Origin of the sequence: Vibrio gelatinilyticus, from assembly GCF_022836845.1 — a bacterium.
Taxonomy (GTDB): domain Bacteria; phylum Pseudomonadota; class Gammaproteobacteria; order Enterobacterales; family Vibrionaceae; genus Vibrio; species Vibrio gelatinilyticus.
Window position 1 is genome coordinate 1 of record NZ_JAJNNZ010000016.1, and the last position, 84,937, is coordinate 84,937.

Below are 84,937 nucleotides of genomic sequence, written 5' to 3' on the forward strand. Positions count from 1 at the left end.
TCCCGTCCACTCCGCCACTTATTAAGAGTTTCAGCTCTTTAAAACTGAAATAGGGGTGTAGCTCCAATTGGCAGAGCAGCGGATTCCAAATCCGCGTGTTGGGAGTTCGAATCTCTCCACCCCTGCCATATATCAAGGCTCTGACTTAGGTCAGAGCCTTTTTTTCGCTTGTACCAAGCGATGTATTGAGAGCCAGCGCGCTTGGTGGCAACTCCCATCGAACCTTCTGTGTGCCGACGATCCCCACCCCTGCCATAGCTTAAGACTCTGACTTCTCTTTTTTAACGTACAGAACAATCGTTATATAGCCTACATAACGACTTTTAAAGGCCATGCCGATAAAGACATTTGCCCACCCAAATGGCTAAACCTAACTGTGAATTAAATTATCTGCGCTTTGTAACTTCATATTTTTTGATACTTACCGTAAATTTTACATTCTATTAACGGCTAATTTGATGTTAATTCAAATAGTAAAAAACAGAATTAAATATTTCGAGTGCTTGACCGCGCAAAAATCAACAAAAAAAAGTACTTTTAAATGCCTAGTGTCAATATTGAGACTATCCTAATTCAAACGTGATCGAACTTATTCAGGGAGTATTGATAGATGCAACAGGAAGACAATGTAATTGAACATGGATATTTTACTGAGATGCACATCGATACTATTCTCGAGAACTTAGATGTGGTTCGAAAAAGTATGTTCGAGCATCAAGGGATTGAAGGGGATACTGAGCAGAAGTTTCCATCGGTCTGTTTGATTGGTCTTGGTCGTTGCGGCTCGAATATAGCGCTTGATGTTGCTACTCTCGTCTATAATGCACGGGGGCGCTATCTCACTGAAGACTCACAAGAAGTAAAGTTATATGAGCAAGAAAAAGGTCCGGTTAGCTGGCTAAAGGGCCATCTAAGCAGCAATTTTGGCACTAAACACCCTCCAGTTTATCTAATCGAGCCTGTAGTCATGGTCGGAGACCTTGATAAAGATATTGAAGGTCGCATACGTTATTCAACAAGTAAGGGTCGACTAGATTTTCTTGAGAACTATAAGAAAATAAAAATTATGGATCTTTCAGAAGTGCATGCTGGCGGCGCTGGTAATGCACCAATCTTGGGGCAATATCTCGCCAAAACGATTTTAAATCGAAAAACGAGCAGCTTCTCAAACGAAACGTGGCGTTACTTACATTCTTATCTCGTTGATTCCTGTGGCATCAAAGCAAACCAATCGCGTCTTTATTTCTATATCTTTAGCTCAGGCGGCGGCACTGGTTCTGGAATGGCTTCGGAGTTCGGCTTAGCCCAACAGTACTCTTATATGAGTAAAACCTTTGATCTCACCGTGCAGAAAAGTTCCGCTTCAAATAATAAAGCCCACAGTTTTGTTTTCGAGCCAATTTTTACCTCTGGAATCTGTATATTACCTAATATTTGGGGCGAAAATGTAGAGCCTTCCGAAGCTTTGCACATAAATTCAGGTAGATTGTTGTGTAAATATCTTTCTGAAGAATGGAGTTTCTCTTACAACCTAGATAACGATAGAGGGGCGGAAGAAAGTGTGGATGTACTTAATCGTATCCGGCCATGGAATGCAATGATGTTAATTTCAAACGATATCATGCGTTATGCAGAGACCAATGATGAAAAAAATAAAAAGGAAATTGACGTTAATAAGATGGAGAAATATGCAAACCAGTATATCTCTCAACAGATTTTCAATATTCTCACAGCGCAAGCGGTAACCTCGGACTACGATGAGAACTATTTCAGAAGTGCGGGTATTGATATTGCAGAAACGATTCGTCTTGATGCCAATGATTTGTTTATGAGTTTGGCTGGCCCCGTCGCTATTGCTTATTCTGAAAGTGTTGTTGGGCCAAATCGTAATGGTCCGGTGGACGTCGATGATTTGTTTTATCGCTCGATTGAACTTCCCCATTTTAATCAACAAACGCAAGCAATTGAGGGTATTAGTCTTTTACCTGTGGAATCCACAAAGTACTCTGATTTATTAAGACGTTACAAAGAAGCGAACTTTGAATTAGAAGAACTACAAGACCTGCACTTCTTTAAAAATTGCTCCTCGATAGTTTCGATTATTTCGTTACCTAAAGATTACAAGCTGACTTACACCTCTCTTAATAGACTTAAGTCACATATCAATAGACTTTTTCCTAACACAACACTAAAGCGGTATGCATTGGTGATCGGCACTTCACCAAACTTGTCATTGACGACACTTGTATCAAAGAGCCCTTGTTTAAGTGATGATTTTTTGACGCTGATAGTTGCTTATATTAAGCGTTGCTTTGCAAAAGATGAATTCTTATACAATGATGTAATTGATAAGTTGGTACTCAAAGCGATAAAAGATGATGACTTCAACGAGGAAGAAATTAAGAAGTATTTCCTTAGCTTTGAAAATCCTGCAAAAGTGCTTGATACAAATTGGTATGCTATCAAGCCTATGTATGAGAAGAAATATCGAGAACTTATAACTGATAAGAAGAAATTTACTTCCATCAATGATATCCGCTTAACGTCGGATAGCGTGATTAGAGCGTTAAAGTACATTCGTGAAATCTATCGTCACAAGATTAGCAAAACAAGTATAGTGTCACTAAATAGTACTTTGTCACTCTCTGAACCGTTACCTAAAGCCTCTGTACCTGAAGAGCCGAAAGAGCCGAAAGAGCCAAAGAAGCAAACACCTAATATCATTAAGAAGAAAAACATATTGATAGTTGATGATGGCGTTGCTAATGAAGAGAGCGATGACTATTGAAGATAGGTAAAAAAACGGCCCAATCGGGCCGTTTTATTTATGCTCTTTGAGCGATCAAGCCATTCCCTGGATGATTACAAACTTTTCTAGAAGTTCGTCTTCTGTTTCAATGTGTTGTGGATCGGTAATGATACAGTTGGTAATAGGACAAACTGACTGGCAGGTCGGTTTATCATAATGCCCCTTACACTCTGTACAAAGTGCTGGATCAATCTCATAGATTGAATCTCCCATGGTGATGGCACCATTTGGACATTCTGGATCACACATATCACAGTTGATACATTTATTTGTAATCAGCAGTGCCATGTTACTTACCTGTTGGATTGCGGGTATCTTGGCCTGTGCTCAAGTTTCTCATCAATAACGCGTAGCTCAAGTCCAAATCTTCCGGCACTGGAATGAAAACGAAATGGCCATTGCCCTTGGCATCTTCGATAGTTTCAGACTTGCGATTTTCCATTACTTCAAGGTTGAAGATGATGTTGCCGTTTGGAGTCATTAATTCAAGGCTATCACCAACAATAAACTTGTTCTTAACTTCAACTTCTGCCAGATCGCCACGGCGTTTGCCCGTAAACTCACCCACAAATTGTTGAGTATCAGATACTGAATAACCATAGTCGTAGTTTTGATAGCTATCGTGGGTGTGACGGCGTAGGAACCCTTCGGTATAGCCACGATGCGCAAGGTTTTCTAACGTCCCCATTAGTGACTCATCAAATGGTTTACCAGCAACGGCATCATCAATTGCTTTACGATATACTTGAGCTGTACGTGCGCAGTAGTAGAAAGATTTAGTCCGACCCTCAATCTTTAACGAGTGAACGCCCATCTTAGTCAGACGATCTACGTGTTGGATAGCTCGAAGATCTTTTGAGTTCATGATGTAAGTGCCATGCTCATCTTCAAACGCTGCCATTTTTTCTTCTGGTCGGTGGGCTTCTGAAAGAAGTACAACTTCGTCAGTTGGCTTACCAAGACCTAAAGTATTGTCTGGGCGCTCTTCTGCTTCTTGCACTTTAACTGCAGCTGCATCTTGAACTTCGACGATTTGTCCAGCATCGTTTTCTTTTGCGTCTTCAACTTTATATTCCCAACGACATGCATTTGTGCATGTCCCTTGGTTTGGATCGCGCTTGTTTATATAGCCAGAAAGCAAACAGCGACCAGAGTAGGCCATGCAAAGAGCACCATGTACAAAGATTTCTAGTTCTGTCTCTGGGCAGTGCTCACGGATTTCCTCGATTTCTTCCAAAGACAGTTCACGAGAAAGAATGACACGTTCAACACCTTGAGTACCCCAGAACTTAACCGTTGCCCAATTTACTGCGTTGGCCTGTACAGATAGGTGGATCGGCATGTCAGGAAATGCTTCGCGTACCATCATGATTAGGCCGGGATCTGACATGATCAAGGCATCTGGCCCCATGTCGACAACGGGCTTTAAGTCGCGAATAAATGTCTTAAGCTTTGAGTTATGAGGCTGAATATTACATACCACATACAGTTTTTTTCCCTGTGCATGGGCTTCGTTGATGCCTATTTGCAGGTTTTCGTGGTTGAATTCATTATTACGCACACGAAGGCTGTAACGAGGTTGACCTGCGTAGACGGCATCTGCTCCATAAGCAAAAGCGTAACGCATGTTTTTAAGGCTGCCAGCAGGTGACAGAAGCTCTGGTTTAAACATGTTTAAAATCTCTAAATCTGATTACAAGTCAGCGTAGCACCACCAAATGGTACCAAGGGGCGCAAATTTTACGCCAATCGACGTGGCTTTCCTAGTCTTTTAGATATTTAAACTTATTAGAGAAGATAAATTGGAAGGAGTTGACGCACGTGGTATTGCCACGAGCGTCAAGAAATGGACTCAATTTTGTGCTAATCCGCCAAGAGCTTGATATAAATTTGGCAAAAAAGCGCTGAATTCACCGCACATAAGAGAAAGGTCAGCATCGATACGTGCTGCCGCTTCTTCACGGGGGATATCGTCATTCTGGTCTTTCAATTCGTCGCTAAACTTCAAACGTTTAATACTTCCGTCATCTGCCAACAAAAACTCAATACGCTCTTGCCAGTCGATAGCCAGTTTTGTCACTTGCTTATCTGCTTCAATATGGCCTAAGATCTCTTCACTCGACAATTCCTGCTTTTTACAGCGAATAATGCCACCTTCTTCTAGAACTGATTTCAGTTCGGCTTCATCGAGAATCGTAAATCCAGTAGGGGACTGACCACTCTTAACCCACTCAGTCAAAGTGTTCTCAATGGCCTGTTCAGGGAAAGCTGGGATGACAGGAAGACTGCCCATAGATTTGCGAAGTAACGCCAACACATCTTCAGCTTTTTTATGGCTACTTGCATCAACGATGATAAAACCTTCTTTTGGCATGATCAGCAGGTTAGTTACCTGACTTTTACTAAAGGCGCGTGGTAACAAATCAATAATGATTTCGTCTTTGAGGTCATCCTTTTCTTTTTTCTTTAAAGGACGCCCTTCTTGCACCTCAATAGCTTCAATTTTCGCTGACAGAGAGTCCTTAATAACGGAAGCAGGCAGCATTTTCTCTTCTTTTTTAGCACTGATCAGTATGCGGTTTTCAGAGACATGGGTCATCATGTCACCATGTTTGCCCAGCGCCGTTACCCAGCCAAACTTTTGTTTATCCTGACTACCACAAGGTGAAAAACTGAACTCTTGAAGTTGTTCTTCGAGTTTATCAGCAGTGAATTCCAACTCTTTATTAAAGCGGTAGACCAAACAGTTTTTAAACCACATATTCATCTCTTTCTTCGTAATTTCAGGCGGACATCATAGGCAATTTTTTCGAGGTTGTCTTAACTCAATTCAAAAATATGACAATGAAATAGATAAGAAAGTTATATTAAAAATTGTTTTCAATGGTCACAAAAGTGTCATACTTATTCTTGATAATGCATTTAGTTGATTAAAGACCAAAGGTTATTCCATTATGTCCAGAAAGATCCTAGTTGTTGAGGATGAAGCACCAATTCGTGAAATGCTTTGTTTTGTCTTAGAGCAAAAAGGCTATCAAGCAGTGGAAGCCGAAGACTATGATACGGCTGTAAATAAGTTAGCTGAACCCTATCCTGACTTGGTATTGCTCGATTGGATGCTGCCTGGCGGCTCCGGCATCAACTTTATTAAGCACATGAAGCGTGAAGAGCTTACTCGAAACATCCCTGTCGTGATGCTAACTGCGAGAGGAGAAGAGGAAGACAAAGTGCGTGGTTTGGAAGTCGGTGCTGATGACTATATTACAAAACCGTTTTCACCAAAAGAACTGGTCGCGAGATTAAAAGCGGTAATTCGCCGTGTTACACCAACTGCGTTGGAAGATGTTATCGATGTACAAGGCTTGAAATTGGATCCAGTATCTCATCGCGTGACAGCAAATGATGGGCCGCTTGATATGGGGCCAACTGAGTTTAAGATGTTGCACTTCTTTATGACACACCAAGAGCGTGTTTATAGTCGAGAGCAACTATTGAATAATGTATGGGGCACTAACGTATACGTTGAAGACCGTACCGTTGATGTTCATATACGGCGCCTACGCAAGGCGCTTGAAAGCGCTGGACATGATAAGCTAATTCAAACAGTTCGTGGTGCTGGTTATCGATTCTCAACAAAAGGTTAGATTGAGACTTCGGAGAGGGTAATGGTTGAAAGGATAACCTGGAAGAAGCTAGCCTGGGAGTTGGCTTTTTTTTACACACCTTGGCTTATTGTCGGGTGGATATTTGGATATATGCCGTGGTTGCTGTTAGCTGCCACGGTTTTGCAGTTAGTGTGGCATTTGCATAATCAGATGCGCCTGTCTTCTTGGTTGTGGGACGAAAAACGCCTCACCCCTCCTTCTGGTACAGGTAATTGGGAATCATTGTTTAATGGTATTTACCGATTACAGCAACGTCAGCGCCGCAAGCGAAAAGAACTGACCAATTTGATTCGTCGATTCAAGAATGGTGCGGAATCACTGCCCGATGCGGTAGTCGTGTTTCGTAGCGAAGGCAATATTGTTTGGTGTAATAAACTGGCACAGCACCTTCTGGGCTTTCGTTGGCCAGACGACTCAGGGCAGCCTATTTCAAATCTTATTCGCACACCAGACTTCATCAAATATCTGAACAAAAACGACTTCTCAGAACCTCTTGAAATGTGTTCACCATTTAATGTTGAACGCATGCTGGAACTTCGTATTGTACCTTATACCGATGGTGAACACTTAATGGTGGTCCGAGATGTATCGCAGCTCAAACAGTTAGAGGGAATGCGTCGAAACTTCTTTGCTAATGTATCGCATGAACTGAGAACGCCTATGACTGTGTTGCAAGGTTACCTTGAAATGACTGAAGATCCCGACATGGTCGTAGGACCTATGTGGAGCAAAGCACATGGCGTCATGACCGAGCAGCTAAGTCGCATGAATGCATTAGTTAATCAATTACTAACTTTGTCGAAGATTGAAGCAGCACCTATGCATGAGCTCGATGAAGTGGTCAATGTGCCGAGTATGTTAGAGGTACTGGAGAAGGAGGCTAATAGTTTAAGTGGAGACGCACATCATAATATTCACTTCGATGTTGATAAGTCACTTCGAGTGTTTGGTGACGAAGATCAGTTGCGTAGTGCAATCTCAAATTTAGTCTATAACGCGGTGAAATATACCCCTGAAGGGGCTGGTGTTAATGTGCGATGGTTTCAATCAAATCAAGGTGCATGCCTTGTCGTTGAAGACACTGGAGAAGGGATTGAGGCTCAGCACCTGCATCGCCTAACGGAGCGATTTTATCGTGTTGATAAAGCTCGCTCCAGAGACACCGGTGGCAGTGGGCTGGGTTTGGCGATAGTAAAGCATGCGCTTTCTCACCATGATGCTCACCTTGATATTCAAAGTGAAGTCGGTGTTGGAAGTAAATTCTCTTTTGTTTTGCCTGAGCGACTTGTGGTTCCTTCATGTTGAGACAAAAGCTAAGTCTTTGGCTCATTATCAGTTTGCTGCCTATGGGTTCGCTAAAGGCAGCATCTTTGCCGAAATATCAAAAAGTGGCAGGTGTTTCGGGTAATCTTTCATCGGTTGGTTCTGATACTTTGTCTGGGATGACGACATTGTGGTTGGAAGAGTTCAAATCACTCTACCCAAATGTCAACGCACAAATTCAAGCTTCGGGTTCAGCAACTGCGCCACCGGCTTTGGCTGAAGGCACTGCGCAATTTGGGCCGATGAGTCGGGCGATGCGAATGCGAGAAATTGAAGCCTTTGAAAGGGAACATGGCTATAAGCCCACTGCGCTGCGTGTGGCGATTGATGCTATAGGCGTGTTTGTGCACATGGACAACCCAGTCAAAGGTCTTAATTTCAAACAACTTGATAGCTTATTTTCTTCAACTATGCGTTGTGGTGCTAGGCAGCCAATTCACTCCTGGGCACAACTGGGGATAAAGGCTAGTTGGGGACAGCGCTCGGTTCAGTTATTTGGGCGAAATTCGGTATCGGGAACCTATGGCTACTTTAAAAAAAATGCTTTATGTGGAGGCGATTTTAATCGTTCTGTCAATGAGCAACCAGGCTCGGCCTCAGTGGTTCAAGCAGTGTCATCCTCAATTCATTCAATTGGCTATTCTGGTATAGGTTATCGAGTTTCTGGAACTCGCCTTCTTCCAGTCGCGAAAGAAGGGAATCAGTATATAGACCCGTCTGATGAAAATGTCTTGTCTGGAGCGTATCCATTGTCTCGTTATTTGTACATTTACGTGAATAAAAACCCTAGCAGATCGTTAGAACCGATAGAGGAAGCGTACATTCGCTTTATTTTTTCGAGGGAGGGGCAGAACATTGTACAAAGTGACGGCTATGTACCAGTTAGCTACGAATTTGCTCAAAATGAATTAAATAAGGTAGGGCTAGAGTAGCCATTATTTCAGTTCTAAGCGCCAATGAACTGACTTCCAATAGCGCTGTTCTGTCTCTAGATCCGCAAATAGTAAACCGTCATGATCAAGTTTGTGCGGAGCCAATCTTGATATGCACCAGTGGTCATCGGATACCCTTTTAATCTCAACGGATAAGTTTTGCGTTTTGCGCTGCGCGCTCAATATCACCGAAAGTCTTAACACTTTGATTAAATCGAGAACCTGAGTGTCACTAAATAAGTGCAAGTTTGAAAGTTCGCCTAATTTAAGAGCTTTCCGCTGATTGCGTACTAGTGTTGCGAGTAATCGTTGTTGTTCGCTATTGAATCCAGGCATGTAGCTGTGCTGGAGGAGGTACTGTGAATGCTTGTGGTAGGATGAGTAGTTCACACTTAACCCTACCTCATGCAACATTGCCGCCCAAAGCAATACATCGCTAAGTTCTTCGCCGATATCAACATTGAGCTTGGTTTGATGAAAGATCGCCTGGGCTTGATCGCGCACTCTGTGCGCCTGTTCAATATCAACGCAGTAACGTTGTAAAAAGACATTTGCAGTTCTTTGTCTTACATCGCCGGTTTTAAAGCGCTCCTCCATTTCATAAAGTAAGCCTTCTCTAAGTGCTGCAGAAGAGAAATGAAGTTGTTTAATCTCGAGCTGCTCAATACAAGCAAGCAATATAGAGACCCCAGCAGGAAGGTAACGCTTTCGCTCTTCAGTGATGCCTTTAAATGAGATATTGTTAACCAACTTGTCCTGACATAACTTGCTGACCAGTTTTTTCAGGCGCTGCTTGGTGATCACCCCATCTTTAAACCCCATTTCAATAAGCACATTGCGTATGACTTTTACTGTTCCTGACGAGCCAAACACGCATTGCCAGCCATACGTAACAAAATGGTGAGAGATACTTTCAAGTTTTTGTCTCGCGGCCAAATTGGCACTAACAAAACTATTTTTTGACAGCTTGCCGTTGGGGAAAAAAACTGTGGTAAAGCTAATACATCCCATCGCAGTGCTACTAAGATATTGAGGCTCGAAATTTTGACCGATAACGAGTTCGGTGCTCCCGCCCCCTATATCGATGATGAGATTAGAGTGATGAGCATTGAGAGTGTGAGCTACACCTAAGTAGATGAGCCGTGCTTCTTCTTCTCCGGGAATAATCTCAATCGCATAGGGGATTACAACTCTTGCTTGTTCTAGGAAGGTCGTTTGATTGCGGGCAACCCTTAGAGTATGAGTTGCGGCGATGCGTACATTATCGGGAGTGACCCCTTTGAGTCGTTGGCTAAACTCGTGAAGGCACTTAATCCCCCTTTCTATTGAGGCTTGGCTAAGGACGTTGTAACTATCTAAGCCTAATGCGAGTTGAACTTTTTGTTTGTGGCGACTAATGATATGTATTTCATTATCGACAACTCTAGCAATCACCATATGAAAGCTATTTGAGCCGAGATCGATAGCAGCGACGTGTCGTATTGGGTTGAAATCCGAGTCAATCTTCATAGGGGGCGTCACTTGTATTGGGATATGGGGCCAATTGTTGTCTTTTAAGATAGTCGTAAATGGCGATTTGAGAGCGAAGCTTCTTTGGGCGGTTTGTCGTGACGTAGTGATTGCTCATTTTCTCATCGATCACGCGCGCTTTAACCGTGTCTTTTTGTTGAAGATCGATAATGTCGATGATGGTCTTTTTCAATTGCTCACAAAGTATGGGCGCAGTAACCTCAATACGATGGTCCATGTTTCGTCTCATCCAGTCAGCCGATGAGATAAACACTTTGGGGTCGCCTTGATTGTAAGCAATGATAACTCGAGGATGCTCTAAATAGCGGTCAACAATGCTAGTGACAGTGATCGTATCGCTGATATCTTTGATACCTGGTATGAGAGAGCACATGCCGCGGATGATTAGGTGGATCTTTACACCGACACTACTCGCGTCATAGAGCTTTTTGATTAGTTTTCTATCTGCAAGGTTATTTAACTTCAATATCAGCTCTGCTTTCTCTCCCCTGAGTGCTTGCGCCATTTCAAAGTCGATCAATTGGTAAAAACGCTTTCGGGAGTTTTTAGGAGAGACGATTAATTGCGAAAATGAAACGGATTGATAGGGCTTTTCTATATATTTAAAGACCTTATTGACATCTTTTGTGATCACTGGGTCTGCCGTGATTAGACCGAAATCGGTATATTTGGCTGCTGTCCATTCGTGGAAATTGCCTGTACCAATATAGGCATAGCATTGAGAACTTTGTTGTTCTTCTCGCACAATGAGCAGCAGCTTTGAATGGATTTTTAACCCAGGAGCGCCAAATACCACTCTTACTCCAGCATGATTGAGCGTTTGCGCCCACTCTATGTTTGTTTGTTCATCGAAGCGTGCTTGTAATTCAACCACCACCGTAACGAGCTTACCATTGCGTGTCGCTTCCATAAGAGAGTGCATTAGCCTTGAGTCCTTCGCCACGCGATAGATGCTGATTTTGATTTGGGTGACGGCCGGATCAAAGGAAGACAGTCTTATCAGTTCGGTAAGATGAGCAAATGTATGATAGGGGTAATAGAGCAAGATATCGTTCGCTCTAATGGCAGCAAATGGGGTAGGGTATCCCTCGAACTGAGGATGATTTAAGGGGGGTAATGCCTGATATTCAAGATACGTGGGACCGAGGTTTGGGAATTGTGCCAAATCCTTATAGTTGTGGTAGCGCCCGCTGGGAATAATGCTATCAAAACTCGACATTTCTAACTTCTTTTGCAGAATATCCAACAGTTCTTTCGGCATATCTCGTTGATAGATAAATCGGACTGGTAGTGCCGTTAATCGTTGGTTTAGGCTCTCCGACATCAGCTCTATTAAATTGCGTTCTGCTTCTCCACTTAACTCGTATGCGGCATCGCGGGTCATTTTGATAGCAAAGCAATTCAAGGAGTTATACTCAATCACGTTTTGATAAATGTCATCGAGGCATAAGCGAATGATGTTATCCAACAAAATCAGTGTTTTTCTTGGTCTATCTGGCTGCTGCGGCACAAGAATAAAGCGGGGAAGCACCTGAGAAGGGATTTCTAGTAGGCTGTAGCGGCTCGTCTTGTTTTGTTTAGCTTCGACCACAAGATAGCTTTGCTCATCTTTTAGTGAGGTGAGCAAATCGCAATTTTTGTTTATCCAAAGAGGAGTCAGGTGCGCCAGAATTCTCTGTTGAAAAAATTGTTTTACCCAGCTTTGTTGCTCTACCGAAAGTTGGCTTTCGTTGACCAGATAAATGTCATTTCTTGCTAACTGTATGACTAACTTGTTGTAGATACTCTCAAAACGATGGTTTAGCTCATGCACCTTACTTTGCATCTTCTCTAGTAAAACACAGTAGTGTTGGCGCTTATCTTTTCTTTGGTGAAGTAAAATACGACGTTGAATGTTAGCAAAACGTACTTTATAGAATTCATCTAAATTATTGGAATAGATACCAAGAAAACGGACGCGTTCGACTAAGGGGACATTGGGGTCTTGTGCCTCTTGCAGCACTCGCTCATTAAAGGATAGCCAGCTTAGTTCCTTATCAACGAAGAGCTTTAATGTACTCATAATCCCTACCTAGTCCTTGTGCGTCGGCGATATCTTTGAGATGTACGTCAACATATGATGTTTTCTTTTGATTATAGTGCGAGAAGAGACAGTTGATTATTTTCAGTTGCTTAGATGGCATGTAATATAAATGTAATCTAATTGAAATACGATATTAAGGTGGCCAGAGTTTCATACAGGGCCGTCTCGCCAGTTAATCTATAGTATAGAGATACATTGAGTATCTTATTCAGCCCAAGAAGAAAGACACAACACTATGCCGATAAATGACTTTTCGTTACAAGCAAGAGATCGCAAGCGCCTGCTTCAAGATCGATTTGTTCGTGCACTAGTGTCATTTGGTGGATTAAGTGTACTGGGTGGCCTCGTTTTCATCTTTGTCTATTTGGCTTATGTGATCTTCCCGATTTTCTCTTCCGCTCAATTAGAATGGACAGAAAGCGTTGCGATAGAAAATTCAGAACCAATGGTGTTTGCCCGTGTCGACGACTATGCTACACAAGCATATTGGGTCACCGAGCAAGGGGTGCTAATTGAGAAGGCGTTAACCAGCAAATCGTACAGTAAGGAAGTGCTTGCGAATGATATAACAATGGTCGCACAGGCAAGCCCTTCTTCAGAGTGGTTTGCCCTTGCCGACGATAGCGGCCAGGCTAAATTAATTCGGGGACAGTTTTCATTTGACGCTCAGAAAGCGGCCAGCCAATTGCGTGTTACTGAGGCGTATAACGGACAATGGTTTGATTTAGAAACAGCCTCTCTAGCTCATTTAGCGGTCGCCGTTCGCCAAGACAATGCCGTCATTGCAAGTGCGGATACAACAGGGTTCGTCAGCTTTTTATCCATCGATAACTCAATAAATAATGCGAATGCGTCGCCTCGTAAAGAGCGTCAATCATTGGCTGATAAAATCGAGAATATCGAGAAGATTTTATTAACGCCAGATACACAGACGCTCTATGTCCTAGCTGAAAACCGACTCTATGTCATTATACTCAAGGACAATCTTTATCAGGTCCGTGAGATCATTGATTTAAGCCAGGGCAGTGAAAGCTTGAACGCAATAGGAATCTACTTGCTCGCTGGCGCTCATTCTGTGCTTGTTCAATATGACAATAATACGGTAGAGCAATGGTTCGATGTTCTGGATAACGGAGAGCGTTCATTATCGGCTATCCGAGAATTTAAATACAATCACACCATACAGCAATTGCTGCCCGAGATTCATGGCAAAGGCTTTTACGTTTACCTCAGTGATGGGCGCCTAATCACTACCTACACCACGACAGAAAAGCAACAAAAATTAGATCAAATACAGATGACGGCTGTCCCTTTATTTGGCCTGTCAAACAATGACCGTCAACTAATCGCCCTTGATACAGGAAAGTTGAATGTCGCCGTTATCGATAATGAGTACCCCGAAATTTCGTTCAGAACATTGTGGAGCAAGATTTGGTATGAAAGCTACCCTGAACCCGAGTTTGTTTGGCAAACCACCGCGGCGAATGATGATTTTGAACCGAAATTTAGTTTGGTTCCCATCGCCTTTGGTACAATAAAATCAGCTGCTTATGCGATGATTTTTTCTGTACCAATTGCTGTATTTGGTGCGATATATACCGCTTATTTCATGTCGGCAAGAATGCGCAAAGTCGTTAAGCCTACTATCGAGCTAATGGAAGCCTTACCCACAGTCATCATCGGTTTTCTTGCCGGACTTTGGTTTGCACCTATTGTTGAGAGTCATCTCCCTGGTGTCATGGTATTACTAGTCGCTCTACCAGTCATGACAGTCATGACTGGTCTATTTTGGTACGTGTTACCCAGAAGGTGGGTGGGTAGCATACCAAGTGGTCTTCACGCGATTATGCTGATCCCTGTGATCATCATTGTGACCGCAGTTTCGCTGCACTATTCCGCAACGATGGAACAGTGGTTATTTGATGGTGATGTCCGAGCCTACTTAGCTCTGCAAGGCATTGGTTATGATCAGCGCAATGCGATGATTGTTGGGTTTGCCATGGGCTTTGCCGTTATTCCGACCATATTTACAATCTCAGAAGATGCTATTTTTTCTGTACCAAAACACCTATCAGATGGCTCGTTAGCCTTGGGAGCTACGCGATGGCAGACGCTAACATACGTTGTTCTATTAACGGCAAGTCCCGGTATATTTTCAGCGGTAATGATGGGGCTAGGTCGCGCTGTTGGCGAAACGATGATTGTATTAATGGCCACAGGTAATACCCCGATTTTAGATTGGAATATTTTTGAAGGAATGAGAACACTTTCCGCGACGATGGCGGTCGAGCTGCCGGAATCGGATGTGGGTAGTACTCACTATCGGCTACTATTTCTAGCAGCATTGATTTTGTTTACATTTACTTTTGCAGTGAACTCGTTAGCAGAGTGGGTAAGGCAACGCCTCCGGGAGCGATACCGTGCATTGTAGTGACAACCAAGTGAGCAGAATATTGTGATTAAATGGATTAGGTCAGGAGCCCCGTGGATCTGGTTAACAGGAGGAGCGGTCAGCATCAGCATCATTTCGGTGCTGGGATTGCTTCTGCTTATTGGCTGGAAAGGATTAACCTACTTCTGGCCAGCTCCTTTGAATCAATGGCAAGATCAACAAGGGGAGCGTTTGATCGGCCAGATTTACTCTAAAGCCTGGGTAGCGACTAATACTATTCCTGATGCACAAAATAGGTTTTCAGAGGCAGTTCTCGAACAAGGGAAGGTCGAGCGGTTAACTATTAAGACAGCTAACCGAGATCTCTACGGAGTAGATTTTATTTCGATACTCAGTGCAGAGTTGTCTGAACCTACAACGCCAGATGAGCTGATTATTGTCGAGAGAAGTCGCGGTGGTGATTTCTATGGTGTCGCAACCCGGTTGACTGACGACAACAATGTATACCGCGACAATATCGCTTTTCATCTGCGCTCTGCTCTAGAGAAAGCGCAGCTAATCCGAGATCAAATGGATGGTTCCATTACCCGAAACATTCGAGCATTGAGTGGTCAGTTGGAAACCTTGCGACTCAAGAAGCGTAAGGCACAACTCAATAACAGTTGGGATGACATTCAAGAGGAACGTTATCGTCGACAAGCAGACATCATTACGCAGCAGCTGGTTAACTATGAAGATAAATTGGATGATTTACGCCTCGTCTTGGCCAGTACGACACTGACTCTGCAAGAGATGAGCGGCAAAAGCGTTGATCTTCCACTGTCGCGCATTATTGATTTCTGGTATCCGAATCAGATGCAATGGCACGAAAAAATGATTCACTGGTTGGGGCAAGTTTGGAAGTTCTTGTCCGACGACCCAAGAGAATCGAACTCAGAAGGGGGAGTCTTCCCCGCTATTTTTGGAACTGTTTTACTGGTGTTGATTATGTCGGTGATCGTCATGCCTCTCGGCGTGCTGGTGGCCATCTATCTACACGAATACGCCAAAAATAATTTGTTAACTCGGATGATTCGCGTAGCGGTGATTAACCTAGCAGGCGTGCCTTCCATTGTTTACGGTGTGTTTGGTTTAGGCTTTTTTGTATATACCCTAGGAGGATCTATCGATGACCTGTTTTACCAAGAGCGCTTACCAGCGCCAACCTTTGGTTCTCCAGGTTTGTTGTGGTCTGCACTGACTCTCGCTATGCTAACATTACCCGTGGTTATTGTGACGACAGAAGAAGGCTTAAACCGCATTCCAAATTCAGTCAGACATGGCTCTTTGGCATTGGGCGCGACTCAGTTTGAGACTCTCTGGCGCATTGTTGTGCCCATGGCCAGCCCTGCGATAATCACAGGCTCAATCCTCGCAGTCGCGAGGGCGGCAGGTGAAGTCGCTCCCTTGATGCTCGTCGGAGTCGTCAAATTGGTATCTAGTCTGCCAGTTGATGCTCAATTTCCTTTTCTACATCTTGAGCGAAAATTTATGCACTTGGGTTTTCATATCTATGATATTGGCTTTCAAACATCCAATATTGAGGCAGCAAGACCTTTGGTTTATGCAACCTCCTTTTTGTTGGTGACAGTAGTGATTAGCTTGAACCTGACAGCGATTGCAATCCGTAATAATTTGCGTGAAAAATACAGAACGTTGGGGCACGATTAGCGATGTTTTCTATCAATCAAACTTTAGGGTATCCCACTCCCCTTGATGTCAACAATTTGACGAAAGAGCAAACTGCGATTTCTATCGAGGGACTAAACTTGTTCTATCAGGGTAAAAAAGCGCTGGATGATGTGTCTATGAAATTGCCTAAAGGGCAAGTAACCGCTTTTATTGGCCCCTCGGGCTGCGGAAAATCGACACTGCTACGTTGCATTAACCGCATGAACGATTTAGTAGAGGGATGCACGGTCGAAGGGAAAGTCACACTTCACGGTAAAAACGTTTACCATCCAAGCGTCGATGTGGCGACATTAAGGCGTCGAGTGGGGATGGTTTTTCAAAGACCTAACCCATTCCCAAAGACCATTTACGAGAACGTCGTCTATGGTTTGCGCTTACAAGGCATAAAGAACAGACGAAATCTTGATGATGCGGTAGAGCGCTCGTTGCGTGCGGCTGCTCTTTGGGATGAGGTTAAAGACCGTCTTCATGAAAACGCCTTTGGCTTGTCCGGAGGTCAGCAGCAAAGATTGGTCATCGCAAGGGCGATAGCCATTGAGCCAGAAGTATTATTACTTGATGAGCCAACCTCTGCTCTTGATCCTATCTCTACACTGACCATTGAAGAATTGATTAATGATCTGAAAACCAAGTATACCGTGGTAATTGTTACTCACAACATGCAGCAAGCGGCTCGAGTGAGCGATCATACTGCGTTCATTCACTTAGGAAAGCTGATAGAGTATTCAGATACGGATTCAATTTTTACGTCACCAATTAAAAAGCGAACCGAAGATTACATCACCGGTCGCTATGGATAAATAGTAAGTAAGGAGCATCATGCACTTTGGGCGTCACATTTCTGGACAGTTTAACGCAGAGCTTGAATCGATTCGTACCCATGTGCTCACTATGGGTGGGTTGGTGGAGCAGCAGCTGTCTTTTGCGATACAAGCCTTACATAAAGACGATATCGATTTGGCGCGAAAAGTGGTCCGGGATGAGCACAAAGTTAATGCGATGGAAGTGTCAATCGATGATGCTTGCACTCGAATTATTGCTAAAAGACAGCCAACTGCGAAGGATTTACGTTTGGTGATGGCCATCATCAAAACCATCACAGATTTAGAGCGCATTGGTGATGTCGCAACCAAAATTGCTTATGTTGCGATTGAGACTCCGACTAATAGCGAGAAGCAGTTTCAAATCTCACTAGAGCCATTGTGTCGTCAAGCGATTTCGATGTTACATCAAGTTTTAGATGCATTCGCTCGCATGGATGTCGACGCGGCGGCCAGCGTCTATAAGCAAGACGATAAGCTTGATGCCGAATACGAAGCCGTTATTCGGCAACTGATGAATTATATGATGGATAATCCAGAGAATATTCCAGATGTGTTACAGGTTATGTGGTCGGCTAGGGCGATAGAGAGAGTTGGCGATCGTTGTCAGAATATTTGTGAATATATTATCTACTTTGTGAAAGGCAAGGACGTACGTCACCTTGGAGAGAAAGATATCGACGAACTATTAAAAGAATAGTTCGTCGCATGGAGTTGACTAGAAACTGAAAGTAAATCCTAGATTCCAGCTCGATAAAATGTCACTAGGGATATAGGTTTTCTGATGATCAAAGACGTGAATGTCAAAACCTGTTTTTAATCCAAAATTCGGTGTGGCTTGATAAACATAAGCGGCACCGATACTCACACCTGAAGCGCTTCGGCTCTCACCTCTTTTACTGCCATCGTATTGAGCAACGCCAAGACCAGCTTGAAACCCTTGCACGACAGTTGACGAAAACATTTGCTGGAAGCCAATTCGGTAGCTGTTAATGTTTTCATCATAGCTATTGCTAGCGTAATGTGTTCGTGCGTAGTCAAAAAATACAGCATCAAAACCAAGCATCTCAGTTGCCCCGATTTGAAGACCGGCACCGCGATACGCACCGAGTTTGATTTCAGGTGACAGCATAATGCCAGTTGCGTTGGACAGCGTTGAAAAGCTCAAAAGAGCAGAAATTAGAAGGACTTTTTTCATTGTGGTCACCGTATTAATGTGCAGGTAGTTATTTCTCAGCCCTTCCTTTGGCATTAATATTGAAATGATGGCAGGAAAATAGCGTGAATTGGTGTTTTACGCTAGGTAGCACTACTTATGGTGATAATAAGCAGTACTTATGATCAAGTTTGTCATACCGTGGTGTTAGTTGTGTGTAGTGAGCTGTTTTTGTAGCGCTATTATGACCGATTCGTCGGTGACTGGAATAGCATAATCATCCAGGCCATTGGCACCCATCTTGGCATTTTCAGTTATATATTTCATATTACTTTGACGAGTTGACTTGCCCGATAAATGCACTTCGTTAACACCTGTATGACGAATGATGCTTAGTACATTATTTGGTGTAACCCCAGCCCCCGCCATGATTGAAATTCGATCGTTTGCTTGATTGACCAACTTTTCGATGTTATCCAAACCTAGCTCCGCCGAAGGAGCAAGACCAGAAGTTAGTAAGCGCTCGCATTGCAGTGAGATAATATTCTCTAGAGCTGTTTTCGGATCGCTAGCCTGATCAAAGGCTCGGTGGAATGTGACGCCTAATTCGAATTGCTTAGCAATAGAGAGCAGAGGCGCAAGGTTATTAACATCAATACTACCATCCTCACGAAGCAGACCAATAACAATGCCATCAGCACCAAGTGAACCAGCGAGTTCGATATCTGAGGCCATTATTTGGATCTCTTCTTCATTGTAGAAAAAGTCACCTTGCCTAGGTCTTATCATGACATAGATCGGTATCGTACTGACCTTGACGGCTTGTCGAATAAAACCAGCACTGGGAGTCAGTCCACCCAAGGCGAGAGAGGAACAAAGCTCAATACGCGTGGCTCCCCCAGAAATGGCAATAGGTAAGGACTCAATATTATCGATACAGACTTCAATTTGAAAAGACATAGAAAGCTCATAAGTCGAGATGACGGTGTTTTACTATATCCGCGAATCGATTGGACGCAAAGAAAAAGCCCAAAGCAAATGCTTTGGGCTTTTAAATTGGCTAACTAATTACTTCTTCAATGATTGGCTGCGTTTTCCGCTTTATTTTTCCAACCATCAACCCCGTTGAGCTTGGGGTGAAGGTTTTAATTACTTAGATAGGTCTTCTGCGTGCTCAGATAAGAACGCCGCAACACCTTTTGGAGATGCGTCCATACCCGCTTTACCTTCTTCCCATTGTGCTGGGCACACTTCACCGTTCTTTTGGTGGAAGTTTAGAGCGTCAACCATACGTAGCATTTCGTCGATGTTACGGCCTAGTGGAAGGTCGTTAACAACTTGGTGACGAACTAGACCGTCTTCATCGATTAGGAATGAACCACGGAATGCAACACCAGCTTCTGGGTGCTCTACGTCGTATGCTTTGCAGATCTCGTGCTTAACATCAGCAACAAGAGGGTATTTAACTTGACCGATACCGCCATCTTCGATAGCTGTGTTACGCCATGCATTGTGAGAGAACTGAGAATCGATAGAGATACCGATAACTTCAGCGCCCTTTGCTTGGAAGTCAGCTAAACGGTTGTCGAACGCGATTAGCTCAGATGGGCAAACGAACGTGAAATCTAGTGGGTAGAAGAATACAACTGCTTTTTTACCCTTAGTAAATTCAGCGAAGTTGAAGTTTTCAACGATTTCACCGTTGCCTAGAACAGCTGCTGCAGTGAAGTCTGGGGCTTGACGACCAACTAGTACCATTTTTTTGCTCCTAAAATAGGTTTAATTCAAACCGTCTTTGGTTTGGTTTGTGTTTGTACGAGACAAACTATAGTACACATTGTAGTATTGAAAAAAGCGAAATTATTAGATTGATTTTATCGAAAAAAGCGATGATAGGTTCAAGTTCATCGCTTTTGTAAAATATGCCCAAGAGAACGAGCAATAGCATGAATAAATGGCCTAGTTTAAAGCAGCTTCACTATTTCGTTACTTTGCACGAAACCCGCCATTTCAGCGAAGCGGCAGAGAAGTGTTTTGTTAGTCAGTCTACCTTAAGTAAAGGGATCCAGAATTTAGAAGAATTGATTGGTTGCCCATTGTACGAGAAGAAAGACAAAAAAAGTCCTTTAGTATTTACTCAAGCGGGTGAGTTGGTCGTCAGCCAAGGAAGGGAGCTACTAGCAAAAGGACAAGACTTAATTGAACTCGGAAGTCTGTGCCATAATGGAGTGATGCAGGGTCAACTTCGGTTGGGGTGCATACCTACGATTGCCCCTTTTTTGTTGTGTGATCTTGTCCAGGAGGTCAATGCCCGTTTTCCACAGCTCAACCTGTTACTTAGAGAAGATACGACCACAAACTTGCTCGCCGCATTAAGGCACGGGGAACTGGATGTGTTGGTGTTGGCTCTTCCGGTTGATATTGGCAACATGGACAGCTGTGTCGTCGGTCAAGATCCGTTCCGTATGGTCATTAGCCGTAATCAGGCAGAAGCAATCCGAGTACCAATTAGGTATGATGATTTACCGAATGAGTCGGTGTTTCTTTTAGAAAATGAACACTGTTTGACCGATCATGCAGTATCCGCTTGCAAGCTAACGGATAAAGAAAAAATAAACCCATTTAGTGCCACAAGCCTTCACACCTTGGTGCAGATGGTAGCCAATGGACTAGGTACGACGTTTATTCCACAAATGGCGATTGATCATGGTTTGCTTGAAAATCAAAATCTGATTGTGGTTGATCCTCCAGGGCAACAAGCTCATCGAGATATCGGCTTGGTTTGGCGACCCAGCACTTCGCGCCGTGAGTCCTTCGAAAAACTCGCGCAAGTCGTTACTGAGCTCTTATGAGAAGCGGCTAATCGTAATGCGTCACTAAAATAATGACCAAATATAGATCAAGGTGCTGGTTAGGTGCCTTTTTTTGGAGTTAAATTTCGACTTCATACCCTTTATATTGAAAGTCATACCCAGTGCTTTTCTTAAAAGGTTTCTAATATTATTTTTTGTTAACAGCCCCCATTTCACACGTTATCTATGAACTTTACCACTAGGGAATAATGACAAATTAATCTAAATCAGGTAGTTAACTTTGTTTTCTTTATTGAGATAACAGTGGGGAACTCAGCAGTAATAATAATCTTGGTAATTTAATTACGTAATTACGATCAATTAATGAGGGCTAAGTCAGTAACAATCCTTTAGGTGAAAACTTTGAATGTTGCCACGTTGTCAATTTAGAGTTGCAACTCTAATGTCGGTTGGTTATTGTAGTTTAAGCTCTTGTGAAGAAGATTTCGCTCCATTTACTTTGTTTCTATGACTGGATATCAATGGTCATGGCTCTAAGTTGTGTTTGTATTAAATATCGTATTATTGAGTCATGTAGTTGCTAACTTACAATTAAATTTGGTGTTGGATAATACCCCACTTTTGATGATGAACAGGTATGTGATTAACAACGGTACGGCGCGGCGACCTACTTGAAAGTACGGCGTGAAATAGGTGAAAAGACCCAGGCCCAAGAAACCTCTTTTTATTTGCTTTACGCGAGTAGCTTCGATGAAAACAGGAAGGTTAGCGTGAATGATTCAAATGGAATTGGTCAGGCAACAAGAGCCTAATATGAGTAAAAGCCTTTGGTTGAGCGTTGAGTTAAATTTAAATAAAGCACTTAACGCCTAAGCACCCCCATTTTGAGCACTGCCCCTGTAGGTCAGTATGACTACTAATGTCGGTAAGTTTTGAGCGGCGAGAGCCGCTCTTTTTTTTCTGTTAGTTTTGAGATTCCGCTTCAACCTCATTGGGTTCAACTTCTTCTTGTAACTCCAACAAATTGATGGCGATCGCTACAAAATCACTGTCGGTGATGATGCCGACCAACGTACCATCATCAATCACTGGTAAACAGCCGACTTTGTGTTTTTGCATATAAACGGCACTTTCTCTTAAACCCGCAATCGGCGCTACCGTCATTATATTTTGATGCATAATGTCGTTAAGCGGTGTCGATAGGGTATAGGATTGCTCTTCAGGGAGCTTTTGTAGACTGGACTCTTGAGCGGCCAAAACATCGCGCTGTGTGATGATTCCGAGTAGTTTTCGATCCGCATCTACAACTGGAATATGACGAATATCCAAAGTTTCCATCATATGTTTTGCATCTGCTAAGGAGTGAGACCGCAAGAGAGTATGTGGGTTGCGGGACATCATATCTTCGACCTTAATCATAAGGGCCTCCAACTCATTTGTGTAATTGTTTTAATTATAGTTTTTTACTGAAAAGTCGCGGCAGATATGACTTGGATTTGTCGTGATAGTCACAAAATAATGTAGGAAATTTTGAGGTGAGTTGCGAGAATGCCTCAAAGGTTAGAATTTGCCTAATTATGGATAAACATCACGACTAACTTGCTATTCATCAGAGCAGGCATATACTAGGCGGCTGCACAAATTTGTGCCATATATTCCATCCACCAAATTCAAGATGACGGTTATGCAAGTATCAGACTTTCACTTCGACTTACCCGACGAGCTCATTGCCCGTTACCCAATGGCTGAACGCACCGCGAGTCGCCTTTTGCAATTGACAGGCAACAGCGGTGACCTTGTTGATGGGACATTCAAAGATATTGCCGAACTGGTGCAGCCAGGCGATTTGTTAGTCTTTAACAATACACGTGTTATACCGGCCCGAATCTTTGGTCGCAAAGCCTCAGGCGGGAAGTTGGAAGTATTGGTTGAGCGTATGCTTGATGATAAGCGTGTGCTTGCACATGTACGTTGTTCCAAATCGCCAAAACCGGGGACCGAGTTGTTCCTAGGGGAAAGCGATGAGTATCAAGCCGTAATGGTTGCTCGTCATGATGCATTGTTTGAAATCGAAGTACAGTCAGAAAAGACAGTATTAGAGGTGTTAAATGATGTTGGTCATATGCCATTACCACCGTATATCGATCGACCGGATGAAGATGCAGACAAAGAGCGTTATCAAACCGTCTATAACCAAAAGCCTGGAGCTGTAGCGGCTCCGACAGCGGGTTTACACTTCGATGATGCTATTTTGGCTGATATAAAAGCCAAGGGTGTTGAATTTGCGTATGTGACTCTGCATGTAGGCGCTGGCACGTTCCAGCCGGTACGCGTTGACAATATTCATGATCATCACATGCACGCCGAGTATGTTGAAGTTAACCAAGAAGTCGTGGATGCTATCAAACGCACCAAAGCAAACGGTGGCCGAGTGATCGCCGTCGGCACTACGTCGGTACGTTCACTGGAAAGCGCCGCTCAAAATGCTCTTAACAACGGCACTGAACTAGAACCGTTTTTTGATGATACTGAAATCTTTATTTTCCCTGGGTATGAGTATCAATTAGTGGACTGTTTAATCACTAACTTCCACTTACCAGAATCAACGTTAATAATGTTAGTCAGTGCTTTTGCTGGTTACGACAATGTGATGGCGGCATACACTCATGCCGTGCAGCAGCAATATCGTTTCTTTAGCTACGGCGATGCAATGTTCATCACCAAAAAAGTGTAAACGAGTCAACGTTCACTTAGGGAGCCAGTGAAAAGACGGTAGGGAATACCAGAATGCACTAGACTAAGAGTCGGTGTGAAGGAGTGCGACAGGCAACGGCTTGTTAGCATGATAGTAATGAAAAGTCAGACTGTGTCTCTGGCAATTTGGAGGCTTCGTGAAGCTCAAATACGAACTTAAAAAGAAAAATGGCCACGCTCGTCGTGGACAACTCACTTTCGAACGTGGCAGTGTGCAGACTCCGGCCTTCATGCCAGTCGGTACTTACGGTACTGTAAAAGGTATGACGCCAGAAGAAGTAAAAGCAACGGGTGCTGAGATCTTGCTGGGTAACACATTCCACCTTTGGCTACGTCCGGGTCAAGAAATCATGAAAATGCATGGTGACCTTCACGATTTTATGAACTGGCAAGGCCCAATCCTGACAGATTCAGGGGGCTTCCAAGTATTTAGCCTTGGTGATATGCGTAAAATCACTGAAGAAGGCGTACACTTTCGCAGCCCAGTCAATGGCGACAAAGTGTTCATGGACGCTGAAAAATCGATGGAAATCCAAAAAGACCTGGGTTCTGACATCGTAATGATTTTTGATGAATGTACGCCGTACCCAGCGACCCACGATGAAGCTAAGAAGTCGATGGAAATGTCTCTACGTTGGGCAAAGCGCTCACGTGATCACTTTGACAAGCTGGAAAACCCGAACTCTTTGTTTGGTATTGTACAAGGCAGCGTCTACGAAGATCTTCGTGATGTTTCAGTAGAAGGGCTTACCGAAATCGGATTCGATGGTTATGCTGTTGGTGGCCTTGCGGTTGGCGAACCAAAAGAGGATATGCATCGCGTGCTAGAGCACACGACTCCGAAGCTTCCAGAAGACAAGCCTCGCTACTTGATGGGTGTAGGTAAACCTGAAGACTTGGTTGAAGGTGTGCGTCGTGGCATCGATATGTTTGATTGTGTTATGCCAACGCGTAATGCTCGTAATGGTCACCTTTTTGTCACTGGCGGCGTGATTAAGATCCGCAATGCGAAAAATAAGACAGATGTAACCCCACTGGATCCACATTGCGATTGTTACACCTGTAAGAATTACTCTAAAGCGTACCTCCACCACCTAGATCGTTGTAATGAAATTCTAGGGGCTCGCTTAAATACTATCCACAATCTGCGTTATTACCAACGTCTGATGGAGAGTATTCGTAAAGCGATTGATGAAGATCGTTTTGAACAATTTGTCGAAGAGTTTTACGCGCGTCGTGAACGCGACGTTCCACCATTGGACATGAAATAACTGATTAATTTTAAGGCTATCCTGCTAGAAGGTAACAAATCCTAGCTGTGGGTCACACTTTTTGTGCATCTTATTGGCTAAGAAACATTGAGTTACCTTTTGCTTCTTGAAAAGATAGGGGGATAGCCCAATTTTGGACTTGAATTTACATTTAAAGAGGATGTTTTCTAATGAGTTTGATTTCTCCAGCTTACGCTGCTGAAGGCGCACCACAGGGCGGCGGTTTCGAAATGCTGCTTATGCTAGGTATGTTTGCCGTTATTTTTTACTTCATGATCTACCGCCCGCAAGCTAAGCGTGCGAAAGAGCATAAAAACCTAATGTCTTCTATGGCAAAAGGCGATGAAGTGCTAACAAACGGCGGCCTTATCGGCAAAATCACAAAGATCTCAGAAGAGAACGACTATGTTGCTATCGCACTTAACGATAATAACGAAGTTGTCATCAAGAAAGACTTTGTTACAGCAGTGCTACCAAAGGGTACGCTGAAATCTCTATAAAAACAGCTAAAGGATCCTCGCTGTGCTAAACCGTTATCCTTTGTGGAAGTACTTGATGGTTGTGTTTGCCATTGCCATCGCTGCGTTATACGCGCTTCCCAACTTATACGGTGAAGATCCGGCTATTCAAATTACAGGGGCGCGTGGCGCCTCTGTTGATATGTCGACGCTGGATACTGTCACCGAAGCTCTAAATAAAGAGCAGCTCACTCAAAAATCCATTGCACTAGAAAATGGTTCTATTCTTGTCCGATTCAATGACACTGATACTCAATTAAATGCGCGTGATGTCATTAGTCAAGCTCTAGGTAGAGACTCAATTGTCGCTCTTAACCTAGCGCCTGCTACACCCGACTGGCTTGAGACAATTGGTGCTGCACCGATGAAGCTGGGTCTTGACCTACGTGGCGGCGTTCACTTCTTAATGGAAGTGGATATGGACGCTGCAATGGAGAAATTAGTCGCTCAGCAAGAAGAAGCTTTTCGAAGTGAACTGCGTGAAGAACGCATTCGATACCGAGCTATTCGCCCTTTGGGAACTGAAGCTGTAGAAGTACTACTTCGAGATGCTGAACAGCTAGCGTCGGCAAAAAAAGTACTAGAGTTGAAGCACCCAGATATGGTGATTGTTGATTCTGACTCTAACGGTCGATTTACGCTCGTTGCGCGTTTTTCAGATGCTCGTCTTCAAGAAATTCGCAATTACGCCGTTGAGCAAAATATCACTATCTTACGTAACCGAGTTAATGAGTTAGGTGTTGCCGAGCCATTAGTTCAGCGTCAGGGTGCAAGCCGTATCGTGGTTGAATTACCAGGCGTTCAAGATACTGCTCGCGCGAAAGAGATCCTTGGGGCAACAGCAACACTGGAATTTCGTGAAGTAGACAGCAAGGCCGATCTAGCCGCAGCTGCCAGTGGCCGAGTCCCGGCAGGCAGTGAAATCAAGCTTGATCGTGACGGACGTCCGGCTGTCTTGAAAAAACGCGTTATTCTTGGTGGTGCAAGTATCACCGATGCGAGTTCAAGTGTTGATGAATATGGCCGACCTCAGGTTAATATCTCACTTGATAGTGAAGGTGGCAGCAAAATGTCAGCGTTCTCAAGGCAGAACATTGGCAAGTTGATGGCGACCGTTTTTGCTGAGTACAAAGACAGTGGCAAACGCACTCCTGAAGGCAAAGTCATTCTTGATAAGCACGAAGAAGTGATCAACCAGGCAACGATTCAGTCTGCTCTTGGTCGGAACTTCCGTATTACAGGTATTGACTCTGTGGCAGAAGCTCACAATTTGGCATTGTTGCTTCGCGCAGGTGCATTGATTGCGCCGATCTCTATTGTTGAAGAACGTACCATTGGCCCTTCTATGGGACAACAAAACATTGATATGGGCATTAAAGCTTGTATCACTGGTTTGCTGGCTGTGATGATCTTTACTTTGATTTACTATCGTAAATTCGGCCTTATTGCTAACTGTGCCTTAATGGCGAATATCGTTTTGATTGTTGGTGTGATGTCGATGATCCCTGGGGCAACCATGACGCTACCAGGCATAGCCGGTATTGTATTGACGGTTGGTATGGCCATCGATGCTAACGTTCTGATCTTTGAACGTATCCGTGAAGAGCTGCGTGACGGGCGTAACCCTCAACAAGCTATTCACCAAGGTTATGCGAATGCGTTTAGTACTATCGCCGATGCAAACATTACGACGTTGATTACCTCAACCATTTTATTTGCTGTGGGTACCGGTGCCATTAAAGGCTTCGCGGTTACGCTGTCTATCGGTATTTTGACCTCTATGTTTACTGCTATCATAGGAACACGTTGTATCGTGAACCTTGCATATGGCGGCAAACGAATTAATAAACTGTCGATCTAGGGAATTTGCGATGTTTCAATTATTGAAAGCAGAGAAAACCATCGACTTTATGCGTTGGTCAAAATTCGCGTTCATTTTTTCTATTCTAATGATCGCGTCTTCTATTTTTACCCTTTCGACCAAATGGTTGAATTGGGGGCTGGACTTTACAGGCGGAACACTGATTGAAGTAGGTTTTCAACAACCTGCTGATCTCGAAAATGTTCGTAGTGCACTAGAAGCAAAAGGCTTTGGTGATGCGACTGTACAAAACTTTGGTTCTTCGCGCGACGTTATGGTTCGCCTGCGTCCACGTGATAATGTTCAAGGTGAGACTCTCGGCAACCAAATCCTGGATGCAATCAAACAAGGAACAGGCGAGTCAGTAGAGATGCGCCGTATTGAGTTTGTGGGTCCAAACGTTGGTGACGAACTGACAGAAGCGGGTGGTTTGGCGATCATCGTGTCGTTGATCTGTATCTTGCTGTACGTTTCAATGCGATTTGAATGGCGATTGGCTGCAGGTGCTGTACTCGCTCTGACACATGATGTGATCATTACGTTGGGTATCTTCTCGCTGTTGCAAATTGAGGTGGATTTAACCATCGTCGCAGCCTTACTAACGGTTGTCGGTTATTCCCTTAACGATACCATCGTTGTTTTCGACCGTATTCGTGAAAACTTCCGGAAAATGCGTAAAGGTGAGTCAGCTGATGTTATGAACAGCTCAATCACGCAAACTCTGAGCCGTACGTTGATTACCTCGGGTACGACGTTGTTTGTAGTTATCGCGCTGTTTACCCAAGGTGGAGCCATGATTCACGGATTTGCATTAGCGTTGCTATTGGGTATTACGGTTGGTACATACTCTTCTATCTACGTGGCTTCTGCATTAGCGTTGAAACTTGGTATTCAACGTGAACACCTAATGCCGCCTCAAATAGAGAAAGAAGGTGAAGAGCTTGATGAGTTGCCTTAGGCTACTCGCTTGTATAAAAAAAGCCGCTCAATGAGCGGCTTTTTTAGTGAGTTAAACCCAAGAGAAATTACTTGGGTTTGAAATCAGCTGTGACGGAGCTGTTATTTCATCATTGCTTCGTTGCCATTCTCGCGAATGTGCTTAAGCATAGACTTAACGCCGCGCGCACTAGATGCAACAACATTACCAGACTTCATGTAATCGGTGCCGCCTGCAAAATCGGTGACGATAGCGCCGGCTTCGCGCGCAATTAGTTCGCCAGCTGCCATGTCCCATGGTTTTAGACCTAACTCGAAGTAACCGTCAACGCGACCAGCGGCTAAGTAGCATAGATCTAGTGCAGCTGAACCAGTACGACGGAAGTCAGCACATTCAACGAATAGTGCAGACATGATTTTAAAGTAGCTTTCAGAGTGTTGCTTTTGTTTGAATGGAAAACCTGTTGCAAGAACAGTACCTTGAAGGTCTTTAAGTTGTTTTACACGCATACGAGCATTGTTTAATTGAGCTCCTGCACCACGTTGAGCAGTGAATAGCTCGTTTATCATAGGGTCGTAAACACAGGCAACTTCAGTCTTGCCTTTGATGCGAACAGCGATGGATACAGAGAAGTGTGGAATACCGCGCACAAAGTTATTCGTGCCATCCAGTGGGTCAATGATCCATTGTACGTCACTATCTTTACCTTCCATTAGACCGCTTTCTTCAGCAACGATGCTGTGATCTGGATAAGAGTTCTTGATAGTATCGATGATTAACGCTTCGGCTTCTTTGTCGATGTTAGTAACAAAGTCATTCGTGCCTTTCTGTACTGACTCAATTTTGTCAGTATTTTCAAGTGATTTAGCAATATGATTGCCGGCTTTACGCGCAGCGCGTATAGCAATATTAAGCATTGGATGCATAAAAATTTTCCCAACGGATGTTAAAGAACAAAAAGCGGCGGGCAGTATAACAAACTTTTTGCAAAAAGGAAGTGGTTATTTTTTGTCCTATTGAGGTGGTGGGTAATAAAAGAGCCTGACTATTATACTCTGGTTTATGTTACTATCTTGCGGTTTTATTATAGTGGTGTATTAAGCATGTTAGACAAAGTAAAAATCGTTCTGGTTGGCACGTCACATTCTGGAAATATTGGCTCTGCAGCCCGCGCGATGAAAGTGATGGGGTTGAGCCAAATGGTTTTGGTGGATCCTCAATGCGAAATCGATGGCCAAGCCATCGCACTAGCAGCAGGAGCCAGCGACATTGCGCTAAATGCTAAGGTCGTAGCCACACTTGAAGAGGCTGTTGAAGACTGCGGATTGGTAGTGGGTTCAAGTGCCCGTTCACGTACGCTTGAGTGGCCGATGTTAGAGCCAAGAGAGTGTGGTGAGAAATTTGCTATAGAAGGTGAATCGCATACTGTAGCAATGGTGTTTGGCCGTGAAAGAACAGGCTTAACCAATGACGAGTTGCAATTGTGTCACTTTCATAGCTGTATCCCTGCCAACCCAGAATACAGTTCATTGAATTTGGCGATGGCGGTTCAGACTTTCAGTTATGAAATTCGTATGGCCCACTTAGCACGACAAGAGCAACAATACCCAGTGGCAGAGCAAATGGAATACCCTCGTCACAAAGAACTTGAAATGTTTTTCGAACATCTTGAAAAAGTGATTCTGGATACCCAGTTCATTAGTAAGGACAAACCAAATCAAGTGATGAATAAGTTACGTCGTTTGTTCAGTCGCTCTCGTCCAGAGACCCAAGAAATTAACACATTACGTGGTATTTTGACGTCAATAGAAAGGGCACTTTCGACTAAAAAATAGCTTGTAATTTATAAATTTCCATACCTGACTAATTTAGTCAATTAAATACTTGACTAAATTAGTCAGGTATGGAAAAATTAATTCCACATAATCAATGTGGAATCGTGCGATATGAGACTAACATCCAAAGGAAGATATGCAGTGACCGCGATGCTAGATGTCGCACTTCACTCGCAGCAGGGCCCTGTGCCTCTCGCTGATATTTCAGAGCGACAAGGAATTTCGCTGTCATACCTAGAACAGCTTTTTTCAAAATTACGCAAAGCCGGTCTCGTGGCAAGCGTGAGAGGGCCTGGTGGTGGTTATCGCTTAGGGTCTGAAGCGACCTCTATTTCAATTGGCACTGTTATTGCCGCTGTTGATGAGTCGGTAGATGCGACTAAATGCAACGGTAAAGCGGATTGCCAAGGTGGAACACGCTGTTTGACTCACACTCTTTGGAGAGATCTCAGTGCTCGTATCAGCGACTTCTTAAACAACATCACCCTTGGTGAGTTGATGCTAGACAATGAAGTTTTAGAGATTTCAGCTCACCAAGAGCTGGAGCATGCAATTGAACATGGGTTATCAAGAAGAAATACAAATGCCGCGCCCATCGGCATCAATGTTCGTACTTAAGTGCGAAGCATTCACATTGGAGTAAAGAATGAAACTGCCTATATATTTTGACTACTCTGCAACTTGCCCAGTGGACAATCGTGTTGCCGAGAAAATGGTTCAGCACATGACGATGGATGGGACATTTGGCAACCCGGCTTCTCGTTCTCACCGTTTCGGTTGGCAGGCAGAAGAGGCTGTAGATCATGCACGCGAACAGGTTGCGGAGCTATTGAATGCGGACCCACGAGAAATTGTATTTACTTCTGGCGCAACAGAGTCTGATAACCTAGCGATCAAAGGTGCAGCGCACTTTTATGGCAAGAAAGGAAAGCACATTATTACGTGCAAAACAGAACATAAAGCGGTGTTAGATCCATGCCGACAGCTTGAGCGTGAAGGTTACGAAGTTACTTACTTAGAGCCTGAAGAGAACGGCATTATCAATTTCGCTAAGCTCGAAGCGGCAATGCGTGACGATACAGTTCTTGTGTCTATTATGCATGTGAACAACGAAATTGGTGTTGTGCAAGATATTGCGGCTATTGGCGAACTTTGTCGTAGTAAAAAAATTATTTTTCACGTCGATGCAGCTCAATCAGCGGGTAAATTGCCAATCGATGTTCAAGAGTTGAAAGTGGATTTGATCTCATTATCGGCTCATAAAGTTTACGGGCCTAAAGGGATTGGCGCACTTTACGTTCGTCGTAAACCCCGCATCCGCTTAGAAGCACAAATGCATGGTGGTGGTCACGAACGTGGATTCCGTTCGGGGACACTAGCAACGCATCAAATTGTAGGTATGGGCGAAGCGTTTGCTATTGCAAAGCAAGAACTAGAACAAGATTACAATCACGCTCTACAACTTCGCGAGCGCATGCTTGCTGGCTTGAAAGGCCTTGAAGCAGTGACAGTTAATGGCGATTTAGAGCAACGAGTACCACACAACCTTAATGTCAGTTTTGCCTTCGTCGAAGGTGAGTCATTGCTAATGTCATTGAAAGATCTTGCAGTGTCATCAGGCTCGGCATGTACATCGGCAAGCTTGGAGCCATCGTATGTATTGCGAGCTCTTGGACTAAATGATGAACTGGCTCATAGCTCAGTGCGTTTCTCCTTTGGTCGATTTACAACAGAAGAAGAAATTGATTATGCTGTCGAGCAAATCAAGACAGCTGTAAATAAATTACGAGACATGTCTCCTCTATGGGATATGTATAAAGAAGGGATTGATTTGGACACCGTTGAGTGGGCTCATCACTAAATCTCAGGGAAGTAGAGGATTCGAGGAATAAATTATGGCGTATAGCGAAAAAGTCATTGATCACTACGAAAACCCAAGAAACGTGGGTTCGTTTGACAAAGAAGATCCAAATGTCGGTAGCGGCATGGTCGGTGCACCAGCATGTGGCGACGTGATGAAACTGCAAATTAAAGTCACTGAAGAAGGTATCATCGAAGATGCCAAGTTCAAGACTTACGGTTGTGGTTCGGCTATTGCCTCTAGCTCTCTTGTTACTGAGTGGGTTAAAGGGAAATCTATCGATGAAGCAGCTGCAATTAAGAACTCTGAAATTGCAGAAGAGCTTGAATTACCGCCAGTGAAAGTACACTGCTCTATCTTGGCGGAAGATGCTATTAAGGCTGCGGTTGCAGACTACAAAAAGAAACACGATTAATCTCATTGTCGTCAGATAAGCACATAAATATTTAAAGGTTGTAGTATGGCCATTTCATTATCAGAAGCAGCAGCAAGCCGAGTTAGGGCATTCTTAGATAATCGCGGCAAAGGTGTGGGTTTACGTTTAGGCGTGAAAACAACTGGCTGTTCAGGGATGGCTTACGTGCTTGAATTTGTAGATGAAATTAATGACGAAGATGAAGTCTTTGAACATTCAGGTGTAAAGGTCATTATTGATCCTAAAAGTCTTGTGTACTTAGACGGCACACAACTTGATTACGTAAAAGAGGGCCTTAACGAGGGCTTTGAGTTCAACAACCCAAACGCAAAGAGCGAATGTGGTTGTGGAGAGAGCTTTAACGTTTAGTGTCTTACGAGAGCTTAGTTGTGATAACTAAGCTCTTTTTATGAGCAAACAACATGAATCATTTTGAATTATTCGGGCTACCAATTCAGTTTCAGTTGGATGGTAGCCTTCTTTCATCTCAGTTTAGAGAGCTTCAGCGGCGTTTCCATCCAGATAATTTTGCCACAGCTTCAGAGCGTGATCGATTGCTCGCAGTACAGAAAGCAGCGCAAATAAACGATGCTTATGATGTACTAAAGCGACCTTTGTCGAGAGCCGAATACTTGCTAGCAATCAATAATGTCGATATTCGTGCTGAACAGCAAACGATGCAAGACCCGATGTTCTTGATGGAGCAAATGGAGTTGCGTGAAGAGCTCGAAAGTATTGGTGAAGCCGCAGATCCAGAAAATCAACTCTTTGATTTTGACCAAAAGGTCGGCAAAATGCACCAATCCCTTCTGACCCAGCTTGAGCAAGAGCTCAATGAAAAACAGTGGGCAGAAGCTGCAAACGACGTAAGAAAATTAAAGTTTATCGCCAAGTTAAAGTGCGAAATTGAGCGACTGGAAGATAAGTTGCTCGGTTAAAAGATTACCAAGGAATATTGAATGGCATTACTTCAAATCGCTGAGCCAGGTGAAAGCTCAGCCCCACATCAACATAAACTTGCAGCCGGTATTGATCTTGGTACGACCAACTCGCTTGTCGCGTCGGTAAGAAGTGGCGAAGCCGCGACCCTGGTTGATGACAAAGGGCGTAGTATTTTGCCATCCGTTGTTCACTATTCCACAGAGCAACCTTCTGTGGGGTATCTTGCAAGAGAAAACGCCGCAGCTGATCCTCACAATACAGTGAGTTCCGTTAAGCGCTTGCTTGGTCGCTCTTTGCAAGATGTAAAGCAGCGTTACCCATCACTGCCTTATCATATGGTTGAAAGTGAAAATGGCCTACCTGTTATTTCGACTCAAGCGGGTGACAAAAACCCGGTGCAAGTTTCTGCTGACATTCTAAGAACGTTAGCCAAACGCGCCGAAGACACCCTTGGTGGAGAGCTAGCCGGTGTGGTGATTACTGTCCCTGCTTATTTTGATGATTCTCAGCGTGCTGGCACAAAAGATGCGGCAAACCTGGCGGGTCTTCATGTGCTTAGATTACTCAATGAGCCAACAGCCGCAGCCATTGCCTATGGCCTAGATTCAGGTCAGGAAGGGGTTATTGCTGTTTATGATTTAGGTGGTGGTACCTTTGATATTTCAATCTTACGTTTGTCAAAAGGAGTCTTTGAAGTATTAGCTACAGGGGGCGACTCTGCGCTTGGTGGTGACGACTTTGATCACTTGATAGCGGATTACTTACAACAACAGATTGGGTTACAGACGCTGTCAGCTAGCCAGCAACGAGAATTGCTCGATGCAGCAACGCAAGCAAAAATTGCCTTATCAGATAACGAAAGTACATTAATTTCAGCACTAGGTTGGCAAGGGGATTTATCGCGCCAGCAGCTCAATGAGCTTATATTTCCACTGGTGAAAAAGACGTTGATGTCATGCCGCCGTGCCCTAAAAGATGCGGAAGTTGAATCAACAGAAGTGCTAGAGGTCGTAATGGTTGGAGGCTCCACTCGCACTCCATTCGTTCGCGAAAAAGTAGGTGAGTTCTTTGGCCGAACACCATTGACCAATATCAATCCTGATGAAGTTGTTGCGATCGGAGCGGCGCTCCAGGCAGATATCTTAGCAGGTAATAAGCCGGACTCTGAGATGCTACTTCTTGATGTGATTCCGCTGTCTCTTGGCATTGAAACTATGGGTAGCTTGGTAGAAAAGATTATTCCAAGAAATACGACCATCCCCGTAGCTAGAGCACAAGAGTTCACGACATTCAAAGATGGTCAAACCGCGATGGCCGTGCACATAGTGCAAGGTGAGCGAGAAATGGTTGATGATTGTCGCTCACTAGCGCGTTTTTCTTTGAAAGGCATCCCTCCAATGGCAGCAGGCGCAGCTCATATTCGAGTGACCTATCAAGTGGATGCGGATGGTCTTCTGTCGGTGACCGCGATGGAGAAAAGCACGGGTGTTCAATCTGAAATCCAGGTCAAACCATCTTACGGTCTTAGTGATAATGAAGTGGCCAATATGCTCAAAGACTCGATGACCCACGCAAAAGAAGACATGCAGGCGCGTGCTCTCGCTGAGCAACGTGTTGAAGCAGACCGAGTTATCGAAGGACTTATTGCTGCGCTGCAAGCGGATGGGGATGAGTTATTGAGCAAACAAGAAAACGAACAGTTGCTGCACGCCATCGAAGCGCTCATTGCGCTAAGAAGTCAAGACGATGCAGATGCTATTGAACAAGGTATAAAAGACACAGACAAAGCGAGCCAAGAGTTTGCATCTCGACGTATGGATAAATCTATCCGTGCAGCTCTAGCGGGACAGTCTGTAGACAATATTTAATTGAGGAACGAGTAGTCATGCCTAAAATTGTTGTATTACCACATGATGACCTTTGCCCTGAGGGCGCAGTACTAGAAGCCGAGTCGGGAGAAACCGTTCTCGATGTAGCATTGAAAAACGGTATTGGTATTGAGCATGCCTGTGAGAAGTCGTGTGCATGTACCACATGTCATGTGATCGTAAGAGAAGGCTTTGACTCACTAGAAGAAAGTGAAGAGCTAGAAGATGATATGTTAGACAAAGCGTGGGGCTTAGAGCCTGAATCTCGTCTTGGGTGCCAAGCTCGCATCGCAGATGAAGATTTGGTGGTGGAGATCCCGCGTTACACATTGAATCACGCATCAGAAGACCACTAATTTTCGTTTCAAGGAGGATATATGAGTCTAAAGTGGATAGATTCACGAGATATCGCGATTGAGTTGTGCGACTTGCACCCAGACACAGACCCGAAAACGGTTCGTTTTACCGATCTGCACCGTTGGATCGTTGAGCTGGAAGACTTCGATGATGATCCTAATCGTTCCAATGAGAAAATCCTTGAAGCGGTGATCCTCTGTTGGATGGATGAATACGACTAATCGACGACCGTATCAAAAGGCGAACCTAATGGTTCGCTTTTTTTATGCGTGCTAAGAGGCAGATAGTGTGGCTACCTTTATTTTAGTTTCAGCTGTGCCACTACGATTGTTTATCTTCTGAATTATCGTTGACCACGAGACTAAATGTGTGAGTTATTGTTACATTGTTATTAATTCTTCTGTGTACGTCATTGGTATTAGCACTACATGATGCTAACATCTTTGCATCTGTGAATAAGGTCAGCAAAGGCCGCACTCTTGTGCAAGAGTGAAATAAAAAATAAGGCAGGAGAAACCATGTCTAACACAATGTCCGTATTGTTAACCAAAGAACCCGCAGCAGCGCACTGGGGAACTAAAGCCATTCTATCGTTTTCAGACAATAGCGCGACGATTCATATCGGTGAAGGTCATGATATTGGTGCGGTACAAAAAGCGGCACGCAAACTTGATTCTCAAGGCATTTCTCACATTACACTTGCTGGTGACAACTGGGATTTGGAGTCAGCCTGGGCATTCTACCAAGGCTATCGTAACCCCAAGAAGAACAATCAAGTTGAATTAATTAAACTCAAAGATGAAGATCAGCAAGAACTTGAAGCGAGAATTAAAACGACTGATTGGACACGCGATATCATCAATAAAAGCGCGGAAGAAGTCGCACCTAGACAGCTAGCGACTATGGCGGGGGAATTCATCAAATCGTTAGCGCCAGAGCACGTCACCTATCGTATCGTAAAAGATAAAGATCTTCTCACCGAGGGCTGGACAGGTATTTACGCTGTTGGTCGCGGCTCTGCTCGCACGTCGGCAATGTTACAGCTGGACTACAATCCAACGGGCGACAAAGACGCTCCGGTTTTTGCTTGCCTGGTCGGTAAAGGTATCACCTTTGACTCAGGGGGCTATAGCTTAAAGCCGTCGAGTTTTATGGGCTCCATGAAAGCGGATATGGGGGGAGCGGGTACCATTACTGGTGGTTTCGGACTAGCGATTTTACGTGGCCTGAACAAGCGAGTGAAACTCATTTTATGTTGCGCTGAGAACATGGTGTCTGGTCGAGCACTCAAGCTTGGAGACGTGATCACTTATAAGAACGGAAAAACCGTTGAAATAATGAATACCGATGCCGAAGGTCGCCTGGTATTGGCTGATGGTTTGATCTATGCCTGTGAGCAACAGCCGCAGCTGATCGTAGATTGCGCAACTTTAACTGGAGCAGCAAAAAATGCGCTAGGTAATGACTATCACGCTTTATTGTCTTTTGATGACGAGTTGTCACATCAGGCTCTAACCGGTGCTAACCAAGAAAAAGAAGGCCTATGGCCACTGCCGCTTGCAGACTTTCACCGTGGAATGCTTCCGTCGAATTTTGCTGATCTGTCAAATATCAGCAGTGGCGACTATAGCCCAGGCGCCAGTACTGCCGCTGCGTTTTTGTCTTACTTTGTAGACGACTACAAAAAAGGCTGGCTTCACTTTGATTGTGCAGGGACTTACCGAAAGTCTGCGAGTGACAAGTGGGCGGCTGGTGCTACGGGTATGGGGGTTCGTACCCTTGCTCGATTACTGAATGAACAAGCTGAAAAATAATTATTAAAGAAAGATAAAGGAATACTTATGGCCCTAGAAAGAACATTTTCAATTGTTAAACCTGATGCTGTAGAGCGTAACCTCATCGGTGAAATCTACCATCGTATTGAAAAAGCCGGTTTGCAAATCGTCGCGGCGAAAATGGTTCACCTAAATGACGAACAAGCTCGTGGATTTTACGCGGAGCATGAAGGAAAACCCTTTTTCCCGGCACTGCGTGAGTTTATGACATCTGGTCCAATTATGGTTCAGGTTCTAGAAGGTGAAGATGCGATTGCTCGTTACCGTGAGTTGATGGGGAAAACCAATCCAGAAGAAGCCGCGTGTGGTACGTTACGCGCTGACTATGCACTAAGTATGCGTCACAATTCAGTACATGGGTCAGATAGCCCAGCATCAGCTGCTCGCGAGATTGAATTTTTCTTTCCAGAGTCGGAAATATGCCCTAGATAATGGACTGTGCAGGTCTGATGCATTCTACATTGGTCCTGTGATCAAATATCATCATCTACTAAATAAGGAGGCGTTTGCCTCCTTTTTTTTATCTAAGGAAACTCAGCAAGAATCTACAGAGTACAAATACAGGCCAACGATAGTTTTAAACTCGAGTAAAACTTGTTGTGAGTGCCTAAAGGCTGTACAATTCGCGCCCTTATTTAGAAACTCTGTCGTTTGAGAGGCACCATGACTGAACAGAAAGTGAATCTACTTGATTTTGATCGCAAGGGCTTGCGCAAATACTTCCAAGAGGAGTTAGGCGAGAAAGCGTTCCGTGCTGATCAGGTAATGAAGTGGATCTACCATTTTGGCTGTGATGACTTTGAAAAGATGTCGAACATCAATAAAAAGCTTCGTGAGAAATTGATACGACTGACAGAGATTAAAGCGCCTTACGTCTCGGATGCTCAGTATTCCTCTGACGGCACCATTAAATGGGCGATGCGAGTAGGGGACCAGGATGTTGAGACTGTTTATATCCCTGAAGATGATCGTGCGACTCTATGTGTCTCTTCACAGGTGGGGTGCGCCTTAGAATGTAAATTCTGCTCGACTGGCCAGCAAGGTTTTAACCGAAACCTAAAAGTGTCTGAGATCATCGGTCAGGTATGGCGTGCAGCGCGCGAAGTTGGCTTAGAAAAAGACACGGGACGCCGCCCGATCACCAATGTTGTAATGATGGGCATGGGTGAACCTCTCCTGAACATGAAAAACCTGATGCCATCTTTAGAGATCATGCTTGATGATTTAGGCTTTGGTTTGTCTAAGCGCCGAGTTACGGTATCGACATCTGGTGTTGTTTCTGGTCTCGATCAGATGACAGGTAATATTGATGTTGCATTAGCGATCTCTCTTCATGCACCAAATGACAAGTTGCGTAGTGAAATCATGCCTATCAACGATCGTTGGGACATCGAAGACTTCCTTGGGTCAGTACGTCGTTACATTGCTTCTTCTAATGCCAATAGGGGGAAAGTGACCGTAGAATACATTTTGTTAGATCACGTGAACGATGATATGGATCACGCTCGTGAACTTGCAGAATTACTCAAAGATACGCCAGCCAAGATTAACCTGATTCCATTTAATCCTTATCCAGGTTCTCCTTATAAGAAGCCAAGCAACTCACGCATCGATCGTTTTATGAAAACCTTGATGCAGTACGACTACACTGTAACAGTACGAAAGACTCGTGGTGATGATATTGACGCGGCGTGTGGTCAGTTGGTTGGTGATGTGATTGATAGAACCAAGCGAACTCAGCTAAAAGCAGAACAAGCCGGAGAGGTTATTCCTGTAAAGAACGTCGGTTAACGATTGATTTTAAATGCCAAGCTATCTGCTTGGCATTTTTGACTGCGTGATTGTGTCACTGATGAGATAGTTTACGAGTTGTTACATTGCAGCTATCTATCTGATTCAATTAAGAGATCAATACCACGTTTTTGTACATTTATGCTGGTATTGGGGAACAATCATTGATTTTCTAAATCAAATGCTAATAGTGGTCGCCTTAAGATTTGGAGTAATGTCATTTTTTTAACAAATGTGCTGGTATTGAACTTCCAAAGGCGGTGTGGCAATTCATATTGTTCGTTGAATAGATTATGATGTTTCACCTTCATAAAAAAGGCCTATTGGTATTTAGGCATCGCGCTGATAGCGATGTCGGTATTACCAAGCAATTCGACACAGAGCTTTTATCCAAAACAAGGGCAATTCTGCTGAGGCAGTGTGTGTCTACCATTCACTTTGGTTAATGCAGAACTCGACGAGTCAAATACAATAATAAAGCAGAATGAACTAACATAGCATTAGCAACTACAGGTAGAAGTACAGGATCAATGAGTACTGAACAAGAATCCAAGCAATACACAGATACAACAGAGCAAATCCTAGCGGGCACGTTACTCAAAGAGAAACGTGAAGAGTTAGGGTTAACCCAAAGACAGATCGCAGATCGCCTACGCCTGCGTGTGGCAATCATAGAGAAAATTGAAACCAACGACTTCGATGGCGAACTGGTAGCAACGTTTACTCGTGGCTATTTGCGCTCGTATGCTAAGGCCGTAGGCCTTGATGAAGCAACAGTTCTCGATACTTTGGAGCACCATGACGAAGCTCAGCATGGCGAACAGCAGATGCAGAGCTTTTCAAGAAAGACCAACAAAGAAAAGCACGATAGCCGAATTATGAAGCTAACGTGGGGGATCTTTATCGTCATCATTGGTATTTCTTCGATTTGGTGGCTGCAAAATCAGCAGAAAGATACGTTGTCCATTTTTCCGGCAGACGACACTTCAGAAGTCACAGATGCCGAAGCAATGGCATTAGATGAAGAAGGTATGGAGATGATCTCTGGTGAGAACATCGATGAAGTACCGTCAGAACCAGCTTCTCCTGTGCAACGGCCTGTTATTGAAGAGGCAGAAGTCACCGATACGACTCAGGGCGAACAAGCAGCACCAGAAGCCCTTTCTGAGACACAACTTGAGGTTGTTGAGCCTATCTTAGAAGAGGCGTCTCCTGTTGCTGTAGAAGTCGCTGATAATACCAAGAAAGTGACGATGAGTTTCAGGGCTGATTGCTGGATTCAAATTACCGACGCATCAGGTAAAGTGCTGTCTACGGGTATCAAATCTGCAGGACAAACGCTGAATTTGTCAGGTGAAGCACCGTTTAAAGTCATTTTAGGTGCACCTGAAGCCGTTTCCATCACATTAGCAAGTGAACCTTTTGACCTTTCTGGGTATACTTCAGGTAAAGTCGCTCGGTTTACCTTACCTTAGAAAACACTATGCAATATGAATCACCTATAAAACGTCGCCCGTCTTCAAGAATTTATGTTGGCGACGTCCCTATCGGCGATGGTGCTCCTATCGCCGTCCAATCGATGACCAATACGCGCACAACTGATGTTGCTGCGACCGTGGCACAGATCAAAGCACTGGAAAATGTCGGTGCGGATATTGTGCGTGTATCGGTACCGACCATGGATGCTGCAGAAGCATTTAGAGAAATCAAAAGGCAAGTTAACGTTCCTTTGGTCGCCGATATCCATTTTGATTACCGTATCGCGTTAAAAGTCGCTGAGTATGGTGTTGATTGCTTGCGTATCAACCCTGGCAATATTGGTAACGAACAGCGAATACGCTCCGTTGTCGATTGTGCTCGCGACAACAACATTCCAATTCGCATCGGTGTAAATGGCGGATCATTGGAAAAAGAGATTCAGGTAAAATACGGTGAACCTACGCCAGCCGCGTTAGTTGAATCGGCAATGCGCCATGTCGACATTCTTGACCGATTGAACTTCGATCAATTCAAAGTCAGCGTAAAGGCATCGGATGTATTCCTTGCCGTTGACTCTTACCGACTACTCGCAAAGAAAATCGATCAACCACTGCACCTAGGTATTACCGAAGCTGGTGGTGCTCGTGCTGGTGCTGTGAAATCGTCGGTCGGTTTGGGGATGCTTCTTGCTGAAGGTATTGGTGATACGTTACGTATCTCTCTTGCGGCCGATCCGGTAGAAGAAATCAAAGTCGGCTTTGATATTTTAAAGTCACTGCGTATTCGCTCCCGCGGTATCAACTTTATTGCGTGCCCAAGTTGCTCACGCCAAGAGTTTGATGTCATCGGCACGGTCAATGCGCTAGAGCAGAGGCTAGAAGACATGATCACTCCAATGGATGTTTCAATCATTGGTTGCGTGGTAAATGGACCTGGTGAAGCAGAGGTATCGCATCTAGGGTTAGCAGGCAGTAATAAGAAAAGCGCCTTCTACGAAGATGGCAAGCGCCAGAAGGAGCGTTTTGATAACGACGATCTCGTTAATCAACTCGAAGCTAAGATTCGAGCCAAAGCGGCACAAATCGATCCGGACAACCGTATCGATGTTAATCTAATCGACAACAAATAATCTCAACAGTAAACGGTACACATTGTGGCAAAAACAATTCAAGCAATTAGAGGTATGAACGACTGCCTCCCAACTCAATCTCCGCTATGGCAAAAAGTGGAAAGCACAGTGAAACGTGTTGTAAGTGCATACGGATACAATGAAGTTCGCATGCCAATTGTTGAGATGACACATCTATTTAGCCGTGCGATTGGTGAAGTAACAGACGTAGTAGAAAAAGAAATGTACACGTTTGAAGATCGCAATGGTGACAGTTTGACCCTGCGTCCAGAAGGCACTGCAGGTTGTGTACGCGCAGGTATTGAAAACGGTTTGCTTTATAACCAGGAGCAGCGTTTATGGTACATGGGGCCAATGTTCAGACATGAGCGTCCTCAAAAAGGGCGTTATCGTCAATTTCACCAATGTGGCGTTGAGGTGTTTGGCCTAAATGGGCCAGATGTGGATGCTGAGTTAATCATGATGACAGCTCGATTGTGGCGTGAACTGGGTATTTCTGAGCACGTTCGTCTTGAACTCAACTCGATTGGGTCTTTAGATGATCGCGCAAACTACCGAACAGCATTGATTGAGCATCTCGAAAAACACATCGATGTTCTTGACGAAGACAGTAAGCGTCGCATGCACACTAACCCATTGCGTGTTCTAGATAGCAAGAATAAAGATGTTCAAGCTATTTTAGTTGATGCACCCGAGCTAGCCGATTATCTTGATGAGGACTCTAAAGCGCATTTTGCAGGATTGTGTGAACTTCTTGATGCCGCAGGTATCGAATACACAGTAAATCAGCGCCTAGTACGCGGTTTGGATTACTACAATCGCACCGTATTTGAATGGATTACTGAAAGTCTTGGAGCACAAGGTACAGTATGTGGCGGTGGACGTTACGACGGCTTGGTTGAGCAGCTGGGCGGTAAAGCAACCCCTGCTGTGGGTTTTGCTATGGGTCTTGAGCGTTTGGTTCTGATGATGGAAACGCTGGAGCTAACAGACGTACGACGCAATGTTGATGTGTATGTCGTCACTGCCGGAGAAGGCACAATGATGGCGGGCCTTAAATTAGCGGAACAGCTTCGAGAGTCTGATTCTGACATTCGAGTGATGAATCACTTTGGTGGTGGTAACTTCAAGAAACAATTTAAGCGTGCAGATAAAGTGGGCGCTCTGGTTGCTTTAGTCCTTGGTGAAAATGAAGTGGCTGAAGGCACTGTGGTTGTCAAAGACCTTAAAGGTGGCGAGCAACAGACGGTAGCGCAGAACGAACTTCTGACAAAGCTCGCAGATATTCTGTAATACGCCGATAGAAATAATGATTTTTAGTTAAGAGGACAGGAAGTGGAACTCTACGATTCTGAAGAACAACAAGTTGAAGCAATAAAAGATTGGTGGAAAGAAAACGGCAAAGCCGTGATCTTAGGTGCTGTTGTTGGTTTGGGCGGCCTTTTTGGCTGGCGCTATTACCAAGACTCAGTGATCGAAGCTCGTGAAACTGCTTCTGAACAATACACACAAGCAATTGAAGCAATGGCGACGAAGGGCTTAGAGGCGTCTTCTGAGGTTCAAGCATTTATCAATAGTGATAGTAGTTCAGAGTACACTGTTCTAGCGGCACTGCAATTGGCCAAAGCTCAAGTTGAAGCCGGTGAATTTGGTCAAGCTCTTGAGCAGCTTCAATGGGCTCAAACTAAAACAAAAGATCCAGCTTTAACACCGTTAATCACGTTCCGTATCGCCAGACTTATGACTGAGCAAGGCGATATTGAAGCCGCGAACACCGAACTTAGTAAGATTAGTGATGCAAGTTGGGCGGGGCGCGTTGCTGAAATGCGTGGTGATATCGCATTATCACAAGGCGATAAAGACGCAGCGTATTCAGCGTACAGTGAAGCTCAACAGGCGACAGACGCTAGTCAAACCTTACAACTGAAGTTGGATGATCTTGCCAAGTAGGAATTGAGTTTAATGAATAAGTTGCTCAAAAAGGTACTTCTATCGGCCTCGGTACTTGGTCTTCTAGGCGGTTGTGCTGGTGAAGAAGATACCGTTGTTATGGCACCACTACCAAAAGTAGAAAGTGAGTTTAGCCCAAATACCGTTTGGTCATCGTCTATCGGTGATGGTGTTGGCAGTTACTTTTCCAAGCTGACTCCCGCTTACGCTTATGACCAGTTATTTGTCGCAAGTCGAGATGGGTTAGTGCGAGCATTGGATCCGGAAAACGGTAGCGTTCTTTGGGAAAGCGATGTTAAAGAGTCGCAACCGGCGAGACTCTCCGGTGGTATCGTTGCGGCCTATCAAAAGTTGTTTATTGGTACCGAAAACGGCACAGTGATCGCTCTTGATGCTAAAACAGGTGAGTTATTGTGGCGTGTCCCCGTTAATGGTGAAGTATTGGCTCGCGCTGCTGTAGATGCAAACCTTGTCATGGTGCATACCAGTCAAGGGGTGTTAACAGCGTTAGATCAACGTGACGGCTCAGAGCGATGGGCTATCAGTAGCGATGTTCCAAACTTGACACTGCGCGGTGATAGCGCACCGACGGCTGTTTCTGGTGGCGTATTCTGGGGAACCGCTAATGGCCGATTGTCTGCAGCAATTGTTGAACGCGGCCAACTAATTTGGCAACAACCGATTGGTACGCCAAAAGGCGCAACAGAAATTGATCGTCTTGTTGATGTTGATGCGTCGCCAATAATTTTGGGTGGCAATCTGTTTACCGTTGGGTTCAATGGTCAGTTGGTCTCTATTGATTTGAGATCCGGTAAACCTGTCTGGAAGCGTAATTACTCATCATCTCAGGATATGACAACTGACAATCGCAGTCTGTTCTTGATCACTGACCAGGATCACCTAGTTGCTGTCGATGCTCGCAGTGGAACGAAGTTGTGGGAAAATGTACAGTTAGAAAACCGTTTGTTGACGCCACCTGCCATCATCGATGGTTACTTAGTCGTTGGTGATAGCCTTGGCTATTTGCACTGGATTGATCGAACGACAGGTAACTTTGTTGCTCAACAAAACATCAGTGAAAGTGGTTTGGCAGTCAACCCTATTTCAATTCCTGGTGGCTATATTCTGGTTTCCCGTGATGGCGAAATAAAGAAACTCACGCTCAACTAAAAAAAGCGTGATATAATTCACATCTGGCTCCTGGCTGATTTTCAGTTAGGAGCCGTTTTATTGCTGAGAAGCAAGAGGATCTTGCTCTTTTTGACAAGATGTAGGTTGTAGTTATAGGAAAGATGGTCACTTTTTACCTATAACTACATAGATAGAATAAGTGTAGAGGTTGTTATGATACCTGTTGTTGCTCTAGTTGGGCGCCCTAATGTTGGTAAGTCGACATTATTTAACCGACTAACCCGTACTCGCGATGCGCTTGTCGCTGACTTTCCTGGATTAACCCGAGACCGTAAATACGGACAGGCGAAATTAGGGGAGCATGAATTCATTGTTATCGATACTGGTGGTATCGACGGCACTGAAGAAGGCGTTGAAACAAAAATGGCAGAGCAATCTTTAGCAGCAATTGATGAAGCTGATGTTGTGCTATTTATGGTTGACGGCCGTGCCGGACTAACAGCCTCTGATGAAGCGATTGCCCAACACTTACGTAAGCTTGAAAAGCCAGCGATGTTGGTCGTAAATAAGATTGATGGTGTCGATGCTGATGCTGCTAGTGCTGAGTTCTGGCAACTTGGTATGGAAGAAATGTATCAAATTGCAGCGGCTCATGGTCGTGGCGTAAGTGCATTGATTGATCTGGCTTTAAATCCATTTGCCGAGAAATTGATTGAAGAGAATCAAGGAGAAATCGAAGATCTCACTCAGCTGGTGGACGAAGAAGAAGAAAAGCTTGAGTACAGCGAAGAAGAAGCAGAACAGGAATTCAAACGCCTGCAGGACCAACCGATTAAACTGGCGATTATTGGTCGTCCAAACGTTGGTAAATCAACTCTAACCAACCGTATTCTGGGTGAAGAGCGTGTGGTGGTCTTTGATATGCCAGGAACTACTCGCGATTCTATTTACATCCCAATGGAAAGAGATGAAAGGGAATACGTGTTGATCGATACCGCTGGTGTTCGACGTCGTCGACGCATCAATGAAACCGTCGAAAAGTTTTCTGTTGTTAAGACACTTAAAGCGATTGAAGACGCGAACGTTGTACTATTAGTCATCGACGCGCGCGAAAATATTTCAGATCAAGATCTGAGCTTATTGGGCTTCGCTCTGAACTCCGGACGCTCTATTGTGATCGCTGTGAACAAGTGGGACGGCCTTGACAATGACGTGAAAGAGCACGTTAAAAAGGAGCTGGATAGACGTTTAGGTTTCGTGGACTTCGCTCGTTTACACTTTATTTCAGCACTTCACGGTACAGGTGTAGGTCATCTCTTTGAATCTGTTCAAGAAGCGTATAAATCAGCAACGACTCGTGTTGGAACGTCAGTATTAACGCGTATTATGAAGATGGCGACAGACGATCACCAGCCGCCGCTGGTTCGTGGACGCCGCGTGAAACTGAAATACGCTCACGCAGGTGGTTATAACCCACCAATTGTTGTTATTCACGGTAACCAGGTCAACGAATTGCCGGACTCATATAAACGCTATTTGATGAACTACTTCCGTCGCTCGTTGGAGATCATGGGTACACCAATTCGTATTCAGTTCCAGAGCAGTGCTAATCCGTTTGAAGGTAAAGGCACTAAGCTTACCATTTCACAAGAGCGCAAACGCAAGCGCCTTGTTGGAATGATGAAAGGTCGCTCGAAAAAGTAACCGTATAGAAAGGCCCTCAGCTTCGCTGGGGGCTTTTTTTTTCGGGCTAAAACCCCGTTTACTAAAGATAACCAAGACAAAATCAAGTAGGAGAGTTTTGTGTATACAGCCACCAAGGTTTATTTCTGTCATCAAACTTGGGAAATGGATAGCGAAATCCAACTTATTGATCGTAACAATGACTATTTAGATATAGTCACTAAAGAAACCCCTTTTCATCCCGTTAGTCATATATGGCCAGACCACCCTGCTGATAGCGGTATCCTGAGAATTCATCAAGATGAACTAAAGGTTATAGATTGCCAAGTTGGTGCCATAGAGTTATCTACAGGATCCTTATATGTTGGCCAAAATATACCAGTGAAGCGCAATACTGAGGGGTGGTGTTTTGTTGTGGTTCATCGTCTGCAAGCGTGCGCTGTGTCATTGAAAGTTGGCGAGCGAGTCAGGTTGTGTGTCGACCAACAGCGGCAGCATGGCTTTAGCCTCGGTCACAGTGCTGGGCACATTGCATCTTTGGCACTCAATCAGGTTCTAGCCGAGGGCTATTGGCGTAAAGTGCCAGACAGAGTCGATGGGCTTGGCCATTATGACTTCAATCGCTATGCACAGCAGAGAAGCGTGGTTTCGACCAATAAATGTTGGGATCATTACCGGCTTGGTAAAACACTTAAAAAACGTGGTCTAAATACAAAAGAGGTCATAACAGATCTCAAGCAGATTGAGTCACAGGTTAATGCCCTTGTAGATCGTTGGTTATCAAAAAGTGCCTCAATCCAAATGCGATTAGAAGGTGATGAATTAACGGACTCCAGGTTTTGGGAGTGCACGATAGGTGATGTGTTAGTTTCAATGCCATGTGGAGGAACTCATATTACCGATCTTACTCATTTGCATCCCACACGTATTGAACTGCAACTCATAGATGATAGTAATGTTGAGATGCACACGTATGCAATCCGCAAACCTCAATAAAGATCTTTTTACTAAATATTGAAAAGTGCCATTTCCAAATCATTAGTTAGAATTTTATCCCACATAAAATGCAAATGCAGAACATGTAACTTATGCTTTCGGTGTGTGGTTATATAAATGTTCTTAATTAGGCAGATCGCTGATCATGGTGGACAAAGCACTTGATCAGCGAATGATCCTTATTCATCCCTATTATCCATCAAAATACCGTATCATTTCGCGCAGAACTTATTGTCTATTTTATAGATAAATACGTATGAGGCTACATTTTACCGAACGGTGTGTTAATATTTGCGCAAGCTTGGTGACAAAATACAAATTATGGAATGAAGTGGTAGGGTTATGAGCAAAGAATTGCTGCTAGAAGCGCATAAAAGTATCAATACGCTATTACGGGATCTCGCTCTTGGACTGCCTAAGAATGAGCTCGACAATAAGATCATTTTACTGAGCGAGCGCTTATTTAGTAAACGTATAGCATCGATCATATATTTGGATCCACTCAAAAGAACACTGCATAGCTCTTGTGCGCCCAATTTACCGTCATTTTACACGCAAGCAATCAATGGCATAGAAATCGGCCCTAATGTTGGAGCGTGCGGCGCCGCCGCCTATCATAAAAAAACAATCATTACCGAGAATATTGCCCAGCATGACAACTGGCGCTCATTTGCAGCTCTTACGCAAAAGGCGAATCTAAATGCATGCTGGTCAGTGCCTATCATCTCAGTCGACAATCAAGTGCTAGGCACGCTAGCGATTTACAGTGAAGAAGCCGACGCTCCTTCAGACGTAGAACTCGAACTTTTGGAGTCTCTCGCTTCTGTCTATTCGGTCGCTATTGAAAAGTATCGACTTGAAGAAAAGCTGCACTTTCAAGCGCAATATGATTCTTTGACCCATTGTCTAAATCGACGAGCTCTGCTAGAGAAAGTCAGTGAAAGTAACTGCTTTAAAGGTAATAGGCTTGGTTGTTTCTTTGTGGATATCGACAGGTTCAAACAAGTTAATGATAAGTATGGTCACCAGTTCGGCGATAAAGTGCTGAAAAAAGTCGCGAGCACACTCAAGTCTTTATTGCCTGAAGACGCGATCCTTGGCCGCTATGGGGGAGATGAATTTTTGGCTTTTTACTGCTTTCCCAATGAAGTAAAAGCCCTAGCGTTCTTTAATACTCTCAGACAAGAACTCAACCAGCCACTCGTACTAGAACAGAGCAATATTGACGTGAGCGTCGGCTTTGCAATTAAGACTTGTTGCAGTGATCTAAGCATTGACCACCTTATTCGTCTAGCAGACGTTGATATGTATAAAAAGAAAAAACAGAACCAACTTAAGAGCTGTTTGAATCTGGATCAAGATTCTTCTACTGTGACCTAAGTTATACTTGAAATCTAACTAAACTGCTTAGGGTAGAATTATGATCAATAGTTCCAATTGTTGTCCAACATGCCACTCGGAATTAGAGTGGCGCGGTGAGTACTTTTGCACTCACTGTGATGCTGCTTTTAGTAAACAGGCTCATTGTCCAGATTGTGAAGCACTGTTAGAAAAACTACAGGCGTGTGGTTCCGCAAGCTACTTTTGTCATACATGCAATGAGCTTAAATCCAAGTCGCGAGTAGTTATCTCTTTTCAATCAGCCCAGGATAAAAACGCGAACTAGCGGTTCACATTGTCCAGTTCGCGTGACGCTTTAGAAAACCGACTACCACTAACCACAACACGAACATCAACCCAATGCTGCCACCGCTGGCAGTGCTTGTCTCCACTGTATCAATATTGTCGGTGCACGGTTTTATTTCGTCGCTGTTCCAGTTCAAAATAATGCTTTTTACACACAGGCCAGATTCACTGTAGTCTCCCCATGTCCCATCGGGTACGAACAGTGAAGCACCTTCCGCTTTATTGTTTAGCGCCCAGTTGGCATGACTGATATTGTTCTCTTTTAGCAGGTTCATCCAACGATAGGTTTGTTGTACGTCTACAGCGCCATCACCATTTGCATTGACCGTCCCCCATTCCGTTGCAAATAGAGCAATGCCGTTGTTTAGAGCAATATTGACTTTATCAATCAAATAATCACCATGTGTACCTGCGTAAAAATGGATGCTGTACGCAATATTCTCACGCTCAATGGGGGCGTATGAAGCAACGTCGACATCTTGAGACCAATTTGGTGAACCCACGATGATCAAGTTATCGGGATCAATGGCTCGGATGGTGTCGATCAACGTTATCGCATAAGGCTTAATATCTTTGTTCCAACTGATCTGCAGTGGCTCATTGAATAGCTCGTAAATGATATTGTCGTGGTGACCATATCGTGTCGCAATATCACTAAAAAAAGCACTCGCGCTCGCGATGTCGTGGTGCGCTTCGTGGCTGTGAAAGTCGACGATGACGTACATATCTTCTTCGATTGCAGCCTCGATGACTGTTTCTAGGCGAGACATGTTGCCATTCCAGTCATCTTGCAGACCACCTTGCTGTCCGTGACCAATCGCCGCTCGAATGAGTGTCGCGCCCAGCTCCACTTTTGCTAGATTGACATCTTTGGCTGTATAAAAATCTTCTCCGCCCCACCCAGTATTACTCCAGAACAGACTGACTCCAGCAAAACTCTGGTTTTTACCACCTGCCATGATCTGCCCATTCTCGACGGTGAGAGGTTCAACCGCAACAGCAGGCAGTGACAGGCACAATGCCAATAAGGCAGTGAAAAAATTGTAATTACGCATAGTCGTATTTCGCTTTTTTTGGATCATGAATAGCCAAGCGGCTTTGATAAAATCAGCCGCCATTAATGCTAGACCGAGGGCTATTTGATAGAAGGGATGCCAGGCTCTTTTGCGGTAATCCCCAATATCAATTGACCATCACTGACGGCAACGTTACTTGGTGAAAAGGTGACTAGGTTACTGTCAAAGCCCCAGTCTCCCTTGCCCCAGCGAGATTGGTCAAAAGTGTCAAAGTCATCTCGCCACGCGAGTGTAAATTCGCCGTCCTGGTATGGATAATATTCGATCCAGTCTACGACTTGGTAAAGAGGGAGACTATTAATATCAAATGGGCCTACCCAACCAATAGCTTCCGAAATCCAGACGTTCATGCGGTAACTTTGTGGAGAATCACGCATATCGATGACTTGTTGAGAGTGACTAGAAAGCTCTTCATGAATGGTCACGCCATTGACTTGCCAGGATATTTCGTTCGGTGTCCAGATCAGAGTAAACTCATTGAATTCATCTAGGTTGGTGACAGTATGGGTGTTTTCTGAGTGGATACGCTTTGCTTGACTGCCTGTGATCAAATTAGTCTGTAGCAGATCGCGATGCTTGCCGATAGCCTCGATGTCAATCTCACGCCATGGGATCCCCCCCTGCCAGGATTCATTGTCGTAGGTAAAAAATGACGAAACAACCCCGGGACTGGAGATCATTTTCATGCGGATGATGAACTTGCCGAAGAGTACTTTTTCGTGACTAAATACTTCTGCACCATACAGAGCAACATCTGTTTTATTGAGTTGACTGCCCTGTGACAATGTATCTTGATTAACGACAGAGTGTTCACTCGAACAGGAGGTTGCCAGTATGGCAAGCATGACCGGAGTTAACTTTTTCATAAAGTCCCTTTCCTTGAGAAATGTATAGATTGTTTTTTATACGTTCTAGGAAACGAGGTAGAGATTCAATAGTGATAACAGTGCTTTATGCTGAATATGCAAGCGACACAGAATTATCTTTAACAGTGATGAAACTATTCATGGAATCATACAAGTGTCGATTTTAGTGCCAGGAGTGAGGCGTTGTGAGAGTAAAATCGCGGATTTACCACCGTCGCCTGATCAGCTACTTGGAGACTTTGGTTACAGTGGCTTCGATCGTTCCCGACTCTAATGTGGTGATAATGCTCTCTCCTACGTATACTTGCTCTGCCTGGCTAATGACTTTGCCTTTGTGATCTTGCGTGATCGAATAACCACGCTTAAGTGTGGCCAAAGGGCTAACCATATCGAGTTTCTCTACCATGACGGAAAACTGATGTTGCTTAAACGTCAGCACTTTGTCCATTGCGACTCTCAGCCTTTGCGTAGACTGATTAAGCTGGTGTTGTTGTACATCAAGCTTGTTGACAGGAGAGCGCAAGCTTAAGCGATGAGCCAGAGTACTAAGGTGCTGGTTTTCTTGACTAAGCCTTTTTTGTATAGCCGCAGACAGTTGATACTCGTACTCATCCAGCCTTTGGCTTTGCCTTTGCAGTTGATGTTTTGGGTGTAAACGATTTAGCTGGTTGGTTGTGTGTAGCCAAAGGTGCTTTCGCTGTGCCAGATAATGACGAAACGTACTTTGTAGGCGGTGTGTAAGGTTTCTTAGTGTGTCGCGTTTATGTGAACTGTCGTTGCTGACAAGCTCTGCAGCGGCGCTAGGGGTGGGGGCTCTTACATCGGCAACATAATCGGCGATGGTCACATCAACTTCGTGGCCAACTGCACTGATAATTGGGATCTGACTGGCGGCTATGGTTCTGGCGACAATTTCATGGTTAAAACACCAGAGATCTTCTAGCGAACCACCTCCACGTCCAACGATGAGAACATCGCATTCCTGACGTGTGTTAGCGCGACCAATCGCTTGTGCGATATCGATCGCGGCGTTTTCCCCTTGCACTAATGTTGGATAGATCACAACCGGTAAACTTGGATCTCGGCGTTTTAATACATCGAGGATGTCATACAACGCGGCACCCGTTTTTGATGTAATAACACCCACACATTTAGGATGAGGAGGGAGGGGGAACTTTAGATTTTGAGCAAACAATCCTTCCGCTGCCAAAGACATTTTGAGTTTCTCAAACTCTTGTTGTAAAAGCCCGTCACCTTCAGGCTGCATTGAATCGATAATGAGTTGGTAGTCACCTCTAGGCTCATATAACGATAAACGTGCTTTGACAATGACCTGTTGACCATTGGCGGGCTTAAAAGAAACGCGACGATTATTGCCTTTAAACATGGCACACTTAACCTGTGCGCGTGAGTCTTTTAATGTCAAATACCAATGCCCAGAAACGGGGGCTGAAAAGTTCGAGATCTCACCCACTAACCATACGATGCCCATTTCATTTTCAAGCAAAAGTCGTACTTCGGAATTAAGTCTAGAAACCGTGTATATATTTTGGTTTGGTGAGGAAGCTTGGGAACCAAATAGCGATGATGAAGACAAAACTAATTCCGGGGACGTGAGTATGGAAATTAGCGGCAATATAATACATATCAAGGGGGTGAATGCAAATTAAAAATCAAAAAATGTGTAGCCAAGCGATTGCGCTGGGCGTATAATCCGTCCGCAATATCAAATCAAAATCCCTTTCCTAATTGTTCCAAATTAGGCACAAATGATAACGATGAGATAGTCTTTTAATACACTTGTTGTGAGATATTGCAAATGCTAAGAATTGCCAAAGAAGCGCTGACGTTCGATGATGTTTTACTCGTTCCAGCACACTCCACCGTTCTCCCGAATACCGCTGATCTTCGTACTCAGTTGACCAAAAATATCGCGTTGAATATCCCGATGATCTCAGCATCGATGGATACTGTTACAGAAGCTCGTTTAGCCATCGCTCTCGCCCAAGAGGGTGGTATCGGCTTCATTCATAAAAACATGTCGATTGAGCAGCAAGCTGAACAAGTTCGTCAAGTTAAGATCTTTGAAGCAGGTGTGGTTACTAATCCAGTAACGGTTCGCCCCGATGCAACGATTGCTGACGTAAAGGCCCTGACAGAAAAGCACGGTTTTGCAGGTTTTCCTGTAGTGACAAAGAATAACGAGCTAGTGGGCATTATTACTGGCCGTGACGTACGCTTTGTTACTGATCTTGATAAAAAAGTTGAGTTAGTTATGACGCCAAAAGCGCGCCTTGCTAACGTAAAAGAAGGCGCATCTCGTGAAGACGTTCAAGAAGAAATGCATCGTGCTCGCGTAGAGAAAGTGTTAGTCGTGAACGATGAGTTTCAACTTACAGGAATGATCACAGCAAAAGACTTCCACAAAGCTGAGCGTAAGCCAAATGCATGTAAGGATGAGCAAGGTCGTCTTCGTGTTGGCGCTGCTGTCGGTGCGGGCGCGGGTAACGAAGAGCGTGTTAAGGCTCTTGTTGAAGCGGGTGTTGACGTTCTACTTATCGACTCTTCACATGGTCATTCTGAAGGCGTACTAAACCGTATTCGCGAAACACGTGCGGCTTATCCAAACCTTGATATTATTGGTGGCAACGTTGCAACTGCTTCGGGTGCTCGTGCTCTTATTGAAGCAGGTGTAAGCGCAGTTAAAGTGGGTATCGGCCCTGGTTCAATTTGTACAACTCGCATCGTAACAGGTGTCGGTGTGCCACAAATTACCGCTATTTCTGATGCAGCCGCTGCTGCTGCCGAGTATGGTATTCCTGTCATTGCTGATGGTGGAATTCGTTTCTCTGGTGATATCTGTAAAGCGATCGTTGCTGGCGCATCTTGTGTGATGGTTGGCTCAATGTTTGCGGGTACAGAAGAAGCGCCGGGCGAAGTTATCCTCTATCAAGGTCGTTCTTACAAAGCTTACCGTGGAATGGGTTCGTTGGGCGCAATGTCTCAAGGCTCTTCAGATCGTTATTTCCAAACAGACAATGCAGCTGACAAGCTTGTTCCTGAAGGCATTGAAGGTCGTATCGCTTACAAAGGCCGCCTAAAAGAAATTGTTCACCAACAAATGGGCGGGCTTCGTTCTAGCATGGGTCTAACTGGCTCAGCAACGATTGAAGATATGCGTACTAAAGCGGAATTCGTTCGTATTTCAGGTGCAGGCTTAAATGAATCACACGTGCATGATGTACAAATTACCAAAGAAGCACCAAACTACCGATTGGGTTAATACCTAACCACAGTTAATTTGAAGCTTATGGAAACCCTGTATTGGGTTTCCATCCACTAATTTAATTTTTGAGATTGACCCCTGATGACTAAAAATATCCATGACCAACGCATCCTGATCCTAGATTTTGGTTCACAATATACTCAGCTTGTTGCTCGTCGTATCCGTGAAATCGGTGTTTATTGTGAACTGTGGAGCTGGGACGTTGAAGAATCAGATATTCGCGACTTCAATCCAGACGGCATCATTCTTTCTGGTGGTCCGGAAAGCGTTACAGAGAATAACTCTCCACGTGCGCCTCAATATGTCTTCGATTCTGGAGTTCCAGTATTTGGTATTTGCTACGGCATGCAAACGATGGCTGAACAGTTAGGCGGCAAAGTCGCAGGTTCTACTGAGCGCGAGTTTGGGTACGCTCAGGTTCAGGTTACTGCACCTTCAGCATTGTTTGAGAATATCCAAGATGCTTTGACTGATGATGGCTCACCGCTACTTGATGTTTGGATGAGTCACGGTGACAAAGTGGTAGAGATCCCATCAGACTTTATCAAGCTTGCACAAACGGACACATGTCCTTACGCTGCGATGGCGAACGAAGAGAAAAAATATTACGGCGTTCAATTCCACCCAGAAGTGACGCACACGAAACAAGGCATGAGAATGCTTGAGAACTTTGTTCTGCATGTGTGTGGCTGTGAAGGACTTTGGACATCTGAATCTATCATCGAAGATGCCATTGCTCGAATTAAAGAGCAAGTGGGCGACGATGAAGTGATCCTTGGTCTTTCGGGGGGTGTTGACTCCTCAGTTGTCGCAATGCTTGCGCACCGCGCTATCGGTGACAAACTGACCTGTGTTTTTGTGGATAACGGTTTGTTGCGTCTTAACGAAGCCGATCAAGTGATGGAGATGTTTGGCAATAAATTTGGCTTGAACATTATTCACGTTAACGCAGAAGACCGTTTTCTAAAAGCCCTAGAGGGTGAGTCAGATCCAGAAGCGAAACGTAAGATTATTGGCCATGTTTTTGTCGATATTTTCGACGAAGAATCTAAGAAACTGTCAAATGCTAAATGGTTGGCACAAGGGACAATCTACCCTGACGTGATCGAATCTGCCGCGTCTAAAACAGGTAAAGCACACGTGATCAAGTCTCACCACAATGTAGGTGGTCTTCCTGATGATATGGAGATGGGACTTGTAGAGCCACTTCGTGAGTTGTTTAAAGATGAAGTACGCAAGATCGGTCTAGAGCTAGGTCTGCCATACAACATGCTTTATCGTCACCCGTTCCCAGGTCCTGGTCTAGGTGTTCGTGTTCTTGGCGAAATAAAGAAAGAATACTGTGATTTACTACGTCGCGCAGATGCAATCTTTATCGAAGAGCTCCACGCTGCGGATCTGTACAACAAAGTATCTCAAGCGTTCACAGTGTTCTTACCTGTGCGCTCTGTAGGTGTCATGGGCGATGGTCGTAAGTACGACTGGGTAGTGTCTCTGCGTGCCGTTGAAACGATTGATTTCATGACAGCGCACTGGGCTCATCTGCCCTACGATTTCTTGGGTAAGGTTTCTAACCGCATCATCAACGAAGTGGAAGGTATCTCGCGTGTTGTTTACGATATTTCGGGCAAGCCACCGGCAACAATTGAATGGGAATAATGGCGAAGACCTAATCCCTTTCTAGCGTAATCACCAAGGCCTGCTTTTTTCTAGCAGGCCTTTTTTTTGAGCCAATTTAATGCAGACTGTTAAATCGCCATGTTACATAAAGGGGTAGCGAAAGCTACCCCTTTGTTTTATGAGCCCTGTTGTGGTGCGGGAGAGGGGATCTCGTCAGAGGCTTGTTTAGTGCCTACTGCTTTTTTCTTATACCTCTCTTCCCAGTAATCAGCACCTTTAATCCCCAAAGCCACAGGATCAAAAGTGTACACCTCAACTTTTCTAGCTTGTTGTTCTTCGTAGTCTTTCAGCGCTTTGATAGCGGGCTTAGACATAAAGAAAATGATAATGATGCCAACGATGTTGAGCCACGCCATGACACCTACACCAACATCGCCCATCGCCCACGCCAAATTGGCAGCTTTCACGGTTCCATAAAAAACCGATGCCATTAACACCAATTTTAGTAGAAACATGAGGCCTTTTACTTTGAACGTTCGACGAATGTATGCAATGTTAGTTTCCGCGATGTAGTAGTAAGCCAATATTGTGGTGAACGCAAAGAAGAATAAGGCAAAGGCGATGAATGGTTTACCGATCCCTGGCATGGTGCTTTCAATTGCCATCTGAGTGAAAACCGGACCATTTGCACCAATAGTCGCAGGAAGGTTTTGAACAAGGAAAACGCCTTCGGCACCTCCATGGACATTGTAGGCACCTGTTATGAGGATCATGAACGCAGTGGCAGAACATACGAGCAAAGTATCGATGTAAATTGAGAAAGACTGAACCAGACCTTGCTGAGCAGGGTGATCGACATTCGCCGCGGCAGCCGCATGAGGGCCTGTCCCTTGTCCGGCTTCATTGGAATACACGCCACGTTTAACGCCCCAACCGATAGCTGCACCAATACCCGCCATCGGTGTCATAGCATCACCCAAAATCATACCTATAATTCTTGGGATCTCATTAACGTTCAATAAGATAATGACAAACGCAACAATGATGTAGGCAAGCGCCATAAATGGCACCACGACTTGAGTAAAGTGGGCGATACGCTTTACTCCACCAAAGATGATGAAACCGAGGATAATCGAAATCACCGTGCCTGTAACTATCTTGGCAAAGCTAATAGTACCGATGGCGGTTTCTATCATGTCGCCGGTACCAAACGCGGCCTCTACAGCATTACCAATGCTGTTAGATTGAACGCCAGGCAATAAGACGCCACACGCAAAAATAGTGGCGATCGCGAATATCCAAGCGTACCATTTTTGTCCCATCGCTTTTTCAATGTAATAAGCGGGTCCACCTCTAAATTCGCCTTCATCTTCCTCTTTGTATATCTGTGCTAGGGTTGACTCGGCATAAGCCGTTGCAGCCCCGAAAAAGGCTACAACCCACATCCAGAAAACAGCACCAGGGCCACCAAAGCCTATGGCAGCCGCAACGCCGGCAATATTACCGGTACCGACTCGCCCAGAGAGCGATACCGCGAGAGCCTGAAATGAGGAGATCCCTTTTTCTGAGCTCTTTCCTGATAGGAGTAGGCGCCACATTTCAAAAAAATGACGGACCTGAACGAAACGAGTTAACACCGAGTAAAACAAACCGGCACCGAGACATAAATAAATCAGAACGGGACTCCAGATTATCCCGTTTAAAAAATCAACAAATGTTTGCATAGTACTTCCCTGCTTTGAACTTTCAGGTGGATTATTAGAACAGCCAACGCATCCTAACGGAAATGTATAAAAAATGTTAAACAAAGATTAAATACAAAGCTTGTGGCGTGATCGTGAGCACAAACTTTGGTCTATTTATGTATTTATTAGCATATAGTACTGAGGTGGGTGTGCTTAGTAGTGGTGTAAAGCCCGCTTATTGGTTAAGTGCTAACTGTGTTTTCGGCTTGGGATACCAGTAGTAAGGGTACTTGTGAGATGCAGCGAGGTGTTTTAAACGCGCCTCAATATTCGCCGGAATTATCACCACATAGCGAGGCAAAGTAGAGCAGATTTTATGGCTTTTGGCCTATGATAGTATTTGGCCTATGATAGGCCAAATACTCTGTAAAGCTTACCTCTGACTGAACATATAGAAATGGTTTACCGGGCCGTGGCCTGCACCCACTTCAAGTCTGTCGGCATGTGTAATTGCCTGAGTAATATAGTGCTTTGCCAGTTCAATCGCTTGACTGATCGGGTAGCCTTGAGCCAAATATGACGCAATTGCAGAGCTTAAAGTGCAACCTGTCCCGTGTGTATTGCTGGTAGAAATTCGCTTGGCCTGAAAGCTTTGAATGTCACTTTCAGTGATCAATAGATCGCAGCTGTTTGGCGAGTTTTCCAGGTGTCCGCCTTTGAGCAAGATAGGCGCTATTTTTAACGCCTTAAGCTTGTCGATGAGATTGTCCATTTCCTGCTGATTTGTTGGGGTTGTTTCCCCAATCAGCGCCGCTCCTTCAGGCAAGTTTGGGGTTATTACGCTGGCAAGAGGCAGCAGTTGATCTTTTAACGCAGCCATTGCATCGGGTTCGAGCAGACGATCACCACTTGTCGCTACCATGACAGGGTCAACCACAATAGACTTAGGTTTATATTGACGCAGCTTTTTGGTCACGGAATGAATGATTTCGGCGTCCGCGAGCATGCCAATTTTGACCGCGGCTACACTCAAATCGGTGAACACCGCGTCCAGTTGTTGTTCTACAAAGAGTGGCGCAATGGGAAAAATTGAGCTCACCCCCCGGGTATTTTGTGCTGTGAGTGCCGTGATGACAGAGCAGGCATAAGCCCCTGTGGCAGAGATGGCTTTGATGTCTGCCTGAATACCAGCGCCGCCACTAGAGTCTGAACCGGCAATAGTGAGAACGATAGGGGTGTCGCGATAGGTGGATGTGGCCATTAATGCTCCTATAGGCATGGGAACACAAGCACGGTGCTGGGCATACGTGCGAGGCCATCACTCTTGCTATCGGTTCCCTACGCCAGTGTTAACTGAATCAGGTTCAACGGGTCTCACCTTCAATTGGTGATCTCAGCCAAATAGCTCCCCGACCTTTAAGTTATTAATTGTCATACAATTAAAGACAATGATCTAGCCCTATTGCGTCTAACCGCCTAGCATCTCGCAGTCACAAGGTCAGTTATGCTGTCGCTTAGCGATTAACTCGCAGAAAGTTTGGCATACTTGACATAATTGAATGAAACAATGTGCCACATGTTTTCTAAATTTGTATGGTGACTCGAAAGCTATTTCTTTTTCCAGTCAGACTCTCAATCTCTTTCCAATACTGTTTCTCGATGTTCACAAATTGCGTGAACAGTAAATAAAGACATTTCAGGGAAAGAGATAAAAAATGAAACAATTATCTATAGGGATTTCTTTGGCAGCGATTGCTGTGAGCTTTGCAACAATCGCTGCGCCAAGCAAGCCCTCTATCGACGTCTGGGGTTCGAACAACCTACAATTTTCTAAAATTGAGTTGGCGATGGAAACCACATCCGGCTATGACCAAATGGTTCAGTATAAGGATCTGGCGGACATCCAAATCACGTTTAATCAGTGGAGCGGAACAACAGGAGACGCTTATAACATTTACTTTGATGGGGGTAAACAGCGACACATTCAGTATTGATTAAGGCCGATAATACCTCAGGCTCTATGTGTGACAATTTATGGGAGCCATCCACGGTATACACTGGTGGCGACCAAGTCTGTTGGGCTGGAAAACTGTGGCAAGCGAAATGGTGGTCACAAGGTGACGACCCTACCAAATCTGGTGAGTGGGGTGTTTGGACAGACTTAGGAGAGGTAACCTGTTCAACTAACTAGTAAGCAGTGATCAGGTCAAAACAAAGAGGAAGCCAATTTGGCTTCCTCTTTTTGTGTGTCTAAGCAGACTTTTCGGTTAACGCTAAGCGGTATTGAACCATGTCTTCAATGGTGAGAACTGGCATATTATGCAGTTTGCCAAAGGCAACAATTTCAGGTGTTTTAGCCATAGTACCGTCAGGATTGGTGACTTCGCAAAGTACACCGTATGGGGATAATCCCGCCATTTGCATCAGATCGATAGTACCTTCTGTGTGACCACGGCGAGTCAGAACGCCACCTTTACGAGCTCTCAATGGAAAAACATGCCCCGGTCGTGCGAGATCTTCTGGTCTGGCTTGAGTGGCGCACGCCGTTTTAATTGTGATGACGCGGTCCGCAGCAGACACACCCGTGGTAACCCCGACCTTCGCTTCGATAGAAACGGTAAAGGCGGTCTGATTAGCGCTATTGTTGTTTTCAACCATCGGTGGCAATTCAAGTTGTTGTGCTTGTTCGTCTGTGATGCACAAACAAACGATGCCGCTACCTTCACGGATCATCAATGCCATTTGTTGGCTGGTTAGATGATCAACCGAACAGATGATATCACCTTCATTTTCGCGATCTTCATCATCAAGAAGCAGTACCCCTTGACCATTTTGGAGGGCGAGTAAAGCTCGATCAACGCGCTCTGTTGGGGTGCCGAATTCAGCAAGAAGTGAAGTTTGGTTCTGATTCATGGTAATACTCCTAATCTCAATACCAGAATCAGGGCATAACTAAAGAGGGACGATCATTCATCCACGAGAACAGACTGCACGTGGTGTGCAGTATTGTCGTTACTCTCTCTCATCCGGACTGTAACCGTCGGCTCTGGCATCTCACCAGATCTGCTGACCCTACAAAATAGCTCTATAGGCGCTCGCGGGCTCACTTCGTATTGTGGAGAAGTATACCGCCGGTGGGGAATTTCGCCCCGCCCTGAGAATAATTAATTAATAATGGCCTATATAAGGCGTTGCTGATGGTAGCGCCTTTTTAGGGGCTTGAAAAGTCAGCTGTTGTTGTTTCACTTGGAAACATGATGGAGGTATTACAATGAGCGTATTTACCAGCTTTAGTATGGTATATGAGAAGCCTTACGGAGTTTGCGCAGTGCACCGCAGTACAAAAAGTCTCGAAAGAGTTAGCTCAATGGTTACCGGGGAAATACTTAGTTCGATACCGTGATGAGCTTACACCAAAAATTAGCCTGACAGGGAAGGGTACGGCTATTCTAACTTCAAAATTGTGCCAACTGACATTGTCGTTAGTGCGTTTGTTACATAATTCAAATCAATAGCTTACGGTTTTTGTTATGAGCCTAAATTTATATATTTATTATTGATATTTATATAATTGCTGGGTAGCATCACTGTTTTATAATGAGGAGACTTTTCTCCTCAGACGGTACTTTGCTCCCAAAGCTGATGACAAGGATAGGAACATGCTGCTAAAGCGTATATTTAATCGAGATACCAAGGGTGAACCACAAAGAGAGCTAGACGCAGTTAAAGTAATAGAGAGTACTCTGCTAGATATTGACAAGGTGTTGCAGCAGTTTTTCCAAGAAAATAGCCACTTTACCCCGGCGTTGATCATAAGTTTTGTACCACAGCAGATTAGCTTGGAATCCGTACAGCAAAAAGTAAAACGCTTCGCTCAATGTCCGTGTTTTGCGACGTCTACAGCAGGGGAGTTATCGAGCGCTAATGCACCTTTTTATTCAAACAGCCAAGGCAGTGACAAGGTTGTCGTGCAGTTGTTTTCCCAAGATCTGATCAATGATGTCGACGAACATCTGGTTGAGCTTCCCTGTCATGATGTGCAAAATGGCCATGTCACTCTTAGCCACAGTGATCGCATTGCGAAAATCGAGACGCAGCTGAAACACATCTCTCCTAGCGTATCCCTAAACGCAGAAAACTGTGTGGCACTGACAATAGTAAACGGACTGACTAATAGTGAAAACTGGTTGATGGAAGCAGTCTACCAATCGGGACGCTTTCCTGTGCCTTTTATTGGTGGGACCTCGGCTGGTGGACTCGACTTCAAATCAGCGCCATTCCATGACGGCAAGGCGATACGCAAACAACATGCTTTGATCGTATTTGTTGAGCTAGCGCCGGAGTTTGATTACCAACTGTTCAAAACCCAAAACTTTACCACCACAGGAAAATCTTGGTTTATAGGTGATGCCGATCCGGCATTGCGCACTGTGAGCGGATTTATCGATCCATCACGTGCCACACTTACCAGCCCAATCGATGAACTTTGCCATTATTTTTCGTGCGGGCAAGATCAGCTTGCCGAGCGCTTAAAAGGGCACAGTTTTGCAAGTAAGGTTGGCAATAACTTGTTTGTTCGTTCCATCGCCAACATTGATCTTGCCAATAAAAGCTTGAGCTTCTTTTGTGATACGCCACTAGGCACCGAGCTTCATTTAGTCAAAGCAACGTCATTCGTTGAACAAACCGAAAAAGACTTTGCGAGTTTTGTAACTGAATATGGAGAGCCAGTTGGAGGCATCCTATTTGACTGCATTTTGAGACGTCTCAATAACCAACACTCTTTGTCCCAACTAAGCTGCTTTGATGACTACCAAATTGCCGGATTCTCAACATTTGGTGAGTTGTATGGGGTGAACATCAACGAAACGTTGAGTTCGCTGTTCTTCTTTAAGCGAAGAGCCGGGCAAGCGAATCAACATGCTAATTTTGTCATTGAATATGGGCAGTTTTCTCAATACTTCTTGCAACTTAACAATATGGCCTTACAGCTGATGACTCGTATTCAAGAAGAGGTGATCAATTCAAGTGCCGGGATCATGAGTGTCGCGAACGAATCAGCAGAGCTGACAAATCAAGCAAGGGATTTGGTCTCGAACATGGGCGATTCCTCTGTGTCATTGAACAGTGACTTGTCGAAATTTAGCGCCTCCATTGGCAAACTTGCCAACGAAACTCAACTGCTAAGTGATTCTATCCTCGCAGTGAACAGCGATGTGTCGAGCATCCAAGAAATATTGTCCATCATTAACCAAATAGCAGAGCAAACTAATTTGCTAGCACTGAATGCGAGTATCGAAGCTGCACGAGCAGGGGAACATGGCAGAGGGTTTGCTGTAGTTGCAGACGAGGTGCGTAACCTTGCAAAAAGCACTCAAGACTCACTGCAATCATCAACGTCCAATGTAAACCACCTGCAAACACAAGTCGATGTGCTATCAAAGGTTATCAGTGATGTCTCGAATGAGGCTTCAGGCGCGAGTGAAAATAGCCAGCAGATTGCACAAGCAATGGCGCTAATTAATCAAGGGGCGAGTGATACTCAGTCATTGCTGGCATCAAGCCTGGGAATGAGTGAACAATTACACGTAACAGGTGAAGAAGCGCAAAAGCATTCTCAATCAATTTCTGTCATTCGAAACCAATTAGCTCAGGTATAAGCTAATTCCGCTTTGTTTATTTCTGCAAACAACTTTGTTGCCTAGATGTCGTAAGAAATTATCGATGTCTAGGCAATGGTTTCTCAAAATCCAGTTATTTATATCGGCATTACTTCTTTTGCTAGTGTGTTACCCTTGAGCGCCAATAAGTTACTGTATTTACATGCCATGAACTGTTTGAGTCGGTCAATATATAGCCCTACCTCACCAAACGAATATCACACGACTTCGTTACTTCTTGATTAAAAAATGAAATTATTAGTAGTCGCATAGTCGGTGCATCTGGCCGAAAGCAATTTCAGGTAAAGTGGCAACAAAATGGAGGGCATAAAAACAGCAGTTTCATTCCAATATCCCGCATTTAATAAGACCTGTAGTGATATCTTCTGTACTTAAAGGTAACCCTCTGATAGTGCGTCTGTATTATTTATTCGCCGCTTTTTTCCCATTCTAATTGTGGTTTTATTGACGAGATATCTCATACTAATTTTGCGTTTTATAAAATGTTGAGGAGATGTCGTTATGAAAACCGTAGTATCAATTATTTTGGGCGCACTGCTAGCGGTTTCTAGCTTGAGTTATGCTGGCGGAGGTGCAGGTAAAATTGGTTATCTTGTCGATTGTCAAATAGCGGGTGATGTTGTAAAAATGCCGATGACAGCCTGCCGATATAAAGGCGGTAACGCGAGATAAACAGTTTGGTTGTGTGAACTCCAAATTGTCAGCGTTGAAGGGACTAAGCTATTGAGATGAGCTTAGCCCTTTCGTTTGATAACAACTCAATTTATTGTGATGCTAATTTGAACCTGCTGATTGTCTCCATCAGTAGTGAAGATACTTGTTGAAGTGATTGACTTGCGCAAGACATTTGCGTTGATTCTTGCGACACGGATACCGACATGTCGCGCAAACTGACAACATTGCGGTTGATATCATTCACCGTCACTGTTTGTTGCTCCGCCGCAGTCGCGATGTGCTCATTCATCGATTCAATGGTCTGAACTTCACGGCTGATTTTCTCAAGAGCTTCGCCAGTTTTTGCGGATAGCGCGGTTAACTCATTCGCTTCGCTTGCTCCAGCCGACATAAGAGAGACGACATTTTCAGTACCTTGTTGAAGTTTCTCTACAATAGCCTGGATCTCAAGGGTTGATTGTTGAGTTCGCTGCGACAGTGTGCGCACCTCATCAGCGACAACCGCGAATCCTCGGCCATGAGTGCCAGCGCGCGCCGCCTCGATTGCAGCATTAAGAGCTAATAAATTGGTTTGTTCCGCGACACCTTTAATCACCTCAAGCACCGTATCGACATCTTTTACATCGTTCGAAAGTTGCATGACCACTTGACTGACATTGCCCATTTCATCTGACAAGTGCTGTGATGCTTGAATATTTGTGCCCATAATCGTTTGGCTTGAACGGGTCTCTTTCGCCGCCAATTGACTGGCATCGTTGGCTTCAACCGTTCTACCTGCAACCTCTTCAACGGTAGCAAGCATTTGGGTCATTGCGGTTGCAAGTTGGTCAACATCGTTTTGCTGCTGAACTAGGTTGTCGTCAATCTTGTAAACAGAGTGGTGCATTTGTTCAACAGAGCTAGAGACCTGAGTTGCTGCATCGTTGACTGACAGCATGATGGTTTGGATAGACTCCACAAAACGATTAAAGTGGATCGCCAGTTCAGAGAGCTCCCGACATTCTTGCTCTTCTAAGCGCTGAGTTAAGTCGCCGTGACCTGATGAAAGCTCTTTAACTGCGTTAATCGTGCGCTGGATCGGCGTAGTAATCGACTTGATAAAAAAGGCCACCACCGCCGATAACAAGGCGAGTATAATAAGAGCCTTAAAGGCAGAGCGGTGCTCGGCGTGCTCGATATTCGCTTGCAGTGCGACCATATTTACCCCGCTACCTATCATCCACTGCCAGGGTTCAAACGTTCGTGCATAACTGGTTTTGGGATCTGTTGTACCTTTATCAGGGTTAGCCCAAATGTAGTCGACGAAGCCACCGCCACTATTGGCCACACGGTACAACTCTTTTACAAAAGCTTTCCCCGTGTGATCGGTAAGGCCAAGAATATTCTTACCAATAAGTGATTTCACACCAGAGGCAATTTGAACTCCATGTTGGTCGGCGACAAAAATATAGTTGCCCCCGTCGAAACGCATGGCCGAAATGGCCGCGAGAGCCTGAACCTGAGCTTCTTGTTCTGACAGCTTACCCTGTGAGGCCTGCTCAAAATAGTAGTGAGCAACACCTTGCGCGCTCTCAACCAGTGTAATAACGCCTCTCTGATAGTTGTCATTCATCAATTGCCGGGTTTGGAGTGCATCTAGAACGACATTAGCACTCAAACCAACAGCAAAGAACAGTAAAATTGTCCATGCTCTTGTCGCGATTGATATCTTTTGTATCTTGCTTAACATACGGTTTCTCCTAGCTTTGGGGCAATAGAGTGTCGCCGACATTTTAGTGCCTAGATTGTAACCTAGTAATCGTAAGTAGAAGTTCCAGAAAATTTCGCGATTAAAATCCAATAAAAATAGTAACTTACAATCTTAAAACTATAAGGTGTTGATATGAAAGTAGATATTCACACGCGTTATTTATCGTTTCGAGAACGCACAATTAGCATGTTTGATAAGATTACTATCGCGAAAAGGTTAATGAGCCGAAGAGAAAAGATGATGCCAATTATTGAATACAAAAAGGGCGATAACTCAGAGAGTTACCGCCCTTTCCAAACGTTTGGTGGAGCTGGCGGGAGTTGAACCCGCGTCCAAAAACCATTCATCATTGGTACTACATGCTTAGTCGATCTTTAATTTCACCACCAACCTGCGAACCGACACGCTAGTTAATGGCTAACCTGAATTATAATTCGCGCTTTTCCTCTCAGGTGGGAGAAGCCACGCTAGCTAGTTTGGGTTTGATCCCTTGTTGGTCCCCGTCTTACTGGCGGAAGCTAGGGCAAGAGAGCTCTGAGCAGGTTATTAAGCTGCTAGTGCGTAGTTTTCGTCGTTTGCGACTATTTTTTTGCGGCTTTTAACGTGGCCAACCGCCCCACGGCATGCACCTCAGACTTCAAAATTCCTGTCGAATCCTAAATCAGCCCCAAGTGTTACTCGCATAGTACCAGAAAACCTTTGGCTGTCTAGCATTACGCGTTTAAGTGCTCAAGATTAACGCAAATTACTCTTCATAATTCGTGCCTTGTCTCGTGCCCAGTCTTTTTCTTTAAGATCAGCACGTTTATCGTGAAGTTTTTTACCTTTAGCCACACCTACTTTTAGCTTCGCCCAAGAGCGAGACCAATAAAGCGCGGTGGCCACCAAGGTCATTCCTTCGCGGTTAACTCGGCCAATCAAGTTGTCGAGCTCTTTGCGCTTGAGTAATAGTTTACGCACGCGTGTCGGCTCAGCAACGATATGTGTCGATGCTTGATTTAGTGGGATAATGCTCATTCCGCTGATATAAGCCTCACCATCGCGCAGGAAAACATAGCTTTCGGCGATATTGGCTTTACCCTGACGAAGTGATTTGACTTCCCAGCCTTGTAGCTCAATTCCTGCCTCGATCTCATCATCAATGTGATACTCGTGGCGAGCTTTTTTATTGAGCGCGATAGTATTGCTACCGGCTTTATTTTTTGATTTTTTCTTTACCATAGTGGCGACATTATAAAGTGAGAGCAGAGCTTTAGGAAAGGCTTTTATTTGCGCTTAGCGATAATAACAGTAAAATCGTGTTAGCTTTTGAGTATCGGTCATTTTTGAGGAGTAAACATGAAGCAGGTGACGCGTTCAGCGTTAGTTTCATTTAGTGCTGAACAAATGTTCAATTTGGTGAACGATGTTGGTAGTTATCCCAAATTTCTGCCTGGTTGTTCTGGTTCTCGGGTGATCGAATCTAGCAGTTCAGCAATGGTTGCGTCAGTTGACGTATCTAAGGCGGGAATAAGCAAAACATTCACGACTACCAATCAATTAGACCATGGAAGTGCCATTTTGATGGAACTGGTTGATGGTCCTTTTAAATCTTTAAAAGGGGGATGGTTCTTTACATCTCTAGATGAAGGAGCCTGTAAGGTCGAATTGAAGTTGGAATTCGAGTTCTCAAGTAAAATGGTTGAATTGGCGTTTGGTAAAATTTTTCATGAGTTGACCAGTAATATGGTTAATGCCTTTACTCGTCGAGCGAAAGAGGTCTATGTCAGCTATGAGTACTGACTCTAATTTGATTCATGTTGAAGTCGTTTATGCATTGCCGCACGAACAACGTGTATTTGCTTTGGTGGTTAATAAAGAAATGACCGTCAAAGAGATCATCGAAAAGTCTGGAGTGCTGGCTATTTACCCCGAAGTGGATCTTGATAAAAACAAACTGGGTGTCTTTAGTCGTAACGTTAAGCTTGATGCGACTGTACGTGATAAAGACCGCATTGAGATTTATCGACCACTACTTGCCGATCCTAAAGAGATACGACGAAAAAGAGCGGAGCAGGCGAAAGCGGCCAAAGCCTAACCAAGTTCTAGATACTTTTAAAAAAGCTCGCTAATGCGAGCTTTTTTGTGTGTGGGAACTTAGTTTAGGCTCTGATAAAAGTTTGAATGAGCCTCATAGTCACCAGCGATATCAGTCAGTGTTCCTGTCGCTTCAAAATTGACGACGAGGTTACGTTGTTCAGGATTGTTGTGTCCTTTTGTCGCGTGGTAGATGTAATACCAAGTATTGGGATAACCATTTTCAATTAACATGGGAGAGCCGAGAACATAGCGAACTTGCTCTTTGGTCATGCCAAACCTGAGTTGTTCGACAGCACTCTGTTCAACAAAGTTACCCTGGTTTATATCGATTCGATAAACCATTTTCTCCGCCAGCGAACAGCCAGTTAACATGGCGATGGCTAACGGCATACTGATGAGCCATTTCTTAAGTTGCATAGTCGTCTTATGTATCTGTTTCGGTAATTCTGGATCAGATAATAAACAAGGATGAGGCAGATGTAAAAAAAACTGTGCTTTGAATAACCAACTCACAGTGTGAATTATGAGTTGGCTTGCATTCTTTAGCGAAATCTCTTCTAGCGTGGAACTATCCCTTTAAGCTGCAATCAGCAAATCTTTCGCATTAGCGAGAGTTGAGTCCGTGATTTGGCTACCGCCAAGTAAGCGTGCGAGTTCGCTGATGCGTTGCTCTTGATCAAGAGCGTACATGCTGGTTTCGGTTTTATTGTTTTTGGTCTGCTTACTCACAAATAGTTGTTGATGGCCATGACCGGCCACTTGCGGTAAATGCGTTACACATAAGACTTGGGTTGATTCGCCAAGTTTACGAAGCATTTGCCCAACAACGGCAGCGGTTGGCCCACTGATCCCTACATCCACTTCATCAAAAATCAAGCTTGGTGTGTCCACTTTTTGTGCGGTGATCACCTGTATTGCCAATGACATTCGAGACAGTTCGCCACCAGAAGCCACTTTTGCTATGGGCTGCATAGGTTGGCCAGGGTTTGTTGATACTAAGAAGACCACACTGTCCATACCCAGTGGAGTGGGGTGTTCGGCATCGAAAGTGATGTCAATTTTAAACTTGGCCTTCTCCATGCTTAATTCGTGCATGCTTTGCGATATGAGCTTGTTAAGCTCTTTTGCATAGCGGTTTCGTGATTTATTGAGCTTTTCACTAGCACGGGAGAAGATTTGGTACTTGGCAAGCACGTCTTCTTCTTTCGCTTGTAATTTTTCATCGGAACTGTCTAACGCATCGATTTGTGCCAATAGATCCTGATGATGCTGGTACAGATCTTCTGGTAAAACATGGTGCTTACGTGCTAACGACATGATTTTAGAAAAGCGCTCTTCTACAAACGACATTCTTTCAGGGTTAACGTCAATGGTGTCGAGGTAGTTCCGTAGTTCAGAGTTAGCTTCTTCGACTTGAATGATCGCTTCTTCTAACATGGTCGGAAGATTGTTTAGGTTGCTGTCTAATTCGGCAAGTTGTTGTAGCTTGCTGCTGGCCGTTTGCAGTAGTGCTAAGGCGTTTACGTCGTCACCTTCATAGATGATGTCGATGGTTTGCTGGCAAGATAGAGCCAACTCACCGCTGTTGTTCAGGCGTTTGTGTTCTTGTTCAAGTTCAGGAAATTCATTTTCACCGATCGCCAATTCGTTAAGTTCTTTGATCTGATACTCAAGCAGTTGTAGCTGCGCGAGATTACTGGCGCTGTTTTCTGTTAATTGTTTTAGGGCGATGTCGGCAGTACGCCAGGATTGATAATGTTGACGAACATTATGCAATAGCGAAGCATGGCCAGCGTATTGATCAAGTAGTGCAAGTTGATACTCAGATTTCATCAATTGGTGATGAGCGTGCTGTCCATGAATGTTGATCAATAATTGGCCAAGTGACTTCATTTGTGACAAGGGTACGGGGCTGCCATTAATGAAAGCACGTGATCGTCCATCTTTATTAATGGTTCTTCTTAAAATGCAGTCGTTACCATCGAGGAGATCGTTATCTTCTAACCAACGCGTGGCATTGATGTTTTCATCAAGCGCGAAGGCGGCAGTGACGTCTGTTTTATCTTCGCCGATACGAACGGAACTGGCTTCGGCGCGACCGCCAAGGCAAAGACTCAGCGCATCTATAGCGATGGATTTACCTGCACCAGTTTCACCGGTGATGGTGGTCATTCCTTTACTGAGTTCTAACTGCAGAGATTTTACGATAGCAAAATTATTAACACTTAGATGAGACAGCATTTTAGATTACCTGTTAAAATGAACATTACTGTATAAAGAAACAGTATATACTGTTTCTTTATACAGTAAAGTTGTACAGGTAAGTTTTTGTGCGCTTAGCCACAGTTATTATGTTCAATTAACCAGCAAAGTCAGCGGTGTTTCTTTTTAGAACAGCTTATTAGACCAACCTAGCTTATTACGCAGTACGTGGTAATAGCTGTAATCTTGAGGGTGGATAAGACGCAGTTCGTTCGGACTTTGATAGATGTGAATTTCATCGCCAGGTGAAACCGGTAGTGAGATCTGACCATCACAACTGACTTCTTGTGTACCTCGATTGTCTGGTGAAACAACTAACATGATTCGACACTGACCATCGACCACCAGTGGTCGACTAGAAAGAGTATGTGGGAACATCGGTACCAACGAAATAGCGTTAAGCTTGGGCGATAAAATTGGGCCGCCTCCTGATAAGGAATAAGCGGTAGAGCCTGTCGGTGTCGAGATAATAATGCCGTCTGAGCGTTGGCTAAAAGCGAATACTCCGTCAATGTAGACTTCGAATTCAATCATATGGGCGACTTGCCCTGGGTGCAGAACCGCTTCGTTTAGTGCTGCGTTGTGGCTTTTAATTTGACCGTGCCTATGGATTTCGGCTTCCAACAAAAAGCGCTTTTCCTCTATATACTCACCTTGCAGTACGGCCTCTAGTGCATCCTGAAAGTTGTCTGGGCTAAGATCTGTAAGAAAGCCAAGGTTACCTCGATTGACACCAATCACCGCAACATTGAAACGCGACAGCACTCGTGCCGCACCAAGCATATTTCCGTCACCCCCAACCACGATGGCGAGATCGGCTTCTTTACCCAGTCTGACCAGGCTACAAAAATGTTTTCTTGGAATATCAAGCAGTATATCGACAAGGCGATCGTCAATAATGACCTCATAGCCTTTAGAAATCAGCCATAAGAACAGGTCTTTATGGGTTTGAATGGCTTGTTGTGCTCGGGGCTTGCCGATGATGGCAATGACCTTAAAAGGTTTTTTCATATCGCTTCCAAACTATTAATGCTTGAATCACAAATCTTCATCCCCATAATATACCCAATCAATGTATATATGCAGTGTTTAGCCTGAATTAATCCAAGAAGTTAATGATTAATCCAGCAAACATTGGCAAGAAGTTCAATACTCTGGAGAAATCATGAGCAACGAAGAGAACAAAGTGAACCAAGAAGAGTTGAAATCTAATGAAGCAGAAGCGAACAACGTAGAAGTTGAAGCCGAAGTTATCGGTTCTGAAGCGGATGTTGAGTGGAATGAAGAATCTGAGCAAGAAATCAATGATGCTAAGGTTGCTCAACTAGAAGCAGCGTTATTGGCCAGTGAAGCAAAACTTCAAGAGCAAAAAGACAGTGTGCTTCGAGCTAAAGCTGAAGTAGAAAACATGCGTCGCCGTACTGAGCAAGAAATCGATAAGGCTCGCAAGTACGCATTGAACAAGTTTGCTGAAGAGCTGCTGCCAGTTATTGATAATCTGGAGCGCGCTATCGCGGCGGCTGACGCTGAAAATGACGTTGTAAAGCCGATTCTAGAGGGCGTAGAGATGACTCACAAAACGTTTGTTGATGTAGTTGCTAAATTTGGCCTCAAGGAAATTAATCCAGAAGGCGAAACGTTTAACCCTGAACAACATCAAGCAATGTCTATTCAAGAGAGCGCTGATCATGAGTCCAATACTGTGATGTTCGTCATGCAAAAAGGATATGAGTTAAATGGTCGCGTTTTGCGTCCAGCGATGGTTATGGTGTCGAAGTAATTTGACGGCGATGTAGCCTAAATTCTATCTTGTTGATTTATCAGAATGGAGCCTAAGGGCTCCATTTTTTTTACTTATTCGTTTAGGTGAAACTATTGTTAAATTCAATGCATATAGTCATATCTGTTGTGTTAAAAAAGTAACGTAGTGTAAAAATAATGCTTTATTTTGAATTGTAGATAGGTAGTATGCACTGAGCTTTCCGTTAATGAGAAAGTTGATAATTATAAAAATGCAGAGAACAACACACAACATTCTGGAGTTTTTGAATGAAAAAATCATTATCCCAAAAGATCTTTATAGGTCTTTTTGCTGGTCTGTTAATCGGTACAGCAATTCAATACCTTTTCGCCGGCGTTAGCCTTTTTGATCAATACCTATTAGGTTTCGCAGAAGGCGTTGGTGGTATGTTTGTATCGCTAATCAAACTGCTTGTCGTACCTTTGGTATTTGTTTCGATCGTATGCGGTATCGTTGAACTAAAAGACATTAATTCTTTTGGTCGTCTCGGCGGTAAAACCTTTGCTCTCTACATTATCAATACTGTTGTAGCTATCGCATTCGCGTTGACTATTGGCGTTATTGTTGCGCCTGGCGCCGGTGCCAATCTTGGCGGTACCGTGACAGAAGCTATTGAGCTGACGTCAACAACGACACCTGACATCTTCTCTATGATCACCAACATTGTACCAAGCAACCCATTCCAAGCGTTTGCCAATGGTGACATGCTGCAAATCATCTTTATGGCAATTTTGACAGGTCTTGCCATCCAAGCATTGGACAAAAAAGGTGGACCAGCAGTCAATGCGTTTAAGGTTGCTAACGACATTATGATGAAGCTAATTGGCTTGGTTATGAGCCTTGCACCTTACGGTGTATTTGCTCTTATGATCCAATTGGGTGCAACGTTAGATGCAGGTACACTAGCTTCTGTTGCGGGTTATGTGGCACTAGTTGTTGCAATTCTTGTTCTGTGGATCTTTGTTGTTTATCCATTAATGGTTGGTGCGACAACAAGTGTTACACCTTCTCAGTTTATTCGAGCAACACGTGAACAGGTACTATTTTCACTGTCCACAGCAAGCTCGAACGCAACCATTCCAGTAACGATGCGTACACTAACCGATAAGATTGGTGTGTCTAAGTCAGTTGCAGGTTTTGGTGTGCCACTAGGTGCAACCATGAACATGGCTGGTGCGTCAATCTACATTGCTATTGCAACGATTTTTATTGCTAATGCATTTGGACAACCAATCCAAACCAGTGATTTGTTCACTATGGGCTTCACTGTCTTGCTACTGTCTATCGGTGCTGGCGGCGTTCCTGGTGGTGGTGTTGTTATGATTGGTGTACTACTTCACCAATTGGGTCTTCCACCAGAAGGTCTGGCTATCGTTGCGGCGGTTGACCGTATCAATGATATGTTCTGTACCAGCTCAAACGTTGTTGGTGATACCGCAGTGAACACCATCGTTGCCGCAAGCGAAAAAGAGATCAACGTAGAGCAGCAAGCAGAAGTTCAGGCTACTGAGAATCACGCATAATACGCTGACAGTTACATATAACGAGATACATTGCGGAGCCAGAGTTGGCTCCGCTTTTTTTAGTTATTGCTGCAGTAAGTTTATCGAATGCAAATTCACGTCATCAGATTGCGAAACGATCGCAAGGTGTTGATAGCCTGCCTCTAGTTGTATGTGAATCCGAATCGTTCGCCAATTAAACCAACCATTAGTACTGCTTAATTTGTACTCCGATAGCGCGGTCTGCCCTCCGAGGAGTTCGATCCTTAAATGGCCATTATCAAGCTCAGTAGCCACGCTGAGTTCAAGAGTATAATTCCCCGAACTAGGAGCAAAGAAAGGGTAGGCAACCCAATCGCCCTGGGCAAAGTAACCCACGTAACCCTCATCACTTTTTACTCCAGACATTTCACAATATTCCGTAGCAGCTACTGAAGTGTTCAATGGGTAGGCGGGCTGACTGTCGCATTTTATCTGAGCTTTGGTTAGCGCATCGATCGTGTCTTGATTGCGGTGTGCGTTGTGCATCTTTAAGTTCTCAGTCAGCATCATTAATGTCTCATGAGCGCTGACAGGATCGGGTTGTTGGCCACCGCTTTGCCAATAATCGAGTAATTCCTGAAAGCCATCTGGTTTTGATATCGAAAATACGCCGGAAGGATGCTCCATTTTCTTCCACGTCCACCACGACCAACCTATGTTATTTTCTTCGAGTAGTTCCACCGCGTCTCGATACCACGCTACTGTATTCTCACCAGATTCACTCATCCAAAGTGGTATTTGATATTGATCGCGCATCTGTATGTATTGCTGTATCGACTCAAGGTTGTTTTCGTTCCAGTACTTGTGAAAGCTGATGGCAACATTGTCGTCGGGGACAGGAAGAGGCCAAAGGCTAGAGTGATTATTGCCCCAGCAATTCCCTTCTACGGCGATCAGATGGTTTTTGTCGTATTTTCTGATTTCTGGAATCAGCCTGGCGTACATATCCCGTAACGGTTGGTTGGATTCTTCAGTGCAACCGTGTTTGTTATCCGGTTTGTTCTCAAAACCCCAGTTTGGCTCATTCATTGGATCATAGGCGGCTATCCAGGTTTCATTGGCATAGCGTTCGGCGATTTTTCCCCAAAGTGCGACCATTTTTCTTTGGTTCTCCGCGCTTTCCCAAAGCGATGGCTTGCTTGGATCGTAATCACTAATATTGCCGTTGTAACCTTGTCCACCAGGGGCAGCATGCAAATCGAGAATGAGATAAATACCATGTTGCCGGCACCAATCGAGTAACCGGTCTACCATATCAAATCCTTGAGTGAGCCAAGTGTCTTGCCCCTCTATGGGTTCTTGTTCGATCGGTAGTGTGAACAATTGGTAGTGCATTGGTAAGCGAATAGTATTGAAGCCAGAGTTTTTCAATTCGATAACATCTTGCTCAGTGAAAAAGTTATCGAGCCAGGCCTGATGAAAGATTTGAGTCTTTTCGCTACCGACCACGTTACTAATATCGTTAAGGATTTTGTGTTGTCCCTCATCAGCGTCTTCGTTGAAGCCAAACATATAAGGTTCCATAACCATCCAACTTCCTATCCCCATCCCTCGAAAGATAAGGTTGTTGCCTTCAGGGTCGATGATTTGAGTACCACTTGCGCGAACAAAGCTCTTTTGCTCTGGCGGGGTAACAGGAGGCAACGGTTCACTGCAGCCATCGCTGTTAAAGATGAAGTCGACTGGGATTGTCGGCGCTTGCAAAGAGTCTATTTGGAAACCAAACGTAACTTTTCCACCATCACTCGCTATCACTTTGTTCCAGTCAAAGTTAGAGGTTGCAGTGAGGTCAGGGGCTTGGTAGTCATAATGAGCATTCCAGCCAGAAACGAAAGATTCTTGGGCGTCAATGGCCCAGTTCAACGACCAACCTGATAAATCAGAGGTTGTCTTATTGGTGATTGAAACCTCAGATTGATAGCCAGATTGCCATTGATTTACCACTGAGTATTCAATATCGACCTGGCATAAGTTCGATGTTGCGGCACTCACAGAGGCTAGTGAACTCAAGCTAGCCACAAGAGTGAAAATGAGGCTTCCACAGAGCCAATGCCAAGCTGGCCTCCGACATAAAGAGAATAAGAGCATGATCAGTTCCTTCTGTTCTAATTGCATACTTTAACTGGTTGGAGAGTGTAAATATTGAACTTATTGAGACAACCGGGAGAACCCGCACACCGATGCACCTGTTGCGCGGCCTGTGAGCAAGGTCGCCAATTTCGCCAGGTGAGCATCAATGATATGACCGAATTAGAACTCAAAATGAGACTCTAAAAAGAGCCGATTAACTGAAGAGGTAGAAAATGAATCGTAAAAATGTGAGTTTTTTTGTTTGTTGCCCTTGAGAAAGGAAGAGGGTGCCCCTATCTATGGTGCATAGATAAAACAAACATTGTAAATTTTGTTTGCTAGCTAGGGTTGAAAGCCCGAACACTGGCCCCACATATGGGGTGTAATTAGAAACGAAATTAGAATTAATTCGGAGATAGCCTGATGGGTAAAATCATTGGTATTGACTTAGGTACTACTAACTCTTGTGTTGCTGTATTGGACGGTGACAAGCCACGCGTAATCGAAAATGCGGAAGGTGAGCGTACAACGGCATCGGTAATTGCATACACAGATGGCGAAACATTAGTTGGTCAGCCTGCTAAGCGTCAAGCAGTTACAAACCCAGAGAACACGCTATTTGCTATTAAGCGTCTTATCGGTCGTCGTTTTGAAGACGAAGAAGTACAGCGTGACATCGAAATCATGCCTTACAAAATCGTTAAGGCTGACAACGGTGATGCATGGGTAGAAGCGAAAGGCCAACAAATGGCGGCTCCTCAAGTATCAGCTGAAGTACTGAAAAAAATGAAGAAAACAGCTGAAGACTTCCTTGGTGAGGAAGTGACTGGCGCTGTTATCACAGTACCTGCTTACTTTAACGATGCTCAGCGTCAAGCAACTAAAGATGCTGGCCGTATCGCAGGTCTTGAAGTAAAACGTATTATCAACGAACCAACAGCAGCTGCTCTAGCATACGGTCTAGACAAGAAAGGTGGGGATCGCACTATCGCGGTTTATGACCTTGGTGGTGGTACTTTCGATATCTCTATCATCGAGATCGACGAAGTTGAAGGCGAGAAAACGTTTGAAGTACTAGCAACTAACGGTGACACTCACCTTGGTGGTGAAGACTTTGATAACCGCATGATCAACTACCTGGTTGAAGAGTTCAAAAAAGAGCAAGGCATTGATCTTAAGAACGATCCACTAGCAATGCAGCGTGTTAAAGAAGCCGCAGAAAAAGCGAAAATCGAGCTTTCTTCTACGACTCAAACTGACGTAAACCTTCCTTACGTTACTGCCGACGCGACTGGTCCTAAGCACATGAACGTAAAAGTGACTCGTGCGAAGCTAGAATCTTTAGTAGAAGATCTAGTGCAACGTTCTCTTGAGCCACTAAAAGTTGCTTTAGCAGACGCGGATCTATCTGTAAACGACATCAATGACGTTATCCTAGTTGGTGGTCAAACTCGTATGCCTATGGTTCAAGCTAAGGTTACTGAGTTCTTCGGTAAAGAGCCACGCAAAGACGTAAACCCTGACGAAGCAGTAGCAATGGGTGCTGCAGTTCAAGGTGGTGTACTAGCTGGTGACGTGAAAGACGTACTTCTTCTAGACGTGACTCCTTTGTCTCTGGGTATCGAGACAATGGGCGGTGTAATGACCAAGCTAGTTGAGAAGAACACGACTATTCCAACGAAAGCGAATCAAACATTCTCGACAGCAGAAGACAACCAAAGTGCGGTAACTATCCACGTACTTCAAGGTGAGCGTAAGCAAGCGAGCTTTAACAAGTCTCTAGGTCAATTTAACCTAGAAGGCATTCAAGCTGCACCACGCGGTATGCCTCAAATCGAAGTAACATTCGACCTTGATGCGGACGGTATCCTACACGTATCTGCAAAAGATAAGTCGACAGGTAAAGAGCAGAAGATCACTATCCAGGCATCTGGCGGTCTGAGCGATGACGACATCGAGAAAATGGTACAAGAAGCAGAAGCTAACAAAGAAGCGGACAAGAAGTTCGAAGAGCTAGCGACTGCACGTAACCAAGCTGACCAAATGATTCACGGTACTCGTAAGCAAGTAGAAGAAGCTGGTGAAGCACTGCCTGCAGAAGAGAAAGAGAAGATCGAAGCGGCAATTACTGAGCTAGAAGAAGCTCGTAAAGGTGAAGACAAAGAAGCGATTGATGCAAAAGTTCAAGCGCTAATGGAAGCGGCTCAGAAGCTAATGGAAATTGCACAACAGCAAGCTCAAGCACAAGGTGCAGGCGCTGAAGCTGGTGAGCAACCTAAGCAAGACGACGATGTTGTTGATGCTGAGTTCGAAGAAGTTAAAGACGAGAAAAAATAATTTGATTATGCTCACTACCCCATCTTAGGGGTAGTGACGAATACAATTATTGAGTTGCGGGCGTTTGGGGAGACCTTCACGCCCGCATGTTTGTAAATCTCAGTGTATAAACTTGTCGCTCTAGATAAGGAAGTGAATCTTTATCTAGAACGATACAACCCCAAAGCAGCGGTAGCTGTTTGTTGAAGTAATTGGTAACAAGCAATATGTCAAAACGTGATTTTTACGAAGTATTAGGCGTCGAACGTGATGCGTCAGAGCGCGACATCAAGAAGGCCTACAAGCGTCTAGCAATGAAATTTCACCCAGATCGCAATCAGGGTGATGATGGCGCAGCAGAAAAGTTTAAAGAAGTAAAAGAAGCGTACGAGATCCTGACCGATACTCAAAAGAAAGCGGCTTATGATCAATATGGACATGCGGCCTTTGAACAAGGCGGCATGGGCGGCGGCGGCTTTGGTGGCGGTAGCGGCGATTTTGGTGACATTTTTGGTGATGTATTTGGCGACATCTTCGGTGGCGGTGGCCGTCGTGGTCAAGCGCGTGCGCAACGTGGTGCTGACCTTCGTTACAATATGGAGCTTACGCTTGAAGAAGCAGTCCGTGGCTGCTCAAAAGAAATTGAAGTACCGACACTGGTTGAGTGTGAAACATGCGATGGTAGCGGCGCGAAGAAAGGCTCGTCAGCACAAACTTGTGGCACTTGTCATGGCCATGGCCAAGTTCAGATGCGCCAAGGTTTTTTTGCCGTACAACAAACTTGCCCAACATGTCACGGCAAAGGTCAAATCATCAAAGATCCTTGTAACAGTTGTCATGGTCAGGGACGCAAGCAGAAAACCAAAACACTGCAAGTTAAGATCCCTGCTGGCGTAGATACGGGTGACCGTATCCGCCTGTCTGGTGAAGGTGAAGCGGGTGAGCAAGGAGCTCCAGCGGGTGACTTGTATGTTCAAGTGCATGTTAAAGAGCATCACATCTTCGAGCGCGATGGCAGCAACTTGTACTGCGAAGTGCCAGTAAGTTTCTCGCAAGCGGCTTTAGGTGGTGAAGTAGAAGTTCCGACTTTAGATGGCCGTGTTAGCCTCAAGGTGCCAGAAGAAACTCAAACGGGTCGAATGTTCCGTATGCGCGGTAAAGGCGTTAAGGGTGTTCGTGGCGGCGGTGTGGGGGACCTCATTGTTAAACTGGTCATCGAAACGCCGGTGAAGCTGAGTTCGCGTCAGAAAGAATTGCTACGTGAGTTTGAAGAAACCTGTGGTGGTGATGCGGCAAATAAGCACAACCCTAAATCAGAAGGTTTTTTTAACGGTGTTAAAAAGTTCTTCGATGATCTAACCAGCTAAACGGTTAGTATTACTTGTAAAGGCCTGCTCTTAGCAGGCCTTTTTTATTTCCAACAGCTCGCTGGTAGCATGTTGCCAATCGCATCAAGAGTGATTCGTTTATCTGAATTTAAACACGAATCTTCCAACTGTGGACTTCCTTTTGCTGGGGTGGCACTGAGCGTATAACCATTGTCTGCGGTGACGGTAAACTGGTAGCGAGACGGGTCAGACTCACAGAGCACACATTGACCTGCGGAAATGACACTTTCGAATTGATAGCTGCCGTTAAATTCTTTTTCCAACTCCAGTTGCATCCTCATGAGATCGGTCAATGCTGCCGTTCTATGACTGCCGAGTACCTGTTGTTTGTAAACAGGGTAAGCTATGGAAACAAATAGACTCAATATTGCAAGACTGATGACAATTTCGATCAACGTCAAACCAATTTGTCTGCTGCTTCTTTTATTACATATCATTTATCAAACCTAGCCCGATTCTCGACCAACTCAACCTTTACTAGTGTTCTACTCTGCTACGATTTAAGCAACTAAGTTTATATTCTTTCTGTTTTTTTCATTGGAAATCGCGAAATGAGTCGAGGCTTTAGCATGATTGAATTCGGTATCTTATTGGCAGTGGTCACGCTGCTAATGAGCATTTTTGTGCCCAGTTATTGGACAATGTCTAATAAGTTTCTGGTTAAACGTACCAGTGAGCAAGTGTTCAATTTAATGATTCAAACCAAATCTGAAGCGGTACTTCGCGGGCAGGATTTATGGTTTCATATTGATAACCTGCCAAATGGAGGCGGTCAATCGCGTTGGCGGGCGCTCGTTTCAACGAGTAAGAGTGACTTTAGTGATCCCTTATTTGAATTGGCTGACCAGAGTTTTGTGGATCTTTATGTCGATATGAATCATAGCTCGATGCAAATTAAGTTTGATCGTCTTACGGGCGCAGCGCTAAGTGCAGGAACGATGACCTTCAAACAATCAGCTCAGAATAGCCAAGGCGTTGGTATTAAAACCTCTACAGGCTCTGGGCGGGTAGTGCTCTGTCAGTTTGGCGACTTTGATCCATTATTGGGGGAATGTTAAACATGCCTGTTAGAAAGCGTAGCCGACAGTTCGGCACATCGTTAGTTGAACTGATGGTGGCATCGACGATTGGGGTACTCTGTCTACTTTCGATTGGTGCGATGTTTTTATCGCTGCAAGGAAATAACAGCGCCAATTACAAAGGGAAAATATTAGAACAAACCTTAGTCACTTTGTCTCGGCGGCTAGAAAATGATCTAACTCGAGCGGGCTATGGGCAGCATGGCTCAGCAAGTTTATTAGATGATGCTACGAGAGTCGTTGAGCAACAAGGCGGTGGGCTGCAGTACGTCTATTGGGATGTTCATCATGAGACTCCCTCCTATCAAAATGTTGCCTGGATGTATGAAAGTGACCCTATAGGCAGACTAAAAATATGTTCTGATCGGCAAGATTCACCTATGACGGTAGCGGCGGTGAGCATTATAAACTGTGAAAAAATGGTCGATGATAAGCTCATAGAGATCACCGAGTTCGGGGTTACAAGTGCTGATATGACAAGCAGCATCACGAGTAAAACCTGGATAAAAATGGTGCTTTCAGGAAGATTAGCCAATGATCACTCAGTGACCAGAACCCTACAGCGCAACATTATTGTGAGAAATGGAACATGAACACGTTAAATCAGCGCGGAGCTGTGGTTTTACTGGTAACCAGTGTTTTGATGATGGTCTCATTAGCTGTAGTGGTCGGCGCTTACAAAGCGTCACTGTATCAGATAAAACGCGCACAAAATGAAAGCAGTGTTTGGGCTCAAAGAGCACGCGCAGAAGGAGTATTAGATTGCGCTTTTGCGTATGTGCAAACTTATTCGACTTCACCAGCTCAGTTACTCAGTGAAGGGAGCGACTTTTCTGAACTGTGCCAGTTAAGTGAATTTGATTCTCAGCTGATTGTTGAAAATGGAGAGGAGTTTACTCTTACAGCCACATCAGGCTATCAAAAAGTACAAAGAGTTATTCAGCAACTAGGTAGCGAGCCCCAAGGTGCGATTCAAACCGTTGGCCCGCTCAAGTTGATTGGCACCACGGTTATATCACCTAATGTAAGCACAGAGCCTATCAATTCAAGCGAACATGAATTTGCCTGCACGAGTGTGACTTATGCCGATAGTTTTACTTTTCAATATGATGCAACGCAAGGCTTTAGTGGGCGTGATCATGGCCTAGAGGTTGTCGCGCCAGTATTCGATGGAGCTTTTCCTGGCCTTAGTAGGCAATGTGCAGATGACTACAAAACAGTGATAGGTAAGCAAGAAGATAAGGCGTTTACGCTTTCCCTTAACAAATCTCATGATAGAGGGCCGTTTAAGAAAGATTTTATCGCCAATGCGAGGCTTAATCCATTTCGAGATCTCTTTGGTGGAAACGCTAGCGAGACAAGTCTTGCCAATATCTCATCTGATGCGACGCGCTTTAAGCGAATTACCAATTTTGAAGCCAATCAATGCTCCCAACTGATAGAAGATCATTTTGTACTCGGAGAAGAAAGAGGCCTGTGGCTAGAAGGGCATTGTTATATTGATCGGGCTGTTGCTGCAAACGCAAACGCTACTCAGCTGTTAGTGGTCAATAATGGCGCATTGGCCTTAAATGGATCCCTTGTTTTTAATGGAGTAGTTTATCATCGAGTGGACATGGAAAATAACACTGTCCGTGACTCACTTGATGAGTTCTGGACAAGTGCCTCAGTGCAAGTGCACTTTAAAGATTTCATAGAAGAGAACTCAGTCAGTATTCAAATTACTTCGAGCTTTCCAAAGGGCGGGTTGATTTTTGACGCTAAGGGGGGGCTAACAACCCTAGTTGGCGATTTGGATATTGATTATGTGTCTAATGGCAACACAACGGTTGGCTCTCTTTCATACCATTGGAAAAAAGGATCGTGGCGTGATTTCTAAACAGAATGGTTTTAGTTTACTGGAAGTCTCGATAGCGTTGTCACTCATTGCTGTTGGAGCGTTAGGCCTGCTGAAAATGCAAGTCTTTATCGAGCAGCGCGCCTTATACAGCTACCAGAGCCTAGAGGCCATGAGTTTGGCTCAGTCTAAAATGGATTGGTTTCGAAACCATGGGGATGCGACGGTATCAGCCCCTAGTTTTGTAATGGCTAACTTCGATACGAGTATTGTTGACGGACAAGATGACAGCCATCCACTCTACCTATTGCAATGGGAGATCGCCAATGTGGCGTTGCTCGGCAATGTCAAAACAGTACAAATGACCGCGCATTGGAGTAATCCTTTTGGCCCTCAAAAAGTGGAGTTGAAAAGTCAAATTTCTCGCTTTAGCGAGTATTAATCCTCTCGTCATATTTTTTAGCATTTTCCCCTAAAAACTTACCATTTCAATTCACTTCTTGCTTTTCTTTAAATAGACAAAGCGTCATCAACTATGGTTACTAGATTGGGTACTTTACGTGCTAGTTAGGTGATTGTATGGTTAATGTGGCTTCTTGTGTGTCATAAATGTTATATGTAGGGGTATTTTTTGCAAAATAAGTCTACAAATATGGAAAAAGATCCAAATTATCTACTAATTTTTCTCGTAATAAATAAAATAGCTCAGTAATAAAAAGTTCATAGTGAAACTTAGTAAAAAATTCACGAACAACAACATCAAACTACGGAGTTACCATGAGTAACCAATCTATTAATTCAGCACCATCTTCGAAGCCGACAGGGATGGATCGCTTTTTAAACTTTATTGAACGAGCGGGTAATAAGATCCCAGATCCTGCCATCTTGTTTTTCTGGGCTTTGGTTATCGTGTGGGTGGCGTCAGCACTTCTTTCTAACGTTTCTTTTGATCTCGTTAACCCACGTACAGGCGCAGCTCTAGAGGTTAAAAACCTTCTTACCGGTGAAGCTCTGGCCAGTTTCTTAGCCAACATGGTGACGACCTTTACTGGCTTTGCGCCGTTAGGTATCGTTCTTGTTGCGATGCTAGGTGTTGGTGTGGCAGATTCATCAGGCTTTATCACAACAGGCCTGAAGAAAATGCTGAACTTTACGCCAGCTAAGCTGTTAACGCCAATGTTGATTTTGGTTGCTATCGTATCGCATACCGCTGCAGATGCTGGCTACGTTCTGGTTATTCCTCTAGGTGGTATTATCTTCCACGCAGCAGGTCGTCACCCACTCGCGGGTATCGCGGCAGCATTTTCGGGTGTATCGGGTGGTTTCTCAGCAAACTTCATTCCGTCTGGCATCGATCCACTATTGGCAGGTTTCACACAAACCTCAGCCCAAGTACTCGATCCAAACTATATTGTTAACCCATTAGCGAACATTTTCTTTACAGGTCTGTCTTCTTTCCTAATCGTTGCGATTGGTTGGTACGTGACGGAGAAAATCATTGAACCACGCCTGAAGAATACTCCTGTTGATGACGATGCTGAAGAAGCACCGGATCTAGGTACATTCACTCAGACTGAATCTAAGGCATTCCGTGCCGCGGGTTGGGCTATGGTTGCTGGTATCGCACTTCTCATTGCTGCGATCATTCCAGAATCGTCAGCACTGCGTTCTCCAGAAGGCGAGATCACCTCGTTCTCAGCACCGCTTATGAAATCCATCGTTCCATTGATCTTCATTTTGTTCATTATCCCAGGTTATGTTTACGGCCGAGTGGCGGGCACTTTTAAAACCAGCAATGACGTTATTAAAGCCATGTCAGATACAATGGCAACGATGGGCGCGTACATTGTAATGTCGTTCTTCTGTGCACAGTTCTTATCGGCGTTTGGTCAATCTAACATTGGTACTATGCTTGCGCTTTACGGAGCAGAAGGTCTAAAAGCGATGAACTTGCCTGGTCAGGCAACCATTGTTGGTATGATCTTGCTAACCGCTTTTGTTAACCTTTTGGTTGGTTCAGCATCGGCGAAGTGGGCGTTGATTGGTCCAATCCTTGTTCCAATGCTAATGGCGGTAGGTATTTCACCTGAACTTTCGCAAGCGGCATACCGTGTAGGTGATTCCGTATCGAACATCATCTCGCCACTAATGGTATTTTTCCCACTGGTTGTGGTTTACTGCCAACGCTATGTTAAGTCTACCGGTATCGGTACACTGGCATCACTGATGATGCCATTCTCTATCGCGATGCTCATTGGTTGGACTATCTTCTTGCTAGCTTACTGGGCTCTTGGTATCCCTCTAGGTATCCAAGCGCCTTACACTTACACAATGTAAGAGTTGGTTTAGTTATGAAAAGCCCGTCTTC

General features: G+C 44.4%; 74 protein-coding genes, 1 tRNA gene, 1 other RNA gene, 2 pseudogenes and 2 riboswitches. Of the genes and pseudogenes, 54 read left to right on the forward strand and 24 right to left on the reverse strand.

The features are described from left to right. The first annotated feature begins 51 nt into the window (after positions 1-51). Both LNL84_RS16215 and LNL84_RS16220 read left to right on the forward strand, forming a co-directional pair. Positions 52-128, forward strand: a tRNA-Trp gene (locus LNL84_RS16215). Between the two features lie 482 nt (positions 129-610). Beyond that, positions 611-2,788, forward strand: a complete 2,178-nt coding sequence (locus LNL84_RS16220; protein WP_244358647.1) for a hypothetical protein — start codon at positions 611-613, stop codon at positions 2,786-2,788. Between the two features lie 54 nt (positions 2,789-2,842). Here the strand turns inward: LNL84_RS16220 and LNL84_RS16225 are convergent, their stop codons facing one another. The 3 genes from LNL84_RS16225 to rdgC all read right to left on the reverse strand — a co-directional run bounded on the left by LNL84_RS16225 (position 2,843) and on the right by rdgC (position 5,570). Beyond that, a complete protein-coding gene (locus LNL84_RS16225; protein ID WP_244358648.1) occupies positions 2,843-3,097 on the reverse strand; it encodes a YfhL family 4Fe-4S dicluster ferredoxin in 255 nt (84 codons plus the stop codon). A 1-nt stretch (position 3,098) separates the two neighbouring features. Further along, positions 3,099-4,481, reverse strand: a complete 1,383-nt coding sequence (trhP, locus tag LNL84_RS16230; RefSeq protein WP_244358649.1) for a prephenate-dependent tRNA uridine(34) hydroxylase TrhP — start codon at positions 4,479-4,481, stop codon at positions 3,099-3,101. 180 nt (positions 4,482-4,661) lie between these two features. Beyond that, a complete protein-coding gene (rdgC, locus tag LNL84_RS16235) occupies positions 4,662-5,570 on the reverse strand; it encodes a recombination-associated protein RdgC (RefSeq protein ID WP_244358650.1) in 909 nt (302 codons plus the stop codon). Between the two features lie 193 nt (positions 5,571-5,763). Here rdgC and phoB point away from each other — a divergent pair, with 193 nt between their 5' ends. From phoB to LNL84_RS16250, 3 genes are read left to right on the forward strand one after another with little or no spacing between them, the layout of a single operon-like run. Further along, positions 5,764-6,453 (forward strand): phosphate regulon transcriptional regulator PhoB, encoded by a 690-nt coding sequence (phoB, locus tag LNL84_RS16240; RefSeq protein ID WP_244358651.1) that lies wholly within the window; start codon positions 5,764-5,766, stop codon positions 6,451-6,453. Positions 6,454-6,474: 21 nt separating this feature from the next. Continuing rightward, positions 6,475-7,779, forward strand: a complete 1,305-nt coding sequence (gene phoR / locus LNL84_RS16245; RefSeq protein WP_244358652.1) for a phosphate regulon sensor histidine kinase PhoR — start codon at positions 6,475-6,477, stop codon at positions 7,777-7,779. A 41-nt stretch (positions 7,780-7,820) separates the two neighbouring features. Further along, on the forward strand, positions 7,821-8,729 hold the full coding sequence (locus tag LNL84_RS16250) for a PstS family phosphate ABC transporter substrate-binding protein (RefSeq protein WP_244358748.1): 909 nt from the start codon (positions 7,821-7,823) through the stop codon (positions 8,727-8,729). A 3-nt stretch (positions 8,730-8,732) separates the two neighbouring features. Here LNL84_RS16250 and ppx read toward each other — a convergent pair whose 3' ends face one another. Together ppx and ppk1 are read right to left on the reverse strand one after the other, a co-directional pair. Continuing rightward, positions 8,733-10,238, reverse strand: coding sequence for an exopolyphosphatase (gene ppx, locus LNL84_RS16255; protein WP_244358654.1), 1,506 nt, complete (start codon positions 10,236-10,238; stop codon positions 8,733-8,735). Continuing rightward, entirely contained in the window at positions 10,228-12,321 is a 2,094-nt protein-coding gene (gene ppk1 / locus LNL84_RS16260; protein WP_244358656.1) for a polyphosphate kinase 1, read from the reverse strand. Before ppk1 ends, ppx begins: the two co-directional genes overlap by 11 nt. A gap of 256 nt (positions 12,322-12,577) precedes the next feature. Between ppk1 and LNL84_RS16265 the strand changes: the two genes are divergently transcribed. The 4 genes from LNL84_RS16265 to phoU are packed head-to-tail and all read left to right on the forward strand — an operon-like array spanning position 12,578 to position 17,986. Then, entirely contained in the window at positions 12,578-14,773 is a 2,196-nt protein-coding gene (locus LNL84_RS16265; RefSeq protein WP_244358658.1) for an ABC transporter permease subunit, read from the forward strand. Between the two features lie 24 nt (positions 14,774-14,797). Further along, positions 14,798-16,444, forward strand: a complete 1,647-nt coding sequence (pstA, locus tag LNL84_RS16270) for a phosphate ABC transporter permease PstA (RefSeq protein WP_244358660.1) — start codon at positions 14,798-14,800, stop codon at positions 16,442-16,444. Positions 16,445-16,446: 2 nt separating this feature from the next. After that, positions 16,447-17,265 (forward strand): phosphate ABC transporter ATP-binding protein PstB, encoded by an 819-nt coding sequence (gene pstB / locus LNL84_RS16275; RefSeq protein ID WP_244358661.1) that lies wholly within the window; start codon positions 16,447-16,449, stop codon positions 17,263-17,265. Between the two features lie 19 nt (positions 17,266-17,284). Next, positions 17,285-17,986 (forward strand): phosphate signaling complex protein PhoU, encoded by a 702-nt coding sequence (gene phoU / locus LNL84_RS16280; RefSeq protein WP_244358663.1) that lies wholly within the window; start codon positions 17,285-17,287, stop codon positions 17,984-17,986. An 18-nt stretch (positions 17,987-18,004) separates the two neighbouring features. Here the strand turns inward: phoU and LNL84_RS16285 are convergent, their stop codons facing one another. The 3 genes from LNL84_RS16285 to LNL84_RS16295 all read right to left on the reverse strand — a co-directional run bounded on the left by LNL84_RS16285 (position 18,005) and on the right by LNL84_RS16295 (position 20,200). Next, positions 18,005-18,484, reverse strand: a complete 480-nt coding sequence (locus LNL84_RS16285; RefSeq protein WP_244358664.1) for a hypothetical protein — start codon at positions 18,482-18,484, stop codon at positions 18,005-18,007. A gap of 165 nt (positions 18,485-18,649) precedes the next feature. After that, positions 18,650-19,402 (reverse strand): copper homeostasis protein CutC, encoded by a 753-nt coding sequence (locus tag LNL84_RS16290; RefSeq protein WP_244358665.1) that lies wholly within the window; start codon positions 19,400-19,402, stop codon positions 18,650-18,652. A 189-nt stretch (positions 19,403-19,591) separates the two neighbouring features. Then, entirely contained in the window at positions 19,592-20,200 is a 609-nt protein-coding gene (locus tag LNL84_RS16295; RefSeq protein WP_244358666.1) for a peroxiredoxin C, read from the reverse strand. A 188-nt stretch (positions 20,201-20,388) separates the two neighbouring features. Here LNL84_RS16295 and LNL84_RS16300 point away from each other — a divergent pair, with 188 nt between their 5' ends. After that, entirely contained in the window at positions 20,389-21,294 is a 906-nt protein-coding gene (locus tag LNL84_RS16300; RefSeq protein ID WP_244358667.1) for a hydrogen peroxide-inducible genes activator, read from the forward strand. 924 nt (positions 21,295-22,218) lie between these two features. On the opposite strand, the gene LNL84_RS16305 is transcribed toward LNL84_RS16300, so the two are convergent. Next, the gene (locus LNL84_RS16305) at positions 22,219-22,674 is read right to left on the reverse strand and encodes a CBS domain-containing protein (RefSeq protein WP_244358668.1); all 456 of its coding nucleotides are present in this window, start codon (positions 22,672-22,674) and stop codon (positions 22,219-22,221) included. 265 nt (positions 22,675-22,939) lie between these two features. On the opposite strand from LNL84_RS16305, the gene queA reads away from it, so the two are divergent. The 5 genes from queA (at position 22,940) to secF (ending at position 28,617) form a co-directional block, all read left to right on the forward strand. After that, on the forward strand, positions 22,940-23,989 hold the full coding sequence (gene queA, locus LNL84_RS16310; protein ID WP_244358669.1) for a tRNA preQ1(34) S-adenosylmethionine ribosyltransferase-isomerase QueA: 1,050 nt from the start codon (positions 22,940-22,942) through the stop codon (positions 23,987-23,989). Positions 23,990-24,146: 157 nt separating this feature from the next. After that, entirely contained in the window at positions 24,147-25,280 is a 1,134-nt protein-coding gene (tgt, locus tag LNL84_RS16315) for a tRNA guanosine(34) transglycosylase Tgt (RefSeq protein WP_244358670.1), read from the forward strand. Positions 25,281-25,450: 170 nt separating this feature from the next. Further along, positions 25,451-25,780, forward strand: coding sequence for a preprotein translocase subunit YajC (yajC, locus tag LNL84_RS16320; protein WP_244358672.1), 330 nt, complete (start codon positions 25,451-25,453; stop codon positions 25,778-25,780). Positions 25,781-25,802: 22 nt separating this feature from the next. Beyond that, complete coding sequence (gene secD, locus LNL84_RS16325) at positions 25,803-27,659, forward strand: protein translocase subunit SecD (protein ID WP_341829465.1); 1,857 nt, start codon at positions 25,803-25,805, stop codon at positions 27,657-27,659. Between the two features lie 10 nt (positions 27,660-27,669). Then, positions 27,670-28,617 (forward strand): protein translocase subunit SecF, encoded by a 948-nt coding sequence (gene secF / locus LNL84_RS16330; protein WP_244358674.1) that lies wholly within the window; start codon positions 27,670-27,672, stop codon positions 28,615-28,617. A 101-nt stretch (positions 28,618-28,718) separates the two neighbouring features. Here the strand turns inward: secF and suhB are convergent, their stop codons facing one another. Further along, positions 28,719-29,522, reverse strand: coding sequence for an inositol-1-monophosphatase (gene suhB, locus LNL84_RS16335; protein ID WP_244358675.1), 804 nt, complete (start codon positions 29,520-29,522; stop codon positions 28,719-28,721). A 177-nt stretch (positions 29,523-29,699) separates the two neighbouring features. Between suhB and trmJ the strand changes: the two genes are divergently transcribed. From trmJ to LNL84_RS16440, 21 genes are all read left to right on the forward strand, one after another. Then, positions 29,700-30,431, forward strand: coding sequence for a tRNA (cytosine(32)/uridine(32)-2'-O)-methyltransferase TrmJ (trmJ, locus tag LNL84_RS16340; RefSeq protein WP_244358677.1), 732 nt, complete (start codon positions 29,700-29,702; stop codon positions 30,429-30,431). Positions 30,432-30,542: 111 nt separating this feature from the next. Beyond that, complete coding sequence (gene iscR, locus LNL84_RS16345; RefSeq protein WP_244358678.1) at positions 30,543-31,049, forward strand: Fe-S cluster assembly transcriptional regulator IscR; 507 nt, start codon at positions 30,543-30,545, stop codon at positions 31,047-31,049. Between the two features lie 28 nt (positions 31,050-31,077). Continuing rightward, positions 31,078-32,292, forward strand: a complete 1,215-nt coding sequence (locus LNL84_RS16350; protein WP_244358679.1) for an IscS subfamily cysteine desulfurase — start codon at positions 31,078-31,080, stop codon at positions 32,290-32,292. Positions 32,293-32,326: 34 nt separating this feature from the next. After that, the gene (gene iscU, locus LNL84_RS16355) at positions 32,327-32,707 is read left to right on the forward strand and encodes a Fe-S cluster assembly scaffold IscU (RefSeq protein ID WP_244358681.1); all 381 of its coding nucleotides are present in this window, start codon (positions 32,327-32,329) and stop codon (positions 32,705-32,707) included. A 45-nt stretch (positions 32,708-32,752) separates the two neighbouring features. Beyond that, positions 32,753-33,076: an iron-sulfur cluster assembly protein IscA gene (gene iscA, locus LNL84_RS16360; protein WP_244358682.1), complete on the forward strand. Its 324-nt coding sequence runs from the start codon at positions 32,753-32,755 to the stop codon at positions 33,074-33,076. 53 nt (positions 33,077-33,129) lie between these two features. Further along, positions 33,130-33,645 (forward strand): co-chaperone HscB, encoded by a 516-nt coding sequence (gene hscB, locus LNL84_RS16365; protein ID WP_244358684.1) that lies wholly within the window; start codon positions 33,130-33,132, stop codon positions 33,643-33,645. Positions 33,646-33,666: 21 nt separating this feature from the next. After that, positions 33,667-35,517, forward strand: a complete 1,851-nt coding sequence (gene hscA, locus LNL84_RS16370; protein ID WP_244358685.1) for a Fe-S protein assembly chaperone HscA — start codon at positions 33,667-33,669, stop codon at positions 35,515-35,517. A 17-nt stretch (positions 35,518-35,534) separates the two neighbouring features. Continuing rightward, complete coding sequence (gene fdx, locus LNL84_RS16375; RefSeq protein WP_244358687.1) at positions 35,535-35,873, forward strand: ISC system 2Fe-2S type ferredoxin; 339 nt, start codon at positions 35,535-35,537, stop codon at positions 35,871-35,873. 21 nt (positions 35,874-35,894) lie between these two features. Continuing rightward, entirely contained in the window at positions 35,895-36,095 is a 201-nt protein-coding gene (iscX, locus tag LNL84_RS16380) for a Fe-S cluster assembly protein IscX (RefSeq protein ID WP_244358689.1), read from the forward strand. A 297-nt stretch (positions 36,096-36,392) separates the two neighbouring features. Beyond that, a complete protein-coding gene (gene pepB / locus LNL84_RS16385; protein ID WP_244358691.1) occupies positions 36,393-37,688 on the forward strand; it encodes an aminopeptidase PepB in 1,296 nt (431 codons plus the stop codon). Between the two features lie 27 nt (positions 37,689-37,715). Further along, positions 37,716-38,141: a nucleoside-diphosphate kinase gene (ndk, locus tag LNL84_RS16390; RefSeq protein ID WP_244358692.1), complete on the forward strand. Its 426-nt coding sequence runs from the start codon at positions 37,716-37,718 to the stop codon at positions 38,139-38,141. 231 nt (positions 38,142-38,372) lie between these two features. Then, positions 38,373-39,500 carry a dual-specificity RNA methyltransferase RlmN gene (gene rlmN, locus LNL84_RS16395; protein WP_244358694.1) on the forward strand — a complete coding sequence of 376 codons (1,128 nt, stop codon included), beginning with the start codon at positions 38,373-38,375 and terminating at the stop codon, positions 39,498-39,500. Between the two features lie 530 nt (positions 39,501-40,030). Next, positions 40,031-40,975, forward strand: coding sequence for a cytoskeleton protein RodZ (gene rodZ / locus LNL84_RS16400; RefSeq protein ID WP_244358695.1), 945 nt, complete (start codon positions 40,031-40,033; stop codon positions 40,973-40,975). A gap of 8 nt (positions 40,976-40,983) precedes the next feature. Beyond that, on the forward strand, positions 40,984-42,108 hold the full coding sequence (gene ispG, locus LNL84_RS16405; RefSeq protein ID WP_244358697.1) for a flavodoxin-dependent (E)-4-hydroxy-3-methylbut-2-enyl-diphosphate synthase: 1,125 nt from the start codon (positions 40,984-40,986) through the stop codon (positions 42,106-42,108). A 24-nt stretch (positions 42,109-42,132) separates the two neighbouring features. Beyond that, entirely contained in the window at positions 42,133-43,401 is a 1,269-nt protein-coding gene (hisS, locus tag LNL84_RS16410) for a histidine--tRNA ligase (RefSeq protein WP_244358699.1), read from the forward strand. Positions 43,402-43,443: 42 nt separating this feature from the next. Next, the gene (locus LNL84_RS16415) at positions 43,444-44,058 is read left to right on the forward strand and encodes a YfgM family protein (protein ID WP_244358701.1); all 615 of its coding nucleotides are present in this window, start codon (positions 43,444-43,446) and stop codon (positions 44,056-44,058) included. 12 nt (positions 44,059-44,070) lie between these two features. Further along, positions 44,071-45,228, forward strand: a complete 1,158-nt coding sequence (gene bamB, locus LNL84_RS16420; protein WP_244358702.1) for an outer membrane protein assembly factor BamB — start codon at positions 44,071-44,073, stop codon at positions 45,226-45,228. 174 nt (positions 45,229-45,402) lie between these two features. Next, positions 45,403-46,893, forward strand: coding sequence for a ribosome biogenesis GTPase Der (der, locus tag LNL84_RS16425; RefSeq protein WP_244358703.1), 1,491 nt, complete (start codon positions 45,403-45,405; stop codon positions 46,891-46,893). A 144-nt stretch (positions 46,894-47,037) separates the two neighbouring features. Then, positions 47,038-47,868: an alanyl-tRNA editing protein gene (locus tag LNL84_RS16430; protein WP_279611067.1), complete on the forward strand. Its 831-nt coding sequence runs from the start codon at positions 47,038-47,040 to the stop codon at positions 47,866-47,868. Between the two features lie 342 nt (positions 47,869-48,210). Next, on the forward strand, positions 48,211-49,248 hold the full coding sequence (locus tag LNL84_RS16435) for a sensor domain-containing diguanylate cyclase (protein ID WP_244358705.1): 1,038 nt from the start codon (positions 48,211-48,213) through the stop codon (positions 49,246-49,248). Between the two features lie 40 nt (positions 49,249-49,288). Then, positions 49,289-49,534 (forward strand): zinc ribbon domain-containing protein, encoded by a 246-nt coding sequence (locus LNL84_RS16440; protein ID WP_244358706.1) that lies wholly within the window; start codon positions 49,289-49,291, stop codon positions 49,532-49,534. Between the two features lie 4 nt (positions 49,535-49,538). Here LNL84_RS16440 and LNL84_RS16445 read toward each other — a convergent pair whose 3' ends face one another. The 3 genes from LNL84_RS16445 to xseA form a co-directional block, all read right to left on the reverse strand. Beyond that, positions 49,539-50,672 carry a glycoside hydrolase family 5 protein gene (locus LNL84_RS16445; RefSeq protein ID WP_244358707.1) on the reverse strand — a complete coding sequence of 378 codons (1,134 nt, stop codon included), beginning with the start codon at positions 50,670-50,672 and terminating at the stop codon, positions 49,539-49,541. 17 nt (positions 50,673-50,689) lie between these two features. Further along, positions 50,690-51,496 (reverse strand): family 16 glycosylhydrolase, encoded by an 807-nt coding sequence (locus LNL84_RS16450; RefSeq protein WP_244358708.1) that lies wholly within the window; start codon positions 51,494-51,496, stop codon positions 50,690-50,692. Between the two features lie 226 nt (positions 51,497-51,722). Further along, positions 51,723-53,093, reverse strand: a complete 1,371-nt coding sequence (gene xseA / locus LNL84_RS16455; RefSeq protein WP_425244326.1) for an exodeoxyribonuclease VII large subunit — start codon at positions 53,091-53,093, stop codon at positions 51,723-51,725. 222 nt (positions 53,094-53,315) lie between these two features. Here xseA and guaB point away from each other — a divergent pair, with 222 nt between their 5' ends. Then, complete coding sequence (gene guaB / locus LNL84_RS16460; RefSeq protein ID WP_244358711.1) at positions 53,316-54,779, forward strand: IMP dehydrogenase; 1,464 nt, start codon at positions 53,316-53,318, stop codon at positions 54,777-54,779. 84 nt (positions 54,780-54,863) lie between these two features. Continuing rightward, on the forward strand, positions 54,864-56,441 hold the full coding sequence (guaA, locus tag LNL84_RS16465) for a glutamine-hydrolyzing GMP synthase (RefSeq protein ID WP_244358713.1): 1,578 nt from the start codon (positions 54,864-54,866) through the stop codon (positions 56,439-56,441). Between the two features lie 137 nt (positions 56,442-56,578). On the opposite strand, the gene LNL84_RS16470 is transcribed toward guaA, so the two are convergent. After that, positions 56,579-58,126: an alanine/glycine:cation symporter family protein gene (locus LNL84_RS16470; protein ID WP_244358714.1), complete on the reverse strand. Its 1,548-nt coding sequence runs from the start codon at positions 58,124-58,126 to the stop codon at positions 56,579-56,581. Positions 58,127-58,520: 394 nt separating this feature from the next. Then, complete coding sequence (gene thiD, locus LNL84_RS16475; protein WP_244358715.1) at positions 58,521-59,348, reverse strand: bifunctional hydroxymethylpyrimidine kinase/phosphomethylpyrimidine kinase; 828 nt, start codon at positions 59,346-59,348, stop codon at positions 58,521-58,523. Between the two features lie 57 nt (positions 59,349-59,405). Next, a riboswitch (TPP riboswitch) is annotated at positions 59,406-59,509 on the reverse strand. 293 nt (positions 59,510-59,802) lie between these two features. Here thiD and LNL84_RS16480 point away from each other — a divergent pair. Next, a pseudogene (locus LNL84_RS16480) lies at positions 59,803-60,054 on the forward strand (chitinase N-terminal domain-containing protein); the annotation flags it as partial. A gap of 53 nt (positions 60,055-60,107) precedes the next feature. Beyond that, entirely contained in the window at positions 60,108-60,278 is a 171-nt protein-coding gene (locus LNL84_RS16485; protein WP_244358717.1) for a carbohydrate-binding protein, read from the forward strand. Between the two features lie 59 nt (positions 60,279-60,337). Here the strand turns inward: LNL84_RS16485 and ribB are convergent, their stop codons facing one another. Next, entirely contained in the window at positions 60,338-61,000 is a 663-nt protein-coding gene (gene ribB, locus LNL84_RS16490; protein ID WP_244358718.1) for a 3,4-dihydroxy-2-butanone-4-phosphate synthase, read from the reverse strand. 97 nt (positions 61,001-61,097) lie between these two features. Then, positions 61,098-61,253: riboswitch (FMN riboswitch) on the reverse strand. 493 nt (positions 61,254-61,746) lie between these two features. Here ribB and LNL84_RS19755 point away from each other — a divergent pair. Then, positions 61,747-63,603, forward strand: a pseudogene (locus LNL84_RS19755) (methyl-accepting chemotaxis protein); the annotation flags it as partial. 666 nt (positions 63,604-64,269) lie between these two features. Further along, the gene (locus LNL84_RS16505) at positions 64,270-64,440 is read left to right on the forward strand and encodes a hypothetical protein (RefSeq protein WP_244358720.1); all 171 of its coding nucleotides are present in this window, start codon (positions 64,270-64,272) and stop codon (positions 64,438-64,440) included. A 91-nt stretch (positions 64,441-64,531) separates the two neighbouring features. Here LNL84_RS16505 and LNL84_RS16510 read toward each other — a convergent pair whose 3' ends face one another. Beyond that, positions 64,532-66,172: a methyl-accepting chemotaxis protein gene (locus LNL84_RS16510; RefSeq protein ID WP_244358721.1), complete on the reverse strand. Its 1,641-nt coding sequence runs from the start codon at positions 66,170-66,172 to the stop codon at positions 64,532-64,534. A 153-nt stretch (positions 66,173-66,325) separates the two neighbouring features. Here LNL84_RS16510 and LNL84_RS16515 point away from each other — a divergent pair, with 153 nt between their 5' ends. Then, on the forward strand, positions 66,326-66,517 hold the full coding sequence (locus LNL84_RS16515; protein ID WP_244358723.1) for a hypothetical protein: 192 nt from the start codon (positions 66,326-66,328) through the stop codon (positions 66,515-66,517). Here LNL84_RS16515 and ssrA read toward each other — a convergent pair. Both ssrA and smpB read right to left on the reverse strand, forming a co-directional pair. Beyond that, positions 66,496-66,862, reverse strand: a transfer-messenger RNA (tmRNA) gene (gene ssrA, locus LNL84_RS16520). The two genes, LNL84_RS16515 and ssrA, sit on opposite strands and share 22 nt — an antisense overlap. A 66-nt stretch (positions 66,863-66,928) precedes the next feature. Beyond that, positions 66,929-67,414: an SsrA-binding protein SmpB gene (gene smpB / locus LNL84_RS16525; RefSeq protein WP_244358725.1), complete on the reverse strand. Its 486-nt coding sequence runs from the start codon at positions 67,412-67,414 to the stop codon at positions 66,929-66,931. A 117-nt stretch (positions 67,415-67,531) separates the two neighbouring features. Here smpB and LNL84_RS16530 point away from each other — a divergent pair, with 117 nt between their 5' ends. Both LNL84_RS16530 and LNL84_RS16535 read left to right on the forward strand, forming a co-directional pair. Beyond that, on the forward strand, positions 67,532-67,975 hold the full coding sequence (locus LNL84_RS16530; RefSeq protein ID WP_244358727.1) for an SRPBCC family protein: 444 nt from the start codon (positions 67,532-67,534) through the stop codon (positions 67,973-67,975). After that, positions 67,965-68,270 (forward strand): RnfH family protein, encoded by a 306-nt coding sequence (locus LNL84_RS16535; RefSeq protein WP_244358728.1) that lies wholly within the window; start codon positions 67,965-67,967, stop codon positions 68,268-68,270. The genes LNL84_RS16530 and LNL84_RS16535 overlap by 11 nt, the downstream gene beginning before the upstream one ends. Positions 68,271-68,329: 59 nt before the next feature. On the opposite strand, the gene bamE is transcribed toward LNL84_RS16535, so the two are convergent. The 3 genes from bamE to nadK all read right to left on the reverse strand — a co-directional run bounded on the left by bamE (position 68,330) and on the right by nadK (position 71,545). Then, on the reverse strand, positions 68,330-68,689 hold the full coding sequence (gene bamE / locus LNL84_RS16540; protein ID WP_244358729.1) for an outer membrane protein assembly factor BamE: 360 nt from the start codon (positions 68,687-68,689) through the stop codon (positions 68,330-68,332). A gap of 159 nt (positions 68,690-68,848) precedes the next feature. Further along, the gene (recN, locus tag LNL84_RS16545; protein WP_244358730.1) at positions 68,849-70,513 is read right to left on the reverse strand and encodes a DNA repair protein RecN; all 1,665 of its coding nucleotides are present in this window, start codon (positions 70,511-70,513) and stop codon (positions 68,849-68,851) included. A gap of 147 nt (positions 70,514-70,660) precedes the next feature. Continuing rightward, positions 70,661-71,545, reverse strand: a complete 885-nt coding sequence (nadK, locus tag LNL84_RS16550; RefSeq protein WP_244358731.1) for an NAD(+) kinase — start codon at positions 71,543-71,545, stop codon at positions 70,661-70,663. A 154-nt stretch (positions 71,546-71,699) separates the two neighbouring features. Here nadK and grpE point away from each other — a divergent pair, with 154 nt between their 5' ends. Both grpE and LNL84_RS16560 read left to right on the forward strand, forming a co-directional pair. Beyond that, complete coding sequence (gene grpE, locus LNL84_RS16555) at positions 71,700-72,314, forward strand: nucleotide exchange factor GrpE (RefSeq protein WP_244358732.1); 615 nt, start codon at positions 71,700-71,702, stop codon at positions 72,312-72,314. Between the two features lie 269 nt (positions 72,315-72,583). Next, positions 72,584-73,858 carry a dicarboxylate/amino acid:cation symporter gene (locus tag LNL84_RS16560; protein ID WP_244358733.1) on the forward strand — a complete coding sequence of 425 codons (1,275 nt, stop codon included), beginning with the start codon at positions 72,584-72,586 and terminating at the stop codon, positions 73,856-73,858. Between the two features lie 63 nt (positions 73,859-73,921). Here LNL84_RS16560 and LNL84_RS16565 read toward each other — a convergent pair whose 3' ends face one another. Continuing rightward, entirely contained in the window at positions 73,922-75,889 is a 1,968-nt protein-coding gene (locus tag LNL84_RS16565; protein WP_244358735.1) for a cellulase family glycosylhydrolase, read from the reverse strand. A gap of 483 nt (positions 75,890-76,372) precedes the next feature. Here LNL84_RS16565 and dnaK point away from each other — a divergent pair, with 483 nt between their 5' ends. Both dnaK and dnaJ read left to right on the forward strand, forming a co-directional pair. Then, a complete protein-coding gene (gene dnaK / locus LNL84_RS16570) occupies positions 76,373-78,286 on the forward strand; it encodes a molecular chaperone DnaK (RefSeq protein ID WP_244358736.1) in 1,914 nt (637 codons plus the stop codon). A gap of 206 nt (positions 78,287-78,492) precedes the next feature. Further along, positions 78,493-79,632 carry a molecular chaperone DnaJ gene (gene dnaJ, locus LNL84_RS16575; protein WP_244358737.1) on the forward strand — a complete coding sequence of 380 codons (1,140 nt, stop codon included), beginning with the start codon at positions 78,493-78,495 and terminating at the stop codon, positions 79,630-79,632. Between the two features lie 44 nt (positions 79,633-79,676). Here the strand turns inward: dnaJ and LNL84_RS16580 are convergent, their stop codons facing one another. Continuing rightward, entirely contained in the window at positions 79,677-80,090 is a 414-nt protein-coding gene (locus LNL84_RS16580) for a type IV pilin protein (protein ID WP_244358738.1), read from the reverse strand. A gap of 114 nt (positions 80,091-80,204) precedes the next feature. On the opposite strand from LNL84_RS16580, the gene LNL84_RS16585 reads away from it, so the two are divergent. From LNL84_RS16585 to LNL84_RS16605, 5 genes are all read left to right on the forward strand, one after another. Beyond that, positions 80,205-80,711, forward strand: a complete 507-nt coding sequence (locus LNL84_RS16585) for a GspH/FimT family pseudopilin (protein ID WP_244358740.1) — start codon at positions 80,205-80,207, stop codon at positions 80,709-80,711. 2 nt (positions 80,712-80,713) lie between these two features. Beyond that, positions 80,714-81,325 (forward strand): hypothetical protein, encoded by a 612-nt coding sequence (locus LNL84_RS16590; protein WP_244358742.1) that lies wholly within the window; start codon positions 80,714-80,716, stop codon positions 81,323-81,325. Next, positions 81,322-82,611: a hypothetical protein gene (locus LNL84_RS16595; RefSeq protein WP_244358743.1), complete on the forward strand. Its 1,290-nt coding sequence runs from the start codon at positions 81,322-81,324 to the stop codon at positions 82,609-82,611. Before LNL84_RS16590 ends, LNL84_RS16595 begins: the two co-directional genes overlap by 4 nt. Continuing rightward, complete coding sequence (locus tag LNL84_RS16600) at positions 82,601-83,011, forward strand: type IV pilus modification PilV family protein (RefSeq protein WP_244358745.1); 411 nt, start codon at positions 82,601-82,603, stop codon at positions 83,009-83,011. Before LNL84_RS16595 ends, LNL84_RS16600 begins: the two co-directional genes overlap by 11 nt. 335 nt (positions 83,012-83,346) lie before the next feature. Beyond that, complete coding sequence (locus LNL84_RS16605) at positions 83,347-84,906, forward strand: AbgT family transporter (protein ID WP_244358746.1); 1,560 nt, start codon at positions 83,347-83,349, stop codon at positions 84,904-84,906. Positions 84,907-84,937 lie beyond the last annotated feature (31 nt).

Excerpts from the sequence above, each read along its gene's own strand:
- LNL84_RS16220 (WP_244358647.1), top strand. The coding sequence starts at position 611 with ATGCAACAGGAAGACAATGTAATTGAACATGGATATTTTACTGAGATG.
- iscX (WP_244358689.1), top strand. The coding sequence starts at position 35,895 with ATGAGTCTAAAGTGGATAGATTCACGAGATATCGCGATTGAGTTGTGC.
- iscA (WP_244358682.1), top strand. The coding sequence starts at position 32,753 with ATGGCCATTTCATTATCAGAAGCAGCAGCAAGCCGAGTTAGGGCATTC.
- LNL84_RS16450 (WP_244358708.1), bottom strand. The coding sequence starts at position 51,496 with ATGAAAAAGTTAACTCCGGTCATGCTTGCCATACTGGCAACCTCCTGT.
- LNL84_RS16295 (WP_244358666.1), bottom strand. The coding sequence starts at position 20,200 with ATGGTACTAGTTGGTCGTCAAGCCCCAGACTTCACTGCAGCAGCTGTT.
- LNL84_RS16290 (WP_244358665.1), bottom strand. The coding sequence starts at position 19,402 with ATGTCTTTTCAAATTGAAGTCTGTATCGATAATATTGAGTCCTTACCT.
- LNL84_RS16470 (WP_244358714.1), bottom strand. The coding sequence starts at position 58,126 with ATGCAAACATTTGTTGATTTTTTAAACGGGATAATCTGGAGTCCCGTT.
- iscU (WP_244358681.1), top strand. The coding sequence starts at position 32,327 with ATGGCGTATAGCGAAAAAGTCATTGATCACTACGAAAACCCAAGAAAC.
- queA (WP_244358669.1), top strand. The coding sequence starts at position 22,940 with ATGCAAGTATCAGACTTTCACTTCGACTTACCCGACGAGCTCATTGCC.
- rlmN (WP_244358694.1), top strand. The coding sequence starts at position 38,373 with ATGACTGAACAGAAAGTGAATCTACTTGATTTTGATCGCAAGGGCTTG.
- phoR (WP_244358652.1), top strand. The coding sequence starts at position 6,475 with ATGGTTGAAAGGATAACCTGGAAGAAGCTAGCCTGGGAGTTGGCTTTT.
- LNL84_RS16305 (WP_244358668.1), bottom strand. The coding sequence starts at position 22,674 with ATGATTAAGGTCGAAGATATGATGTCCCGCAACCCACATACTCTCTTG.
- nadK (WP_244358731.1), bottom strand. The coding sequence starts at position 71,545 with ATGAAAAAACCTTTTAAGGTCATTGCCATCATCGGCAAGCCCCGAGCA.
- LNL84_RS16265 (WP_244358658.1), top strand. The coding sequence starts at position 12,578 with ATGCCGATAAATGACTTTTCGTTACAAGCAAGAGATCGCAAGCGCCTG.
- LNL84_RS16595 (WP_244358743.1), top strand. The coding sequence starts at position 81,322 with ATGAACACGTTAAATCAGCGCGGAGCTGTGGTTTTACTGGTAACCAGT.
- LNL84_RS16605 (WP_244358746.1), top strand. The coding sequence starts at position 83,347 with ATGAGTAACCAATCTATTAATTCAGCACCATCTTCGAAGCCGACAGGG.
- LNL84_RS16440 (WP_244358706.1), top strand. The coding sequence starts at position 49,289 with ATGATCAATAGTTCCAATTGTTGTCCAACATGCCACTCGGAATTAGAG.
- ppx (WP_244358654.1), bottom strand. The coding sequence starts at position 10,238 with ATGAAGATTGACTCGGATTTCAACCCAATACGACACGTCGCTGCTATC.
- LNL84_RS16250 (WP_244358748.1), top strand. The coding sequence starts at position 7,821 with ATGGGTTCGCTAAAGGCAGCATCTTTGCCGAAATATCAAAAAGTGGCA.
- fdx (WP_244358687.1), top strand. The coding sequence starts at position 35,535 with ATGCCTAAAATTGTTGTATTACCACATGATGACCTTTGCCCTGAGGGC.
- recN (WP_244358730.1), bottom strand. The coding sequence starts at position 70,513 with ATGCTGTCTCATCTAAGTGTTAATAATTTTGCTATCGTAAAATCTCTG.
- thiD (WP_244358715.1), bottom strand. The coding sequence starts at position 59,348 with ATGGCCACATCCACCTATCGCGACACCCCTATCGTTCTCACTATTGCC.
- smpB (WP_244358725.1), bottom strand. The coding sequence starts at position 67,414 with ATGGTAAAGAAAAAATCAAAAAATAAAGCCGGTAGCAATACTATCGCG.
- LNL84_RS16585 (WP_244358740.1), top strand. The coding sequence starts at position 80,205 with ATGAGTCGAGGCTTTAGCATGATTGAATTCGGTATCTTATTGGCAGTG.
- LNL84_RS16485 (WP_244358717.1), top strand. The coding sequence starts at position 60,108 with ATGTGTGACAATTTATGGGAGCCATCCACGGTATACACTGGTGGCGAC.
- LNL84_RS16285 (WP_244358664.1), bottom strand. The coding sequence starts at position 18,484 with ATGAAAAAAGTCCTTCTAATTTCTGCTCTTTTGAGCTTTTCAACGCTG.
- rodZ (WP_244358695.1), top strand. The coding sequence starts at position 40,031 with ATGAGTACTGAACAAGAATCCAAGCAATACACAGATACAACAGAGCAA.
- LNL84_RS16590 (WP_244358742.1), top strand. The coding sequence starts at position 80,714 with ATGCCTGTTAGAAAGCGTAGCCGACAGTTCGGCACATCGTTAGTTGAA.
- pepB (WP_244358691.1), top strand. The coding sequence starts at position 36,393 with ATGTCTAACACAATGTCCGTATTGTTAACCAAAGAACCCGCAGCAGCG.
- LNL84_RS16510 (WP_244358721.1), bottom strand. The coding sequence starts at position 66,172 with ATGTTAAGCAAGATACAAAAGATATCAATCGCGACAAGAGCATGGACA.
- suhB (WP_244358675.1), bottom strand. The coding sequence starts at position 29,522 with ATGCATCCAATGCTTAATATTGCTATACGCGCTGCGCGTAAAGCCGGC.
- ppk1 (WP_244358656.1), bottom strand. The coding sequence starts at position 12,321 with ATGAGTACATTAAAGCTCTTCGTTGATAAGGAACTAAGCTGGCTATCC.
- ribB (WP_244358718.1), bottom strand. The coding sequence starts at position 61,000 with ATGAATCAGAACCAAACTTCACTTCTTGCTGAATTCGGCACCCCAACA.
- LNL84_RS16225 (WP_244358648.1), bottom strand. The coding sequence starts at position 3,097 with ATGGCACTGCTGATTACAAATAAATGTATCAACTGTGATATGTGTGAT.
- LNL84_RS16435 (WP_244358705.1), top strand. The coding sequence starts at position 48,211 with ATGAGCAAAGAATTGCTGCTAGAAGCGCATAAAAGTATCAATACGCTA.
- trhP (WP_244358649.1), bottom strand. The coding sequence starts at position 4,481 with ATGTTTAAACCAGAGCTTCTGTCACCTGCTGGCAGCCTTAAAAACATG.
- LNL84_RS16350 (WP_244358679.1), top strand. The coding sequence starts at position 31,078 with ATGAAACTGCCTATATATTTTGACTACTCTGCAACTTGCCCAGTGGAC.
- LNL84_RS16530 (WP_244358727.1), top strand. The coding sequence starts at position 67,532 with ATGAAGCAGGTGACGCGTTCAGCGTTAGTTTCATTTAGTGCTGAACAA.
- LNL84_RS16560 (WP_244358733.1), top strand. The coding sequence starts at position 72,584 with ATGAAAAAATCATTATCCCAAAAGATCTTTATAGGTCTTTTTGCTGGT.
- guaB (WP_244358711.1), top strand. The coding sequence starts at position 53,316 with ATGCTAAGAATTGCCAAAGAAGCGCTGACGTTCGATGATGTTTTACTC.
- iscR (WP_244358678.1), top strand. The coding sequence starts at position 30,543 with ATGAGACTAACATCCAAAGGAAGATATGCAGTGACCGCGATGCTAGAT.
- LNL84_RS16445 (WP_244358707.1), bottom strand. The coding sequence starts at position 50,672 with ATGGCGGCTGATTTTATCAAAGCCGCTTGGCTATTCATGATCCAAAAA.
- LNL84_RS16505 (WP_244358720.1), top strand. The coding sequence starts at position 64,270 with ATGAAAACCGTAGTATCAATTATTTTGGGCGCACTGCTAGCGGTTTCT.
- yajC (WP_244358672.1), top strand. The coding sequence starts at position 25,451 with ATGAGTTTGATTTCTCCAGCTTACGCTGCTGAAGGCGCACCACAGGGC.
- phoU (WP_244358663.1), top strand. The coding sequence starts at position 17,285 with ATGCACTTTGGGCGTCACATTTCTGGACAGTTTAACGCAGAGCTTGAA.
- bamE (WP_244358729.1), bottom strand. The coding sequence starts at position 68,689 with ATGCAACTTAAGAAATGGCTCATCAGTATGCCGTTAGCCATCGCCATG.
- ispG (WP_244358697.1), top strand. The coding sequence starts at position 40,984 with ATGCAATATGAATCACCTATAAAACGTCGCCCGTCTTCAAGAATTTAT.
- LNL84_RS16515 (WP_244358723.1), top strand. The coding sequence starts at position 66,326 with ATGAAAGTAGATATTCACACGCGTTATTTATCGTTTCGAGAACGCACA.
- pstB (WP_244358661.1), top strand. The coding sequence starts at position 16,447 with ATGTTTTCTATCAATCAAACTTTAGGGTATCCCACTCCCCTTGATGTC.
- trmJ (WP_244358677.1), top strand. The coding sequence starts at position 29,700 with ATGTTAGACAAAGTAAAAATCGTTCTGGTTGGCACGTCACATTCTGGA.
- hscA (WP_244358685.1), top strand. The coding sequence starts at position 33,667 with ATGGCATTACTTCAAATCGCTGAGCCAGGTGAAAGCTCAGCCCCACAT.
- rdgC (WP_244358650.1), bottom strand. The coding sequence starts at position 5,570 with ATGTGGTTTAAAAACTGTTTGGTCTACCGCTTTAATAAAGAGTTGGAA.
- secF (WP_244358674.1), top strand. The coding sequence starts at position 27,670 with ATGTTTCAATTATTGAAAGCAGAGAAAACCATCGACTTTATGCGTTGG.
- phoB (WP_244358651.1), top strand. The coding sequence starts at position 5,764 with ATGTCCAGAAAGATCCTAGTTGTTGAGGATGAAGCACCAATTCGTGAA.
- bamB (WP_244358702.1), top strand. The coding sequence starts at position 44,071 with ATGAATAAGTTGCTCAAAAAGGTACTTCTATCGGCCTCGGTACTTGGT.
- grpE (WP_244358732.1), top strand. The coding sequence starts at position 71,700 with ATGAGCAACGAAGAGAACAAAGTGAACCAAGAAGAGTTGAAATCTAAT.
- LNL84_RS16430 (WP_279611067.1), top strand. The coding sequence starts at position 47,038 with ATGGATAGCGAAATCCAACTTATTGATCGTAACAATGACTATTTAGAT.
- LNL84_RS16535 (WP_244358728.1), top strand. The coding sequence starts at position 67,965 with ATGAGTACTGACTCTAATTTGATTCATGTTGAAGTCGTTTATGCATTG.
- dnaK (WP_244358736.1), top strand. The coding sequence starts at position 76,373 with ATGGGTAAAATCATTGGTATTGACTTAGGTACTACTAACTCTTGTGTT.
- guaA (WP_244358713.1), top strand. The coding sequence starts at position 54,864 with ATGACTAAAAATATCCATGACCAACGCATCCTGATCCTAGATTTTGGT.
- ndk (WP_244358692.1), top strand. The coding sequence starts at position 37,716 with ATGGCCCTAGAAAGAACATTTTCAATTGTTAAACCTGATGCTGTAGAG.
- dnaJ (WP_244358737.1), top strand. The coding sequence starts at position 78,493 with ATGTCAAAACGTGATTTTTACGAAGTATTAGGCGTCGAACGTGATGCG.
- LNL84_RS16300 (WP_244358667.1), top strand. The coding sequence starts at position 20,389 with ATGAATAAATGGCCTAGTTTAAAGCAGCTTCACTATTTCGTTACTTTG.
- der (WP_244358703.1), top strand. The coding sequence starts at position 45,403 with ATGATACCTGTTGTTGCTCTAGTTGGGCGCCCTAATGTTGGTAAGTCG.
- LNL84_RS16580 (WP_244358738.1), bottom strand. The coding sequence starts at position 80,090 with ATGATATGTAATAAAAGAAGCAGCAGACAAATTGGTTTGACGTTGATC.
- hscB (WP_244358684.1), top strand. The coding sequence starts at position 33,130 with ATGAATCATTTTGAATTATTCGGGCTACCAATTCAGTTTCAGTTGGAT.